Genomic DNA, 115,343 nt, shown 5'->3' on the forward strand with positions numbered 1-115,343 from the left:
AGTCGGCCTGCCAGCCAGCGCAGTCCATGAAGTATTGGCCAGCAACAAGCAGGCGAAGCAGTTCAGCCAGCTCAAGCACGGCCAGGTGTTGCAGTTCGAACTCGACAAAGACGGCCAACTGACCAACCTGCACAGCAAAGTCAGCAACCTCGAAACCATTCGCCTGACCAAAAGCGCCAAGGGCTACAGCTTCAACCGCGAAATCAGCAAGCCTGTGGTCCGTACGGCCTACGCCCACGGCGTGATCAAGAGCTCGCTGTCGGCCTCCGCTCAGCGTGCCGGCCTGTCCCACAGCCTGACCATGGACATGGCACGCGTGCTGGGCTACGACATCGACTTCGCCCAGGACATCCGCCAGGGTGACGAATTCGACGTGGTGTACGAGCAAAAAGTCATGGATGGCAAGGTGGTCGGCACCGGTAACATCCTGTCCGCTCGCTTCAGCAACCGCGGCAAAACCTACACCGCCGTGCGGTACACCAACAAACAGGGTAATACCAGCTACTACACTGCCGACGGCAACAGCCTGCGCAAAGCGTTCATCCGCACCCCGGTGGATTTCGCCCGCATCAGCTCGCGCTTTTCCGCTGGCCGTAAGCACCCGATTCTGAACAAGATCCGCGCCCACAAAGGTGTTGACTATGCCGCCCCGCGCGGTACACCGATCAAGGCCGCCGGTGACGGCCGCATCGAGCTGGCTGGGCGCCGGGGTGGCTACGGCAATACCGTGATCATCCAGCACGGCAACCGCTACAAGACCCTGTACGGTCACATGCAAGGCTTCGCCAAAGGCATCAAGACTGGCGGCTCGGTCAAGCAGGGCCAGATCATCGGCTACATCGGCACCACCGGCCTTTCCACCGGGCCGCACTTGCATTACGAGTTCCAGGTCAACGGCGTGCACGTCGACCCGCTAAGCCAGAAAGTGCCGATGGCCGACCCGATCGCCAAGGCCGAACGCTCACGCTTCCTGCAGCAGAGCCAGCCACTGATCGCCCGCATGGATCAGGAAAAGGCCACCATGCTCGCTGCGAACAAGCGCTAAGTCATGGCGCTTTATCTGGGGGTGATGTCCGGTACCAGCCTCGATGGCCTGGACATCGCCCTGATCGAACAGCGCGAGCAACCAACACTGCTCGCCACGCATTACATCCCCATGCCCGCCGACCTGCGCCAGGGCCTGCTGAGCCTTTGCGCCAGCGGCCCTGACGAAGTCGCGCGCGCCGCCCTGGCCGAGAACCGCTGGGCCAGCCTGGCAGCCGAAGGTATTGGCCACTTGCTCGCAAGCCAGGGGCTTGCGCCAAGCGCCATCCGCGCCATCGGCAGCCATGGCCAGACCATCCGCCACGAACCTGCCCGGGGCTTCACCGTGCAGATCGGCAACCCGGCACTGCTTGCAGAGCTTACCCAGATCAGCGTGATCGGCGACTTCCGACGCCGCGATGTGGCCGCTGGCGGGCAAGGGGCACCCTTGGTACCGGCATTTCACGAAACCCTGTTCAGCCACCTGGGCCAACGGCTCGCCGTGCTCAATGTGGGGGGCTTCAGTAACCTCAGCCTGATTGCCAATGATACGCCGGTGCATGGTTTCGACTGTGGGCCCGGCAATGTGTTGCTGGACGCCTGGATCGAGTCCAAGCGCGGCCAGCACTACGACGCTGACGGTGCCTGGGCAGCCAGTGGCGAGGTGATCGAAGCGCTGCTTGCAGCTCTGTTGAGCGACCCGTTCTTTGCCGGCGCCGGCCCCAAGAGTACGGGGCGCGAAGTGTTCAACCTGGCGTGGCTGCAAAGGCACCTGAGCAAACTGCCGCCCTACCGTGACCAGGATGTACAGGCGACCCTGCTGGAGCTGACAGCGCGCAGCATCATCGACTCACTGCGCAACGCTCAGCAGGGCACCGAGGCGCTGCTGGTGTGCGGTGGCGGGGCCCGCAACGGGGCGTTGATGCGCCGGCTTGCCCAGCTGTTGCCGGGCGCCCAGGTGTCCAGCACTGCGGCCCATGGCGTCGACCCGGACTGGGTAGAGGCCATGGCCTTCGCCTGGCTGGCCCATTGCTGCCTGGAAGGTATCCCAGCCAACCGCCCGAGTGTGACAGCTGCCCGGGGCTTGCGCGTGCTCGGCGCCATCTACCCGGCGTAACGCCCCAGCACAATGCAAAACGCCGCGCAAATGCGCGGCGTTTTCGTACAGCCCGTGATCAGATCGAGAACGAAGAACCACAACCGCAGGTGGTGGCGGCGTTCGGGTTCTTGATGACGAAGCGCGAGCCTTCCAGCCCTTCCTGGTAGTCCACCTCGGCACCCGCCAGATACTGGAAGCTCATCGGGTCGACCACCAGCGACACGCCTTCACGCTCGACGATGGTGTCATCCTCGGCCACATCTTCATCGAAGGTGAAACCGTACTGGAAGCCCGAGCAGCCACCGCCGGTCACGAATACCCGCAACTTCAGACGCTCATTGCCTTCCTCGTTGACCAGGGTCTTCACCTTGTGGGCTGCCCCTTGGGTGAATTCCAGACCGGTAGGGGTGAAGGTTTCGACGCTCATGCTGATTCTCCCGGCGCAGTTGCCGCCATAAAACTCGATGACGCGCATTATCCGCTTCTCCGAGAAAATTGGTCAAGAATTGTGCGGCTTTAGTCGCGCCCACAAAAAGGCCCGCACTCGGCGGGCCTTGTGCCAGCTTGTGCCCTTATGGGAGCAGGCCCGCGTGGGACAGACCCATGCGCTCATCCAGGCCGAACAGGATGTTGAGATTCTGCACCGCCTGGCCCGAGGCACCTTTGACCAGGTTGTCGATGACCGAAAGCACCACCACCAAGTCCCCCCCTTGCGGGCGATGAACGGCAATACGGCAGACGTTGGCACCGCGCACACTGCGTGTTTCCGGGTGGCTGCCGGCCGGCATCACATCCACGAACGGCTCATCGGCATAACGCTTCTCGAACAGCGCCTGCAGATCAACCGAGGTATCAACCACGGTGGCATACAGGGTGGCGTGGATGCCGCGGATCATGGGCGTCAGGTGTGGCACGAAGGTCAGGCCGATGTCCTTGCCCGCCGCCAGGCGCAAGCCCTGGCTGATTTCCGGCAGGTGGCGATGACCTTTGACCGCGTAAGCCTTCATGCTTTCGCCAGCCTCGCAGAACAGCGAACCCACCGCCGCCCCCCGCCCGGCGCCGCTGACGCCCGACTTGCAGTCGGCAATCAGGCGCGATGGGTCGGCCAGGCCGGCCTCCAGCAATGGCAGGAAGCCCAGCTGGGTGGCCGTCGGGTAGCACCCCGGCACTGCAATCAGGCGAGCCTGGCGGATTTTCTCGCGATTCACCTCAGGCAAGCCGTAGACGGCGTCCTTGAGCAGCTCCGGCGCGCCATGAGGCTGGCCGTACCACTTGCCCCACTCGGTGGCATCCTGCAGGCGGAAGTCGGCCGACAGGTCGATCACCTTGGTTCCGGCCGCCAGCAGTTCGCCGGCCAGGGCGTGGGCAACGCCGTGGGGCGTTGCAAAAAACACCACATCACACGCTGCCAAGGCTTTGCTGTCCGGCACACTGAACGCCAGGCCGTCATAGTGGCCGCGCAGGTTCGGGTACATGTCAGCTACCGCCACGCCCGCTTCGGAGCGCGAAGTGATGACCGCCACTTCGGCCTGAGGATGCTGTGCCAGCAGACGCAACAGCTCGACGCCGGTGTAACCCGTGCCGCCGACGATACCGACCTTGATCATAACGCTTGCCCCTTATCAACGAGCCCACTGGAAAGCGCACGATAATAGGGGTGCAAGCCGCCTGTAACAACTCTTCGGGTGACCCTTCGGGCGCTTGACCACTACTATCTGACGACCGTGAAAACCTGAAGGAACTCCCTCAATGCTTTACCTATGGATCAAAGCGCTGCATATCGTCAGCGTGGTCTGCTGGTTCGCCGGCCTGTTCTACCTGCCCAGGTTGTTCGTCTACCACGCCCAGAGCCAGGACAGCATCAGCCAGGACCGCTTCGTGACCATGGAGCGCAAGCTGTACCGCGGCATCATGAACCCGGCCATGATCGCTACCTATGTGTTCGGTGCCTGGATGCTCTACCTGACCCCGGGCTGGCTGAGCCAGGGCTGGTTGCATGCCAAGCTCACCCTGGTGATTCTGCTGACCGGCTACCATCACATGTGCGGCGCCCAACGCAAACGCTTCGCCAGCGGCGCCAATACCCGCAGCCACGTCTACTATCGCTGGTTCAATGAAGTCCCGGTGTTGTTCCTGCTGGGTATCGTAATTCTCGTGGTGGTCAAACCGTTCTGACGGTAACCCCCTACAGGAGCCTTGCCATGTCATTGCCCGCCTCGCTCGAACAACGCCTGCGCCTGCCCGTGGTCGCCGCACCGATGTTCCTGATCTCCAACCCCAGGCTGGTCCTGGCCTGCTGCGCCGCCGGCGTGGTCGGCAGCTTCCCGGCCCTGAACCAGCGCGACAGCGCAGGGTTCAAGGCCTGGCTCGAAGAGATCGAGGCCGGGCTTGCCCAACTGCAAGCACCGGCACCCTATGCCGTGAACCTGATCGTGCACCCGACCAACCCTCGCCTGCAGGCGGACCTTGCCCTGTGCGTGGCGCACAAGGTGCCGATCGTCATCTCCAGCCTGGGTGCGGTGAAGGAGGTAGTCGATGCCGTGCACAGCTACGGCGGGCTGGTATTCCACGACGTTACCACCCGCCGCCATGCCGAGAAGGCCGCCGAGGCGGGTGTCGATGGCCTGATCGCAGTGGCGGCGGGCGCCGGCGGCCATGCCGGCACCTGGAGCCCATTCGCCCTGGTGGCGGAGATCCGGCAGTTCTTCGACAAGACCCTGCTGCTGGCGGGCTGCATCAACCACGGCCATGAGGTCCTGGCGGCACAACTACTGGGGGCCGACCTTGCCTACATGGGCACCCGCTTCATCGCCACCACCGAAAGCCAGGCCCAGGCTGCCTACAAGCAGATGCTGCTCGATGCCCATGCCGTCGACATCATCCATACCCCCGCAGTGTCCGGCATCCCGGCCAGCTTCCTGCGCCCGAGCCTGGAGCAGGCGGGCTATGACATGAACGCACTCACGCATGGCCATGAACCGGGCAAGCTCAAACCGATCGACGACGAAGCCAAGGCCTGGAAAACCGTATGGTCGGCAGGCCAGGGAGTGGGCGATATCCATGACCTGCCCAACGCCCGCGCACTGATCGAACGCCTGCAAAGCGAGTACCGGGAAGCCCTGGATCGCTGCCAGGGTATTCGCGCCCAGGCCTTGTAGCAAAAGGCAACACCTTGCCCGGCCAAGCTGTACACTAGGCGCCCTCTTCAGCCCCAGGAGCCTTTGCATGACCCGTTACGCCATGATCACTGGTGCTTCCAGCGGCCTGGGCCTGGCCCTGGCGGAAGCGCTGGCACGGCGCGGGCGCAACCTGATCCTGGTGGCACGCCAGCGCGAGACGCTGGAGCCGGTGGCCATCGAGCTGACCCAACGTTTCGGTGTCGAGGTACTGTTCCGAGCCTGCGACTTGAGCCAGCCCCTTCGCCTGTCGGGCTTCGTGCTCGAACTGGAAGAAGGTGAGCGGCGTATCGACCTGCTGGTCAATTGCGCAGGCCTGCGCACCTATGGGCCGTTTCTGGCCCATGAGTGGGCCGACGAGCAGGACCTGCTGGAGGTCAATATCCTGGCCATGAGCCGCCTCTGCCATGCCATCGGCAACCTGATGGCAGTCCAGGGCGGCGGGCAGATCCTCAATGTGGCGGGCCTCGCCGGTGTCGCGCCGGGCCCCTGGATGGCGGCCTATGCAGCCAGCAAGGCCTATGTGCTGAGTTTCTCCCAGGCACTGCGCGAAGAGCTCAAGCGCACTGGCATCAAGGTCTCGGTGCTATGCCCAGGCCCCGTGCGCTCATCGCGCCGGCGCATTCCCCGGCTCGAAGGCAGCACTCGCTGCCTCAGCCCCGAAGAAGTGGCGCTGTACACGGTGCGCGCCCTGGACAAGAACCGCACACTGATCACCCCCGGCCGGCGCAATCGCTGGCTGGCATTCGCGCCGCGCCTGCTGCCCCGCTGGCTGGTGCGCAAGCTCGCTGGGGTGATCCATCGCCGCTACTGCCCGGTCGGAATGGAATAGCCACTGGGCGAGCGGCGCCCGGCTGAGTACACTCGGCCCGGACCCTCACCATGGAGCAAGTGCTGTGGACGATTTATTCACCAGGATCATCAACCGGGAAATCCCGGCGAAGATCATTTACGAGGACGACCAGGTTCTGGCGTTCCACGATATCGCCCCCCAGGCGCCCGTGCATTTTCTGGTCATCCCGAAAAAGCACATCCGCACCCTCAATGACCTGACCGAAGAGGACAAAGGCCTGGCCGGTCACATCCTGTTCACCGCCCAGCGTCTGGCCAAGGAACTAGGCTGCGAAGAGGGCTTCCGCGTGGTCATGAACTGCAACGAACTGGGTGGGCAGACCGTCTACCACATTCACATGCACGTGCTTGGCCAGCGCCAGATGCACTGGCCGCCGGGCTGATCCAGGGCAAGCGACCCTTGCGCTATTGCGGTAAACTGTCGGGCACACTCTTGCGGAGGTGCCCGATGGCTACCGAACGTCACTACTCGCCGCTCGACCGCTTGTTGCTGCAGGCCGATACCGCCATGCGCACCTTGCTGCCCTTCAGCGGCCAACCGTCCCGCCCATCCCCGGCCATCGTCCAGCCGGATGCCGACCTGGATGACGCCCAGAGCCGCCACATTGCCGGCCTCATGCGCATCAACCATACCGGCGAAGTCTGCGCCCAGGCGCTGTACCAAGGCCAGGCACTGACCGCCAAACTGCCCCAGGTACGCAAAGCCATGGAGCATGCCGCCGAAGAAGAAATCGACCACCTGGCCTGGTGTGAACAGCGCATTCGCCAGTTGAATAGCCACCCAAGCGTGCTCAACCCGCTGTTCTACGGCATGTCGTTCGGCATTGGCGCGCTCGCCGGGCTGGTCAGCGACAAGGTCAGCCTGGGCTTCGTCGCCGCCACCGAGCATCAGGTGTGCAAACACCTGGACGAACACCTGGAGCAGATTCCGCACGAGGACGAAAAGTCTCGCGCCATTCTCGAACAGATGCGCATAGATGAAGAGCAGCACGCCGAGTCTGCCCTCGAGGCGGGCGGCTATCGTTTTCCAGCCCCGGTGCGTTTCGGCATGAGCCTGCTGGCCAAGGTCATGACCAAGAGCACCTACCGTATTTGAAGGTAAACCCATGACGGAACGATTCAGCGCCAAGGACCTGGCGCGCGCCGTGCACGCCGGCATCCTCCAGCCGGGCCAGGATCAAGCCCTGCTGCAGTTTCTGCGCCAGCAACCGGCAACGCGCGGCAGCTTCCAGCTGGCGCACGTCGCGTTCTACTTCGGCGCCTTGCTCATCATGGGCGCCATGGGCTGGCTGCTCACCGAAGCCTGGATGCAGATCGGCGACTGGGCACTGCTGGCCATCGCGACGCTGTATATCCTCTTGTTGACGCTCTTCGCCCTCAACCTGCAACGGCGCGCACAACCGGTCGCCGCTGGCGTACTGGCGGCGGTCGCGGTGAGCATCGTGCCGCTGGCGGTGTTTGCCATCGAGCGCCTGGTCGGCTGGTGGCCGCTGGATGACAGGCAATCGGCCTATCACCAGTACTACACCTATGTGCAGGGTGGCTGGTTGTTGATGGAGGCCGCCACGGTGGTCGCCGGGCTGCTGATGCTGCGGCTGATCCCCTACCCGTTCATCGTGATGCCAATCGCCATGGCGTTGTGGTTCATGTCGATGGACCTCAGCGAGTGGTTCTTCGGTTCGCCGTTCAGCTGGGAGCAACGGCGCGAAGTATCGCTCTGGTTCGGCCTGGGGATGCTGCTGGTATTCCTGGTGGCGGACGGCCGCACCCGTGAGGACTATGCCCACTGGGGCTATCTGGCCGGGCTCGCGGCGTTCTGGGGTGGGCTGACGCTGGTGGACAACGGTAGCGAGCTGGGCAAGGCCCTCTACTGCCTGATCAATATCGGGCTGATGGCCATCGCCGTGCTGTTGCGCAGGCCGGTGTTCATGGTGTTTGGGGCGTTGGGGGTGGCAGCTTATCTGGGCTACCTGTCTTACGAGGTGTTTGCCGAGTCGCTGCTGTTCCCGGTGGTGGTGACGGTGATCGGGCTGGGGGTTATCTGGCTGGGGTTGGCTTATCAAAAGCGGCGGGAGCGGTTGAGCCAGGCATTCAGAAACGTACTCCCGCAGTGGTTGCAAGTTGCCCTTCCGGCATTACGCAACTGAACACAGCCGGGGCTACGGGGCAGCCCCGAACATTTCGGACTCAACCCAACTCTACGATCTCGTAGCCGTGGGTGATCTCGACGCCCGCGCGCTCCAGCATGATCGACGCAGAGCAGTATTTCTCGGCCGACAGCTCAACTGCCCGCTTGACCTGGGCCTCTTTCAAGCCACGGCCCTTCACCACGAAATTCATGTGGATCTTGGTAAACACTTTCGGGTCTTCGCTGGCGCGCTCGGCTTCCAGGAATGCCTCGCAGCTCTCCACCGCCTGGCGCGACTTCTTCAAGATGCTGACCACATCGAAGCTGCTGCAGCCACCCAAGCCCAACAACAGCATTTCCATCGGGCGCACGCCCAGGTTTCGGCCACCAGCCTCAGGCGGGCCGTCCATCACGACGACATGCCCGCTCCCCGACTCGCCGAGGAACATCGCGTCACCGGCCCACTGGATACGTGCCTTCATCTACCTGGACTCCTAATTTTCGGAAAAGGGTGTCAGCTTAGACCTTGTGTGGCTGTCGGAAAAGCTCGAGACGTGTCGGTTTAGTACCGAAACATCCTGTAGTGTCTGATAAGCTGGCGCCAAATGACTGGCGCTTGCCGCCAGACACTTCCTACAAGAAGCCTATGTGTCGTATCGAACAGGATTTCGTGATGGTTGCCTCAGCCCTACCCGCCAAGATCAAGAATATCGACAAACTGCTGGTGCACTGCCAGCGCCGCCGCTACACCGCCAAGAGCAACATCATCTGCGCCGGCGATCGGGCCGAAACATTGTCGTTCATCATCAAGGGTTCGGTGACCATCCTCATCGAGGACGACGACGGTCACGAAATGATCATCGCCTACCTCAACAGCGGTGATTTCTTTGGCGAGCTGGGGCTTTTCGAACCCGTGGAAGGCGAACAGCAGCGCAGTGCCTGGGTCCGCGCCAAGACCGAATGTGAAGTGGCAGAGATCAGTTACGACAAGTTTCGCGAACTCTCACGCCAGGACCCAGACATCCTCTACGCACTGGGTGGCCAGATGGCGCAGCGCCTGCGCAATACCACGCGCAAGGTCGGCGACCTGGCCTTCTTCGATGTGACCGGCCGCGTCGCGCGCTGCCTGCTCGAGCTGTGCAAGCAACCCGATGCAATGACCCACCCCGACGGCATGCAGATCAAGATCACCCGACAGGAGATCGGCCGTATCGTCGGGTGCTCGCGGGAGATGGTCGGCCGCGTCCTCAAAGACCTTGAGGAGCGCAGCCTGGTGCAGGTAAAGGGCAAGACCATGGTGGTCTACGGTACCCGTTAGTCCTTGGGCAGGTCTGCAAGCACCTTGGCATAGGCCTGCGAGAGGCGCTCGAACCAGGGCGCTGCGGGCGCGACTTCGTGCAAGGCGATATGCGCATCGGGGCGGCAGCGCTGCTCCAGCTCGCAGCACTCGTTGAAGCGGTTGACGGCCGCGACCATCGACTCACGCTCGTTATCCAGCAACAGTGCACCATGCACCAGCACCACCGGGCGTTTTCCGCCCAGCCCCTGGCGCCAGCGCTGGGCCGTGCCGACCAACTTGCGACCATTGAGATTGACGTTGTAGCGGCCATCGCAGAACGCCCCGTCGATCTCGCCCACCGAAGCTACCCCGCCCCATTCCCGTAGCACCTCGCACAGCGGCAGGCACAGGCGTTCGTAGGCATTCTCGATGCGCCCATGGTCACCTTCGCTGCGCGGTGCCACATACACCAGCGCCACATTCACCGTGGCATGCGATTGCGGCACCGGCTCACCGCCAGTCTCGCGCAACAGCACCGGCCAGCCGGCAATCGCAAGCTCGGCACAGGCGGCTTCGAAATTGTCCAGGCGGCTCATGCGGCGCGGCATGACCAGGGCATGGTCGGTCGGGCGCCAGAACAGCACACCGAATTCGCGCTCGCCGCGGCACACGGCGGCCAGCAGGTCCTGCTCGGCATGCAGGCCTTGTTCAACGGTCAGTGCCAGGGGTTGATCGGTCATTGATCCACCTTTGATGTGATTGTTCACGATGCAGCCCTTGCCCACAAAAAAGCCGGCAAAAGCCGGCTCGTCTTGGTCAGTCCAATGGCTGAACAGTCTTCTTCACCTGTTCCGGGAAGAACAGCCGCTGCAGTTCAAGCCCCGGTTGCTCGGCCCGCATGAACGCCTCGCCCACCAGGAACGAGTAAACCTCGTTGATTGCCATCAGCTCGACATCGGCACGGTTGAGAATGCCGCTTTCGGTAATGGCCAGACGCTCGCGCGGAATACGCGGCAGCAGGTCGAGCGTGGTCTCCAGGCTGACCTCGAAGGTGTGCAGGTTGCGGTTGTTGACGCCGACCAGCGGGGTATCGAGGGTGTTCAGCGCGCGCTCCAGCTCATCGCCGTCATGCACTTCGACCAGCACATCCAGGCCGACATCCTTGGCCGTGGCGGCCAGCTCGGCCATCTTCACGTCATCCAGCGCCGAGACGATCAGCAGCACGCAGTCGGCGCCCAGCGCCCGTGCCTCGACAATCTGGTAGGGGTCGATCATGAAGTCCTTGCGGATCACCGGCAGCGAAACTGCGCCGCGGGCCTGCTGCAGGTACGCATCAGCGCCCTGGAAGTAATCCACATCGGTCAGCACCGACAGGCAGGTCGCCCCGCCCTTCTCGTAGCTGACGGCGATGTCCGCCGGCACGAAGTGCTCGCGGATCACGCCCTTGCTCGGCGATGCCTTCTTGATTTCGGCAATGACCGCAGGTTGCTTGCGCTTGGCCTGCTCGATCAGCGCATTGGCAAAGCCACGTGGGGCGTCGGCGGCCTTGGCCAGGCGCTCCAGCTCGGCAAGGCTGACCCGGGCACTGCGCTCGGCCACTTCCTCGACTTTGCGGGCGAGGATCTTTTCCAGCACGGTCGGTACGCTCATGCTTCGTTCTCCAGCTTGAATACGGCGGTGAAGGCACCCAGTTCCTGCAGTTTTTCCCAGGCAAGCCCTGTATGCAGTACGTCGTGGGCAAGTTCCACGCCCTGCGCCAGGGTCATGGCATGATCAGCGGCATACAGCGCAGCGCCAGCATTGAGCACGATCATTTCGGCCGCTTTCTGACCGTTCTCGGTCTTGCGCCGGCCCAGTGCATCACGAATCAGCTCGTACGAGGCCTGCGGGCCGTCGACGGCCAGGCCATGCAGGCTCTGGCTCTTCATGCCGAGGTCTTCGGGCTCGACCCAATATTCAGTGATCTCGCCCTTCTTCAGCTCGGCTACGAAGGTCGGCGCCGCCAGGCTGAACTCGTCCAGGCCGTCCTTGGAGTGAACCACCAGAACATGTTTGCTGCCCATGCGCTGCAGCACTTCGGCCAGCGGGCGGCACAATGCCTGGTTGAACACGCCGACCACCTGGTGCTTCACACCGGCCGGATTCGTAAGCGGGCCCAGCATGTTGAACAGGGTGCGCAGGCCCAGGTCGCGACGCGGGCCAGCGGCGTACTTCATTGCCTTGTGATGGCTTTGCGCAAACATGAAACCGATGCCCAGGCTGTCGATGCAACGGGCGACCTGCACCGGGGTCAGGTTCAGGTAGATGCCGGCCGCTTCCAGCAGGTCGGCGCTGCCGCTCTTGCCCGAAACCGCGCGGTTACCATGCTTGGCCACCGGGCAACCGGCTGCAGCCAGGACAAACGCCGACGCCGTGGAAACGTTGAAGATGTTGGCACCATCGCCGCCGGTACCAACGATATCGACCACACCATCGAGGCTCTTCAGCTCGACCTTGTCGGCCAGCTCACGCATCACCGAAACCGCACCGACAATCTCGTCGATGCTCTCGCTTTTCATGCGTATGCCCATCAGGAAGGCACCGATCTGCGCCTCGCTGCATTGGCCGGTCATGATCTGACGCATGACGTCGCTCATTTCTTCAGTGGACAGGTCCAGATGGCCGACGATGCGGCTCAGCGCGCTCTTGATATCCATGTTCGATCCTTAGCGGCGGCCGCCGGTCTGCTTGAGGAAGTTGGCGAACAGCTCGTGGCCCTGCTCGGTGAGGATGGATTCGGGGTGGAACTGCACCCCTTCGATGTTCAACGTCTTGTGGCGCAGGCCCATGATCTCGTCGACCGTGCCGTCGGCATGAGCGGTCCAGGCGGTGACTTCAAGGCACTCGGGCAGGGTTTCACGCTTGACCACCAGGGAGTGGTAACGAGTAACGGTGAGCGGGTTATTGAGGCCGGCGAATACGCCCAAGTCGCGGTGCAGCACCGGGCTGGTCTTGCCGTGCATCACCTGACGGGCGCGCACTACGTCGCCGCCAAACGCCTGGCCGATGGACTGGTGGCCCAGGCACACGCCCAGAATCGGCAGCTTGCCGGCGAAATGCAGGATCGCCTCGATCGACACACCCGCCTCGCTCGGCGTGCAAGGGCCAGGGGAGACAACGATGCGCTCCGGGTTGAGGGCTTCGATTTCAGCGAGGGTCATTTCGTCATTGCGAATGACCTTGACCTCGGCACCCAACTCGCCCAGGTATTGAACGACGTTGTAGGTGAATGAGTCGTAGTTGTCGATCATCAGTAACATCGGGCTAAACCTCTTGAATCTACTGACTTTAGAATACGAACCTTGCTACACCGCCCGCAGCATGGCATTGCCACGAAGAGCATTCGGAAACGGATAAGAAGGCAAACAGAAACGGGCCGGGCTGGCCGGCAGGAGATAAAGTCAGGCGCGCCAACGCCAACGGGCGTGGGCCTTGATTACGCGCATCAAGAGTTTGCTGACGATCAACACAGGATAGGTCTCGCTCATACGTCCCCGCACAGTAGCCTACCGGGACGACGGGCGCAATATGCCTGTAAACACTGGGAAACGAATGGACTTGGGAGACAAGCCCCGCGATTTGCTAAGGTCGATCGGGTAGTGCTCATAAAAACAATGAAAAGGATGTTCCCAGATGCGAAAAGCTCCATTGTTGCGTTTTACCCTCGCCACATTGGCCCTGGCCTGCAGCCAGGCGTTCGCCGCACCCTCCCCTTACTCGACCCTGATCGTGTTTGGCGACAGCCTGAGTGATGCCGGGCAGTTTCCGGACCTGACCGGTGGCACCGCAGGCATGCGCTTTACCAACCGCGATGCCGATGGCAACTATGCACCGATATCGCCGATGATTCTCGGCGGTCGGCTGGGTATCTCCCCTGACGAACTCAACCCTTCCACGTCAGTGGGCATCCAGCCTGATGGCAACAACTGGGCGGTGGGTGGCTACACGACGCAGCAGATTCTTGATTCGATCACTACAACGTCCGAGACGGTCATTCCGCCAGGCAACTTTGGTGCAGGCGCGGTACTTCGAGACCGCCCTGGTTATCTGGCCAACGGCCTACGTGCCGACCCGAATGCACTCTATTACCTTACCGGCGGCGGCAACGACTTCCTTCAGGGCCTGGTAAACAGCCCCGCCGACGCTGCAGCTGCCGGAGGCCGCCTGGCCGCCAGCGCCCAGGCTCTGCAACGGGGTGGCGCACGCTACATCATGGTCTGGCTATTACCCGACCTGGGCCAGACGCCAAACTTCAGCGGCACCCCACAGCAAAACCCGCTGTCGCAGCTCTCCAGCGTGTTCAACCAGTCGCTGCTCAATCAGCTCGGGCAGATCGACGCCGAGATCATCCCACTGAACATCCCCGTTCTACTGGGTGAGGCCTTGGCCAGCCCCAGTCAGTTCGGCCTGGCCAGCGGCCAGAACCTGGTCGGCACCTGCTACAGCGGCAATAGCTGCGTCGAAAACCCGGCATACGGCGTCAACGGCACCAGCCCCGACCCGACCAAGTTGCTGTTCAACGACTCGGTGCACCCGACCATTGCCGGCCAGCAGTTGATTGCCGACTACGCCTACTCGATCATCTCCGCACCGTGGGAGCTGACCCTGCTGCCGGAAATGGCCCACGCCAGCCTGCGCGCCCACCAGGACGAACTGCGCAACCAGTGGCAAACACCCTGGCAAGCCGTGGGGCAGTGGCAGGCATTCGTCGCCACCGGTGCCCAGGACCTGGACTTTGACGGCCAGCACAGCGCGGCCAGCGGCGACGGCCGGGGCTACAACCTGACCCTGGGTGGCAGCTATCGCGTGAGCGATGCCTGGCGCCTGGGCCTGGCGGGCGGCGTTTACCGGCAGAAACTGGAGGCCGGGGAACAGGATTCGGACTACAAGCTCGACAGCTACCTGGCCACGGCTTTCGCCCAGTATCGCCATGACCGCTGGTGGGCAGATGCCGCACTGACTGCCGGCCACCTGGACTACAGCGACCTCAAGCGCACCTTCGCCCTCGGCGTGAATGACCGCAGCGAGAAAGGCGATACCGACGGCGAGGCTTGGGCGCTGACGGGTCGGCTGGGCTATAACCTGGCCGCCGAGAGCAGCCCCTGGCAACTGGCACCGTTCATCAGCGCCGATTATGCCCGGGTCAAGGTCGATGGCTATGACGAAAAGAGCGGGCGCTCGACCGCGCTGGGCTTCGATGACCAGGAGCGCACCTCCCGCCGGTTGGGCATTGGGCTGCTAGGCAGTGTGCAAGTGGCTGCGAGTACCCGGGTGTTTGCCGAGGTCGCTCAGGAACACGAGTTCGAGGATGACCAGCAGGATGTGACCATGCACCTGACGACGTTACCGGCCAACGACTTCACCCTGACCGGGTATACGCCGCATAGCGACCTGACCCGGGCCAGCGTGGGGCTGAGCCATGAGCTGGTGGCGGGGGTGCATGTGCGGGGGAACTACAACTGGCGCAAGAGTGATGAGTTGAAGCAGCAGGGGGTGAGCTTGGCGGTGAGTGTGGACTTCTGAATTTTGGGGCCGCTTTGCGGCCCTCTCGCGACGCAAGGCCGCTCCTACAGGGGGCGGATTGTACCTGTAGGAGCGGCCTTGCCGGGGCGCCGGACCGGTCGGAAAGGGCTGCAACGCAGCCCCAAAACCTCATCACCTACTTGGCAGATGTCTGCTCAGCCAACGCCACCGCGCGGAACATCGCCCGGCGCTTGTTGATGGTTTCTTCCCATTCCAGCGCCGGCACCGAGTCCGCCACGATGCCGCCACCCGCCTGCACATGCAGTTCGCCGTCCTTGATGACCGCAGTACGGATGGCAATCGCGGTATCCATGTTGCCGTTCCAGGCAAAATAGCCCACCGCGCCACCGTAAACGCCACGCTTGACCGGCTCCAGCTCGTCGATGATCTCCATCGCACGGATCTTCGGTGCACCCGACAGGGTCCCGGCCGGCAAAATCGCGCGCAATGCGTCCATCGCGGTCAGGCCCTCGCGCAACTGCCCGGTGACGTTGGAAACGATGTGCATCACGTTGGAGTAACGCTCGATCACCATCTTCTCGGTCAGGCGCACACTGCCCGTCGACGACACACGGCCCACGTCGTTGCGGCCCAGGTCGATCAGCATCAAGTGCTCGGCGATTTCTTTCTCGTCCGACAGCAGGTCGTCTTCCAGAGCACGGTCTGCTTCCTCGGTAGCACCGCGCGGGCGGGTGCCGGCAATCGGGCGCACGGTGACCAGGTTGTCCTCGACCCGCACCAGCACTTCAGGCGAACTGCCGACCACATGGAAGTCGCCGAAATTGAAGAAGTACATGTATGGCGTCGGGTTGAAGCAGCGCAAGGCACGGTACAGGTCGATGGGCGCCGACTTGAAGTCGATCGACATGCGCTGGGACGGCACCACCTGCATGCAGTCACCCGCCAGGATGTACTCCTTGATGCGGCCAACCGCGTTTTCGTAATCCTCGCGGGTATAGCTGGAGCGGAACTCCGGCTCGGCCGCCTGCGGGCCGCTCAGGTCCAGGCCACGGCGCGGGGTGATAGGCTGGCGCAATGTCTCCAGCAACCCTGCCAGGCGGGCCTTGCCTTGTTCGAAAGCCTGTTCCTCGGCCGGGTCGACCAGCACGATGGCGTGCATCTTGCCGGCCAGGTTGTCGAACACCACCACGGCGTCGGACACCATCAGCAGGATATCCGGCACGCCCAATGGGTCCGGGTTCGGGCTTGCACCCAGACGCTTCTCCACATAGCGCACGCAGTCATAACCGAAGTAGCCAACCAAGCCGCCATTGAAACGTGGCAGGCCAGGGATATCGGCGACCTTGTAACGGTCCTTGAACGACTCGACGAAGGCCAGCGGGTCGTCGACGTCATGGCGCTCTACCTCGACGCCATCCTGCAGGATACTCACCTGATAGCCATGCACCCGCATCACGGTGCGCGATGGCAGGCCGATCATCGAGTAACGGCCCCATTTCTCCCCGCCCTGTACCGACTCGAGCAGATAGGAGTTGGGCTGATCAGCCAGTTTCAGGTAGATCGACAGCGGCGTGTCGAAGTCGGCCAGGGTTTCACAGGCCAGGGGGATACGGTTGTAGCCGGCAGCGGCCAGGCGCAGGAATTCTTCGCGGGTCATGAGTAGCCTCGTGGCAAGCAGCAATAGGGTCAGGCAAACGGACGGGCCGGCAGGCGCCGGCGGGCAGAAGTCAGGCGCGCCAACGCCAACGGGCCAGGGCCTTGATGACTTTCATCCAGAATTTGCCAGTAACCGCCACGGTGGACTCTCTGTCTTGTGAGGCTTGAAGGTCCGCCAACGTTATCCCAGTGGCCGGGTCTGCGCAACCGGGCAGCAGCGCACGCAGATCGTCGATCACAAGGTTGGGCGACTCGTCGTTGATCGGCCGGCCATGGTTGTAGCCGTAGGTCAGGCCTACGCACTGCACACCCGCGGCCTTGGCGGCCAGTACATCGCTGCGCGAATCGCCGACGAACAGCGACTGTTGCGGCGTGACGCCGGCCATCTGCATGACGAACAGCAGCGCTGCGGGGTCGGGTTTCTTTTGTGGCAGGGTGTCGCCGCCGATGATCCAGCGGAAGTAGCGGCCGATCTTCATCTGGTCCAGCAGCGGGGCAACAAAGCGCTCGGGCTTGTTGGTGATCAGCGCCATCTCCACGCCTTGCTTGCGCAACCAGCGCAAGGTGTCTTGCACGCCGGGGTAAACCACGGTCAGTTCGTGGTTTTCGGCATAGGCATCCATGAACAGCGCCAGGGCCTGGTCGGCAAGCGCATCGTCCACCGACGCGTGCTCGATACCCCCTGCCAGCGCACGGCGCACCAGCACCTGGGCACCATTACCCACCCAGTGGCGCACCGCATCAAGGCCTGCCGGCGGGCGCCCGAGTTCGAGCAGCATGCGGTCCACGGCAGCGGCCAGGTCTGGCACGGAGTCGATCAGGGTACCGTCCAGATCGAACATCACCAGCCTGGGCAGCGTCCCCGGGAACAGCTGCTCGAAGCCGCTCATGGGCGGGCCTGAGCCAGTTCGGCGCGCATCTTGGCGATGACTTCCTGGTAGTCCGGGGCATTGAAGATTGCCGAGCCGGCGACGAAGGTGTCAGCGCCAGCGGCGGCGATTTCGCGGATATTGTTGACGTTGACGCCACCGTCGATTTCCAGGCGGATATCACGGCCGCTGGCGTCGATCAGCGCACGCGCCTCACGCAGTTTGTCGAGGGTGCCGGGGATGAACTTCTGCCCGCCAAAGCCTGGGTTGACGCTCATCAGCAGGACCATGTCGACCTTGTCCATCACGTACTTCAGGGCATCCAGGCTGGTCGCCGGGTTGAACACCAGGCCGGCCTTGCAACCGCCGTCGCGGATCAACTGCAGCGAGCGGTCGATGTGCTGGCTGGCTTCCGGGTGGAAGGTGATGTAGGTGGCACCGGCGTCGATGAAGTCACCGATGATACGGTCAACCGGGCTGACCATCAGGTGCACGTCGATCGGCGCGGTCAGGCCGTACTTGCGCAGGGCGGTGCAGACCATCGGGCCGATGGTCAGGTTGGGTACGTAGTGGTTGTCCATCACATCGAAGTGAACGATGTCGGCACCAGCGGCCAGCACCTTGTCGACGTCCTCGCCCAGGCGGGCGAAATCGGCTGAGAGAATGGAGGGGGCAATAGCGTAGGGCTGCATGGCGCACCTGTAGGGCAGAATCACGGTGGCGCGCATTGTAACTCAGGCAAACGGATAGAGGCTGATTGGTATCAATCCGTGTCGACGAGGTACTCCAGCCTGTACCGGCCTCTTCGCGGGGCAAGCCCGCATCCACAAGGCCGGTACACGCAATACAGGGATCAGCCCGGCTGCTGGGTCCTCAGCTTCTCGCTACGCCCACGCAGCCACTCCAGGGTCAGCAGCAGCACCACCGAAAACGCGATCAGCAAGGTCGCCGCCGCCGCAATCGTCGGGCTCAGGTTTTCGCGAATACCACTGAACATCTGCCGTGGCAGGGTCGCCTGCTCAGGCCCAGCAAGGAACAACGTCACCACCACCTCATCGAACGACGTCGCGAAGGCAAACAGCGCCCCCGAGATCACCCCCGGCGCGATCAACGGCAGGGTCACCCGGCGGAACGCCAGCAGCGGCGAGGCACCCAGGCTGGCAGCGGCGCGCACCAGGTTGTAGTTGAAGCCCTGCAACGTCGCCGACACGGTGATGATGACGAACGGCACACCCAGTACCGCATGCACCAGAATCAGCGAGGTAAAACTGTTGCCCAGCCCCAGCGGGGCGAAAAACAGGTAACTGGCCACACCAATGATCACCACCGGCACCACCATCGGCGAGATGACCAGCGCCATCACCAGCGACTTGCCCGGGAAATCGCCCCGGGTCAGGCCGATCGCTGCCAACGTACCAAACACCATGGCCAGCACTGTGGCCGCAGGGGCGACGATGATGCTGTTCTTCAATGCCCGCATCCACTCGGCAGAGCCGAAGAAGTCCTGGTACCACTGCAGCGAAAAGCCCTGCAGCGGGTACACCAGGAAACTGCCACTGTTGAAGGACAACGGCACGATCACCAACACCGGCAAGATCAGGAACAGCAGAATCAGGCCGCAAAGAATGCGCAGGCTGTAGAACCAGACCCGCTCCACGGGTGACATGTATGGGCTCAGCATGACAAGGCTCCTCAGCTCAGGCGCAGGCGGCTGGCGCCGACCAGCCAGCTATAGATCAGGTACAGCAACACGGTCGCCAGCAGCAACAGCCCACCCAGCGCGGTCGCCATGCCCCAGTTGATGCTGGTGTTGGTATAGAACGCCACGAAATAGCTGACCATCTGGTCGTTCGGGCTGCCCAGCAATGCCGGGGTGATGTAGTAGCCGATGGCCAGGATGAACACCAGCAGGCAACCCGCGCCAACCCCGGCGTAGGTCTGCGGGAAGTACACCCGCCAGAAGCTTGCGAACGGATGGCAACCCAGCGAGATGGCCGCGCGCATGTAGCTGGGCGAAATGCCCTTCATCACGCTGTACAGCGGCAGGATCATGAACGGCAGCAAGATATGCACCATGGAGATGTACACACCGGTGCGGTTGAACACCAGCTCCAGCGGTTGGTCGATAATGCCCATGGCCATCAGCGCACTGTTGATCAGGCCGCCCGACTGCAGCAGCACGATCCACGCGGCCACCCGCACCAGGATCGAGGTCCAGAACGGCAGCAGCACCAGAATCATCAGCAGGTTGCTTTGCCGGGCCGGCAGGTTGGCCAACAGGTAGGCCAGCGGGTAGGCCAGCACCAGGCAGATGGCGGTAATCACCACACCCATCCACAGGGTACGGGCAAAGATATCCAGGTAGATGGCCTGGTCGGGCGTGGCCTTGGCCAGCTCGCCGAGGTCATCGATACGGTGGTCGAGCGATGCCAGCAGGTAGAACGAGGTGACCGTGCTGGTGTTGCGGCGGATCGCCTGCCAGTAGGCCGGGTCACCCCAGCGCTCATCGAGGGCCTGCAACGCTTCTTTATAGGAGGCCGGTTCAGCCTTGAACGGCAGCGCCCGGGCGGTCTTGGTCAACAGACTACGGTAGCCGGCCAGCTCCATGTTCAACCGCTTGGAGAGGTCGCCCAGGGTCTGGTTCTTGCGCGACTCGGCCAGGTCCTGGCTCAGTGCCTTGTACACGTCTTCGCCGGGCAAACTCTTGCCGTCCCACTGGGACACCGCTTCGACGGTACGCGGCAGGCCGGCGACCACCTCAGGGTTGCCGACGCTCTTGTATAACAGCGCTGCGATCGGCACCAGAAACACCAGCAGAAGGAACAGCGCCAGCGGCGCGATCAACGCCTGCGCCTTCCAGCGGTTGACCCGCTCGGCGTGCTTGAGGCGCTGCTTGAGACTAGGACCTGCGCCTTCGTTGAGGGGCACTGCAATGGCCATGGCGAACTCCGCAAAACAGGTAGACGGGAAGCGCCAGTGCAAGCCCTGGCGCTCCGACGAGGCGCTTTACTTCTTCGCCGCCCAGGCGTTGAAGCGTTGCTCGAGCTGCTCGCTGTTGTCGGCCCAGAAGGCCACGTCGATCTGCACCTGGTTGGCGATGTTCTCAGGCGTGGTCGGCATGTCTTTCTTCACCTCGTCCGACAGCAGGCTGACGGCCTTGGCGTTGGCCGGGCCGTAAGCGATGTTCTCGGAGTAGATTTTCTGTTGCTCGGGCTGGACGCTGTAGGCGATGAATTTCTTCGCCTCTTCGGCGTTCTTGGCGCCTTTTGGAATGGCCCAGGCGTCGAAGTCGTAGATGCCGCCGTTCCACACCACCTTGAGGTTGCTCTCTTTCTGCACGGCGGCGATCCGGCCGTTGTAGGCCGAGCTCATGACCACGTCACCCGAGGCCAGGAACTGAGGCGGCTGGGCGCCGGCTTCCCACCACTGAATGCTTGGCTTGAGTTCATCGAGCTTCTTGAAGGCACGGTCCTGGCCTTCTTTGGTAGCCAGCACCGTGTACACGTCCTTGGGCGCGACGCCGTCGGCCATCAAGGCGAATTCCAGGGTGTACTTGGCGCCCTTGCGCAGGCCACGCTTGCCCGGGAACTGCTTGGTGTCCCAGAAGTCGGCCCAACTGGTAGGCGCAGTCTTGAGCTTGTCGGCGTTGTAGGCCATTACCGTGGACCAGACGAAGAAGCCTACACCGCAGGGCTGGATGGCGCCGGGGACGTAGTCGGCTTGATCACCGAACAACGCCGGGTCGAGCTCTTCGAACATGCCCTCGTCGCAACCGCGCGACAGTTCTGGCGACTCTACTTCCACCAGGTTCCAGGACACACTCTTGGTGTCGACCATGGCCTTGACCTTGGCCATTTCGCCGTTGTACTCGCCGGCGACGATCTTGCCGTTACCCGCCTTCTCCCACGGCTCGTAGAACGCTTTGGTCTGGGCGGCCTTGTTGGCGCCGCCGAAAGAGATCACGGTCAGGTCAGCCGCCATGGCCTGGCCAGCGGCGAACAGCCCCAGGGCCAGGGCGGTCAGTTTCAACTGCTTGCGCATTATTATTCTCTCCACAGTACAGGGTTGGTGAAGCAATCCATCAATGGGCTTCGGCAATCGGATCGAGCGCGCGGGCGTGCTCCACCTCCCAGCCCAGCGGTACCACATCGCCCACGGCCAAGGCCGGGTCGAGCTCGGCGATCGGCTGCTTCACGAAGAAGTCGGCCTTGCCACAGACTTCCAGGCGCACCCGTACGTGGTCGCCCAGGTAGATGAACTCGGCCACACGGCCAGAAAAGCGGTTGACGCAGCTTTCACTGTGGCCATTGAGGCGCACACGTTCCGGGCGGATCGACAAGGTCACCGGCTCGCCGGCCTGGCCGACATTCACCGCCAGCGCTTCGACCCGCTCGCCACGCGTCAGCTGCACCTGGCAACGGTGGCCATCGCTGGCCAGCAAGGTGCCGTTGATGCGGTTGTTCTCGCCGATGAAATTGGCGACGAAGGTGTTGCACGGCTGTTCATAGAGGGTGCGAGGGTCGGCGATCTGCTGAATTTCGCCCTGGTGGAACACCGCCACCCGGTCAGACATGGTCAGGGCCTCGCCCTGGTCGTGGGTCACGTAGACCACGGTCACACCCAGGCGCTGGTGGATATGCTTGATCTCCATCTGCATGTGTTCGCGCAGTTGCTTGTCGAGCGCGCCCAGCGGTTCGTCCATCAGCACCAGTTGCGGCTCGAACACCAGGGCACGGGCCAGGGCCACCCGCTGCTGCTGGCCGCCCGACAACTGGCCGGGGTAGCGCTTGGCGAAGGCATCGAGCTGGACCATGCTCAGCACACGCTTCACCCGCTCGCTGATGTCGGTCTTGCTGAGGTTGCGCACGCTCAGCGGGAAGGCGAGGTTCTCGGCCACGGTCATGTGCGGGAACAGCGCGTAGTTCTGGAACACCATGCCGATGTCACGCTTGTGCGGCGGTACGTTGTTGATCGAGCGCCCGGCCAGCTGGATTTCGCCAGCGGTGGGGGTTTCGAAACCGGCCAGCATCATCAGGCTGGTGGTCTTGCCCGAGCCGGACGGGCCGAGCAAGGTGAGGAACTCGCCCTTGCGGATGTCCAGGTTGAGGTTTTTGACGATCAGCGACTCGCCGTCGTAGCTCTTCTGCACACCACGGAAGCTGACCAGCGTTTCGCTGGTTGCAGCGTTCGAATTCGCCTCGCTCATGCCTGCACCTTCTTGTTGGATGACTGCGTAGGCAAAGACTAGACAAGACGCAAGTGCCCGAAAATCGGGGGCGCTGAGAGAATGCCATCATCCAGATGGAAGATTCGTTGTAGGGATTGCCCTACAAGGATGGCGGGTTTGGAATACTCGCGCTCGGCATCACACCGCTGCCACCAGCGGGCGCGGTGCAGGCTGCGCAAAGTGCATGTCGCAATCAGACCAGCTTGTGCTCCATGGCGTACTTCACCAGTTCCGCCAGCGAGTTGACCTTGAGCTTCTGCATCAGCCGCGCCTTGTGGGTGCTGATGGTCTTGCTCGACAGCGCCAGTTGCTGGGCGATGTCATTGACGTTGGCGCCCTGGGCCAGGCGCTCGAACACCGAGAACTCACGCTCCGAGAGCAGGGTATGCAAGGGCCTGGATTCGGTCAGGCCGACCTCGAAGACCATGCGGTCGGCCAATGCCGGGTCGATGTAGCGCCCGCCCCCGGCAACCCGGCGAATGGCGGTCAACAGCAAGGCGGGGTCACTGTCCTTGGTGGCATAACCGGCGGCGCCAGCCTTCAGCGCCCGCGCCGCCATCTGCGCCTCGTCGTGCATCGACAGCATCAGGATGGCAGGGGCGTCGTTCAGGGCGCGGATGCGCGGGATGGCCTCCAGGCCGTTGACGCCCGGCATCGATATATCCAGCAACACCACTTCACAGGGGGTATGGCGCAAGGCTTCGAGCAACTGCTCGCCGTTGCCGGCCTCGCCCGCCACTTGCATGTCCTTGGCCAGGCCAATCAATTGCTTGATGCCTTCACGGACAATGGTGTGGTCTTCTGCCACCAGCACTCGAATCACGATCGGTCTCCTACTCCAACGGAATGGCCACGCTCAGGCTGGTGCCCTCGCCCGGTTCACTGTCCAGCGTCATGCTGCCACCCAGCATCAGCACCCGTTCGCGCACGCCCACCAGGCCGAACGAGGTGGGCCGGGTCTGGTCGCGGCAAAAACCGCTGCCGTCGTCGCTGACGGTCATGCGCAACTGCCCATGCTCACGCACCAGTTCGATCTCCACGCTGTGCGCCTGCGCGTGGCGCATGACGTTGGTCAGCGCCTCCTGCAGGATACGAAACAGCCCGGTGGCCTTGGCATCACTCAATGCTGGCAGATTATCCGGTACCTGCACCAGGCAGGGGATTTGTGTACGCGCCTCGAAACGCCGCGCCTGCCATTCGATGGCCGAGGCGATGCCGGCATCGAGAATCGGCGGGCGCAGTGCCGTGGCCACGTCGCGCACCAGCTGGAACAGCTGGGCGATCAGGCGCTTCATGCTCGACAAGCGCTCGTTCAGCCCTGGGTCGAGTTCGGCAAAGGCCAGCTCACACATCGAGACCTCAAGCTTGAGCACGGTCAGCATCTGCCCCAGCTCATCGTGCACCTCACGGGCGATACGGGCCTTTTCTTCCTCGCGCACGCTTTCCAGGTGGGCCGACAACTCGCGCAGCTGCTCCTGCGAGCGCGCAAGCGCCAGCTCTGCCCGCTTGCCCTGGGTGATGTCCCAGACGATACCGTCCCACACCACCCGGCCATCGGCCAGGCGCCGGGTACTGGCCTTGATGTCGGCCCAACGCTGATCACCCTGGCGCGTCAGGATACGCCCCTGCCATGACCAGTCCTGGTTGCTGGCCAGGGCCAGGTCCTGCACCCGGTGATAGTCGCTGCGGTCTTCGGGGTGCACCAGATTGCGCAGGCCCATCTGCGGGTGCTGGATTTCGGCGGGTGCATAACCGACCAATGCCTCGCTGCCTTCGCTGATGTAGGGGAACTCCAGGTCGCCCTCGGCCGGGTCACGCTCCAGCCGAAACACCAGCCCCGGCACGTTGCCAGCGATGCCCTTGAGCCGCGCTTCGCTTTCGCGCAGCGCGGCCAGCGCGCGGTGGCGCTCGGTGACATCGGCGATATACACCACCAGGTACTCGGCGTCGCGAAAGCGCAGAAAACTCAACGACAGCTCCACCGGCAGCAAGCTGCGGTCCGCGCGCAGGCAGCGGGTCTCGAACTGCCCCACACCGCCGCCGCCCGCTCGCGCGCCCCGCCATAGTTCCAGCCAGCGGTCCATGTTCAGGTTGGGCTCGAAGTCGATCAGCGGGCGCTCCAGCAACTCACCTTGCCCGTAGCCCAGCATGCGCTCTGCGGCATGGTTGGCGTAACGCACATGGCTGTCCCAGTTGACCCACAGGATACCCACGGTGCTCTGGTCGATGGCGAACTGGCTCAGGCGCAACGCCTCTTCACGTACCTGGCGCTCGGCCAGGTTCTCGCGCGTTGCCAGCAGGCTGCGTTCCAGCTGGCGCTGTTGCCGGCGCTGCCAGGTCAACGTGGCCAGCGCGCACAGCAGCAACAGGCCGAACAGCAAGGCGAGGTTCTGCCAAAAGCCGGCCGACTCACTCAAACGAGGGTACTTGGGTTGCAGCCAGCGCTGGTGAAGTTGCTCCAGCGCCTTGGCCGGGATGGCCTGCAAGCCCCGTTCGAGCACGTCGGCCAACAGCGGCCAGTCACGCCGCGAGCCCACCCGCAGCAGTTGCGGCAAGCCGATATCGCCGACCACCGCCAGCTCGCCGAACTCGCTCTCGCGCGACAGCCGGCTGAGCTGGGCTTCATCGAGCACCGCGTAGCTGGCCTGGCCACCCACGATCAACTGCAGCGCCTCGCGCTCGTTGGGCACGCCTTGCAGGTTGAGGTTGCCGTAGTTGCTGCGCAGGTAATCCGCCAACGGGCTGGGCATGCGCACGGCGACGCGCTGGTCGGGTTCGAGCTTTTCCAGCTCCACCGCCATGGCGCCCGTGCGCGGGCCGACCACCAGTTGCGGCACGCGCATGTACGGGTCGCTGAACAGCCATAGCCGCAGGCTCGCCGGGGTCTGGGTAAGGCCGGGGGCGAAGTCGATTTCGCCGGCATGCAAAGCGTGTTCGAGGCTGGCCTGATCGGCGAAGTTGCGCCAGGTCAGGTCCAGCCTCAGCGCCTGGGCCAACGCGTTCACCAGTTCGACATTGGCCCCGTAAAGTTGCTGCAGACGGCGGTCGAACTGCGCATACGGCGCCTGCAACACCAGGCCGACCCGCAGGCTGCGATGCGCCTCCAGCCACTGCTGCTGCGCGGGTTCAAGGGCCACGCTCGGCACTGCCTCGGGCCTTGCCAGCGCGATCAAGGGTAGCCACAAGCAGCCGATAACCAACAGGCGACGCATTCGCTTCATCTACACGCTCGTCTTGGCAAGGGCGGCCATGCAGCATGGCCGTCACGGGCAAATACTATTAGGCTGCCGGTATCATTCTGGCCTTGGGTTGACGCATGTCCACACTTTATCGCACGACGCTGGCACTGTGCTGCCTCGCCTCGATCCTTCCGCTCGGCGCCATGGCCGCCGACGCTGAAAAACCTTCCACCGCCACCGAAGCCGCGCCCGTCGAGGCCACCCGGCCACCCCTGCTGGAACGCAGCCAGGAAGACGCCCAGGCCCTGGAGCGCCTGGTGCCCAAGGCCGAGCAGCAAACCCTGCAGGCAGGCGCCGAGCGCTTTCTGGCACTGTGGAAACCGGCCAACAGCAACGACCCGCAAGGTGCGGTGATCATCGTGCCCGGTGCCGGTGAGACGGCTGACTGGCCGAACGCCGTCGGCCCGCTGCGGCGCAAGTTCCCCGACGTCGGCTGGCACAGCCTGAGCGTAAGTTTGCCCGACCTGCTCGCCGACAGCCCGCAGGCGCGGGTTGAAGCCAAGCCCACCGAGGCGCCGGCCAACGACAACGGCGAAAGTGCGCCAGCCAAGGACACCCCGACCGATGCCAACGCCAACGTCGCCCAGGCGACAGCCGCCGATGCCGATGCCGCAGAAAGCACCGACGCCGAGCAGGCAAGCGAGCAGAACGACCCTGCCGATGCCGAACGCATCTTCGCCCGCCTCGACGCTGCGGTGGCCTACGCGCAACAGCATGACGCGCGCAGCATCGTGCTGATCGGCCATGGCAGTGGCGCGTATTGGGCGGCCCGCTACCTGAGCGAGAAGCAACCCGCACAGGTGCAGAAACTGGTGATGGTCGCCGCGCAGACGCCGGCACGGGTGGAACATGACCTGGAAAGCCTGGCCCCCACTCTCAAGGTGCCGACCGCCGACCTGTATTACGCCACCCGCACCGGTGATCGCCGTGCTGCAGTATTGCGCCTGCAGGCCAGCAAGCGGCAGAAGGACAGCCAGTACCGGCAGTTGTCGCTGATTGCCATGCCCGGTAACAAGGCCGCTGAACAGGAGCAATTGTTCCGCCGGGTGCGCGGGTGGCTGAACCCGCAAGACTGATTACAAGCCGCCGGGGGCCGTAGTGCGGCCCTCGGCTGTTGACTACAACCCCCGCCGCTTGCGAATCAGCCCATACGCCTGATGCAACTCACGGGTCCGTTCGGTCGCCTCGCGCACCTGAGCTTCCGTAGCGCCGCTACCCGCGAGTTTGTCCGGGTGATGCCGGCTGATCAGCCGGCGATAGGCCTGCTTGACCTTGTCGCCCTCGGTATCAGCCTCGACCGCCAACAGTCGCAAGGCCGCCGCATAGGTCATGGTGCCACCGTCCAGCCCTGCCTTGCGCGGCTCGTACTCCAGCGACATGGCTTGCACCTGGCGCCGGCTCAAACCCAGCTTCTGCCCCCAATCCAACAGCATCTCGCGCTCTTTGCTACCAACCTTGCCATCGGCCCAGACCATGCGCCAACAGGCACGCAAGGTCCCTTCTGCAGCATGCGGCTGCTGGCGGATACGGCGCAGATGGCCGGCCAGCCGGTCCTTGCCGGCTTTGCCACGGTTGAACGCGGCAATGGCCCGCAGCCGGGCCGCCTCAGCCAGGTCCAGGCGTACCATCTCTTGGCGCGCCTGCTGGATATGCTGCTCTGCCACCCGCCCATCGCATTTGGCCAACCTGCCGAGCAGCACGAACAGCAACTCCTCGTCGCGCAGGGCCGGGCGCCCGCCCAGGCGCTCGCGCATGTCCTCCCAGCCACGCACCCGCAGGCGCCGGTCCATGGCCTGCCCGAGCAGAGCGCCGAGCAAGGCGCCGGGGATGCTGGCGACGGCAAAACCGGCGCCGGCACCAATCACCGTGCTAGGCCACCACATCTCAGGCGCGCTCGCCGATCAGGCGCTCGGCCTGGGCCAAGCGCTCCAGCGTGCCGACATCGACCCAATGGCCACGGTAGTGCTCACCCGTGACCTTGCCATCCGCCATGGCCTGGCGCAGCAAAGGCGCCAGCTTGAAAGCCCCCGGCTGGCAACCCTCGAACAACGCGGGGTCAAGCACCGAGAGGCCACTGAAGGTCAAGGTACCCGGCGCTTCATCGCCATCCAGCACTTGCGCGCCAGCCAGGCGGAAGTCGCCACGGTCGTGATGCCCTGGGTTGTCTACCAGCACCAGGTGCGCCAGGCCCGCAAGCGGCGCCTGCAGGCGGGTGAAGTCGTAGTCGGTCCAGACGTCACCGTTGACCAGCAGGAACGGCGCCGCGCCCAGCAACGGCAGTGCCTTGAAGATCCCGCCACCGGTTTCCAGCGGTTCGCCCTCAGGCGAATAGCGGATGCTCAGGCCGAAACGGCTGCCATCACCCAGGTGGTCCTCGATCTGCTGGCCCAGCCAGGCATGGTTGATCACCACCTCGGTAACACCGGCTGCCGCCAGGGCGCGCAGGTGGTACTCGATCAGCGGCTGGCCTGCTACCGGCACCAGTGGCTTAGGCGTGTGCAGGGTCAAGGGGCGCATGCGCTCGCCCTTGCCCGCTGCCAGGATCATCGCTTTCATGCCTGTGCTCCGGCCTTGAGTTCGGCAATCAGCTCGCCCAGCTCCGCCAATTCGGGGCGGCGACCGATCACTTCATCTATATAGGCGAAGAATCGCGGGACGTCCGCCAGGTAGCGCGGCTTGCCATCACGGTGGCAGATGCGGGCGAAGATGCCGATCACCTTGAGGTGACGCTGCACCCCCATCAGGTCGCTGGCGCGCTGAAATGCCTCGAAATCGGCTTGCACGGGAATACCGGCAGCCTGCGCTTTTTGCCAGTAGTCGCGCAGCCAGCCGTCTACCCGAGCCTGCGGCCAGCTGAGGAAGGCATCCTTGAACAGGCAGGTGATGTCGTAGGTGACCGGGCCGTAGACTGCGTCCTGGAAGTCCAGCACGCCTGGGTTTGGCGTGCTGTGCATCAGGTTGCGCGGCATGTAGTCGCGGTGCACCAGCACCTTGGGCTGGGCCAGGGCACTGTCGATCAGCGCCTGGCTGACACGTTGCCAGGCAGCCTTCTGAGCCTCGCTGAAGGCCAGGCCAAGCTCTCGCCCGACGTACCACTCGGGGAACAGTTCGACTTCCCGGCGCAGCAGGGCATCGTCGTAGCTCGGCAGTGGCGCGTCCATCGGCAGGCGCTGGAACGCCAGCAGCGCATCGATGGCATCACTGAACAGGCCATCGGCATTCTGGCCATCGATGATGTCCAGGTAGGTCTGGTGGCCCAGATCGCCCAGCAGCAGGAAACCGCGCTCCAGGTCCTGGGCATGGATCACCGGCACGTGCACGCCGGCACTGGCCAGCAGGTGATCGATGGCGACGAACGGTCGGCAGTTTTCCTGCGGCGGGGGGGCATCCATGATCACGAAACTATGGCCTGCGCCCTGCCAGCGGAAGTAGCGGCGGAAGCTCGCATCGCTGCTGGCGGCAGTCAGGCTGCCTGCTGGCACTTCGCCCCAGGCGTTGTTTTGGAAAATAGTGTTGAGCTGCTCATCGAGCCAGACAGTCAGTTGTTGCAAGCGTACATCGTGATCAGGCATTACAAGGGTCTCCGACGGCCCTAGCCGTCAAGCGGGTCATGCTTTATTATCCAGCATCTTTTTCAGACCATCGAGAGGCGTGCGGCCCCACACGCGGGCAGATGGCACGCAGGAAGCCCGGACTAATAAGATGGCATTGAAATCCCCCGCGTTTCGTAGAAAGTTTCCGTTGCTGGTCACCGGCGGTTTGCTGGCCCTGCAACCTCTGGCCACGTCGTACGTCGTGGCAGCCGAACAGTTCGACTGCCAAGTGTCCGCCTCCGGTGGTTGGGACTGCAAGCCCAAGGCGCCTGTCAACAACCTTCCGCCGCGTCCGGTGCACGAGGGTGCTGCCCTCAGTTCCGGTACCGAAGCCCAGGCAGGCGAAGCCGAAACCGCGGACAAGCCGATGCTGGTCACCGAGGCCAAGGGCCGTGGCCTGAAGTCGCGCAGCGAAGACTACAGCCACCTCGACTGGGTCCCGCGTGACAAGCTTACCGCCGCCCAACTGGCCGAAACCGGCCCGTACTGCGGTGGCGCGTACATCGAGCCGACCCGCCCTGGCATGGCCGACACCACGCCCAAGGACGAGTCGCCGACCTACATCAATGCCAAGGTGTCCAAGTACCAGCAGGAGCAGCAGATCGCTACCCTCGCCGGTAACGTGGTGATGCGCCAGGGCAGCATGCAGGCCGAGGCCGACGAGGCCAACCTCTACCAGACCGAGAACCGTGGCGAGCTCAAGGGCAACGTCAAGATCCGTGACAACGGCTCGCTGGTGGTCGGTGACGAGGCGCAGATCCAGCTCGACACGGGCGAAGCCCAGGTCGACAACGCCGAATACGTGATGCACAAGTCGCATATCCGCGGCAACGCCCTGTACGCCAAGCGTGGCGAAAACGCCATCATCCGTCTCAAGGACGGTACGTACACCACCTGCGAACCGGGCAGCAACGCCTGGCAGCTGAAGGGCAACAACATCACCCTGAACCCGGCCACCGGTTTCGGCACGGCGACCAACGTCACCCTGCGGGTCAAGGATTTCCCGGTGTTCTACACACCGTACATCTACTTCCCGATCGACGACCGTCGCCAGTCCGGCTTCCTGCCGCCCTCGTTCAGCAGCAGCAGCGACACCGGCTTCATGCTGGTCACCCCGTACTACTTCAACCTGGCGCCCAACTATGACGCCACGTTGTACCCGCGCTACATGACCAAGCGCGGCCTGCTGATGGAAGGTGAGTTCCGTTACCTGACCCCGTCCAGCGAAGGCCAGTTCGGCGGCGCGTACCTGAACGACAAGAACGACGACCGTAAAGACCAGACTGACTACAAAGAACAGCGCTGGATGGTCAACTGGCAGCACAAGGGTGGCCTGGACGAGCGCCTGATGGCCGAGGTGGACTACACCGACATCAGCGACCCGTTCTACTTCCAGGACCTCGAATCCGACCAGATCGGCGTAGAGACCCAGGACCTGCTCAACCAGCAGGGCGCCCTGACCTACCGTGGCGACAGCTACACCGCGCGGTTGAACGTGCATGCCTACGAGATGGCGACCATCTCGCAGATCACGCCGTATGACCGCCTGCCGCAGATCACCTTCAACGGTAAGCTGCCGTTCGAGCCGGGTGGGCTGAACCTTGCTTATGAGACTGAAGCGGTTCGCTTTGATCGTGACCTGAAAGACGACCTGGTATTCAACAAGGACGGCGTGCCAGACACGACAGCAGGCGTTGTAAGGGACCCGATTACCGGGCAAGTGCTGGGCGGCCGACGGCTTGACCAGAACATTGCCGGTATTGCCCGTGCCAACGGCACACGTCTGAACTTCGCACCCTCGATCAGCCTGCCGATGGAAGCCAGCTACGGCTACCTGACGCCGAAACTGAAGTACGCCTACACCCATTACGATCTCGACCTGGACAGCAAAGGCAAGGCCGACGCTATCAGGCTGCAGGCAGCTGATCCGGTAGCTTATGGCAGCTACAGCGGCACGGTGAACCGTGACGTGCCAATCTTCAGCGTGGACAGCGGGTTGTATTTCGACCGCAACACCTCGATGTTCGGCACAAATTACAAGCAAACCCTCGAACCGCGCCTGTTCTACCTCTACGTCCCGTACAAGGACCAGAAGGACATCCCGCTGTTCGACTCGGGTGAAACGCTGTTCAGCTACGACTCGCTGTTCCGCGACAACCGCTTCAGCGGCACCGACCGCATCGGCGACGAGAACAAACTGTCGCTGGGCGTGACCACACGCTGGATCGAGGACGACGGCTTCGAGCGGCAGAGCTTCAGCATCGGCCAGGCCTACTACTTCAAGGATCGCAAGGTCCAGTTGCCGGGTATCAACTACAAGACCCGCGCCGACTCGCAGGCCGACGTTTCGCCGTACGCCCTGGTGTACAACTATGCGTTCAACCGCGACTGGCGCTTCAATTCGGACTTCAACTGGGACCCGGACAGCCGCAGCACCCGCTCGGGCAGCGCGATGTTCCACTACCAGCCTGAAGACAACCCGAACAAGGTGGTCAACCTCGGTTATCGCTACCGCAACGACACCATCTCCTACGACTCCCAGACCGGTACCTGGAAAGTGGGCGGCGGCGACTACGGTGTGCCAGGCAGCGAGAACTACATCAAGGACTACTACAAGATCCAGCAGCATGACTTCTCGGTCATCTGGCCGATCGTTCCGCAGTGGAGCGTCATCGCTCGCTGGCAGCATGACTACAACCGCAACCGCACCCTGGAAGCCATGGGCGGTTTCGAGTATGACAACTGCTGCTGGAAGCTGCGCCTGATCAACCGTTACTGGATCGACTACGACGACTTCAGCCAAGCCCTTCCAGCGAACGAAAAAGGCGACCACGGTATCTTCCTGCAGATCGTGCTGAAAGGCCTCGGTGGTGTAGTGGGCAACAAGGTCGAATCTTTCCTCGACGAAGGCATTCAAGGTTACCGTACACGTGAAGACCAAGCTTATTGATCGTCTGCGCCCAGTGTTGCTGGGCGCCGCTTTGCTGAGTGGCGCGGTGCATGCCGCGGTACAACCCCTGGACCGCGTGGTGGCCATCGTCGACAACGACGTGGTCATGCAGAGCCAACTGGACCAGCGCGTCCACGAAGTTCAGCAAACCATCGCCAAACGTGGCGCCGGCGCGCCACCGACCAGCGCCCTGGAACAACAGGTGCTCGAGCGCCTGATCGTCGAAAACCTGCAACTGCAGATCGGCGAGCGTTCCGGCATCCGCATCACCGATGAGGAGCTGAACCAGGCCATCGGCACCATTGCCCAGCGCAACGGCATGTCGCTGGACCAGTTCCGCGCGGCCCTGGCCCATGACGGTCTGTCGTTCGACGACGCTCGCGAGCAGGTCAAGCGCGAGATGATCATCAGCCGCGTGCGCCAGCGCCGTGTGGCCGAGCGCATTCAGGTTTCCGAGCAGGAAGTGAAAAACTTCCTCAACTCGGACCTGGGCAAGATGCAGCTCTCGGAAGAGTACCGCCTGGCCAACATCCTTATCCCGACCCCGGAAAGCGCCAACTCCGACGCCATCCAGGCGGCCGCCCGCCAGGCCGGCGCTGTCTACCAGCAGCTCAAGCAAGGCGCGGACTTCGGCCAACTGGCCATTGCCCGTTCCGCCAGCGAGAACGCCCTGGAAGGCGGCGAGATGGGCTGGCGTAAAGCCGGCCAGCTGCCACCTGACTTCGCCAAGATGCTCAGCAACATGGCCACTGGCGATGTCACCCAGCCAATCCGTATCCCCAACGGCTTCATCATCCTCAAACTGGAAGAGAAGCGTGGTGGCAGCGAGAACGTGCTGCGTGACGAAGTGCATGTACGCCACATCCTGATCAAGCCGAGCGAAATCCGCAGCGACGCAGCCACAGAGCAACTGGCCGAGCGCCTGTACGACCGCATCAAGAACGGCGAAGACTTCGGCGAGCTGGCGAAGAGCTTCTCGGAAGACCCGGGTTCGGCGCTTAACGGCGGCGACCTCAACTGGGTCGACCCGAACAGCCTGGTGCCCGAGTTCCGTGAGCAGATGGCCAACGCAGCCCAAGGCGAAGTCACCAAACCGTTCAAGACCCAGTACGGCTGGCACGTCCTGGAAGTGCTGGGCCGCCGCGCCACCGACAGTACCGAACAGGCGCGTGAACAGCAGGCATTGAACGTGCTGCGCAACCGCAAGTACGACGAAGAGCTGCAGACCTGGCTGCGCCAGATCCGCGACGAGGCCTACGTTGAAATCAAGCTGCCTGGCGCCGACCAGGCTCCACAGTGAAGCCCCTGCGCTTCGCCGTCACCCCCGGTGAACCAGCCGGCATAGGTCCCGACCTGTGCCTGCTGCTCGCCGCAGACGCCCAGCCCCACCCCCTGATTGCCATCACCAGCCGTGACCTGCTCGCCGAGCGGGCCACGCAGCTGGGGCTGGCTGTCAACCTGCTGCCGGTGGCGCCGGACCACTGGCCCGACCAGCCAGCGCCTGCGGGCAGCCTGTATGTCTGGGATACACCCCTGGCCACCGCCGTGACGGCAGGCCAGCTGGACAAGGCCAATGCCGCCTTCGTCCTGCAAACCTTGACCCGCGCAGGCACTGGCTGCCTGGACGGGCATTTCGCCGGGATGATCACCGCCCCTGTGCACAAGGGCGTGATCAACGAGAGCGGCATTGCCTTTTCCGGGCATACCGAGTTCCTCGCCGAGCTGACCCACACCGCGCAAGTGGTGATGATGCTGGCGACCCGCGGCCTGCGCGTGGCACTGGTGACCACTCACCTGCCGCTGCGCGAGATTGCCGACGCGATCACCGCTGAACGCGTCGAGCGTGTCACCCGCATCCTGCACGCCGACATGCGCGACAAGTTCGGCATTGCCAACCCTCGCATCCTGGTCTGCGGCCTCAACCCGCACGCCGGAGAAGGCGGCCATCTGGGCCGCGAAGAAATCGACATCATCGAACCGACACTGGCCCGCCTGCGTACCGAAGGCATGGACCTGCGCGGACCGCTGCCGGCCGATACCCTGTTTACCCCCAAATATCTGGAGCACTGCGACGCAGTGCTGGCGATGTACCACGACCAGGGCCTGCCCGTACTCAAGTACAAAGGCTTCGGCGCCGCCGTCAATGTGACGCTGGGCCTGCCGATCATCCGCACGTCGGTCGACCACGGCACCGCCCTGGACCTGGCCGGCACCGGCAAGGTTGATACCGGCAGCCTGCGGGTTGCCCTGGAAACCGCCTACCAGATGGCCGAGAACCGACCATGAACGAGCAATACCAACACCGGGCGCGCAAGCGCTTCGGTCAGAACTTCCTGCACGACGCCGGCATCATCGACCGCATCCTGCGCGCCATCCACGCCAAGGCGGGTGAACACCTGCTGGAAATCGGCCCGGGCCAGGGCGCCCTCACCGAGGGCCTGCTGGGCAGCGGCGCACAGCTGGACGTGGTGGAACTGGACAAGGACCTGGTGCCGATCCTGCAGCACAAGTTCGCCGGCCGTGACAACTTCCGCCTGCACCAGGGCGACGCCCTGAAGTTCGACTTCAACCAGCTCGGCGTGCCACCGCGCAGCCTCAAGGTTGTCGGCAACCTGCCCTACAACATTTCCACCCCACTGATCTTCCACCTGCTCAGCCACGCCGGGCTGATCCGCGACATGCACTTCATGCTGCAGAAGGAAGTGGTCGAACGCATGGCCGCAGGCCCGGGTGGCGGTGACTGGGGCCGCCTGTCGATCATGGTGCAGTACCACTGCCGGGTCGAACACCTGTTCAACGTCGGCCCTGGCGCGTTCAACCCGCCGCCAAAGGTGGACTCGGCCATCGTGCGCCTGGTGCCACACGAAGTGCTGCCGTTCCCGGCCAAGGACCACCTGCTGCTGGAGCGCGTCGTTCGCGAGGCCTTCAACCAGCGTCGCAAGACACTGCGCAACACCCTTAAAGGCCTGCTCGACAGCCAGTCGATCGAAGCCGCAGGCGTTGACGGCAGCCTGAGGCCTGAGCAACTGGACCTGGCGGCCTTCGTGCGCCTGGCAGACCAGTTGGCTGACCAACAAGCCTGATAGCGCCTGCACCGGCCTCTTCGCGGTTCACCCGTGAAGAGGCTGGCACCGCCCCACCCCTGCTGACATGCCTGCCCGCGACCACACCGCTGGCCCTCCCCCCCGCCAATGGCCTAGACTGCATTATTGCGTCAGTTCGCCCAAGGCCTTTGCATGTCCGATCCCCGCTATCAGATCGACGTCAGCGTCGTGACCCGCTACCTCAAAGAACAATCCGACCCCGAAAACAGTCGTTTCGCTTTCGCCTACACCATTACCGTGCAGAACAACGGCTCAGTCACGGCCAAGTTGCTGTCCCGACACTGGCTGATCACCAACGGTGATGGCGAAGTCGAGGAAGTGCGCGGCGCCGGCGTGGTCGGCCAGCAACCGAACATCGACCCGGGCCAGAGCCATACCTACAGCAGTGGCGCGGTCATCAGCACCCGCGTCGGCACCATGCAGGGCAGCTACCAGATGTTCGCCGAAGACGGTAAACGCTTCGATGCCCAGATCGCGCCCTTCCGCCTGGCGGTACCCGGAGCCCTGCACTGATGGCGACTTACGCCGTCGGTGACCTGCAAGGCTGCCTGCAACCGCTTAAATGCCTGCTCGAACGCGTGCGCTTCAACCCCGCCGTCGACCGCCTCTGGTTGGTCGGCGACCTGGTCAACCGCGGCCCCGAGTCGCTCGAAACCCTGCGCTTCCTTTACTCGATCCGTGACTCGCTGGTGTGTGTGCTGGGCAACCATGACCTGCACCTGCTGGCCGCCTGGCACAACGTCGAACGCCTGAAAAAGAGTGACACCCTGGGCGCAATCCTCGAAGCGCCAGACGCCGACCTGCTGTTCGACTGGCTGCGTCGGCAAAAGCTGCTGCATTACGACGAGCCCCGCGGTATCGCCATGGTACATGCCGGCATACCGCCACAGTGGACCCTGGGCCGAGCCCTTGAGCTTGCCGCCGAAGTCGAGGAAGTGCTGCGGGACGACGGGCGCCTCAAGCTCTACCTCGATGGCATGTACGGCAACGAGCCGAACAAGTGGAGCAAGAACCTCACCGGCATCGAGCGCCTGCGGGTGATCACCAACTACCTCACGCGCATGCGCTTCTGCACCCCCGAGGGCAAGCTCGACCTCAAGAGCAAGGAAGGCCTGGGCACAGCCCCCAAAGGCTACAAGCCCTGGTTTGCGCACAAGGACCGCCGCTCGCGGCATGTGAAGGTCATCTTCGGCCACTGGGCCGCCCTTGAAGGGCGCGTCGACGAGCCCGGCATCATCGCCCTGGACACCGGTTGCGTGTGGGGTGGTGCCATGACCCTCTATAACGTCGACAGTGGTGAATACCATCGCTGTGACTGCGCCGACGACGGCACCGTACGCAAGCCGGCACAACCCACTAGACTCAACGATCAGCCCTGAAGGAAACCGTACCCATGAGCGAATTCAAGCGCATCCCTCCCGAGCAGGCCCTGGCCCTGCGCGCGCAAGGTGCGGTAGTGGTCGATATTCGCGACCCACAGGCCTTTGCCGCCGGCCACATCAGCGGCGCCACCCACCTGGATAACCATTCGGTCGCCGATTTCATCCGCAATGCCGACCTCGATGCACCGACCCTGGTGGTCTGCTACCACGGCAATTCCAGCCAGAGCGCCGCCGCCTACCTGGCCGGCCAGGGCTTCTCGGAGGTGTACAGCGTCGATGGCGGCTTTGAGCTGTGGCGCGCCACCTACCCGGACGAGACCGCCCAAGGCTCTGCTGAATAATTTTTTCATTTTTACTGCAGCCCGCGCCCCATGCGGGCTTGCGGCTCACCTGACGAACGGTCGCGAGCAACTTCTCGGCCTCGCGCCCTTGACCTTGCGTATTACCAACTATCCTTAAGCCCAGGCCATCCAAAAAAGGGGAGAGCCGGTACACCGGCGTGCGGGTCATCGGTAGCGTTTCAAGGGTGTTCTGGGGGGTATACAGCAATCGGCGAACCCGGTTGCATGCCAGCATCAGCTGACTGATCCGGCGTCGTCTCCACGTATCGAGCGAGGTGACGTCATGAGCATTTTTAGCCACTTCCAACAACGTTTCGAGTCCACCCGCCAGGAAGAACTTTCGCTGCAGGAGTACCTCGAGCTGTGCAAGCAGGATCGCAGCGCCTACGCTTCGGCGGCAGAACGGCTGTTGCTGGCCATCGGCGAACCGGAGCTTGTCGACACCTCCAACAATTCCAGGCTTTCACGGATCTTCTCGAACAAGGTCATTCGGCGCTATCCGGCCTTTGAAGACTTCCATGGCATGGAAGAATGCATCGACCAGATCGTTTCGTACTTCCGCCACGCGGCGCAGGGCCTGGAAGAGAAGAAGCAAATCCTTTACCTGCTGGGCCCGGTAGGCGGCGGCAAGTCGTCGCTGGCCGAGAAGCTCAAGCAACTGATGGAGAAGGTGCCCTTCTACGCCATCAAGGGCTCGCCTGTATTCGAATCACCACTGGGTTTGTTCAACGCCACCGAAGATGGGGCCATTCTCGAGGAAGAGTTTGGGATCCCACGGCGCTACCTGAACACCATCATGTCGCCCTGGGCCACCAAGCGCCTGCAGGAGTTCGGCGGCGATATCTCCAAGTTCAAGGTGGTCAAACTCTACCCCTCGATCCTTAACCAGATCGCCATCGCCAAGACCGAACCCGGCGATGAGAACAACCAGGACATCTCTGCCCTGGTGGGCAAGGTGGACATCCGCAAACTCGAGGAATACCCACAGAACGACGCCGACGCCTACAGCTATTCGGGTGCGCTGTGCCGGGCCAACCAGGGCCTGATGGAATTCGTCGAGATGTTCAAGGCGCCGATCAAGGTCCTGCACCCCCTGCTCACGGCGACCCAGGAAGGTAACTACAACAGTACCGAAGGGCTGGGGGCGATCCCCTATACCGGCATCCTGCTGGCCCACTCCAACGAATCGGAGTGGCACACCTTCCGCAACAACAAGAACAACGAAGCGTTCATCGACCGGATCTACATCGTCAAGGTGCCCTACTGCCTGCGCGTCAGTGACGAAATCAAGATCTACGACAAACTGCTGGTCAACAGCTCGCTGGCCAAGGCCCATTGCGCGCCCGACACACTCAAGATGCTGGCCCAGTTCACCGTGCTCTCGCGCCTCAAGGAGCCCGAGAACTCCAACATCTATTCGAAGATGCGCGTCTACGACGGTGAAAACCTCAAGGACACCGATCCAAAGGCCAAGTCGATCCAGGAATACCGGGACTCGGCAGGCGTCGACGAGGGCATGAACGGCCTGTCGACGCGCTTCGCCTTCAAGATCCTGTCCAAGGTCTTCAACTTCGACCCGCACGAGATCGCGGCCAACCCGGTTCACCTGCTGTATGTGCTCGAACAGCAGATCGAACAGGAACAGTTCCCGGCCGAAGTGCGCGAACGCTACCTGCGCTACCTGAAGGAATACCTGGCGCCGCGCTACATCGAGTTCATCGGCAAGGAAATCCAGACCGCCTACCTCGAGTCTTACAGCGAATACGGCCAGAACATCTTCGACCGCTACGTGCTGTACGCCGACTTCTGGATTCAGGACCAGGAATACCGCGACCCGGAAACCGGCGAGATCCTCAACCGTATTGCCCTCAACGAAGAACTGGAGAAGATCGAGAAGCCTGCCGGCATCAGCAACCCGAAAGACTTCCGCAACGAGATCGTCAACTTCGTACTGCGCGCACGCGCCAACAACAACGGCAAGAACCCGAGCTGGCTGAGCTATGAAAAACTGCGGGTGGTGATCGAGAAGAAAATGTTCTCCAACACCGAAGACCTGCTGCCGGTCATCAGCTTCAATGCCAAGGCCAGCAAGGAAGACCAGAAGAAACACAACGACTTCGTCACCCGGATGGTGGAGCGTGGTTACACCGACAAGCAGGTGCGCTTGCTGTCGGAATGGTACCTGCGGGTCAGGAAATCGCAATAAAGCGGCAAGCTTCTAGCCGCAAGCTGCAAGCTGCCCGGCGTCGGCGCTTCTGTCTACGCCACAGCTTGCAGCCGCGGTGGCTGCTCTTTCTTGCAGCTTGAAGCTCGTGGCTTGCAGCTGCATCCAGTCACCGGAGGGACCATGAGCTACGTAATCGACCGACGCCTGAACGGCAAGAACAAGAGCACGGTCAACCGCCAGCGTTTTCTGCGGCGTTACCGTGAGCACATCAAAAAGGCCGTCGAAGAGGCCGTGAGCCGCCGTTCCATCATGGACATGGAGCATGGCGAGCAGATCAGCATTCCGGGACGGGACATCGATGAACCGGTGTTGCACCACGGTCGTGGCGGCAAGCAGACCATCGTGCACCCTGGCAACAAGGAATTCACCGCCGGCGAACACATCCCCAGGCCCCAAGGTGGTGGCGGCGGCGGTGGCCGCGGCAAGGCCGGCAATTCTGGCGAGGGCATGGATGAATTCGTCTTCCAGATCACCCAGGAAGAGTTTCTCGAATTCATGTTCGAAGACCTCGAACTGCCCAACCTGGTCAAGCGCCACCTGACCGGTGCCGACACCTTCAAGACCGTACGTGCCGGTATTGCCAACGAAGGCAACCCATCACGCATCAACATCGTTCGCACCCTGCGTTCGGCCCATGCCCGGCGTATTGCCCTGACCGGCAGCAGCCGTGCCTTGTTGCGCGAAGCGCAGAAAGAACTCGACCGCCTGAAGGTCGAGGAACCTGACAACTTCACCGACATCCAGGAAGTCGAGCAAGAAATCGAACGGCTCAAGGCGCGCATCAACCGCCTGCCCTTCCTCGACACCTTCGACCTCAAGTACAACCTGCTGGTCAAGCAGCCCAACCCCAGTTCGAAAGCCGTGATGTTCTGCCTGATGGACGTTTCCGGCTCCATGACCCAGGCCACCAAGGACATCGCCAAGCGCTTCTTCATCCTCCTGTACCTGTTCCTCAAGCGTAATTACGACCGCATCGAAGTGGTCTTCATCCGCCATCACACCAGTGCGCGGGAAGTGGACGAGGAAGAGTTCTTCTATTCGCGGGAGACCGGCGGCACCATCGTCTCCAGCGCGCTCAAGCTGATGCAGGAAATCATGGCCGAACGCTACCCGGCCAGCGACTGGAACATCTATGCCGCCCAGGCTTCCGACGGCGACAACTGGAACGACGACTCGCCGATCTGCCGCGAGATCCTCTCCAAGCAGATCATGCCGCACGTGCAGTACTACACTTACGTCGAGATCACCCCCCGTGAGCATCAGGCGCTGTGGTACGAGTACGAGCGAATCGGCGAAGGCTTCCCCGACACGTTCGCCCAGCAGCAGTTGGTATCGGCCGGCGACATCTACCCGGTCTTCCGTGAACTCTTCCAGCGCAGGTTAGCCACATGACCGCCAGAGCTCAGAAACGCCAACCTATTTCCACCGGGTCCGAATGGACATTCGACCTGATCCAGACCTACGACCGGGAAATCAGCCGCCTGGCCGAGCGTTATGCCCTGGACACCTATCCCAACCAGATCGAAGTGATCACCGCCGAGCAGATGATGGATGCCTACGCCTCGGTAGGCATGCCGCTGGGCTACCATCACTGGTCCTATGGCAAGCAGTTCCTCAGTACCGAAAAGTCCTACAGTAGGGGCCAGATGGGCCTGGCGTACGAGATCGTGATCAACTCCGACCCGTGCATCGCCTACCTGATGGAAGAAAACACCATGTGCATGCAGGCACTGGTGATCGCCCATGCCTGTTATGGCCACAACAGCTTTTTCAAGGGCAACTACCTGTTCCGCACCTGGACCGATGCCAGTTCGATCATCGACTACCTGGTGTTTGCCAAGCAGTACATCGCGCAGTGTGAAGAGCGCCACGGCATCGATGCCGTCGAAGACCTCATCGACTCCTGCCACGCGCTGATGAACTATGGTGTCGACCGCTACAAGCGCCCCTACCCCATTTCTGCCGAGGAGGAGCGGCGCCGGCAGAAGGAGCGTGAAGAGCACCTGCAACGGCAGATCAACGACCTGTGGCGCACCATTCCCAAGGGCGCGGAGAAAGGTGGCGAGCGTGATGATGCGCGCTTCCCCGCCGAACCTCAGGAAAACATCCTGTACTTCATCGAAAAGCACGCACCCCTGCTCGAACCCTGGCAGCGCGAAGTGGTGCGCATCGTGCGCAAGATAGCGCAGTACTTCTATCCGCAGCGCCAGACCCAGGTGATGAACGAAGGGTGGGCCACCTTCTGGCACTACACGCTGATGAACGACCTGTACGACGAGGGCCTGGTCACCGACGGTTTCATCATGGAGTTCCTGCAGTCGCACACCAGCGTGGTGTTCCAACCAGGTTTCGACAGCCCGTACTACAACGGCATCAACCCCTATGCGCTCGGCTTTGCGATGTACACCGACATCCGCCGCATTTGCGAAAACCCGACCGAAGAAGATCGCCACTGGTTCCCCGACATTGCCGGCAGCGACTGGCTCTCGACCATCAAGTTCGCCATGAGCAGCTTCAAGGACGAGAGCTTCATCCTGCAGTACCTGTCGCCCAAGGTGATCCGCGACCTCAAGCTGTTCAGCATTCTCGACGACGACCAGCGTGATGACCTGCTGGTACCCGCTATCCATGACGAGGCAGGGTACCGGTTCATTCGCGAACAACTGGCGGCCCAATACAACCTGGGCAACCGTGAACCCAACGTACAGATCTGGAGCATCGACCGCCGCGGCGACCGCTCGCTGACCCTGCGCCACCAACAACACAATCGCAAACCGCTGGGCGACTCGACCGAGGAAGTGCTCAAGCACCTGCACCGCCTGTGGGGCTTCGACATTCACCTGGAGACCGTACAAGGCGACCAGGTCATGAAGACCCATCACATGCCTCCGCGCGGCGAGCACGGCGAAAGCGCCGACTATGGCCGCATGGACCTTGCCGTCATCCACCACCTCTAGCAGCGACGCCCCTCCATAACTGCCAACAGGTTATCCTGTGGGCAGTTATGGAGGCTGTACATGCACATCTACAAAGTTGGCGGCGCCGTGCGCGACCGCTTGCTCGGGCGCCCCGTCAGCGACATCGACTGGCTGGTGGTTGGCGCTACCGTCGAACAGATGCAGGCCCTGGGCTACCGCCCGGTAGGCGCTGATTTCCCGGTGTTCATCCACCCCCGAAGCGGTGAGGAATACGCCCTGGCGCGCACCGAGCGCAAAAGTGGCCGTGGCTATGGCGGGTTTACCTTCCATGCCAGCCCCGATGTCACCCTCGAAGAAGACCTGATCCGCCGCGACCTGACCATCAATGCGATGGCGGAGGACGACGACGGCACGCTTTACGACCCCTATCACGGCAAAGAGGACCTCGACAGGCGCCTTTTACGCCACGTGTCCCCCGCGTTCGCCGAAGACCCCCTGCGGGTACTCAGGGTTGCCCGCTTTGCCGCACGCTACGCGCCACTGGGCTTCAAGGTGGCTGACGAAACTCTGGCGCTGATGCGTCAGATCAGTGCCTCTGGCGAACTGCAGGCGCTCACCGCCGAACGCAGCTGGAAAGAGATCGAGCGCGCGCTGATGGAGCCGCAACCCCAGGTGTTCTTCGAGGTCTTGCGCGCTTGCGATGCCTTGCAGGCACTGTTGCCAGAGCTTGAGGATAGCCCCCACGCCTTGGCGGGCCTGGAGCAGGCCGCGCAGCATGATCAACCACTGCATGTGCGCTGGGCTTGCCTGCTGCGCGAGCTGCAGCCAGCAACGATCAAGGCGGTCAGCCAGCGCTTCAAGGCGCCGCGAGACTGCCAGGAGCTGGCCATGCTGGTGGGTGAGTGCCTGTCTCAATGCAACCAGGCCCTTGAGTTGCCGCCCACGGCGTTGCTGGAGCTGTTGCAGAAGTTCGATGTGTATCGGCGGCCACAGCGCTTCGACGACTTCATCAGCGCCTGCGAGATGGATGCGCGCGCGCGGCAGGGCAATCTGGCTTATCCACAGGCTGACTACCTGCGAGGGGCAGCGGCTGCGGCAAGGGCTGTGGATGTGAAGCCGCTGGTGCAGGCTGGGCTGACCGGGCAGGCGTTGGGCGAGTCGCTTAAAGGTGAGCGATTAAAGGCGCTGGCGGCCTACAAAAGCGCTGCAGAAGGCTGATTTCACGATTTGCCGGGCACCGCGAAGAGGCCCGGCCAGGCACCGAAAGGGATAGGCTCAGGCCGGCGTCAGCTGCAACCCTCGCCACTCGAAGGCGACCGGGGCCAGCACCTGATCAATCCGCGCCTCCTGCCACACCTGCGCCATGGGCTTGCCCACCCCAGGGTGCACCAGCTCGGGCGCCAGCAGCGACAATGGCCACAACACGAACGCGTTTCTCAGGATCTCGGCCCGCGGCAGCACCAACCCATCGAACGTGCCGTGCAGGTCGTCATACATCAACACGTCGATATCCAGCGGCAGCCCTTTGCGCTCGGGCGCGTAGCGGCCGTTGTCGGCTTCGATGAACTTGAGCCGGCGGTCCAGCTCCATCAGTGGCAGATCGGTCTTGCCGGTCACCACGAAGTTGATGAACGGGCCACTCTTGATGCCCACCGCCTGGCTCTCGAACGCCGGCGAACAACGCATGTCGGTGAGGATCCCCGCCAAGGCATCAAGCCCCGCGCACAGGTGCACCTCGCGGTCGATGTTGCTGCCCAGGCCCAGGTAAACTGTGTTCAGAGACATCCGCGCTCGATCTCCACGCCAACACCGCCACGGGCAGCGGGGACCGCGCCTGGCTTGGTCAGTTTCAGCCGCACCCACGGGATCTGGAATTCTTCCATCAGCACCGCGACCAGGCGCTCGGCGAAGGTTTCCACCAGTTCGAAGCGCGCCTGCTCGGAAAATGCCTGGATACGCGCCGAAACACTGGCGTAGTCCAGCGCCAGGCTGAGATCGTCGCCGGCCGCTGCCGGGCGGTTATCCCAGGCGAAACTCAGGTCCAGGCGCAAGCACTGGCGAATATCCCGCTCCCAGTCATAGGCACCGATGACGGTATCGACTTCCAGGCCTTCGATGAACACTCTGTCCAAGCACTTCTCTCCACAGCACGACAAGGGCGACTGGCGCCGTTAGAATCAGGGCGTCCTCGCCCGGAATAGTTAGCATGTTTTGGTTATTGGCGCTGCTCGCCTACCTGCTCGGCTCGCTGTCCTTCGCCATCGTCCTCAGCCGCCTGTTCGGTAGCCCGGACCCCCGTTCCAGCGGCTCGGGCAATGCCGGGGCCACCAACATGCTACGCCTGGCAGGCCGCAAGCTGGCGATCCTGACCCTGCTTGGCGACCTGTGCAAGGGCTTGTTGCCAGTATTGCTCGCCCGCCTTGCCGGGCTCGACCTGCACGCGCAGGCCTGGGTTGGCGTATGCGCGGTGCTGGGCCACCTGTTCCCGCTGTACTTTCGCTTCCGGGGCGGCAAGGGTGTGGCGACTGCCGCCGGCATGCTCATGGCCCTGTACTTCCCGGCCGCACTGCTGGCCATCGCCGCCTGGCTGCTGACCTTCTACCTCACCCGCACCAGCTCGCTGGCGGCGCTGATCGCCACGCCGCTGACCCTGCCCCTGCTCGCTTGGCGCGAGCCAGAGGCCTTGCTACCGATCAGCGTACTCACGGTGCTGATCGTCTGGCGTCATCGCAACAACCTGCGCGACCTGTTCGCCGGGCGCGAACGTCACTTCTGACACCTTTCAGACCGGCGGCAACTGTTCCATCGGCCAGCGCGCCTGCACACTGATCGCCAAGTCCTGATGCTGCCCGGCCAACAGGCGCTGGCAGCCGGCATAGGCGATCATGGCGCCGTTGTCGGTGCAGAACTGCGGGCGCGCGTAGTACACGTTGCCCTTCATGCTGGCCAGCATGTCCTCGAGGGACGCGCGCAAAGCCTTGTTGGCGCTGACGCCACCGGCGATCACCAGCCGCTTCAGGCCAGTCTGCTTCAGGGCCCGCTTGCACTTGATGGTCAAAGTCTCTACCACCGCCTGCTGGAATGCCAGGGACACGTCGCAACGGGTTTGCTCACCGTCGTCGCCAGCATCGCGGCATTGCTGCCAGGTGTTCAGGGCGAACGTCTTGAGGCCGCTGAAACTGAATTCCAGGCCTGGGCGATCGGTCATCGGCCGCGGGAAGACAAAGCGCCCTGGTACGCCCTGCTCGGCCAGCCGGGCGATTTCAGGGCCGCCTGGGTAGTTCAGGCCGATCAGCTTGGCGGTCTTGTCGAAGGCCTCACCGGCCGCGTCATCCAGGCTCTCGCCCAACAGTTGGTAATGGCCGATGCCATCGACCCGTACCAGCTGGGTATGGCCGCCCGATACCAACAAAGCGACGAACGGAAATTCGGGTGGGGTTTCTTCCAGCATGGGCGCCAGAAGATGGCCCTCCATGTGGTGCACACCAATGGCCGGAATGTCCCAGGCAAACGCCAGCGCCTGGGCGCAGGAAGCCCCGACCAGCAGCGCGCCGACCAGCCCAGGACCCGCGGTGTAGGCGATGGCGTCGATCTCGGTGGCCACGCAGCCAGCCTCGTCCAGCACCTGGCGGATCAGCGGCAGCATGCGCTTGACGTGATCGCGTGAGGCAAGCTCGGGGACCACACCGCCGAACACGCGGTGCAGGTCGATCTGGCTGAACAGCGCGTCGGCCAACAAGCCGCGTTCGCTGTCATATAATGCGACGCCAGTTTCGTCGCAGGATGTTTCCAATCCCAGTACTAGCATGGGTTCGTCCCTTGTGGGGGCTGAATTCGAAGCCGCGCATGATAGTCGCCGTGTCGGGTGCCGACCAGCGGTTTTCGATCAGAGGCTTTGCATTCCGGCCAGCTAAGGGTTAACATCCGCAACCCTTGAAAACCGACGTTCTCCAGCACACCTTTGTTTTGCCAGGAGCACGTCTACCCCGGTAATGAATTAAGGTAGCCCTGGATGCCAGCCGTCAAAGTTAAAGAGAACGAACCCTTCGACGTAGCTCTGCGTCGTTTCAAGCGCTCCTGCGAAAAAGCCGGTGTACTGGCTGAAGTTCGTAGCCGCGAGTTTTACGAGAAGCCGACCGCAGAGCGTAAGCGTAAAGCAGCTGCAGCTGTTAAGCGTCACGCCAAGAAAGTTCAGCGCGAACAGCGCCGCGCCGTTCGTCTGTACTAATACAGACGTTCTACGCAAAGCTTCTGCCCTGCCCGGCTCACCGCCGGGCCGATGGCAGCGGTTGCTACACAATTGCTTCAAACTTGGGCAGCTAGCTCAAGGCCCCTACGCACTCGCGTCATGCGAACTGCAGCAGGGCAACCTGCCTGAAACGTCAGAGCTGGTCCTTGACCAGGCGTGCACGTCCTGTCTGACGAGCCTTCATTGGCTGGCGACGAGCACATACCTCCCTCGCACTTCCCCTTGCAGCATTCGCCCCAACCGGCGCGTGAGCGATTAGACTTGCCAGTTGCCAGATGACGAGACTGCCATGGCCGGGCTGATTCCCCAGAGTTTCATTGACGACCTTATCAACCGCCTCGACATTGTCGACGTGGTGAGTTCGCGCGTCCAGCTGAAAAAAACCGGCAAGAACTACTCCGCCTGCTGCCCGTTCCACAAGGAAAAAACCCCTTCCTTCACGGTCAGCCCCGACAAGCAGTTCTACTACTGCTTCGGCTGCGGCGCCGGCGGCAACGCCCTTGGCTTCGTCATGGACCACGACAACCTGGACTTCCCCCTGGCAGTCGAGGAACTGGCCCGTGCCGCCGGCATGGAAGTGCCACGCGAGGAAGGCCGGCGCGCGCAGAAGCCACGCCAGCCGACAGATTCGCCGCTGTACCCGCTACTGGATGCTGCCACCGAATTCTATCGCCAGGCCCTGCGCAGCCACCCGACCCGCAAGGCGGCGGTGGATTACCTCAAGGGGCGCGGCCTGTCCGGTGAGATTGCCCGCGACTTTGGCCTGGGCTTTGCCCCGCCAGGCTGGGACAACCTGCTCAAGCACCTGGGCGCCGACAGCCTGCAGCAAAAGGTGATGATCGACGCCGGCCTGCTGATCGAGAACGCCGAGAGCGGCAAGCGCTATGACCGCTTCCGCGACCGTGTGATGTTCCCGATCCGCGACAGCCGTGGCCGGGTGATCGCCTTCGGTGGCCGCGTGCTGGGCGACGACAAGCCCAAGTACCTCAATTCCCCGGAAACCCCGGTTTTCCACAAGGGCCAAGAGCTCTACGGGCTTTACGAGGCACGCAAGCACAACCGCAACCTCGATGAAATCATTGTCGTCGAGGGCTACATGGACGTTATCGCACTGGCCCAGCAAGGCCTGCGCAATGCCGTCGCCACCCTCGGCACCGCCACCAGCGAAGAACACCTCAAGCGCCTGTTCCGTGTGGTGCCCAGCGTATTGTTCTGTTTTGACGGCGACCAAGCCGGGCGCAAAGCCGCCTGGCGCGCACTGGAGTCGACCCTGTCGGCGCTGCAGGACGGCCGCCGCGCACGCTTTTTGTTCCTGCCCGAAGGCGAAGACCCGGACAGCTTGGTGCGCGCCGAAGGCACCGATGCCTTCATGGCACGCATCAACCAGCACGCCCAGCCACTGGCGGATTACTTTTTCGAACAGTTGAGCATTGAGGCCGACCCGCGCTCGCTGGAAGGCAAGGCGCATCTGGCAACCCTGGCTGCACCGCTGGTCGAAAAAATCCCGGGCGCCAACCTGCGCCAGCTGATGCGTAACCGCCTGAAAGAAATTACCGGCCTCGACCCGCAGCAAGTAGAGCAACTGGCCCAACAGCCGGCTGCCAGCAGCAGCGTACCGGACTACGACCCGGGCTATGACTACGACGCCATGGCCAGCTACACCCCGGACTTCGGCGACATGCCGCAGCACGAATACGCCCCGGCGCAGCAAGAGCAGCAATGGAAGCCGAACAAGGGTGGCGGCAAGAAACCGTGGAGCGACAAGCCCTGGGACAAAAACCGCAAAGGCGGCAAGCCCTGGCAGCAACGCGATGAGGCACCACCGCGCACGCCGGCCCCCGTGGAGCCGCCTACGCTGGCCGCCCTGCGCACCCTGCTGCACCACCCGTTGCTGGCCGGGAAGGTGGAAGATGCCAGCCACTTCGCCGACGAAGAGCACCTCTACAGCCAGTTGCTGGTGGCATTGATCGAAGCCGCGCAGAAGAATCCTGGGCTAAGCTCAATGCAGTTGATTGCACGCTGGCACGGCACCGAACAGGGCCGTTTGCTGCGGGCATTGGCTGAGAAGGAATGGCTGATCGTGGCCGACAACCTTGAACAACAGTTTTTCGACACTATAACTAGCTTGTCCGCCCGCCAACGCGAGCGCAGCCTGGAACATCTGCTCAGGAAAGCACGTCAAAGCGAGTTGAGCAGTGAGGAAAAATCTCAGCTTCTCGCCCTGCTTAGCAGGAATGTTCCCGCACAAACGCCGACCTCATCTGGCGCGTGAGGCCCATGCTCGGGTATAATCCTCGGCTTGTTTTTTGCCCGCCAAGACCTTCAGTGGATAGGGTGTTATGTCCGGAAAAGCGCAACAGCAGTCTCGTATCAAAGAGTTGATCACCCGCGGTCGTGAGCAGGGCTACCTGACTTACGCGGAGGTCAACGACCACCTGCCTGAGGATATTTCAGATCCTGAACAGGTGGAAGACATCATCCGCATGATCAACGACATGGGGATCAACGTATTCGAGAGTGCTCCGGATGCGGATGCCCTTCTGTTGGCGGAAGCCGACACCGACGAAGCCGCGGCCGAAGAAGCCGCTGCTGCGTTGGCGGCAGTTGAAACCGATATCGGCCGCACGACCGACCCGGTGCGCATGTACATGCGTGAAATGGGTACTGTCGAGCTGCTGACCCGCGAAGGCGAGATCGAAATCGCCAAGCGTATCGAGGAAGGCATCCGTGAAGTCATGGGCGCCATCGCTCACTTCCCGGGTACTGTCGACTACATTCTCAGCGAATACGATCGTGTCACCACCGAAGGTGGCCGTCTGTCCGATGTGCTCAGCGGTTACATCGACCCTGATGACAACATCGCTGCCCCGACCGAAGAAGTGCCTGTGCCAGGCGCCAAGGCCGCGGCTACCAAGGAAGAAGCAGACGACGAAGAAGAAAGCGAAGAGAGCGATGACGAGGAAGAGGTCGAAAGTGGCCCGGACCCCGTCGTAGCAGCTCAGCGTTTCGGTGCCGTTGCCGATCAGCTTCAAGTCACCAACAAGGTGCTGAAGAAGAGCGGTCGCAGCGCCAAGGAAAGCATCGCGGCCCTTCAGGCCCTGGCTGACCTGTTCATGCCGATCAAGCTGGTACCCAAGCAGTTCGAGGTACTGGTCGAGCGCGTGCGTGATGCACTGAGCCGCCTGCGTCAGCAAGAACGCGCCATCATGCAACTGTGCGTCCGTGACGCCCGCATGCCGCGTGCCGACTTCCTGCGCATGTTCCCAAGCAACGAAACCGACCAGACCTGGAGCGGTGACCTGGCCAAGCGTAGCACCAAGTGGGCTGCCGCCCTGGGTGAAAAAGACGCTGCCATCGTCGCTTGCCAACAGAAGCTGATCGACCTTGAGACCGAGACTGGCCTGACCGTCGCCGAGATCAAGGAAATCAACCGTCGCATGTCGATCGGTGAAGCCAAGGCCCGCCGCGCCAAGAAAGAAATGGTCGAGGCGAACCTGCGTCTGGTGATCTCCATCGCCAAGAAGTACACCAACCGTGGCCTGCAGTTCCTCGATCTGATCCAGGAAGGCAACATCGGCTTGATGAAAGCGGTGGACAAGTTCGAATACCGTCGCGGCTACAAGTTCTCGACATATGCCACCTGGTGGATTCGCCAGGCGATCACCCGCTCGATCGCCGACCAGGCGCGCACCATCCGTATTCCGGTGCACATGATCGAGACGATCAACAAGCTCAACCGTATTTCCCGGCAGATGTTGCAGGAAATGGGTCGTGAACCGACCCCGGAAGAGCTGGGCGAGCGCATGGAAATGCCTGAGGACAAGATCCGCAAGGTACTGAAGATCGCCAAAGAGCCGATCTCCATGGAAACCCCGATCGGTGACGACGAAGACTCGCACCTGGGTGACTTCATCGAGGACTCGACCATGCAGTCCCCGATCGATGTGGCCACGGTCGAAAGCCTCAAGGAAGCCACCCGCGACGTGCTCTCGGGCCTGACCGCCCGCGAAGCCAAAGTGCTGCGTATGCGCTTCGGCATCGACATGAACACCGACCACACCCTCGAAGAGGTGGGCAAGCAGTTCGACGTGACCCGTGAACGGATCCGTCAGATCGAGGCGAAGGCGTTGCGCAAACTGCGCCACCCGACTCGCAGCGAGCATCTGCGCTCCTTCCTCGACGAGTGATGACAAACCCCGGCCCAGGCCGGGGTTTTTCTTTTGCGGCCCCGGCTGCAACACAATGCCCGACTTCCGCCCCACATCCCCCTGAATGCCGGTCTACACTCGTCGTCAGACACTCTGATCGCGAGGCCGCTATGCCCCTGATGCCGGCCATCCTGTTGCTGCTCCTGATTCTGTGGACCACAACGGCCGGCGCCCTGACCCTGACAGACGAGGAAAAAGCCTGGCTGGCTGCCCACCCGCAGTTGAGCCTGGGCGTAGACGCCTCTTGGCCACCGTTCGAGTTTCGCGACCAGGAGGGCCGGTACCAGGGATTGGCCGCCGACTACATCGCCATGATCCAGGAACGCCTGGGTGTGACGCTAAAACCGGTCGAGCCAAAGAGCTGGACCGAGGTATTGGCGCAAGCGCGCAATGGCAAGCTCGACCTGCTCCCCGGCATCATGTCGACTCCAGAGCGTCAGGGTTATCTGGCCTTCACCCGCCCCTACCTCGACTTCCCCATTGTCATCCTTGCCCACAAAGGTGGTGCACAACCCCGTTCATTGAAAGACCTGTACGGCCTGAAAATCGCCGTGGTCGAGGACTACGCCCCACACGAACTGCTGCGCACCCACCACCCGGACCTCAACCTGGTGGCCATGCCCAATGTCAGTTCGACGCTGCAAGCCCTGGCCACCGACGAGGTCGATGCCGTGGTCGGCGACCTCGCCTCGAGCATCTGGAGCTTGCGCCAGCTCAAGCTCGACGGCCTCTACGTCAGCGGCGAAACGCCCTACCGCTATCAGCTGGCCATGGCCGCACCGCGGGATAACAAAGTGCTGGTGGGTATTCTCGATAAGGTCATGGCCGACATGACCAGCGCCGAAGTCAGCCATATTCAGCAGCGCTGGGTCGGCAACGTGGTGGACCAGCGCATGTTCTGGTCCGACATGCTCATCTATGGCTTGCCTGCAGTGCTGCTACTGGTGGCGATTCTCGCAGTAGTCATTCGTATCAACCGTCGGCTCAGCTCGGAAATTTCCCGTCGTATCGCCCTCGAACAGGAACTGCGCAGCAGCGAGTATCACTACCGCGGCCTGGTCGAAAGCCTGTCGGCAATCGCCTGGGAGGCGGACGCCAACGACTTTACCTACAGCTATGTCTCGCCCCACGCCGAGGACCTGCTCGGCTACCCGCTGCATGATTGGCTCAAACCGGGCTTCTGGCGCAGCATCCTGCACCCCGAGGACGCGCTCTGGGCCCAGGCCTACTGCGACAGCGAGACCGCCGCCGGGCGTGATCACAGCCTCGACTACCGGGTGATCCGCGCCGATGGCCAAGCGCTCTGGGTGCGCAACATCGTCAGCATGATCGAGCATGGCCATCGGCCGGTGATGCGCGGGCTGATGATCGACATCAGCGAGACCAAACGCACCGAGGATGCCCTGCGCCTGTCGGAGCAGAAATTCGCTTCGGTGTTCCAGCAATGCCCGGACATCCTGCTGATCGCCCGCCACAGCGACGGCTGCCTGCTGGAGGTCAACGAGGCCTTCGAGGAGCAGATCGGCCTGACCCCGGGCCAAGTCATCGGCCGCACCGCCACCGAGCTGGACCTGTGGGCCGTAGAAGGCAGCGGCCCCCGTTTGCTCGAACGCCTGCACCAAGGCGGCATCCGCAACCTAGAAATGAGCTTCCGGCGCAGCAACGGCCAGCTGTTCACGGGCCTGACCTCGGCAGAAACCTTCGAACTCGATGGCACCCCGGCGCTGGTGGTGGCCGTGCGCGACATCAGCCAGCTCAAGGAAACCCAGGAGCAACTGCAAACCTCGGAAGAGAAGTTCGCCAAGGCGTTCCACGCATCACCCGATGGCCTGCTGCTGTCACGCCAGAGTGATGGGCTGCTGATTGAAGTCAACGAGGGCTTCTGCCGCCTCACCGGCTATGACCTGAACCCGAGCATCGACCAGACCTCCCTCGACCTCGGCATCTGGGTTGACCTGAACGAACGCAAGCGCCTGGTCGATCAGCTCAAGCGTGATGGCTTCGTGCGAGATTTCAGCTGCCACATCCGCCGCAGCGATGGGCAGATCCGCCTGTGCGAGCTGTCTGCCCGGCCCCTGCCGATCGGCGGTGTCGACTGCATGCTGACCATCGCCCGCGATATCACCGAGCGCCACCTGATGCAGGAAAAACTGCAACTGGCCGCCACCGTGTTCGAGAACACCGCCGAGGGCGTGCTGATCACCGATATCGACCAGCGCATCAGCGCGGTCAACCGCGCATTCAGCGAAATCACGGGCTACAGCGAGATCGAAGCGCTCGGCCAGACTCCGCGCCTGCTTGCCTCTGGCCAGCACGACAGCGCCTTCTATGCCGCCATGTGGCACCAACTGACCGCCGAGGGCCATTGGCAGGGCGAGATCTACAACAAGCGCAAGAATGGCGAGTTCTACCCTGGCTGGCTGACCATCAGCGCGGTGCGCAACAGCGAGCGTGAAATCACCCACTTCGTCGCCGTGTTCGCCGACATCTCCAGCCTCAAACACGCCCAGGCCAAGCTCGACTACCAGGCCCACCACGACCCACTGACCGGCCTGCCCAACCGCGCGTTGTTCGAGAATCGCCTGCAGGCGGTGCTCACCTGCGCCCAGGTTTCCAACCGCCAGGGCGCGGTCCTGTTCCTCGACCTCGACCGCTTCAAGCACATCAACGACAGCCTTGGGCACCCGGTCGGCGACCTGTTGCTCAAGGGTATCGCCCAGCGCCTGAAAGAGCAGGTGCGTGACGTTGACACCGTGGCCCGCCTGGGCGGTGACGAGTTCATCATCCTTCTGCCCGGCCTGCACAGGCCCAGCGATGCCAACAGCATCGCCGGCAAGTTGCTGGCCTGCTTCAGCGCGCCGTTCCAGGCCGGCGAGCACGAGTTCTTCACCAGCGCCAGCATCGGCATCAGCCTTTACCCCCAGGACGGCAGCGACGTCTCGACGCTGATCCGCAATGCCGACGCTGCCATGTACCGCTCCAAGGCCAAAGGCCGCAACCGTGTAGAAGCCTACACCCGCGACCTCACCGCCCAGGCCAGCGAACGCATCGCCCTCGAACATGAGTTGCGCCGCGCCGTCGAGCGCAACGAGATGAGCCTGTGCTTCCAGCCCAAGCTCAGCCTCAAGACCCAGAGCCTGGTCGGTGCCGAGGCGCTGATCCGCTGGAGCCACCCGACCTTTGGTGAGGTGCCGCCAGAGCATTTCATTCACCTGGCAGAAGAGAACGGCACCATTCTTCAGTTGGGCGACTGGGTGCTGGAGCAGGCCTGCCGGCAGATGCACCTCTGGAAGATGCACTACGAAGACTTCGGTCCCCTGTCGATCAACCTGGCCGGCGCCCAACTGCGTCACCCGCACCTGGCGCGGCGCATCGAACAGTTGCTCAAGACCTATCAACTCAAGGCGGGCGACCTGCAGTTGGAAATCACCGAGAACTTCATCATGAGCCAGGCCGAGGAAGCCCTGGCCGTGCTGCACCAGTTGAAAAAGCTGGGCGTGCAATTGGCCATCGACGATTTCGGCACCGGCTATTCGTCGCTCAGCTACCTCAAACGCCTGCCGCTGGACATCCTCAAGATCGACAAGTCGTTCATCCGCGGCCTGCCCGACGACCCCCACGACGCCGCCATCGCCCGCGCAATCATCGCCCTGGGCCGCAGCATGCAGTTCACCATCATTGCCGAAGGCGTGGAGAACCAGGCCCAACAGCGCTTCCTGGCCGCCGAAGGCTGCGAGCAGATCCAAGGCTACATCGTCAGCCTGCCCCTGCCGGCGGAGGAATTCGCTGCGGCGTTTCTTCGTATAGCACTAACCGATCTTTCGGATGGCACCCTTTCAAAACCCTCGTTATAATCCGGCCACCTCTGAGGGCCTATAGCTCAGTTGGTTAGAGCAGAGGACTCATAATCCTTTGGTCCACGGTTCGAGTCCGTGTGGGCCCACCAAACTCAAAGCCGCGCACTGCGCGGCTTTCTGCTTTTCGGGTTTATCGCACCCGTATCCGTCCGAGATTGGGGTCCGAAGGTAGACGATTAAAACGTCATCTTGACCTGCAACCCAGCCGCCAGCGCGTTGCCTCTTTGCTTGCCAAAGAAAGCCCCAGGCTCGATGTAGTACTGCACGTCCGGGCGCAGCAGTAGCCACGGTGTTACTTGCGCACCGTAGTTGAGTTCCAGTACTTGCTCCCCGCTATCGAGCCCGGTAATGACGGCAGCGCCTTCTGGGTAGGCTGCAGCAGCTTCCTGCACACCCCGCGTGCGCGGGTTGATAACGGCGCGGCCATAGCCAAAGGAAATGGAGTCTTGCGGGCGGCTGGCAAACGGCTTTTGTTTAACCAGGCCCAGCGAGTACCAGCGGCGCATTGGCGAGGTCGCGGCGTTGCTGGTGGCTGCTTGCCCGAACAACCTCAGCACACTGGCCGGGTCTTGCTCGTCGCGCCAGATCGCCTGATCCACCAGCAGGTAAGCGCCAGTACGGCTGCTGCTTTTGCCGGTGCTGCCAATCTTGGCGTAATCAGACGTGTCGTAGTACCAGCCAACTTTGTATTGGCCATTGAGAAATGCACGGTTATTGATGATCGCCTCCAGCGGCAAGATAGCGCCCGTCGTGCCGTTGCTGGGCATAGCGAAAGCTTTGGAGACGCGCGCGTTGTACCCCGGGTTGACCTGGAACAGTGCCGTTTGCAGCGTCAGCGACGGGTTGACGTCATAGCGCAACTCGCCCCCCCAATGTGCGGTCGGGTAGTTGCCCCAGCCACTGCCGCTGGACATGGTCAGCGGATGCGCACAAAAGCCTGCACTGACAAAGTTGGCCAGGATCGGCATGCCGCCGAAATCGGTACCCATGACCATGTAACCGAGCTTGGTGGACAGGTCGGGCGAGAACAGCGTGCGCTGGTAACTCAACTCGGTCAGCCGCGTATATTCGCCCCCGTAGACCTCTTGCGCGGACATGCGGTTGCCAATCAGGTCTTCGGTGGCGCTGTGGCCGCGACGATCGTTGAGCAGTACTTGCACGCGCCCGGCATCTGGGGTGTCGAGCAGTTTGCTCAAATCAAACTGAGCGCCCAAACGTATCTGTTGTGCATAGCGGGTACCGCGTTTGATACCACCCTGCAGGTTGGAAATGGTTTCCGAGGTGTAGTCGCCCGTCAGCTTGATACCCTGGTCTTCCAGCCTCTGACGCTGCCCGCCCCAGTTACCGGTGAGTGTAGGTTGGGTCATCAGGTGGGCAGTATCGGCCAATGCGCAGGGCAGTGGCAGAAGGCAAAGCGATAAACCGCTGCACAGGCTGCCGGCCAGCACGGCGCGGAGGGGTAATGACATTTTGCGCGGGTTCCTTGCTTGAGAAGTCGTTGAACAGTTCTGGCTTGTGCGTGGTGGGCTGACTGGCGGGAAAAAAAATCCCCGCGAGCGGGGATTTTTCGTAGTGCACCAGAGCCGTTACGGCTTGCTGCCGTCAGGCAATGCGTAAGCGATGATGTAATCGCCCACATCTGGCGAGTGGCTCATGCCGCCAGCGGAAATCACCACATACTGCTTGCCGGTCGTGGGGGACTTGTAGATCAGCGGTGCTGCTACGGCACCTACTGGCAAGCGGGCCTTCCACACTTCTTTGCCGGTTGCCGAGTCGAGCGCACGCAGGTAGTAGTCCTGGGTGCCCGCGAAGAACACCAGGCCAGATGCCGTCGAAGTAGGGCCGCCAAGTGTCGGCATACCCAAAGGGATCTGCAGGTGCGTCTTGATGCCCAGTGGGCCGGTATCCTGAACCGTGCCCAGTGGCACCTGCCACACCAGTTTCTGGGTGTTGAGGTCAATCGCGCTCATGCTGCCAAACGGTGGCGTATTGCAGGGCACGCCCAGCGGCGACTGGAGGATGTCGATCTTCACACCGCCATAGATGCCCGCGACCTGCGGCCGAATAGTGCCCATGAAGCCAGGCACCTCATCGGTCGACACTTTGTACTTGCGGGTGTTTTCCTGGGTTACCAACGACATGCGCAGCGGCATGCGCATATCGTTGACGAACATCATGCCGGTGTTTTCATCAATAGAAATGCCACCCCAGTTCATGCCACCCAACAGCCCTGGCCATTCGATGTACGGCTTTTCAGAGGGCGGTGTGAACGGGCCGACATACACCGAGTCCTTGAACATGATCCGGCAGTAGAGCTGGTCGAAAGTGGACACCCCCCACATCGATTGCTCGGTCAGCGGGTCCGCGCCAATGACTGGCATACCCGCCGAGTACGGCTGGGTCGGTGACAGGTGTTCGCCTTCTGCGGCCGGTGAAGTGGGAACAGGGCGCTCCTGAACTTCAGTGACCGGCTGGCCAGTGCGGCGATCCAGCACGAAGATATGGCCGGTCTTGGTGGTCTGGATCAGCACCGGGGTCTTGGTGCCTTGGGCGTTTTTCATCTCGTACAGCACGGGTTGCGAAGGCAGGTCGTAGTCCCAGACATCATGATGGACAGTCTGGAAAACCCACTTGGCCTTACCTGTCGATGCATCGACCGCGACAATGGCTGTGCCGAACTTTTCTTTCACCTGGTTACGGTCGCCACCCCAATAGTCAGGTGGGCCATTGCCGGTAGGCAGGTAGACCAGGTTCAGTTCTTTGTCGTAGGTGGGAATGGTCCATACGTTAGGTGTTTCAAGCGCGAACTGGTGGTCAGCCGCCGCGGTGTCGGTGCCCTCAGGCGCACCGACATCCCAGGCCCATACCAACGAACCGCTCAGCACATCAAATGCACGCACGGCACCAGAAGGCTCGCCGGCCACGATGTCACGTACCCAGCCACCCACCACCGTGAGGTGGCCCATGACCACAGGCAGAGACGTCGGGTGGTAGCGCTTGCTGTTTTCCGTTGGCCCCATGCCCTTCTTGAGGTCAACGTAACCGTCCTCGCCGAAGTTGGGGCACAGGGTGCCGGTGTGTGCGTCCAGGGCAAACAGCCGGGCATCGACCGACGATACCAGGATGCGTTGGCGGCATTGCTGGTCGCTGGCGTGAGAGGCTTTTACCTCGGCGCTGAGGCTGTCGTCCCGGTCGATGTCGTAATAGCCCACGCCACGGCAGGTCACGTGCTCTTCGCTTTTGGCGTGAGGGTCGAACTTCCAGAGGGGTTTGCCGGTATCGCCATCAAGCGCGGTGATCAGGTTTTCCGGCGTGCACGAGTACAGGACGTTGCCGATCTGCAAAGGCGTGTTCTCGTCGACACCCGCACCTGGGCCGCTGGTTCTGCGGCCGGTCCGGTAGGTCCAGGCAACTTGCAGGTCCTTGACGTTTTCCGGGGTGATTTGCGTGTAGGGCGCGAAGCGCGTGCCCGAGGCGCTGCGCCCGAAGAACTCCCAGTTATCCGGAGCTGTGGAGGCAGCGTCTGGGGTTGGCAGGCTACCTGCTGCGATGGGGTTCGAGATGCCGCCATGCGGGAAGAAGGCGGCGATAAACGTGGCGATCAATGCCAGCAACAGGGCAAACCCGGAGCGATTGGCCGCTCGGCGTGTGCTCGAAGGGGTAGTGGGCAGTGCAGCGCCCACCCACAGGCTCAGGGTCAGGATGATGGCCGGGACCACCAGACGCGGCAGCAGTTGCCAGTAACTAAGTTGCCCCACTTCGTAAAATGCCCAGGCGCAGGTGGCCAGGAATATCAGGATCGAAAGTACAATACTGATACGCTTGCGCAAGCACACGGCTACGGCCAGCACGGCGTAGGCAAGCCCCGCCAGCAGGTAGTAACTTGACCCACCCAGTGCCAATAGTTTGCAACCGCCGTAAATCAAACCCAGCGCCACACACATTACAAGTAGCGCAAATAGCAGTCGAGCGGCACTGCTTAACGAGCGCCTCCCCGCGTTGGAACACGTGTCATCCGTCATGGTTGTGTAAGCTCTGTGGGTATATGCATGGTTGTTCCATCAGGGCGCAAGCACGCCGCCAGAGAAGTCAGGCTGCGCAGCCTGCCAATAGCAAGAATCGCCAAAATCATCAGCGTTAGATGAGAGGTCAGTTATTCAGGCAGGCCGCTAGAACGGCCCTGTTGGCACGAGAAACTTTGGAAAGCGAACAATCATTCAACGCCCGGAACCTGAATACCGAGGTTTGACGTTGCTTAAATGATAAGTCCGCCTATCGCCAGGATAAACCAACGTGTTTGCAACAGCTTTTATACGAACCTGTAACAATGACAAAGCCGCGCAATCGCACGGCTTTGTCATTTCAACTCGGTCAGGCTTTGCAGATCAAGATTGCATCTTCGATACGGCAGCTTTCCTGTTTCCCGTCATACCCCCAATGAAGGGAGGGGAGCGGGCCGCTTGCCACAGAACTGCCATCCTCGTTGAACACTTCAATAACCGCGTTCCACAAACTTGTGCGAGGTGTTTCGCTGCCGGGGTCCAGGCATAACAGGTGAGTAATCTGGAAATCACCCTCGTTTTCATAACCCTGATAACCGACCACCATCATCCAGTGTCCGCTACCGCCAGGCCAGCGCACCCCGATAATCGGGGCAGACATGCAGTCGATTGAATCCTGGACCTGTTGAACAATGTCTTTTTTACTGCCGGTAACGTACTCAGCGCCCACCCCCACACCGCTGAAGCACTCGACCAGCCTCAGCATGTCCTTGTGGTCGGTGCCTTCTGAAACCAGTGCGCCCAAACTACGTATTTCGGAACGAAAACGCCCTTCGCGGCTGTTGCCATGCCAGAGATACATGTTCTTGGCTTCGTCATAACACATGACGCCCAGGGTAATCAGGGCCATCACCACGCTGTATGGGCCACACGCACCGTCCAGTCCACCTTGGCGCAAGTGCACCAACTGACCGCCACGAGCACAGGTCAGCGGCCCATCCGGGGAGACCATCAACCAGGGGCTGACTGTCATCTTGTTCATAGCGCGAATCCTTGCATGACGTGAGGTTAAATCGCAGTGAGCGGGGCGGCGAAAGATATCAATCGGCCACCATTCCGTCCACGCAGATCAACCGGCCGGCTAGTTTGCTGAAGATCAATCACAAAGGATTACAGGGTGGTTCCGCGCATTTCTGTTTGGCGGGGGTTGTAGAACGTGGTGTCAGCCGGAATATCGCGTATCACCAGCGACATGGCCCCAATCACCACGTTATCGCCAATGCTGATCCGGTCGGCAACGATGCAGCTGCTGGCGCCCAGACTGACGTTATCGCCAATGCGCAGTGCATACGCCTGCAGCCCAAGGGTCTTGATGCCGATCGAGCAATTTTGCCGAATGAAGAAATTGCGCCCGATGCTCACGTGACGGGTAATCACCACGCCAGGCAGGTGGGCGATGCGCAGTCCGGGCGCGATCTGTGCGCCGATGTCGATGTCCACGGCATACTTCAGATTAAGCCGCTGCTGCATGCGCTTGGCGTGCCACCGGGCCAGGCCGCCTCGTGCATCCAGATACTGGGCCAGGCGGAAGGCGAAGAGAAAGCGCAGCTTGTTGTCTTTGCGGGCGCGGCGCAGCACGTTCAACAGCAGGCTGATGCGGCGCCCGGGCTTTTTCTTGTTGGAGACTTCCAGCCGCCAGCATTCGAGCAGGTTTGCGAGGTTCATGGCGTGGCTCCAATGCGTACGGCCTGCCATGATGCCGAAAGAAAGCCAGCGACGCAGCCTTGCCCTGGCGGCCACTGGCTGGCTAGGCTAGCGGGCCCACTGTAGAGACTTGCCATGTCGGATGCCCGCCCCATCACGCTGGATGAAATCGATCGCCAGCTGATCGCCCTGCTGCAGATCAATGCCCGCGAAAGCGTTGCCACCCTCGCCCGCCTGCTCGGTATTGCGCGCACCACGGTCAACTCGCGCCTCGAGCGGCTGGAGAAGAACAAGGTAATCTCAGGCTACGGCGTGCGCCTTGGCCAGCACGTGATCGGGGGTGGTTTGCAGGCGTATGTCGGGATCAAGGTGCAGCCCCGCTCCGGCAAGGAAGTGGTGCGGCGCTTGAGTGCCATGGGGCAGGTGCAGCAATTGTGCGCGGTGAGTGGCGAATTCGATTATGTGGCCTGGCTGCGGACCGATTCACCAGAACAACTGGACCAGATGCTCGACCAGATCGGCAGTGTCGACGGGGTGGAAAAAACCACTACGTCGATCATCTTGAGCAGCAAGGTCGACCGCGGGCAGCCGCTCTGAAGGGCTGGCGATCAGGTTTACTGACTGGCGAGTATGCCTCCTGAACTGTGGATCATGCCGCCACGTTGACCTGATTCGTCACAATGACTTTAACTGAATACATTCCGACTAAAACCACTACATTCCTCCAACACTCTGCACCTTAATTACGAACACCCCGCGCCCTAAAATGACCCCCAGGCATCTCCTATACTCAGGCTCCGCGCTCCCCGCAGCCCCTCTGGCAAGGTCACTTCATGAACAACAAGAACCGCCACCCCGCCGACGGCAAAAAACCCATCACAATCTTCGGCCCGGACTTCCCCTTCGCCTTCGATGACTGGCTGGAACACCCGGCTGGCTTGGGCAGCATCCCTGCCCAGCGGCATGGCGAAGAAGTGGCGATCGTGGGTGCCGGTATCGCCGGCCTGGTGGCGGCCTACGAGTTGATGAAGCTGGGCCTCAAACCGGTGGTCTATGAGGCCTCGAAGCTCGGTGGCCGGTTGCGCTCGCAAGCCTTCAACGGCACCGACGGAATCATCGCCGAGCTCGGCGGCATGCGCTTTCCGGTTTCTTCAACGGCCTTCTACCACTATGTGGACAAGCTGGGCCTGCAGACCAAACCCTTCCCCAACCCGCTGACGCCGGCCTCCGGCAGCACGGTGATCGACCTGGAAGGCCAGACCTACTACGCCGAGAAAGTCGCCGACCTGCCTGAGCTGTTCCATGAAGTGGCCAACGCCTGGGCCGACGCGCTGGAGAGCGGCGCTCAATTTGCCGACATCCAGCAGGCGATCCGCGACCGTGACGTACCGCGCCTCAAAGAACTGTGGAACACGCTGGTGCCCCTGTGGGACGACCGCACCTTCTACGACTTCGTCGCCACTTCGCGCTCGTTCGCCAAGCTGAGCTTCCAGCACCGGGAGGTGTTCGGCCAGGTCGGCTTCGGCACCGGTGGCTGGGACTCGGACTTCCCCAATTCGATGTTGGAAATCTTCCGCGTGGTGATGACCAACTGCGACGATCACCAACACCTGGTGGTCGGCGGCGTGGAGCAGGTGCCGCAAGGTATCTGGCGGCATGCGCCAGAGCGCTGCGCCCACTGGCCTGAAGGCACCAGCCTCAGCTCGTTACACGGGGGTGCGCCACGCACCGGGGTCAAACGTATCGCCCGCGCCGCCGATGGCCGGCTGGCGGTCACCGACAACTGGGGCGATACCCGCCATTACGCCGCCGTGCTCGCCACCTGCCAGACCTGGCTGCTGACCACCCAGATCGACTGCGAAGAATCGCTGTTCTCGCAGAAGATGTGGATGGCCCTGGACCGCACCCGCTACATGCAATCGTCGAAAACCTTCGTCATGGTCGACCGCCCGTTCTGGAAGGACAAAGACCCGCAAACCGGCCGCGACCTGATGAGCATGACCCTCACCGACCGCCTCACCCGGGGTACCTATCTGTTCGATAACGGCGACGACAAACCCGGGGTGATCTGCCTGTCCTATGCGTGGATGAGCGATGCCCTGAAAATGCTCCCGCACCCGGTCGAAAAGCGCGTGCAACTGGCCCTCGACGCCTTGAAGAAAATCTACCCGAAGACCGATATCGCCGGGCACATCATCGGCGACCCGATCACCATTTCCTGGGAGGCCGACCCGCACTTCCTCGGCGCCTTCAAGGGCGCGCTGCCGGGCCATTACCGCTACAACCAGCGCATGTACGCGCACTTCATGCAGCAGGACATGCCCGCCGAACAACGCGGCATGTTCATCGCCGGTGACGACGTGTCGTGGACGCCGGCCTGGGTGGAAGGGGCGGTGCAGACCTCGCTCAATGCCGTGTGGGGTATCATGAACCACTTCGGTGGCCAGACCCACCCGGACAACCCAGGCCCAGGCGATGTGTTCGATGAAATCGGCCCTATCGCGCTGGCCGACTGAAACAAGGAGGCGCCATGCGCATCGCTCTGTTCCAGGGCGCGCCCAACCCACTGGACGTGCCCGGCAACCTGCAACGGCTGCAGCACCAGGCCCAACTGGCGGCTGAGCGCGGCGCTCAACTACTGGTGTGCCCGGAGATGTTCCTGACCGGCTACAACATCGGCCTGGCCCAGGTCGAACGCCTGGCCGAGGCCAGTGATGGCCTGGCGGCCATGAATGTGGTGGAAATCGCCCAGGCCCATCGCATCGCTATCGTCTATGGCTACCCGGAGCGGGGCGATGACGGCGCGATCTATAACAGCGTGCAACTGATCGATGCCCAGGGTCGCAGCCTGTGCAACTACCGCAAGACGCATCTGTTCGGGGAGCTTGACCGCTCGATGTTCAGCGCGGGGCCCGATCACTTCCCGGTTGTGGAACTGGATGGCTGGAAGGTCGGCATGCTGATCTGCTACGACATCGAGTTCCCGGAGAACGCCCGGCGCCTGGCGCTGGACGGTGCGGAACTGATCTTGGTGCCGACGGCGAACATGACGCCCTACGATTTCATCTGCCAGGTGACGGTACGGGCACGCGCACAGGAGAACCAGTGCTACCTGGTGTATGCGAACTACTGCGGGGCCGAGGATGAAATCCAGTATTGCGGCCAGAGCAGCATCATCGGCCCGGATGGCAGCCTGCTGGCCATGGCCGGGCGGGATGAATGCCAGTTGCTGGCGGAGCTTGCGCATGAGCGCGTGATAGAGGGGCGCAAGGCCTTTCCCTACCTGACCGATTTGCGCCAGGAGCTGCATCTGAGTAAAGGCTGACCGGAGCCCCTCATGCCTGACGCTACGCGCCACCTTACCCTTGCCAACGGCTTGCAGCTGACCCTGCGCAGTGCCCCGCGCCTCAAGCGCGCGGCGGCCGCGTTGCGGGTGCACGCGGGTAGCCACGATGCCCCGGCGCAATGGCCTGGGCTGGCCCACTTCCTTGAACACCTGTTCTTCCTCGGGACCCGCACATTCGCGCAGCAGCACGGGCTGATGCGCTACGTCCAGTCCCTCGGCGGCCAGGTCAACGCCAGCACCCGTGAGCGCACCACCGACTTCTTCTTCGAAGTCCCACCGGCGGCGCTTGCCGGAGGGCTGGAGCGCCTGTGCCAGATGCTGGTCGAGCCCGACCTTGGCATCGAGCGCCAGCGCCAAGAGCGTGAGGTGATTCACGCCGAGTTCATCGCCTGGTCACGTAACCCGCAGGCACAACAGCACTTTGCCTTGCTGCAGTCGGTTTCGCCGCAGCATCCATTAAGCGGCTTTCATGCCGGCAACCGGTTTACCCTTGCCCTGCAGGACCCCGCGTTCCAACGGGCTCTCGGGGTGTTTCACCAACGCTTCTACCAGGGCGGGCAGGTCACCCTGAGCCTGTGCGGCCCACAACCCTTGGATGCACTGGAGCGCCTGGGCCGGCAATTTGGCAGCCTGTTCCCGGCCGGTGGGCGTGTCGAGCAAGCAATGCCGCCGCCGCTGCTGGCGGCCGATCAGCCGTTCATCTTCGCCCATGAAGGCCTGCCCGAAGGTGCCGAACGCGCGCTTGGCTTACTGATCGACCTGCTAGGCGACAGCCGCCCGGGCGGATGGCTGAACGCGCTTCGCCAACGCGGCTGGCTACGGGGAGTCAAAGCCGAACCGCTGTATGCTTTCACCGGGCAGATGCTCTGGCACATCGACTTGCAGCTCGGTACCGACGCCTCTGTCGACGAAGCTATCGCATTGCTGCACGGCTGGTTCGGCTTTATTCGCCAGAGCGCCCTGCATGAACTCAATGCCCAGTTCGGCCAACTGCAACGCAGCCGCGAGCGGGCCGCCAGCCCGCTTGAACTAGCACGACGGGACAGCGCAGACCAGCCTTTCGCAGCACTCGACAAGCCAGGTTTACGCGCACTGGAGGCACTGCTTGCCAGCCTCCCTTACGCCAGCCTTGGCCAATGGCAGATACCTGCCGCCGACCCTCTGCTGACGGCCGAACCGCTCACAGCAAAGGCACCGTTACCCGCAGCATTGGCCATCAGCGACGCGCTGCCGCCGACACGCGAGTACGCGGCGCTGTACCTGCGCTGGCACCTGCCTTCACCTCTTCGACGTGCGCTGTTTCCCATCCTCTGCCAAGCCTTGCGCCCCTTGCTGGAGCGCGCCGAACGGGCGGCGTTGCAGCTGCAGTTCAGCGAGGCTGGCGAGTATTGGCAGCTACGTTGCGCCGGCCAACCCTCAGCGGTGCTCCGCGCCGTCGATGAAGCCCTCACTTTGCTGAACGCGCCCTCACCCGGTAGCTGGCAAGGGCAGCCGAACCCAGAAGCCGCGCAGATCCCGATCAGGGCCCTGCTCAAGCAACTGCCTGACGCCGTTCTTGCCAGCAATGCCGAGCCGTTGCCGCGTTGCACACTCGACCAGCCACTGCTTGACCAGGTATGGGCAACTGCCCGCTGGCACGGCCTGGCGCTGGGCTTTGATGAAATGGCCGCCCTTGGCGCCGCGTTGGGCGCCTGCCCAGGCCAGGGCGCCCCAGCGACGGCCATGCCCGTTTGGCAGGGCCGTCGCTGGGTTGATGCTGCGCTCGCCGGCAGCGAAAACGCCCTGCTGCTGTTCTGCCCGGTGGCGGCCAACCAGCAAGCCAGCGGCCGCCTGCTCGCCCAGCTGTTGCAAGGGCCGGTGTACCAACGGCTGCGGGTGGAACTGCAACTGGGCTACGCCGTTTTCAGCGCCTTCCGTCAGATAGAAGGCTGCAATGGCCTGCTGTTCGGCGTGCAGTCGCCCCATGCAAGCCATACCGAAATACTCGCTCACCTGCATGCGTTGCTAAGCCAGGGCGTGACACTGGACTGCACCGCCCGGCAAGCCTTGGCCGAGCAGTTCGTCGAACCCGCCATGGCCAATGCCGAGGTAGCCGAATGGGCATGGCAGGCACACATGGCGATACAATCCGACAGGCTGAATCACCTGCACCGGTCTATCCTGATGACGCAACAGGCCGATCTGGACGTGCTGCTAGGCAGCCTTCTTGCCCCCCGCGCCCCCTGGCTCTGCCTGGCCAATGCGGCTGCACCAGGCCCAGCCTGGTGAAGAGCAAAGGAGTATTGTTACGTGAACTGCAAGGGCGCTTTTCCAATAATTAACCTTTCAGTACAAATTTTTCTTGTAAGATAGCGCAATCTCAGTCAAGGGAACCTCCGGCGCCCGGCGGTACCCAACAAGTAGCTGACCAACCCAACCCGTTCGGAAGGAGTCATCCCATGTGGACCAAACCTGCATACACTGATCTGCGTATCGGCTTCGAAGTCACCATGTACTTCGCCAACCGCTAAGCCCTGCTTACGGTTCGACGCCTCGGCCCGCCGGGGCGTTTGTGTTTTTCGGATACGGTTTTCCGGTAGAGAGTGGCCATGTACATCCAGATTCTCGGTTCCGCCGCCGGCGGCGGCTTCCCCCAGTGGAACTGCAACTGCGTCAACTGCAAGGGCTATCGCGACGGCAGCCTGCGTGCCACGGCGCGCACCCAGTCGTCCATCGCGCTGTCCGACGACGGCGAGCACTGGGTCCTGTGCAACGCCTCGCCCGATATCCGCGCCCAGCTTCAGGCCTTTGCGCCGATGCAACCGGCCCGCGCCCTGCGCGATACCGGCATCAATGCCATCGTCTTGCTCGACAGCCAGATCGACCACACCACCGGCCTGCTCAGCCTGCGCGAAGGCTGCCCGCATCAGGTCTGGTGCACCGACATGGTCCACCAGGACCTGACCACCGGCTTCCCGCTGTTCAACATGCTCAGCCACTGGAACGGCGGCCTGCAGTGGAACCGCATCGAGCTGGAAGGCAGCTTCGTCATCGACGCCTGCCCCAACCTCCGGTTCACCCCCTTCCCCCTGCGCAGCGCCGCGCCGCCCTATTCACCGCACCGCTTCGACCCCCACCCGGGCGACAACCTGGGCCTGCTGGTCGAAGACACCCGCACCGGCGGCAAGCTGTTCTACGCCCCAGGCCTTGGCCAGGTCGACGACAAGCTGCTGGCGATGATGCACGGCGCCGACTGCCTGCTGGTCGACGGCACCTTGTGGGAAGACGATGAAATGCAGCGCCGTGGCGTCGGCACCCGCACCGGCCGCGAGATGGGCCACCTGGCGCAGAACGGGCCAGGCGGCATGCTCGAAGTGCTCGATGGCTTCCCGCGCCAGCGCAAGGTACTTATCCACATCAACAACACCAACCCGATTCTCGATGAAGACTCGCCTGAACGGGCCGAGGTCCAGCGTCGGGGCGTTGAAGTCGCCTTCGATGGCATGAGCATCGCGTTGTAAGGAGGCCTGATGAGCGACCCATTGCCGATGTCCCCTGCCGAGTTCGAGCAGGCCCTGCGCGCCAAAGGCGCCTACTACCACATTCATCACCCCTATCACGTGGCGATGTACCAGGGCCGCGCCACCCGCGAGCAAATCCAGGGCTGGGTAGCCAACCGCTTCTACTACCAGGTCAACATCCCCATGAAGGATGCCGCGATCCTGGCCAACTGCCCGGACCGCGAAGTGCGCCGCGAGTGGATCCAGCGCCTGCTCGACCACGATGGCGCCCCTGGCGAAGACGGGGGTATCGAAGCCTGGCTGCGCCTTGGCCAGGCCGTTGGCCTGGACCCTGAGCAACTGCGTTCACAGGAGCTGGTGCTGCCCGGCGTGCGCTTTGCCGTAGACGCCTACGTCAACTTTGCCCGCCGCGCCAGCTGGCAAGAGGCGGCCAGCAGCTCGCTGACCGAATTGTTCGCCCCGCAGATCCACCAGTCGCGCCTGGACAGCTGGCCCCAGCACTACCCCTGGATCGACCCGGCCGGCTACGAATACTTCCGCACCCGCCTGGGCCAGGCCCGGCGTGATGTCGAGCACGGGCTGGCGATTACCTTGCAGCACTACACCACCCGCGCGGGCCAGGAGCGTATGCTGGAGATCCTGCAGTTCAAGCTGGATATCCTCTGGAGCATGCTCGATGCCATGAGCATGGCCTATGAGCTGAACCGCCCGCCTTATCATTCGGTCACCCAGGAACGGGTCTGGCACAAGGGGATCGCCCTATGAGTTTCGATCGCAAGCAGGTGCCGAACTGGCGCCCCGGCTACCGCTTCCAGTACGAGCCGGCCCAGAAAGGCCATGTGCTGCTGTACCCCGAGGGCATGATCAAGCTCAACGACAGCGCAGCGTTGATCGGCGGCCTGATCGACGGCCAACGCGACGTCGCGGCGATCATTGCCGAACTGGCACAGCAGTTCCCGGATGTCCCGGAAGTGGCCGACGACATCGAGCAGTTCATGGAGGTGGCCCGTGGCGAACACTGGATCGTCCTCGCCTGACCTGCCGGCCACGCCCGAGGTCGGCCTGCCGCTGTGGTTGCTGGCCGAGCTGACCTACCGCTGCCCGCTGCAATGCCCGTACTGCTCCAACCCGCTGGACTTCGCAGCTCAGGGCCAGGAGCTGAGCACCGCGCAGTGGTTCAAGGTGATGGCCGAGGCGCGCGAAATGGGCGCCGCGCAGATCGGCTTTTCGGGTGGCGAACCGCTGGTGCGCCAGGACCTCGCCGCGCTGATCGGCGAGGCGCGCCGGCTGGGCTACTACACCAACCTGATCACCTCGGGCATTGGCCTCACCGAAGCGCGCATCGCCGAGTTCAAGACCGCCGGCCTGGACCACATCCAGATCAGCTTCCAGGCCAGCGACGAGCAGGTCAACAACCTGCTGGCCGGCTCGAAGAAGGCCTTCGCGCAGAAGCTGGAGATGGCCCGTGCCGTAAAAGCCCACGGCTACCCGATGGTGCTCAACTTCGTTACCCATCGGCACAACATCGACAAGATCGACCGCATCATCGAGCTGTGCATCGCGCTCGAGGCCGACTTCGTCGAGCTTGCCACTTGCCAGTTCTATGGCTGGGCGCACCTTAACCGCCTGGGGCTGCTGCCGACCCGCGCACAGCTGCAGCGGGCCGAACGCATCACCAATGAATACCGTGACAAGCTCAAGGCCGAAGGCAACCCGTGCAAGCTGATCTTCGTCACCCCGGACTACTACGAAGAGCGCCCCAAGGCCTGCATGAATGGCTGGGGCAACCTGTTCCTCACCATCACCCCGGACGGTACCGCCCTGCCCTGCCACGGCGCCCGCCAACTGCCGGTGCAGTTCCCCAACGTGCGTGACCACGACCTGCACCACATCTGGTATGACTCGTTCGGTTTCAACCGCTTTCGCGGTTACCAATGGATGCCTGAGCCCTGCCGCTCCTGCGACGAGAAGGAAAAGGACTTCGGCGGCTGCCGTTGCCAGGCCTTCATGCTCACCGGCGATGCCAGCAACGCCGACCCGGTGTGCGCAAAATCGGCGGATCACGGCATCATCCTCAAGGCCCGCGAGGAGGCTGAAACCGCCCAACTCGCCATTGAAGAGATGACCTTCCGCAATGATCGAAACTCCCGTGTCATCGCCCGCGGCTGAATTCAGCGCAGCCCAGGCCGTCGCCGCTGGTACCGACTTCGCCGAGCTCAAGGTCGGCCCCACCGGGTTGTTCTGGAACGAGTTCCGCCCGGCCGACGGTGCCTGCCGAATCTGGCACTGGCATCAGCACCAGGCCCAGTGCCTGACGCCGGATGGTTTCAGCGTGCGCAGCCGGGTTTACGAATATGGCGGGGGCAGCTTTTGCCTCGGCGGTGAAGGGCTGGTCTTCGTCAACGAAAAAGATCAGCAGCTCTACACCCAGACGCTGGACGGCGCCGCACCCAAGCGGCTTACCGACGACCAGCAGTGCCGCTACGGCGATGTGCACTGGCACGACGGCCAGGTGCTGGCGGTCGAAGAGCACCATGGGCAAACCGTGGAGCATCGCCTGATTGCCCTGCGCGAAGGCTCGCGCGAGGTGCTGGCTGAAGGCGCCGACTTCTATGCATCACCCACCGTGAGCAGTGACGGGCAGCGCCTGGCGTGGGTCGAATGGGACCGCCCGGCACAACCCTGGACACACACGCGCCTGCTGCTTCGCCAACGCGACAGCAGCGGCGCATGGGGGCCTGCGCATTGCGTGGCAGGCCTGGACGAGTCTCTGCAACAACCGCGCTTCGACGCGCAAGGCCGCTTGTATTGCCTGTCTGATCGCGACGGTTTCTGGCAGCCCTGGGGGGAAGTCGACGGGCACTGGCAGGCCCTGCCCGCCGAACCCGCCGACCATGCCTCGGCGCCCTGGCAACTTGGCGCCAGCAGTTGGCTGGCCCTGGGGCCGCAAAGCTATGTGGCCAGTTGGTTCGAGGGCGGTTTTGGGCAGTTGGGGCTGCGCAACGCAGAGCAACCGGTAGAACGTTTCGCCAGCGCCTACACGCGCTTTCGCGGCCTGGCCATGGATGACGGGCACCTCTATGCCATCGCCGCATCCCCCGTCAGCCCGGCGGCAGTCATTGCCATCGACCGCAGCAATCACGAGGTACGCGTGCTGGCAGGGGGTGCCGAGGTACTGCCCGCCGAAGCCATCAGCATGCCGCAGTCCATTCGCTACACCAGTGGCAACGGCATCGCCCATGGCTTCTTCTACCCGGCCATGCACGCCAAGGCGCCCGCGCCCCTGGTGGTGTTTATCCATGGTGGGCCGACGTCGGCCTGCTACCCGGCGCTCGACCCCCGCATCCAGTACTGGACCCAGCGCGGCTTCGCCGTCGCCGACCTGAATTACCGGGGCAGTACCGGCTATGGCCGGGACTATCGCCAAGCACTGCACCTGCACTGGGGCGAGCGGGATGTCGAGGATGCCTGCGCTGCGGTCACGCACCTGGCCGGGCTGGGGCTGATCGACCCGCACAAGGCCTTCATCCGCGGTGGCAGCGCGGGCGGTTACACCACGCTTTGCGCCCTGGCGTTCCACAACGTGTTCCGAGCCGGGGCCAGCCTCTACGGGGTCAGTGACCCCATTACCCTGAGCCGCGCCACGCACAAGTTCGAAGGGGATTACCTGGACTGGTTGATCGGTGACCCGCTGCAAGATGCCGAGCGCTATCACGCACGCACGCCACTGCTGCATGCCGCGCAGATCAAGGTACCGGTAATCTTCTTCCAGGGTGAACTGGATGCTGTGGTGGTGCCGGAGCAGACGCGCCTGATGCTCGATGCACTGAAGGCTAATGGCATAGAGGCCGAAGGGCACTTTTATGCGGGGGAGCGACACGGGTTCCGCCAGGCAGGGAACCTGGCGCATGCGCTGGAAGAGGAGTGGAAGTTCTATTGCCGGGTGTTAGGCCAGGTCCCTCACTGAATCTGGCCTTTCGTCGCGAAAAGGGCCGCAACGCGGCCCCAATGCGCTCAACGCTTGGCGATGATATACACCGCATGCACGATCCCCGGAATGTACCCCAGCAGGGTCAGCAGAATATTCAGCCAGAATGCCCCGCCAAAGCCCACCTGCAGAAACACCCCAAGTGGCGGCAGCAGGATGGCGATGATGATACGAATGAAGTCCATGCGAGTCTCTCCTGAAGGGTCTCAACAAAGACTAGCCGCGCTTCGTAGAGGTTCCACACCCCCGCAATACCGGGCAAAAAAAAACGCCCCTGGCCAAATGAAACAGGCCAAGGGCGATGCGCAGAAACGCCAGACGGTTCGTTGAATTCGGTTACGCCGGCATTTCCCGGCGGGCCTGCTGCTGTGCATGCAGACGGGCAAAGGCGCGGGCCAGGCGCAGGAGCATTTCGTCGATGTTGCCCTTGCTCACGGTCAGCGCGGGCGAGAAGCGCACCACATCGGCCTGCGGGGCATTGAGCAGCAGGCCTTCATGCAGGGCAGCCTTGACCAAGTCCTGGGCGACGCGCTCCTGCAGTTGCAAGGCCCACAGCAGGCCTTGGCCACGCACCACGCCCTGGCCATATCGCCCCGCCAAGCGGCAAAGGCCTTCGCGCAGGTGGCGACCGCTGTCCTGTACATGCTCGAAGAAGCCAGCCTCCAGCACGGTATCGAGCACTGCCAGGCCCGCAGCGCTCACCAGCGCGTTGCCATGGTGGCTGCCTTCCAGCTCACCCGGCTCGGCGCAGCAAGCACTACCACGCGCCAGCAAGGCCGCCAGCGGCACACCACCACCCAGGCCCTTGCCCAGGGTGATGATGTCGGCCCGCACGCCGTAGCTCTGCTCGGCGAGCAGGGCGCCACAACGGCCGATGCCGGTCTGTACCTCATCGAGGATCAACAGGATGCCCAGCTCGCGGCACAGTGTTTCGACGCCCTTCAGGTACGCCTGCGTGGCCGGAATAACCCCTGCCTCGCCCTGGATCGGTTCAAGCATGATCGCCACGGTGCGCGAATCCACTGCTGCATGCAGCGCCGCCAGGTCATTGAACGGCACCTTGCTGAAACCCGGCAGGCCCGGCTCGCAACGATTGCACGGCAGTGGGTCGGAGGCCGACAACGCGCCCAGGCTGCGGCCATGGCAGGCCTGGCTGGCGGTGATGATGTGATAGGCGCCGTTGCGGTGCAGCTGGCCCCATTTACGCGCCAGCTTGATCGCCCCTTCGCAGGCTTCGGCGCCGCTGTTGAGCAGGTAGGCCTGGTCGCTGCCCGTGCTCTGGCACAGGCGCTCGACCAGTGCCAGCAGCGCGCGGCTGTGGTAACCGGAACCTGGGTTGATCAGTGCCTGGGCCTGGCTACCCAGTGCCTTGACCAGCACGCTGGGGCTGTGGCCAAGGCTGTTTACCGCACCACCCTGGGTGAAATCCAGGTAGGCATGCCCTTCACTGTCCCACAACCACGAACCCTGACCCCGCACGAACATCTGCGGCGCGCGTTCGGTGCTCGGCATCAGGCGCTCACGGGACAACTGCGGCGCATCCGCCACGGCCACCGGTGCACGCTTGGGCTCGGCGACAGCGGCGGCTGCCGACCGGCGCAGGTTGAACAGGTTCATCAGGGCTCCAACCAATCACGGTAAAGGGCGGCTATGTGCGGTCTGAATGCCGGCACTTGATATTTAGCCTTGCCTATCAAAAGTGTTTTTCATCTGGGGTAACAATCAGCTCAATGGCCGCTGTAACCCACTGGAATACGGCGATAGACTAGGCTTCGTGAAGGTTTTCGACCATTTCGTTTTTCCAGCATTTTTGATAAGCGTTACTTATGGATTTCCGCCAACTGCGTTATTTCGTCGCGGTGTACGAAGAAGGCCACGTAGGCCGCGCCGCCGAGCGTCTGTCACTGTCCCAGCCAGCGCTTTCCCAACAGATACGCCAACTGGAACACAGCCTCGACCTGAACCTGTTCGAACGCAGCAACAAGCGCCTGCTGCCGACCTTGGCCGCACACACGCTGTACAACCATGCCCTGCCATTGCTCGATGGCTTGCAACGGGCCCATGAGGCCATGCGCAACTTCAAGGGCCAGTCTCTGCGCACCTTGGCCATCGGCGTGCTGCAGACCGTGCGGCCAAGCCTGGTGCCGCAGCTGCTCGAACGCTTGCGCAAGGCACAGCCGCACCTTGTGGTGCAGATCTACGAGCTGTCGGGGCTGGAAATCGAACGGCGCTTGCTCAATGGCAGCCTGGACATTGGCATCAGCTACCTGCCCCCGCGCCAACCTGGGCTGCATGGCCTGCTGCTGTACGAAGATGAACTGCAGCTTGTCATCCCCGATACCCACCCCTTGAAGGATTTCAAGAAGGTATCGATCCGCCAGGCCGCCGAGCTACCCATGCTGATGCTGGGCGAGGAGTTTCAGATTCGCCAGATCTGGCAGGCGCAGCTGGCCAGCCAGGGCCGTCGGCCGCAGGTGCAGGCAGAGATGAACAACATGGCCGGGATTCTCGACAGCCTGGCGCACACGGCGCTGGCCACCATCCTGCCTGGCCGGGCCAAGGATGCGGCCGAGGATGACCAAGGCCTGCTGTGGAAGCCATTGAGCGAGCCGCGGGTACCGCTCAAGGTTGGCCTGGTGTTCCGCGATGCACAGCGCCAGCAGGCATCGGTCGAGCTGCTGCGTACTTTGCTGGAAGAAGAGACAGACGCGCGCCAGCTGGGGGGCTCGCCGCTGGATGTACTCGGCTGAAAGGATGTGCTCGGCTGCAAAACACGCGCACAAAGAAAACCCCGCCGAAGCGGGGTTTCCCAGACTGTTTCCCTGTGACATCCGTATCGCCCCGCCATCCTGGCAGGAAGTCCTTCGTCGTCTTCCTTGATCTGTCCTTTGCGCTTCCTGCGCAACGTCCATGTGTTAAAGATTACCCGTGGATCCAATCTGAGAACAGTGGTGAAAAGTCACCACGCAGTGTAGGAAAAAGCTTACAAAGAGGATTCATTGCTAGTCATACCGGAGATTGGGGGCGGCTCGCACCCCCAAACATCAACAGATCAGAACTGCTCAGCCTCCAGCAGATACAGCGCCTCGCTCCCCGCCTTGACCGAGGCCACCAACGACTGCACCCGCGGCAACAGACGCGCAAAGTAGAACCGCGCCGTCCCCAGCTTGCCGGAGTAGAAGGCTTCATCCCCCTCGCCAGCCTTGGCCGCCCGCGCCATCAACGCCCACATGTAGCCATAGGCGACGTAACCAAACGCCTGCAGGTACTCGACCGACGCGGCGCCAATCTCGTTGGGGTTACCCTTGGCCTGCTCCAGCACCCACTCGGTCAGCCCGTCCAGCTGGTCAAGGTAAGCACCCAAGGGTTTGGCAAACTCATCCAGTTCACTGTCGGCACCGGCGACAAACCGGCGTATCTCGTCCGAGAACAGCTTGTAGTACGCCCCCCCACTGGCCACCACCTTGCGCCCCATCAGGTCGAGGGCCTGGATGCCGTTGGTGCCTTCGTAGATCTGCGTAATCCGCACATCACGCACCAATTGCTCCTGCCCCCACTCCCTGATGTAGCCATGCCCGCCGAATACCTGCTGGCCATGCACGGTGCACTCAAGGCCAAGGTCGGTGAGGAAGGCCTTGGCAACCGGGGTCAACAGCGCCACCAGTTCTTCACTGCGCTTGCGGGTGGTCGGGTCTTCGCTGTATTTGGCACTGTCGAGCTGCATCGCCACGTAGCTGGAGAAGGCGCGCCCGCCTTCGATCAAGGCCTTCATGGTCAGCAGCATGCGCCGTACATCCGGGTGGACGATGATCGGGTCGGCGGCCTTGTCCTTGGCTTGCGGGCCGGTCGGGGCGCGGCTCTGCAGGCGGTCACGGGCGTATTCCACGGCGTTCTGGTAGGAACGCTCGGCCGATGCCAGGCCCTGGATGCCTACACCCAGGCGCTCATAGTTCATCATGGTGAACATGGCCGCCAAACCCTTGTTCGGCTCACCGACGATGTAACCAACCGCTTCGTCGAAGTTCATCACGCAGGTGGCTGATGCCTGGATACCCATCTTGTGTTCGATCGAGCCACAGGTGGCGGGGTTGCGCGCGCCCAGGCTGCCGTCCTGGTTGACCAGGAATTTGGGCACCAGGAACAACGAAATGCCTTTGGGCCCGGCCGGGGCGTCCGGCAGCTTGGCCAGCACCAGGTGGATGATGTTCTCGGTCAGGTCATGCTCGCCACCGGTGATGAAGATCTTGGTGCCACTGACCTTGTAGCTGCCATCGGCCTGGGGCTCCGCCCTGGTGCGGATGATGCCGAGGTCGGTACCGGCATGGGGCTCGGTCAGGCACATGGAGCCCGCCCAGACGCCAGCGTACATGTTGGGCAGGTACGCTGCCTTGAGTGCTTCACTGGCGTGGGCATTGATCGACAGGCAGGCGCCGGCGGTCAGCATCGGGTACAGACCGAAGGCCAGGCTCGACGCGTTGACCATCTCCTCGACCTGGGCCGAGATGACCTTGGGCATACCCATGCCGCCGAACAGCGGGTCACCGCCCACGCCCACCCAGCCGCCTTCGGCATAAGTGTTGTAAGCGTCGATGAAGCCAGCGGGCGTGCTCACCGCACCGTTGTCCCAGCGGCAGCCCTCTTCGTCGGCGGCGCGGCTGAGCGGGGCGATGGTCCGCGCGGTGACCTTGCCGGCTTCTTCCAGCACGGCCAGGGCGGTTTCGGCATCGACCACGTCGGCCAGCGCGGGCAACTGTGCCCATTGCTCGGCCACGTTGAAGACTTCATTCAGAACGAAGCGCATGTCGCGCAGGGGCGCTTTATAGTCGGCCATGACAACCTCTCGCTAGTAGGGTCGGGGCGGTCTCGGAGAACCGCGACACTGGGTTGCTGGCAGTGTAACCGAACAACTTTTACGAGACATAGGGTCATCACTTGACCGCACGGTCTAATCTGGTCACGCCATTCGTACCGCCCCACGTTGCGATTGTTGCCCATGCACCATGACACAATTGCGCCCCGCCTCTTTGGCGCTATACAGCGCCTGATCGGCGGACTTGAGCACGGCCTCCGGGTTGCGGTGATCGGCCTGGCGCTCGGCAACGCCGATGCTGATGGTCACCGAAACCGTACCGGCGCCGCTGCCACCGCGGCGCTGTCGCCCTGCCGAATCGTCCTGCGGGCGGCTGTTCGGGTCACGCAGTTGCATGGCGTAGTTGGCAATCATCTCGCGCACGGCTTGCACGTGCGGCACACACTCTTCTGCCGTCTTGCCCGCGAACACCAAGGCAAATTCCTCGCCGCCATAGCGATAGGCCCTACCGCCGCCGGTGACCTTGGACAACCGGCTGGCGACCAGCCGTAGCACCTGGTCGCCGACATCGTGGCCGTGGGTATCGTTGAATTTCTTGAAGTGGTCGACATCGGTCATGGCGATCACATAGTTGCGCCCCAGCCGTTGCATGCGCTCATTCAAGGCGCGGCGCCCCGGCAGGCCGGTAAGCTCATCGCGAAAGGCCATCTGATAAGCCTCGTGCGCGACGGCAGCGGCGATCATCAACATCACCTGGCTGCACATGACGTTCAGGGTAAAGGGCAGGATGAACGTTTGCGGCAGCATCCAGAAGAAGCCGATCAGGCCAATCACCTGTGCCGCGTGCAAGGGCCTGGGCTCGCGCAGGTACTGCACCACCAGCAGGATGAAAACCGCGAGGAACAACGGGTAGGCCATCTGGATCAGGCTCATCCACTGGCCATGCAATGACGGCCAGCGAATCTCCGCCAGCCACGTCAGCAGCGTATCGGGGTAGCTTTGCTCGAGGGCCACAGCAACACTGGCAACGGCAAACAGCACGGCGAAGCGCGCGACCAGGTCCTGCAGCAGGTGGGTGCGCTCCTGCCAGGCGCCATACAGCGCGAACAGGGCTGGTAGCAGCAGGCACACCAGGTGGAAGATCACCGCGGCATCCGCGCGCACGTGGCCGTTGTCACGGTAGAAGTCGGTCTGGGTGTCGAGCAGATAGTAGGCGATGTACACCGTGACCATCAGAAACAGCTCGCGCTGGCGGCGATAAACGGCGCAGTAGGCACCGCCCAATAGCAGGACCAATGTAGGCAGCACATTGAACAGCGACGTGAAAAAGACACTGAGGTCTCTTACGTAAGCCGCCGCAAGGCCTGCCAGCAACAGAAACAGCGAAGGCAGGAAGTGGCTTACGCGTACAGCATCAAGACGAAACAAGGGTAATCTCCAACCCGGCAGATCAATAGTGGCATTGTGCCCTTATTTCATCGGCAGCGCGCGTGAACAGTTGAACACCCGCTGGCAAATGCTCTGACCCCAAAACGAAAAAACCCGCCTGCCGGTAAGGGCAGGCGGGTTTTTCTACAGCTTATGGGTCAGTAAGACAGACCGAAGTGCTCTTCTTCCATCGCCATCAGGTTACCTGCACCCGACAGCATCGCCGCCACATGGGTACGGGTACGCGGCAGGATGCGTTGGAAGTAGAAGCGCGCGGTCTGCAGCTTGGCGGTGTAGAACGCCACTTCTTCAGTACCGGCAGCCAGCTTCTCGGCAGCCAGGCGGGCGATATCAGCCCAGAAGTAGGCCAGGCAGGCATAACCGGAATACATCAGGTAATCGACCGAAGCGGCACCCACTTCTTCGCGGTCTTTCATGGCGGCCATACCGACCTTCATGGTCAGCTCGCCCCATTCCTTGTTGATGGCCGCCAGCGGTTCGACGAACTCTTTGACCGCCTCGACGCCTTCTTGCGCCTGGCAGAACTTGTGCACGATCTTGGTAAAGCCCTTCAACGCTTCACCTTGGGTCATCAGCACCTTGCGGCCGAGCAGGTCGAGGGCCTGGATGCCGGTAGTGCCTTCGTACAGCATGGAAATACGGCTGTCGCGCACGTTCTGTTCCATGCCCCACTCGGCGATGAAACCATGGCCGCCGTAGATCTGCACGCCGTGGTTGGCGGCCTCGAAACCGACTTCGGTCATGAAGGCCTTGGCGATCGGGGTCATGAAGGCCAGCAGCGCGTCAGCTTTTTTGCGCTCTTCTTCGTCCTGGCTGTACTTGACGATATCGACCTGCTTGGCGGTGAAGTAGACCATGGCGCGGTTACCTTCGGCGAAGGCCTTCATGGTCAGCAGCATGCGGCGCACGTCCGGGTGGACGATGATTGGGTCGGCCGCCTTTTCAGGGGCTTTAGGGCCGGTCAGCGAGCGCATCTGCAGGCGCTCACGGGCATACTTCAGGCCGCCCTGGAAAGCCACTTCGGCGTGGGCCAGGCCTTGCAGTGCGGTGCCCAGGCGAGCGGTGTTCATGAAGGTGAACATGCAGTTCAGGCCTTTGTTGGCCGGGCCGATCAGGTAGCCGGTTGCGCCGTCGAAGTTCATCACGCAGGTGGCGTTACCGTGGATGCCCATCTTGTGTTCGATCGAACCACAGCTCACGGCGTTACGCTCGCCGGCAGCGCCTTCGGCGTTGGGCATGAACTTCGGCACGATGAACAGCGAGATGCCTTTGGTGCCAGCCGGGGCATCGGGCAGGCGGGCCAGCACGATATGGACGATGTTGTCGGCCATGTCGTGTTCGCCAGCGGAAATGAAGATCTTGGTACCCGACACTTTGTACGAACCATCAGCCTGAGGCTCGGCCTTGGTACGCAGCATGCCCAGGTCGGTGCCGCAGTGCGGCTCGGTCAGGCACATGGTGCCGGTCCACTCGCCGGAAACCAGCTTGGTCAGGTAGACCTCTTGCTGCTCAGGCGTGCCGTGCTCGGAAATGGTGTTCATGGCGCCATGGGACAGGCCTGGGTACATGCCCCACGACCAGTTCGACTCACCGACCATCTCGCTCAGGGCCAGGCCCAGCGATTCCGGCAGGCCTTGGCCGCCGTGGGCAACGTCATGCGCCAGGCTCGGCCAGCCACCCTCGACAAACTGCTCGTAAGCCGCTTTGAAGCCGGTCGGCGTCTTCACGCCCGACTCGCTCCAGGTGCAGCCTTCCTGGTCGCCAACGCGGTTCAGCGGGGCCAGTACCTGCTCACAGAATTTCGCGCCCTCTTCAAGGATCGCGTCGACCATGTCGGGCGTGGCGTCCTCGCAACCCGGCAGGCTCTGATAATGCGCTTCGTAGCCGAGCAGCTCGTCGCGAACGAAACGGATATCACGCAAGGGGGCTTTGTAATCAGGCATTGCGGTGAACCTCTGTGATGAGTTCGGGGGTGATCGGTACTACCGACAAGCTCTTGGCGGCCTTCGATCAAACAGTTGTTTGAAACTTACGTTTAGCACGCGCGGATGTCAAGGAGGGACGATGGTGCCATTTACGTCACGAAAAATGGCGTTTCGGCCACTGCACGACGATCAGTGTCTGAAATGCACAGGCCGCGGGAGCGGGTTTACCCGCGAACAGGGCCTCCCAGACGATAAAGGTGTCTGATCGGACGCATTCGCGGGTAAACCCGCTCCCACAGTGTTGAAAGGAGGTGTTTTACAGGGGAAGCCAGAAATCAGGCGTAGGTGTCGATGATCCGACCGAGCATTTCGTCGGAAGCCTTGACGACCTTTGCGCCAAGCTCGACTTCGTGCTTGCCCAGTGCCAGTTGCACGGTACTGGTCGCCATGTCCATTTGCTGGCTGCGATCGACCGCGCGCAGGCGTTCTGCCTGAAAGTCGCTGGACTGGCTGGTGGCAGTGCGCTCGGCACTGTTGTTGGCAATTTGGCTGGCGGCTTGATCGACGCGGTTCTGGCCGGTCTGGATTGCGCTCAGGCCCGCGTAGTAGGCGGAGCTACCGGTGATTTCCATGTCAGGACTCCATTGACGCTGGATGACGAACAGGCCTAATTAAAGCAGGCGACGGCAGAAAAGGCCCGTTTAAATCGTTAATGGCCCAGTGCCAGTCGATAGACAGCGGCGGTTAATCGAGCAAATCCAGCTGCAAATGCTCCGCCACCATGTCGGCACTCGCCTGCTTCAACTTGGGCACCCGCCCCAGGCAAGGCGCGGGCAACCGCTCGGCGAGGCTGGCCAGGTTCTCTTCCAGGCGCGACGTGCGCGGTTCGATGATGTTCGCCACCCAGCCCGCCAATTGCAGCCCGTCGCGGGCGATCGCTTCGGCGCTGAGCAAGGCATGGCTGATACAGCCCAGGCGTACCCCCACCACCAGAATCACCGGCAGTTTCAGGGCGATGGCCAGGTCAGACAGGTTGGCCTGGCCCGACAACGGCACGCGCCAGCCACCGGCGCCTTCAATCAATGTGAAGTCGGCGTTTTGCTGCAGCACGTTGCGCATCGCCGCCAGCAGCTCGGGCACGCCCAGCGTGACGCCAGCCTCACGGGCCGCGACATGGGGTGCGATCGCAGGCTCGAAGGCAAACGGGTTGACCTGTTCGTACGGCAACTTGATCGAGCTTTCATCGATCAGCGCCTGCGCATCGCTGTTGCGCAAGCCCTTTGGGGTTACCGTGCAACCGGACGCCACCGGCTTGGCCCCCAGGGTGCTCATGCCTTGCAAGCGCGCCGCATGCAGCAGGCCGGCGGCAATGGTGGTCTTGCCGACGTCGGTATCGGTACCGGCAATGAAATAGGCCTGGCTCATCTGACTCCCCTTACCCCTGTGGCTTGCGCAACACACCATAGACCACTTGGTAAGTGGCTGGCAGCCCCTGGGGCTGGCGAAATGCCTCATATGCCTGCAACAAGCCCTGCATGCGCGCGCGGCCGGTCAGGCCCGAGGGGCGGCCCGGGTTGATGTTGTGGGCGCCAAGGGCCTTCAGTTCGTGGGTCAGGCTGCGTACATCCGGGTAGTGCAACACGTGCGCACGCTGCTGCAGCGTCACGTGCTGCAAGCCACTGCCGGCGCACAGGCGCTGGTAATCGTCGAAGCGGCGGAAGCGGTTGACGTGCACCAGGCCATCCACCGCCTGCCAGCTGGCGCGCAGCTCGTCGAGGGTCCCGACGCACAGGCTGCTGAACGCCAGCACACCGCCTGGGCGCAGCACCCGCCGCGCCTCATCCAGCACACTGGCGAACTGCCCGCACCACTGCACCGCAAGGCTGGAGAACACCAGGTCGACGCTGGCCTCACGCAGCGGCAGGCGCTCGGCATCGCCGACCACGTGGTGCTGGGCGCCGCCCTGCTCATGCCGGGCATGGCGCAGCATGCCTTCGGCGATATCCACCGCCACGCCACTGGCCTGCGCGAAGCGCTCGGCCAGCACCCGGCTGAAGTGCCCGGTGCCGCTGCCCAGGTCAAGCCAGCGCGACGGCGCCAGCCCTTCCGGCAACTGGCCCAGCAGGCTCATGCCAACGTCGCGCTGCAAGGCCGCGACGCTGTCGTAGCTGGCCGCCGCGCGGGAAAACGAGGCCGCCACCTGGCGCTTGTCCGGCAGCGCGCCGGGCAGGGTCGGACGGGAAAGGTCAGTCATCGCCACTCTCATGCAGGAAACTCTTGATGCCCGCCGCCAGCTCCTGGGGGTACTCCAGCAGGAAGGCGTGGGAACTCTCTTCGACCAGGCCGACCTCCACGTCCGGCAACAGTTCGCTCAGGGCCTTCGCGGCCTCCGCCGGTACCAGCGCATCGCTACCGGCGAACAGGTGCAGTTGCGGCCCGGCGAAGTGTTGCAGGGCCGCGCGCGTGTCCAGTTGCGCCAGCACCTGCAAGCCGGTGGCAAGGTACAGCGGGTCGGTGTCCGGCACCCCTACGCCAAGCTGACGCAGCAACGTACGCGGTTGCAGGGCACCGTCGCTGCACAAGCTGCGAAAGCGCTTGAGCGTCACCTGGGTGTGGCTGCGGCAACCGTCGAGGAAGGTGCCGAAGGTGTCGTCGGCCATGCCGTGGGGCCAGTCCGGCCGCGCCACGAAGCTGGGGTTGCTGCCCAGGGTCAGCAGGCCGCAGCAGTGATCACCGCGCCTGCTTGCCAGCTCACTGGCCAACATGCCGCCGAGCGACCAGCCGCCCAGCCACGTATCAGTCGGCAGCTTGCGATCGAGGTGGTCGACCCAGGCTTGCACATCGGCCTCGGCCAGTTCCGGCAGGGGCATCAGCTCGACCTGCAGGCGTGCATCCTGGGCCCGGAGGCTGGCAGCCAGTGGCTCCAGGGCAGCGGTGCCCAGGCCCCAGCCGGGCAGTAGAATCAGTCGATTTCGCATCGGCGCTCTCCAGTGGTGCTCTCCAGTTGTGGATAACACTCGGCCAATGCATTCAACAATAGCTGCACCTGCGCCTCACTGTGCGCGGCGCTCAGCGTCACCCGCAGGCGCGCGCTGCCGGCGGGCACGGTGGGCGGGCGGATCGCCGTCACCAGCAAGCCCCGCTCGCGCAACATCTGTGACAGGCGCAGGGCCTGGGCGCTGTCACCGATCATGATCGGCTGAATCGGTGTGGGGCTGTCCATCAGCTCAAGGCCGATCTGCTGGGCGCCCTGGCGGAACTGGCGGATCAACGCGGCCAGGTGCTCGCGGCGCCAGGTTTCGCGGCGCAACAGTTCCAGGCTTTTAAGCGTGGCACAGGCCAGCGCCGGGGGCTGGCTGGTGGTGTAGATGTAAGGCCGGGCGAACTGCACCAGCGCCTCGATCAACGCTTCGCTACCGGCAACAAAAGCGCCGGCCGTGCCGCAGGCTTTGCCCAGGGTGCCGATCAGCACGGGTACATCATCCACACCCAAACCAAAGTGCTCGACGATACCGCCACCCTGGGCCCCCAAGGTCCCCAGGCCATGGGCATCATCGACCATCAGCCAGGCGCCGCGGGCGCGGGCGGCCTTGGCCAGGGCCGGCAAATCGGCAAGGTCGCCATCCATGCTGAACACCCCGTCGGTCACCACCAGGGTATTGCCCACGGCCTTGTCCAGGCGGCTGGCCAGGCTGGCCGGGTCATTGTGCAAGTAGCGGTTGAAACGGGCACCACTGAGCAGCCCGCCATCCAACAGCGAGGCGTGGTTGAGGCGGTCCTGCAGCACCGTGTCGCCCTGCCCCACCAGCGCAGTGATGGCGCCCAGGTTGGCCATGTAGCCGGTGGAGAACAGCAACGCGCGCGGGCGCCCGGTCAGCTCTGCCAGTGCCTCTTCGACCTGGTGGTGCGGCGTGCTGTGGCCTATCACCAGGTGCGACGCGCCGCCACCGACACCCCAGCGTTCGGCGCCGGCCTGCCAGGCGGCGATCACCTCCGGGTGATTGGCAAGGCCCAGGTAATCATTGCTGCAAAACGCCAACAGCGGCTGGCCATCGACCACCACTTCAGGCCCCTGCGGGCTCTCCAGCAGTGGCCGCTGCCGATACAGGTCTGCTGCGCGTCGTTCGGCCAGGCGCGCCGCCAGGTCAAAGGCCATCTCAGGCCGTTGCTGCGTTGTAGAACATCTCGCTGCTGCGCTGTTCGACCAGCGCCTGCTCGATGGCTGCCTGGTGCACTTCATCGGCGTGCTCTTCGCGGGCCTCAGGCTTGATACCCAGGCGGGCGAACAGCTGCATGTCCTTGTCAGCCTGCGGGTTGGCGGTGGTCAGCAGTTTCTCGCCATAGAAGATCGAGTTGGCGCCCGCCATGAAGGCCAGGGCCTGCATCTGTTCGTTCATCTGCTCACGGCCGGCAGACAGGCGCACATGCGACTTGGGCATCAGCAGGCGGGCCACCGCCAGCATGCGGATGAAGTCGAACGGGTCGACATCTTCTTCTTCGGCCAGCGGCGTGCCCGCCACCTTGACCAGCATGTTGATCGGCACCGACTCCGGGTGCTCGGGCAGATTGGCCAGCTGGATCAGCAGGCCGGCGCGGTCATCCAGCGACTCGCCCATGCCGAGGATGCCGCCAGAGCAGATCTTCATCCCGGCATCACGCACATAGGCCAGGGTTTGCAGGCGTTCGCTGTAGGTGCGAGTGGTGATGATGCTGCCGTAGAACTCGGGCGAGGTGTCGAGGTTGTGGTTGTAGTAGTCGAGGCCGGCCTGGGCCAGCGCCTGGGTCTGATCCTGATCGAGCTTGCCGAGGGTCATGCAGGTTTCCAGGCCCATGGCCTTGACCCCTTTGACCATCTCCAGCACGTAGGGCATGTCCTTGGCCGACGGGTGCTTCCACGCCGCGCCCATGCAGAAGCGGGTCGAGCCGATGGCTTTGGCGCGGGCGGCTTCTTCCAGCACCTTCTGCACTTCCATCAGCTTCTGTTTTTCCAGCCCGGTGTTGTAGTGGCCGGACTGTGGACAATATTTGCAATCTTCCGGGCAGGCGCCGGTCTTGATCGACAGCAGGGTCGATACCTGCACGCGGTTTGCGTCGAAATGCGCGCGGTGCATGGTTTGCGCCTGGAACAGCAGGTCGTTGAACGGTTGCTGGAACAGCGCCTTGACCTCAGCCAGGGACCAGTCGTGACGTGTTGTTGCAGTTGTGCTGGCGCTCATCGGCGTTTCCTTGTTTAGGCTGTAACTGGCGCCGGGACAAGAATGCCCGCCAGCGCATCACGGATAGCTCGCATAGTCATGGAAGGCCTATGAACTGTCAACCCAACCTGAAAGCGCTGGTTTACAAGTGCCTAAATATTAACCAAAACTGTTTGCTCTGCGACGCCCCTGCCGAACAGGCGTACCCACTGTGTGTCGCCTGCGAACAGGCGTTGCCCTGGCTGCAGGACTACTGCCTGCGCTGCGCCCTGCCTTTGCCCATGGCCAACCTGACCTGCGGCCAGTGCAGCCGCCGGGCGCCGGCGTTCGACCAGGTCATCGCGTTGTGGCATTACGGGTTCCCGGTAGACACGCTGATCAGCCGCTTCAAGCACAACCGTCAGTGGCCGTTGGGGCGGTTGATGGCCGAATTGCTCGGCCAGGGCCTGCAACATCGCTATGCAGAAGGCCTTGCGCAACCTGACCTGCTGTTGCCTGTACCCTTGGCCAAGCGTCGACTGCGTGAGCGCGGCTTCAACCAGGCCGGCATGCTGACGCGCTGGTTGGCATCGCAGTTGGGCATCGATTGCGACGAGAGGCTGCTGCTGCGTACACGCGAAACACAGGCGCAGCAGCACCTGGATGCCAAGGCCAGGCGCCGCAACCTGCGCCAGGCGTTCAGCGTTACCGGGCACAAGGCGCTGGCGGGCAGGCATGTAGCGGTGGTCGATGACGTGCTGACTACAGGCACCACCGCCCAGGCGATTGCCCAGGTGTTAACCAAGGCCGGGGCACGCCGAGTCGATGTGTATTGCCTGGCACGCACGCCCAAGCCCGTGTAGGAGCGGCCTTGCGTCGCGAAAGGGCTGCGCAGCGGCCCCCGGATTTCAGCGTCGCTGCTAATCCCTGATTCCAGCGTCGCCGCTAATCCCGGATTCCAGCGTCGCCGCTAAAATCGATGGGGGCCGCTGCGCAGCCCTTTCGCGACGCAAGGCCGCTCCTACACCAATCAGGGCCATGCAACCAATCAGGGCCATGCTATAAAGCAACGACCTTGCGTCAACGACTGATTACCTTACCCATGTCTCTACCCGCCCTGCTCACCCAGCACATCGCCCGCCGCCCGCAACGCATCGCCCTGCTCCAGCACATCGCCGAACAAGGCTCGATCACACGCGCCGCCAAGGCCGCAGGCGTCAGCTACAAAGCCGCCTGGGACGCCATCGACGAGCTCAACAACCTGGCCAGCCAGCCCCTGGTCGAGCGCAGCACCGGCGGGCGTGGCGGCGGCGGCGCACGCCTGTCGGTCGAAGGCGAACGCGTGCTGCGTCTTTATCAACGCCTGCAGGCCCTGCAGGCACAAATCCTGGAAGCGGCCGAAGAGTCCAGCGACCTCGACCTGCTCGGGCGCCTGATGCTGCGCACCAGTGCGCGCAATCAGCTGCAGGGCAAGGTCAGCGGTCTGCGCCGTGAAGGCCGGCATGATTGCGTAAGCCTGGCGCTGGGCGGTGGCCTGGAGATCGAGGCGCTGATTACCCACGACAGCACCGCACGCCTGGAGTTGACCCTGGGGGCAATGGTGGTGGCGTTGCTCAAGGCCGGGTGGGTGCAACTGCTGGGGGATGACGATGACGCCGACGCGAGCAGCAACTGCCTCAAGGCAACGGTGGAACACGTGCTGGCGGACGCTGACGGGCCCAGCGAAGTACGGCTGGCGCTGGGCAATGGGCAGACATTGTGCGCGTTCGCCGAAAAGGCGTGGTTGACGCGCAATCGGATTCAAACGGGCAGCCAGGTACGGGCACAGTTCCATCCTTCTTATGTGCTGCTGGGGGTGCCGGTGTAGCTTGGCCGCACCGTTTGGCAAGGTGGAATGCGTTACCATGGCTGCACGCCGCCTATCCCCGGAGCCACCATGTCACACCCCTTCGTCACCCTCACCCCCGACTTGGTCCTGGACGCCGTGGAAAGCATCGGCTTCCTCAGCGATGCCCGGATCCTGGCACTGAACAGCTACGAAAACCGCGTCTACCAGGTGGGCATCGAAGATTCACAACCACTGATCGCCAAGTTCTACCGACCTGGCCGCTGGAGCAACGAAGCGATTCTTGAAGAACACCGCTTCACTGCCGAGCTTGCCGACTGTGAAGTGCCCGTGGTCGCGCCTCTGCAGCACGACGGCCGCACACTGTTCGAGCACCAGGGTTTTCGCTTCACACTGTTCCCCCGCCGTGGCGGCCATGCACCGGAACCCGGCAACCTCGACCAGCTCTATCGCCTCGGCCAGTTGCTCGGCCGCCTGCACGCCGTTGCCGCGACACGGCCGTTCGAGCATCGCGAAGCGTTGGCTGTGGACAACTTCGGCCACGCCTCCCTGCAAACCCTGCTGGAAGGCAACTTCGTCCCGCGCGAATTGCGGCCCGCCTTCGAGTCCGTTGCCCGCGACCTGCTGAAACGGGTCGAGGATATCTACGCGCGCACCCCACACAAGGTAATGCGCCTGCACGGCGACTTGCACCCGGGCAACCTGATGCATCGCGACGAGGTGTATCACGTGGTCGACCTCGACGACTGCCGCATGGGCCCGGCGGTGCAGGACCTGTGGATGATGCTCGCTGGCAGCCGCGAAGAACGCCTCGGCCAACTGGCAGAGCTGATCGACGGCTACAACGAGTTCCACGACTTCGACCCGCGCGAGCTGCCCTTGATCGAGCCGTTGCGCGCCTTGCGCCAACTGCACCACAGCGCGTGGCTGGCGCGGCGCTGGGACGACCCGGCATTCCCGCGAAGCTTCCCGTGGTTCGGCCAGCCGCGCTACTGGGGCGACCAGATTCTCGCGCTGCGCGAGCAGATGGCAGCGCTCGATGAACAACCGCTGAAATTGTTCTAAAAGTGCGCTGACCTCTGTCTACAATAGGCGTCGCTTTATTTAGCTACCTAAGCAAGGATTCTGCATGCACGCCGCAAACCCGCAACGCGGGTACATCCTGGGCCTCAGTGCCTACATCATCTGGGGCCTGTTCCCTCTCTATTTCAAAGCGATCCAGAGCGTGCCGGCGGTGGAGATCATCGTCCACCGGGTGCTCTGGTCGGCCTTGTTTGGCTCGCTGCTGTTGCTGGTATGGAAGCACCCCGGCTGGTGGCGCGAACTGCGCGACAACCCGCGCCGGCTGGCCATCCTGGCGCTGAGCGGCGCGCTGATCGCTGGCAACTGGCTGACCTACGTATGGTCGGTGAACAATGGCCGCATGCTCGAAGCCAGCCTTGGCTACTACATAAACCCGCTGATCAACGTGCTGCTGGGCATGCTCATCCTGGGCGAGCGCCTGCGCCGCCTGCAATGGCTGGCAGTGGCCATGGCGGCGGTGGGCGTGGCCCAGCAGGTATGGCAGGTCGGCAGCCTGCCCTGGGTCTCGCTGGTACTGGCGCTGACCTTCGGCTTCTATGGGCTGATCCGCAAACAGGCGCCCGTGGCAGCGTTGCCGGGCCTGGTGGTGGAAACCTGGATGCTGGTGCCCCTGGCCCTCGGCTGGCTGTTGCTGCACCCCGCCGCGATGAGCGCGCAGGGCGCGTTCTACACCAGCAGCGAAGCGTTGTGGTTGATGGCGGCAGGGCCGGTAACGCTGGTGCCGCTGGTGTGCTTCAACGCTGCCGCACGCCATCTGCCGTATACCACGCTGGGCTTCCTGCAGTACCTCGCGCCGACCCTGGTGCTGCTGCAGGCGGTGCTGTTGTTTGACGAGCATTTGTCGTCGAGCACCCTGGTGGCGTTCGTGTTCATCTGGGCGGGTTTGGCGATATACAGCGTCGATGCCTGGCTGAATTTGCGCAAGCGCGCCTGATCAAAAAACGATCAAAACTCTGCAGGGCACGTGGGTCGTGGCCTGCAGAGACATCTCCAGAGGTTATCCACACCCTCGTCCCCGTGCTTTGTGCACAAGCTGCTGAATTCTGAGTGTTTTTTGATCAAACCTTTGCAGGCCTTGATGCGCGTGGGCTGGAGAGGTGCGCCCCCAGGTTATCCACAGGGCCGTACCTGTAAAACGGGGGATAACCCTGAGGCCGCAAAGCGGCCCCAGCCGTCGCGGATCACTCCTCAGCCCGCAGCTCCAACTCCACCATCAAATCATCCGCCAGGCTCTCCAACCGCTGCTGCAGTTCGTCCAGCGACAAGGTCAACGGCAGCGCCAACAATGCATTGGCATGAAACAACGGCTCACTGCTCATCGGTGCAGGCCGCACTTCAGTGGTAAAGCGCTCCAGGTTCACCCCAAGCTCGGCCAGCAGCCGGGTGATATCGCGCACGATCCCAGGCCGGTCATTACCCACCAGCTCCATAGCGATCGGCTTCCACGTGCACGACGGCTCGATGCCGCTCTCGGCAATCAACACACGAATATCGTAGCGGGCCAGGGCCTGCAGCGACGCGACCAGTTCTGCATAATTTTCCGCTGGCACCGCCACCCGCAGGATGCCGGCGAACTGCCCGGCCATGCGCGACATGCGGCTTTCCAGCCAGTTACCGCTGTGGTCGGCGATGCATTGGGCAATGCGTTCGACCTGGCCGGCCTTGTCAGGGGCAATCACAGTGAGTACAAGATGATCCACAAGCCCTTCCTCTGTGTCGAACCGCGCTGGGCGGCGATAAACCGGGGGATCGATTGAGTATAGGCAAGGCGCGGCAACCTGCCGCAGGGCAATCGACATGACTAATCGTGTACTGTTTCAAGATTTATCTGGAACAATCCACCTGTTTTTTGCGAACATACCAATTCCCAGCGTGACCATACGCGACCAACGGGTCGCACAACGACGCTTTTAGTCTGATTTTGCCCCGCCTACTGCTTCATGTAGTATCCCGTGGCGCGGACTACAAAACGTCGTTTGGATGTCTGCCAAGGCGCCTGTGAAAATACGCACACTGCCCGCCAGCCCGTCTGGCAGGCCGCACCCAGCCGCCCTCGGGTTCATCCGACCTGGGCACGCACTGGTGCCGTGTTTAGAGAAGCGCTACAGGCTTAATACAGAAGAGCGAAATAGCTGAGCAGAGTGAGGCAAGCAATGACTGGATACGTTCAAGTCGGTGGCCTTCAGGTCGCCAAGGTCCTGTACGACTTCGTGAACAACGAAGCCATCCCCGGGACCGGCATCGTCGCCGAGCAGTTCTGGGCAGGTGCAGAGAAGATCATCAATGACCTCGCTCCAAAGAACAAAGCCCTGCTCGCCAAGCGCGACGAGCTGCAAGCCAAGATCGACGCCTGGCACCAGGCACGCAAAGGCCAGGCCCATGACGCCGTAGCCTACAAAAGCTTCCTCCAGGAAATCGGCTATCTGCTGCCACAAGCCGACGATTTCCAGGCCACCACGCAGAACGTGGACGAAGAAATCGCCCGCATGGCCGGCCCACAGCTGGTAGTGCCGGTGATGAACGCCCGCTTCGCCCTGAACGCCGCCAACGCCCGTTGGGGTTCGCTGTACGACGCCCTGTATGGCACCGATGCCATCAGCGATGAAGGCGGCGCCGAGAAAGGCCAGGGTTACAACAAAGCCCGCGGCGACAAGGTTATTGCCTTTGCCCGCGCCTTCCTCGACGAAGCCGCGCCGCTGGCTGCAGGCTCGCATGTCGACTCCACGGCCTACAGCATCAAGGACGGCAAGCTGGTCGTCGCCCTCAAGGGCGGCAGCAACAGCGGCCTGCGTGACGATGCCCAGCTGATCGGCTACGTCGGCGATGCCGCCGCGCCGACCTCCGTGCTGCTCAAGCACAACGGCCTGCACTTCGAAATCCAGGTCGATGCCAGCACCCCGGTTGGCAGCACCGATGCCGCCGGCGTCAAAGACATCCTGATGGAATCGGCACTGACCACCATCATGGACTGCGAAGACTCGGTCGCGGCCGTGGACGCCGATGACAAAGTCATCGTCTACCGCAACTGGCTGGGCCTGATGAAAGGCGACCTGGCCGAAAGCGTGAACAAGGGTGGCAAGACCTTCACCCGCACCATGAACCCAGACCGCGAATACGCCGCGCCAAACGGTGGCACGGTCACCCTGCACGGCCGTTCGCTGCTGTTCGTGCGCAACGTTGGCCACCTGATGACCAACCCGGCGATCCTCGATGCCCAGGGCAACGAAATCCCCGAAGGCATCCAGGACGGCCTGTTCACCAACCTGATCGCCCTGCACAACCTCAACGGCAACACCAGCCGCAAGAACACCCGTACCGGCAGCGTCTACATCGTCAAGCCGAAGATGCACGGCCCTGAAGAAGTGGCCTTCGCCGCTGAAATCTTCAGCCAGGTCGAAGACCTGCTGGGCATGCCGCGCAACACCGTCAAGGTCGGCATCATGGACGAGGAGCGCCGTACCACGGTCAACCTCAAGTCCTGCATCAAGGCCGCTGCCGAGCGCGTGGCGTTCATCAACACCGGCTTCCTCGACCGCACCGGTGACGAAATCCACACCTCCATGGAAGCCGGCGCCGTTGTGCGCAAGGGCGCCATGAAGAACGAGAAGTGGATCGGCGCCTACGAGAACAACAACGTCGACGTCGGCCTGGCCACCGGCCTGCAAGGCCGTGCGCAGATCGGCAAAGGCATGTGGGCCATGCCCGACCTGATGGCTGCCATGCTCGAGCAGAAGATCGCCCACCCGCTGGCCGGTGCCAACACCGCCTGGGTACCTTCGCCGACCGCCGCTACCCTGCATGCCCTGCACTACCACAAGGTCGATGTGCAGGCACGTCAGCGCGAGCTGGCTACGCGCACCCCGGCTTCTGTCGACGACATCCTGGCCATCCCGCTGGCCGCCGACACCAACTGGTCGGCCGAAGAGATCCGCAACGAGCTGGACAACAACGCCCAGGGCATCCTTGGTTACGTGGTTCGCTGGATCGATCAGGGCGTGGGTTGTTCGAAGGTGCCGGACATCAACAACGTCGGCCTGATGGAAGACCGCGCCACCCTGCGCATCTCGGCCCAGCTGCTGGCCAACTGGCTGCGCCACGGCGTGGTCAACGAGGCGCAGGTGCTGGAAAGCCTCAAGCGCATGGCGGTGGTGGTCGACCAGCAGAACGCTGGCGACGCCCTGTACCAACCGATGGCGCCGAGCTTCGACGACAACGTCGCGTTCCAGGCGGCCGTGGAGCTGGTGATCGAAGGTGGCAAGCAGCCGAACGGTTATACCGAGCCGGTACTGCACCGTCGCCGTCGCGAGTTCAAGGCGCGTAACGGGTTGTAAGTAACATTTGCGTACGGGGGCCGCTTTGCGGCCCCTCTACCCATCACCCAATCTTCAGTTCTTTCTTCACCAGCTCCAGCAGTTTCCCCAGGTCCACCGGCTTGAGCAAAAAGTCGACCACCCCCAGGTGCATCACGTCCACCGCCTCTTTCACATCGGTGTCGCCCGACACCACGATGATCGACAACGCCGCCCGCTCCGACTCGCGAATCTGCCGAATCAGCTCCAGGCCATCCTTGGGCTCCATGCGCAGGTCGGTGATCATCAAGGCGATCCTCGGCTCGTAATGCAGCTTGAACATCGCCTCCTGGGCCCCGTCGGCCGTCATGCAGTCGATGCCTCTGCTTTTCAGGTACAGGCTCAAGGCCTCGCTGTTCACTGGGTTGTCGTCCACCACCAGTACCACAGGCTTGGGCGCAATAGGCGCCACCAGCCCGGCCAGTGCCTCACGTTCGGCGTCACTCAGGATGTCGTCATGCTCAACCATGGTCGTCTCGTCAAAAAAAGTCTTGCTCACCGGTAAGACCGCGCCTTGCGATATTGATCACACGCCGCCCATAGACTTACGTCCAATGGGCACCACACCTCAGCCAGCCGACCATGGGGACCGAGAACAACAAGGCCGGCACCTATATATAGATATATATAGTTCGGCGTAGCGATACGGTCAGTGTCATGAGTAAAAAGGACGCCTACAGCCAGGCGGGCAGGACGGCTGTGCTGCAGAACATACAAGGTACGTTGCAGTTTCTGCAGCGCTTCCCACCCTTCAACCAGATGGAGCACAGCCACCTGGCGTATCTGGTCGAGCAGTGCCAGCTGCGTTTCTATGCCAGTGGCGAAAGCATCGTCAAACCCGCCGACGGCCCGGTCGAGCACTTCTACATCGTCAAACAAGGGCGCGTGGTCGGCGAACGCCAGCACCTGGTCAAACCCGGTGTGGAGACCACCTTCGAGATCACCAGCGGCGAGTGCTTCCCCCTGGCCGCCCTGCTTGGCGAACGCGCCACCCGCACCGAGCACCTGGCCGGTGAGGACACCTTCTGCCTGCAACTGAACAAGGCCGCGTTCATCCGCGTGTTCTCCCTGTCGGAGGCCTTTCGCGACTTTGCCCTGCGCGGGGTCAGCAGCCTGCTCGACCAGGTCAACCAGCAGGTGCGCCAACGCGCCGTGGAAACCCTCGGCACCCAGTACTCGCTGAACACCCCCCTGGGCGAGCTGGCCATGCGTCACCCGGTGGTGTGCAACCCCGACACGCCGCTGCGCGACGCCGTGCGGCTGATGCACGAGCAGCAGGTCGGCAGCATTGTCGTGGTCGACCCCCAGCGCTACCCGATCGGCATCTTCACCCTGCGTGACCTGCGCCAGGTGGTGGCGGGCGCGGATGCCGAGCTGGGCGCGCCCATCGACCGGCACATGACCGCCAGGCCGTTCTACCTCAGCCCGCAGGCCAGTGCCTTCGATGCCGCCATGGCCATGACCGAGCGGCATATCGCGCATGTCTGCCTGGTGGACAACCAGCGCCTGTGCGGGGTGGTTTCCGAGCGAGACCTGTTCTCCCTGCAACGGGTCGACCTGGTGCACCTGGCGCGTACCATCCGCCATGCCCCGCGCCTGGACACCCTGGTGTCGCTGCGCGGTGAGATCAGCCAGCTGGTCGAGCGCATGCTCGCCCATGGCGCCTCGTCGACGCAAATCACCCAGATCATCACCTTGCTCAACGACCACACGGTCTGCCGGGTGATCGAACTGGCCATAGCCGAACGCGGCGACCCAGGCGTGCCGTTCAGCTGGCTGTGCTTCGGCAGTGAGGGACGGCGCGAGCAGACCCTGCACACCGACCAGGACAACGGCATTCTGTTCGAGGCCCGCGACAGCGCCGAAGCTGACGCGATCCGTGCCCGCCTGCTGCCCCTGGCGCAGTACATCAACCAGTGCCTGGCGCAGTGCGGCTTTACCCTGTGCAAAGGCAATGTCATGGCCGGCAACCCCGCGCTGTGCCTGTCACGCGGCGAATGGGCGCGGCGCTTTGCAGGGTTCATCCGCGAGGCAAGCCCCGAAAACCTGCTGGGTTCGAGCATCTATTTCGACCTGCGCGTGGTCTGGGGTGACGAGCAAGGCTGTGAACAACTGCGCCAGAGCCTGCTGGCCCAGGTCGCCGACAACCGCATTTTCCAGCGCATGATGGCCGACAACGCCTTGCGCCAACGCCCTCCGGTGGGCCGCCTGCGCGAATTCGTGCTGACCCGCCAGGGCAACGACAAGGCCGCCACCCTCGACCTCAAGGTGCAGGGCCTGACGCCCTTCGTCGATGGTGCGCGCTTGCTGGCCCTGGCCAACGGCATCGGCGCCTGCAACACCCTCGAACGCCTGCGCCAGCTGGTGCAAAAGGGCATCATCGAACCACTCGACGGTGCGGCTTACGAAGAGGCCTACCACTTCATCCAGCAGACCCGCATGCAGCAGCACCAGCGCCAGACCCGCGATAACCTGCCCTACTCCAACCGCGTCGACCCCGACAGTCTCAACCACCTGGACCGACGCATCCTGCGTGAGTCGCTGCGCCAGGCCCAGCGCCTGCAAAGCAGCCTGGCCTTGCGGTATCAGCTATGAGCTTGTTCGCCTGGCTGCGCCCCAGCCTGCCCACGCTGGACGACATTGCGCGCCAACGCCTGGCGCAGTTGCCCAAGCCGGCTGCGCTGGGGGTGTGCACGTTGCGCGAGCAGCGCTGGGTGGTGCTGGACCTGGAAACCAGTGGCCTCAACCCCAACCGCGACCAGGTCCTGTCGATCGGTGCCGTGGCCATCGAGGACGGTGCCATCGACTTTGCCCAGCAGTTCGAACGCACCCTGTACCGCCCCACCCAGAAGACCAACGCCAGTGTGCTGATTCACGGGCTGGGGCCCAGTGCCCTGGCCGCGGGCTGCGACCCGGCCGAGGCGTTGATCGACCTGCTCGACTTCATTGGCGACAGCCCGGTGCTGGCGTTCCATGCGCCTTTCGATCAGCGCATGCTGGCGCGGGCGCTGAAGGAAAGCCTGGGCTATCGCCTGCAGGTGCCGTTCCTGGATGTGGCTGAACTGGCGCCAATGCTCAACCCCGACACGGTACTGCGCGAAGCCGGGCTGGACGACTGGGTCGCCCGCTTTGGCCTGCAGGTTGAAGAGCGCCACCATGCCAGCGCTGATGCCCAGGTCACCGCCGAGCTGGCGTTGATCCTTTTCAGCCAGGCCCGTCGCCAGCAGCTCGACAGCCCGTTGCAGCTTGAGCAGCGGTTGCGCGGGTGGCGGCGGCGTGCGGCGCAGAGTCACGGTTTGTAGGGCTTGGGTGTTGTTGCGCTCGATCTGATAGGCGCTGAATCATCCAAACCATGCGCTTGGAAGCCCCGCCATGGTGGCAATCCGATAAGCGTCCATTGCGCCGCGCCCCCCGCCTCTGCAACAATCGCGAATAATTATCGTTAGTTAATGCATTCGTTCCGGGGGGACGCTGCTTGTCTTCTGCACACAGCCCACACGCCGAGCTGGTCGGTGCGCTTTACCGCGATCACCGCAGCTGGCTGCTCGCCTGGCTGCAACGCAGCATGGCCTGCCGCCAACGTGCCGAAGACCTGAGCCAGGACACCTTCGTGCGCCTGCTAGGCCGTGAGCAACTGGACACGCCCCGCGAGCCACGCGCATTCCTGGCCGCCGTGGCCAAGGGGCTGCTGTTCGACCACTTCCGCCGCGCCGCACTGGAGCAGGCCTACCTGGCCGAACTCGCCCACCTGCCGGAAGCCGAACAGCCTTCCCCCGAAATCCAGCACCTGATTCTCGAAGACCTCAAGGCCATCGACCGCCTGCTTGGCAAGCTGTCGAGCAAGGCCCGTGCGGCCTTCCTGCACAACCGCCTGGACGGCATGGGCCACGCCGAAATCGCCGAGCGCCTTGGTGTTTCGGTCTCGCGGGTACGTCAGTACATCGCCCAGGGCATGCGCCAGTGCTATGTGGCCTTGTACGGGGAGCCGACGTGAACGGTTCACCGGTCTCGTCGCGGGTGCTGGATGCAGCCATTGCCTGGAAGCTGAGCCTGGACCAGGGCAGCGGCACGCCAGATGAACGCAGTGAATTCATGCGCTGGCACGCTGCCAGCGAAGAGCATGCCCGCGCCTGGCGCCAGCTGGGTTGCCTCGACCAGCGCGTAAGCGCCGCTGCCGGGCCCGCGCGCCAGGCGCTGTTGCAATCGCGCGCCGGCTTGCGCCGGCGCATCGGCAAGGTGGGCGGAGGCCTGGCGGGCATGTTCCTGCTGGGTTCGTTGCTGGCCTGGGTCGGCGCCCCGTCGCTGTCAGCGCACTACTGGCTGGCCGACCAACGCACCGCCACCGGCGAGCTGCGCACCCTGCGTCTGGAAGACGGCACCTTGCTGAGCCTGAACACCCACACAGCGGTGGACATCGACTACGCAGGCGCGCAACGGGTCATCGTGCTGCACCAGGGTGAAATCTCGGTCGAGACCGGCCACCAGGACCCCCGCCCATTGCTGGTACGCACCGACGACGGCCGCCTGCGCCCGCTGGGCACGCGCTTTCTGGTGCGCCGTGAGGCCAACGGAACACGCCTGGAGGTGCTGCAGGCCTCAGTCGCGGCCATGCCGCTGAACAGTGGTGACGAACAGGTATTGCGCGAAGGCCAGCAGGTACTCATGGATGCCAACGGCCTCGGCCAGGTCGGCACGGTCGACGTCGGTGCCGATGCCTGGACCCGCGGCATGCTGGTGGTAGACAACGTACGCCTGGCTGACCTGGTCGCTGCCCTCGGCAAGTACCGCAGCGGCCACCTCGGGGTGGCAGACGAAGTTGCCGACCTGCGTGTTACCGGCAGCTTCCCGCTGACCGACATCGACCTGGCCCTGGCATCGCTGGTGCCGGCATTACCGGTGAAGATCGAGCGGCATACTCCTTGGTGGGTAACGGTTCAGCCCCAGTAGTAGCGGCCTGTGGCCGCGCCTGCAAAAAATCCCGCTTTTTTCATGACACCCCCCTGTCACTTTTGAAATCTCGCTCGGCAAGGAAGCAGTAAGCACTTATCCGTCGAGGAGCCGCTGCATGTCCCGTACTGTCGATCGTATCCTGCGCCCCAGCCTGATGGCCCTGGCCATTGGCCTGGCTGCGCCGTTGGCCAGCCCTGCCCTGTTCGCCGCCGAGCAATCCGCCCTGCGCGCCTACGACCTGCCCAGCGCCCCCCTGGCCAGCACCCTCAACCAGATCGCCAGCCAGTCGGGCATCGCCCTGGCCATCGACCCAGCACTGGTCAGCGGCCGCACTTCGGCGCCCGTCACCGGCCAGTACGACGGCATCGGCGCCCTGCAGGCCGCCCTGCGCGGCAGCGGGTTGCAGTTGCAGCAGAGCAGCGTCGGCAGCTACAGCCTGGTGGCGACGCCTGAAGGAACGCTCGCATTGCCGGAGACGGCGATCAATGCGAATGCGGCCTACGAAAGCGCCTGGGGCCCAGTGGAAGGCTACACCGCCACACGTACCGCAGCAGGCAGCAAGACCGACACGGCCATCGCCGAATTGCCGCGCTCGGTCAGCGTGATCACCCGTCAGCAAATGGAAGAGCGCCCCGTCCTCAGCCTCAACGACGCACTGCGCTATACCGCTGGGGTACAAAGCAGCGGCTACGGCTCCGATTCGCGCAGCGATTGGCTGCTAGTGCGTGGCTTCGTACCCACACAATTCCTCGACGGCCTGCCCTTGCCCAAGGGCAACTACGCTTCGCCGAAAATTGAGCCCTGGAACCTTGAGCGTATTGCCGTGCTGCGTGGCCCTGCGTCCTCGGTCTACGGCCAAACCCCGCCCGGCGGCCTGCTTGACATGACCACCCGCCGGCCAGAGCTGGAAGCCAGCCACGAGGTGGAAGCCCAGGTCGGCAGCAATAATCACCGGCAGATTAATTTTGACAGCACGGGCAAGGTCGATGACAGCGGCCAGTTCGTGTACCGGGTAAGCGGCACCGTGCGCGACAGCGGTACCCCGATCGACCATATTCCAGACAAGCGCTACAACATCGCCCCCAGCCTGACCTGGAACATCAACGACGTTACAAAACTGACCTTCATTACCCAGTACACCCGCGACGATACCGGCATTACCGGTCAGTTCCTGCCACTGCAGGGCACCAAGCTGGACAGCCCAGCGGGCAAGATCTCCCACCACAAGAACCTGGGCGATCCAGACTGGGAATCGTACGACCGCACTTACTACCACCTGGGCTATGCGTTCGAGACGCGCTTGAGTGATGTGTGGCAGTTCCGTCAGAACCTGCGTTACGCACGCAACGAACTGGACTTCAAGGGTATTACCGCCGGTGGGTCGATCTGGCCAGCCGGGCCAGATGAGGCCGTGAGCGCCGACGGCACCGTGCAACGCACCGCAGGTATCGTCGAAGAGGACATCTCGCAGTTCGCCTTGGACAACAACTTCCAGGCCGACTTCCAGACGGGCGCAATCAGTCACACCGTGCTGCTGGGCCTCGACCACCAACGCTCGACCAGCGATGCCCGCTGGCGCTGGGGTTCCGCTGGCGTACCGCCGAGCAACATCCACAATCCGGTGTACGGCCAGGATTTCTCCAACGTCCAGTACTTCGACATGTATGACTACACACAGAAGACCCAACAGACCGGTCTCTACGTGCAGGACCAGATGGCATTGGACAACTGGCGCCTGACCTTGGGCGGTCGTGAAGACTGGGTGCACACCGGCACTACCTTCCATAACCAGGGCGACGCCACCAATACCCAGCGTGACAAGCAGTTCAGCGGCAACGCGGCCCTGAGCTATGTGTTCGACAACGGCTTGACGCCGTACCTGTCCTACGCCGAGTCGTTCCAGGCAGCAACAGGTGCTGCGGTCAACAGTACCGATGCGTTCAAGCCCACCGAAGGCAAGCAGTACGAGTTAGGTATCAAGTATCAGCCCCCCGGCAGCAAGAGTCTGTTCACTGCGGCAGTGTTCGACCTGACCCAACAGAACATGTCGGTCACCGAAGGTGGCGTGACCCGCCAGGTAGGTGAAGTCAGAGTCAAGGGCCTGGAGCTCGAAGCCACCTCCGACGTCACCGAGAACCTCAAACTGGTAGGTTCTTACACCTACAACGACAGCGAGATCATCAAAGGCAACGACGGAGAGAAAGGCAAGCGTATGGCGCAGGTGCCACGCAACCAAGCCACCGCGTGGGCCGACTACACCTGGCACGAGGGAGCGCTCGACGGCTTTGGCGTAGGCGTTGGTGTGCGCTATGTGGGCGATACCTACGGCAACACCACCAATACCGACTGGGGCCATGTTGGGTCGTACACAGTCTACGACGCGTCGGTGCATTACGATCTGGGCCGTCTCAACGGCACGCTCAAGGGCGTGACGGTGGCCGTCGATGCGAAGAACCTGTTCAACAAGGACTACCTGTCGACCTGTGACGGTTACTACTGCTACTACGGAGACGAACGCAACGTGGTGGCCAGCGTCAATTACAAGTTCTGAGTCGCCCGGGCTGCTGTGCAGCCCCAGGTTTCATCAGACGAGAAACGGTACCGTGATGAAAAGCTCAACCATCCGCCGCTGGTCCGCGATCCACACCTGGAGCAGCCTGGTCTGCACCCTGTTCCTGCTGTTGCTGGCCCTGACCGGCCTGCCGCTGATCTTCCACCACGAACTGGAGCATCTGCTCGGCGATGCCCCCGAGCTGCGCGAGATGCCCGCAGGCACCCCGCACCTCGACCTGCAGCAACTGGTACTCAAGGCCGAGCAGCATCGTCCCGGCGAAGTGATGCAGTACTTCGGCTACGACGAGGACGAACGCAACGGCGTGGTGGCGATCACCGCCGCCACCGCAGGCACCGAGCCCAATTCGTCACACACCTTCATGCTCGACGCCCGCACCGGCGAAGCTGTCGCCATGCCCGCAGCCAACGGCGGCTTCATGATGGTCATGCTGCGCCTGCACGTGGACATGTTCGCCGGGCTGCCCGGCAAGCTGCTGCTGGCGTTCATGGGTGTGCTGTTCGTCGTGGCGATCATCTCTGGCACCGTGCTCTACGCGCCGTTCATGCGCCGCCTGGATTTCGCCACGGTGCGCCACGACAAATCCCGCCGCCTGCGCTGGCTCGACCTGCACAACCTGATTGGCGTGGTGACCCTGGCCTGGGCGCTGACCGTTGGCGTCACCGGGGTGATCAGTGCCTTGTCCGACCTGGTGATCGCCGCCTGGCGCAACGACAGCCTGGCCGCCATGGTCGCGCCCTACCGTGACGCCCCGCCGCTCACCGAGCGCGCCCCAGCCAGCCGCCTGCTGGACATCGCCGGGCAGGCCGCGCCCGGTATGCGCCCGGACTTCATCGCCTTCCCCGGCACGCGGTTCTCCAGCGAGCACCATTACGCCGTGTTCATGAAGGGCGCCACTCACCTGACCTCGCACCTGCTCACCCCCGTGCTGATCGATGCGCGCACCCTGCACGTGACGGCAGTGGGCGAACGCCCGTGGTACATGGACGCCATGGGCCTGTCCCAGCCACTGCACTTCGGTGACTACGGCGGGCGCCCCATGCAAATTCTCTGGGCGGTGCTGGATGTGCTGACCATCATCGTGCTCGGCAGCGGCCTGTACCTGTGGCTAAGCAAGCAGCGCAAAGCCCGGGAGGTGCGGGCATGAGCCACGCCTCTCGATCATCCTGGCGGATCTTCACCTGGCCAGCCGCCATCGGCATGCTCGGTGCCGCCGGCCTGTTTGCCGCCTTGCTGGGTGACGGTGCCTGGGACGCCCTGGCCTGGCTGGGCCTCGGCGTGCCCGCCATCCTCAGCCTGCGCGGGCTGTGTGGTCGATAACCGGCTACCGCTCCGGCCCTTGCCCTGGGCCCTAACGTTGCGGCTCCATTAAGAAAGGAGCGCAACATGCTACCGCTGGAACGCATCGAATTCCTCGACCAGCAGATCAACGCCCTGCTGGCGCAATTGCCGGCCACCGACCGGCCACAGCTCAGCCGACAGCAACTGCAAGGCGAACTGGCTGAATACTGGGCCGCCTGCGATACCCAAGGCCGCTCGCGCAGGGTGCGCCTCGGCGACCTGCGCCGCGCCCTGATGCACGCCGAGCTGACACTGCGCCAGGCCGACGGGACCTTGCCCGCCCCCGAAGCCGACGCCCTCAGCCTGTGCCTCGACCTGCCCAACGCCTGGCAACGGAGGCCCCAGCCGGTGGCTACGCGTGCCCAGGTGTACCGCCTGGTTCTCAGCCGTAGCCAGCCCCACAGCCGCGCGGTACTGCCGGGTATGTTCGTGGTCATCAGCGGTAATGACGAGGCGGCCGAGCTCACCCCGGAGCAGGCCCGTGGCCCGGCGTTGCTGTGCGGCCTGGCCCAAGGCATCGAGGCCTACGCCTCGCTGGCAGACTTGCACGTTGAGTTGTGCGAACGCCTCGACGACCCGCTGCAAGGCCCGCCACTGCTGCGCCTGCTGGTCGATGCCGAGCGTATCGACAACGCCGCCAAGGCCGACCGACTGCGCTACGAATGGTATGCCGATGACCCGGTGCAAGCTCAGGTCGACAGCCTGATCGAAGCGCAGCGCCTGCGTGTCAACCAGGCTTGGGCAACTGCGCAACTTTCCCTACCACCGGCGGCCGAAACGCTGCGCAACGCCCTTTCACTGGCAGCCGAAGCCGGCAAGCAAGCGTTGCTCGACACCCGCTACGGCCTGCTGCTGGAGAAAAACCTGCCCAACTGGTTGAGCGCGGCAGGGCCACAGGCGCTCTCGCACATCATGCAGGGCATGCAACAACTGGTGGCCGCCGGCAATCGCATCGCCGCGCCAGGCATTCTCACCCTGGCGCAGTTCCGCCAACAGGACAGCCTGCTAGGCTGGGCCCGCGCGCGCGTTGAAGAACGCCTGCGCCACGATCACGGCCTGCGCTACACCGCCGCAGACATCATGGTCCATGTCGTGCACAGCCGTCAGACCGGTCCGCATTTGAACCCGTTCAACCCATCAGGCTACGTCACCTCGCGAGGGTTCGAGCACGTCGGCGGGCAGATGGTCGAGCTAGTCAGGGAAAGTTACCCACTGCACGAGCTGGCATTGCGCAACCTGAACTGGTTCGACTACGACTATTGGCTCACCGCCCGGGTAACCCACCGTCACGACAGGCCGTTACCCGAGGCGCTGAATCCCGACTACATCAAGGCCATGATCAGGCACCTGAATGTCGGCGGCAGCTACCATGCCTACCTGAAGACGCAATTGATCGATTCTCCGCTCGGGGGCTGGCGGCTGAACGCCCATGCCTTGATCAACCGCGCCCGCATGCGCGCCGAGGCAGCCAAGGCGCGTTATGCCGGCCACCTTGGCCGCGCCCAGAGCGAACATCGCTATCGTTGGGTGCGTCAGGTACTGGACCATCCGCATAACGCGCTGCGGCCCCCGGTGGACGGGCAGCGCGTCACCGTGCGCCAATTGACGATCCATGGCATTACCCTGCAAGGAGTGTTGCTGATCAATGTCGAAGCGTCCGCCATCGGCGGGTTCGCCCTGTACACGCCGGACGCACCCGACCGCCGCGCCTGGCGCGGGCTGAGCAACGCTCGCGAACTGATGCGCCTGCTGCGCACGCAACCCGCCCTGCGTGCCTATGTGGCGAGCCGCCTGCCCCCGCTGGCGCCTGCGCGCATTGAACAGTTGCTGAACAAGGGCCGACTCGGCGCCGCGCTGCGCACCCCAGCGATTGACGACGAGCTGTTTTTCGCCTGCTACAGGGCCGAGGTGCGCAGTTGGCTGGCACAGGTTGATGCCGACAGCCGTACCACCGCAGAAGCCGACCTGCAGCAAGGCACCGCCCTGGCCTGGCGCCTGCTCGACTTGATAAGCCTGGTGCTCCCTACCCGGATACAAGTTCCGCTTGTGCTGGGGCGCATGGCCATCGAAATCTGGGACGGCCTGGACGCCTTTGCCCAAGATGATATCGACGGCGTGCTGACCCATACCTACAACGCCCTGAGCTACGCCAACGACGCGGGCACCAGCGTTGCCAGCACCAGCCTGATGCGCCGGGTGATGCGTGGCATGCCGATGCAACCGCCATTGCCGCTACCCTCGCGGTACAGCATCACACCTCCACTCGAGAACCTGCGCTTTACCATTGAAGGTGTGCACGGCGAAAGCGTTTTCGAGAAAGCATCGGCATTCGAGGGGCTGACCCTGTATTACATCCAGGACGCCCACGGCCGTTATTACAAGGTCTCGTTCGACGGCCGTCGCTGGCGGGTCATCGACCCGACGCAACCCGATGCCTACTTGCAGCAGCCGGTCAAACGCCTCGCCAATGGCAACTGGGTCATCGACTCACCGGTGCTGTGGTACGACGGCTTGCCGGATCTTGTGCAGTTGCTGGCCGACTGCCGCCTGCAACCGCCGCTGGCGGGTGAGGCGGTGGATGCGCTGGCAGGGCTGTACCGCGCAGACGACCAGCTCTACCTGCAAACCGCTGCTGGGCAACTGCCGGTGCGGGCGCACCTGCTCGCCGGGCGCTACCACTTGCTGATCCCCCACGCCCAGCAAGCCGGCGTAGCGCCGTGGGCGATCCTGCGCTGGCAAGACCGGCAATGGCGCATCCGTGTGCGCCAGGCCGGGCGCAGCAGCGAGTGGCTGGCGCTGCCGGATGCCTAGTCGGCGAGCCGTGGCAGCAAGCGGTCGAGGCGCTGATGCAGGGCACTGCTGCTCGGCCAGTTGCGCAGCAGCCGCGCGCGGTCACGGGCGTAGGCCGGGGCGAAGCTGAGCCCGGTGGCATGCTGGCACATGGCGTCGAGGTCGATCAGCGACCATTGGCCGTTGTGCCAGAACAGGTTGTGGCCCTTGAAGTCGCCATGGCTGATGCGCTCGCGGATCAGTTGCTGCATCACCTTGACCAACGCATCGACCTGCTCTTCAGGCGCCTCGCCGTTTTCCACATAGGGCGCGAAGCATGCGGTCAGGTCCGGGCCATCGACATATTCGGTGACCAGGTATGCGCGGCTGCGCAGGCCCATCACCCGTTGCTCCAGCACCGCCAACGGGCGCGGTGTGGCAATGTCGAGGAACTCCAGGCGGTGGCCTTCGATCCATGAGTGCCAGGCCCGGCTCGGGCGCCAGAAGCGCTTGAACCAGTGCGCGGTGTTCTTGATGTTGTAGCGCTTGAGCACCAGCGGGCGGCCATCGACGTCGATGCGAGCCACGCTGGCGGCGCCGCCGGTCTTGTACAGGTAGCCGTTGTCGATCAGCGCATCAGCCTGCGCCAGCACCGGCAGCATCGCTTCGACTTCAGCACGGCGGATCGCCCGCAGGCCCGAGAGGCTGCGCTCGACACTGAACAGCGTGCATTCGCGGCCGGCCTTTTCCAGGTAGTCCTTCTGGCGCCAGTTGCGCACCTTGTCGATTTGTTTTTGCAGCGCTTCCATCGGCAACGCATGCTCGGCATTGGCCAGCAGGTAATGCACCAGCAGCTCTTCGATGAAGGGCTCCAGACGCTTGGGCAACTGGGCGAAGAACACCCCGAGGTTTTCCAGCACACGCGGGCGCGACAACTGCTGGCCCGGCGTCTCGGCCTTGATGCCCGCGCCATCGATCAGGTACAGCTTGGCGCCGTGGCGCAGCAGGTTGTCCAGGTGCAGGTCTTCCTGCCACAGGCCCTTGGCGTGCATCTGCGCCACCGCGGTCAGCGCTTCGCCCAGCACCAGGTGCTGTTCGTCGGCCAGTACCGGCAGGTGCTCCACGGCGGCCCAGGCATCGGCCAGGCTTTCGGCGCCATCGAGAAACTCGAATAGCAGCCAGCCGCCCTCGCCTTCCTTCAGGCCATCGGCCAGCAGCTTCGGCGTGGTCAGGCCTTGCTCGGCCAACAGCTTCACGCCGTGCAACTCGCGCTGGAAATGCCGCGCAGCGTTACCCCCCACCAGCAGCTTGGCCAGCACCGGCGTACCACGCCAGACACCGGCACCGACATAGCGCTGGCCAGGCAGTACGCGCAGCAGGCTGAACAATTGCAGGTCGGCGCTACCCGCAGCATCGGCCAGGGTGATACTCAAGGGCAATGCCGGGGTGCGCCCGGCAGCTTTCAATTCAGACAAACGCATCAGCGGGCCTCTTTTTCACGACGGCGTTGCGTCAGCCGTTGCAGCCAGTTGTCGACCAGGGCGCTGTCCGCCGGCTGCGCCAGGTAGGCCGCCAGCAACTGACGCACATCCGCCTCGCTCCAGGCACTGGCACGGCGCAGCAACGGCTCCAGGTCCTTGAGCCGGTCACGCATGCCGAACAGCAGCGGCCGGGTCTTTTCCAGGTCGATCAGTTGCGCGTCCCAGCCCTCGCGGCGCTGGCGCATGAAAATATGCTTGGGGTAGAAGCAGCCATGTACCTGCCCGGCGCCGTGCAGCGTGCGCGCCAGCTGGCCGCAGGCTTCAAGGATGCCTTTGCGTTCGGCGTCGCCCAGTTGCGGCCACTGGCCCAACAGGCTGTCCAGGTCGGCCCATTCGTCCAGCGCCCGGGTCATGAGGATTGCCCGGTGCTGGCCGGCCTGCTTGCGCTCGCCATAGAACACCGCCTGCAACGCCGGGATGTGCAGCTTGTGGTAACGGCTGATATTGCGGAATTCGCGGGCGAAGGTGGGTTCGCCGAAGGGCCTGTGCAGGGTGCGGGTGAGGTAGTCGCTCTGGCGCTTGAGGTAGTAGCCTTTGCCTTCGAGCTCCAGGCGGAACACGCTGCTCCAGCCCCCGCGCCCGGTGTTGGGCTCGTCCACGGCATCGAGCTGCAGCGCCCATAGCGCCTCGAAGTCGTTCAAGCCGTGGCGTTTGAGCAGCGCGAGGTCTGCGCTGGCCAGGTAATCGGTCATTCCCTTCCCTCGAAAAAGCTCAGCACCTGGCGGATCCGCTTCTTGTCGCGGGCATTGAGCCGGTCGCGACCGCGGTATTGCAGGTAGAAACGCAGGCGCTGGGTCGCCGACAGGTGGTATTTGGCGACCTTGTCCAGGCACGCCAGGTCTTTGATCATCCGGTGCCGCCACATGAAACCGCGCCAGAAGTCGCCGGTCGGGCAGTCGATGAAGAATAGCGTGCCCTGGTCGTCGACCAGCAAGTTGCGCCACTTCAGGTCGTTGTGGGCGAAACGGTGCTCGTGCATGACCCGGGTGTGGCGCGCCAACTGCTGGCTGACATGCTCGACCCAGGCCCGGTCAGCCAGCCGTGCGTCATTGCGCTCGGCCAGCGCCGACAGGTCTTCGGTGCGCGGCAGTTCACGGGTGATCATCGCCCCCCGGCCAAACGCCAGGCCCTTGCGTTCCAGGCCCCAGGCGACCACTTCGGCGGTGGGGATGCCCCACTTGGCGAACTGCTTGAGGTTCTGCCATTCGGCCTTGATGCGCGGCCTGCCGAGGTAGCGGCGCATGTGCTTGCCGGCGCCGGTGTAACGCTTGACGTAGTAATTGACGCCGTCACGCTCGATGCGCACCACTTCGCTGAGCGGGTCGCGGGTCAAGCGTTCGCCCTGGATGGCAAAGACGGCATCAAGGCTGCCGAAATCCGCCGCCAGGTGTTCGTAGCCGGGCGCCAGTGTCCAACCCGACATCAGAGTGCATCCCCATAACGTTGCTTGCGGTCATAGAGTTTCTGCGCCTTGCGTTCCAGCCAGGTGAGCAGCGCGGCCTCTTCGGCAAGCACCTGGCGCAGCGGGCGCTGGAAGTAGCCACGCAGAAAACGCAATTTGTCGCGACGGGTCAGGCCGATGTCCAGCGCCGAGAAATACAGCGCGGCCAGGTCCTTGTCACGCCAGCGGCGGCTGATGCTCGCCCGCGTCTGGGCACGGTGCAGGTCGATGACCGACAGCTTGAAGTCGTCTGCCGTCACCGGGCGGTCGGTGTGCAGCAGGAAGTGGCAGATGTAGCAGTCGCGGTGGTTGACCCCGGCGCGGTGCATGCCGCCGGTCATCTTCGCCACTTCGGCGATCAGCGCACGCTTGAGGCGTGGCTCGGGCGCCTGCCTGACCCAGTCGATGCTGAAGTCTTCCAGGCTGATGGTCGGCGCCAGCTCTTCGGTGACGATGAACGAGTGCTGGGTGGCCGGGTTGCTGCCGCGCTCGCCATAGGCGACTGCGGTCATGGTCGGCACACCGACCTCGTGCAGGCGCTGGATGGCTCGCCATTCCTGGCCGGCACCGAGCACCGGCAGCTTGGCGCTGAACAGGTTCTTGAAAATCTCGCCCCAACCGATGCCCCGGTGGATCTTGACGAAAAAGCCTTCGCCCTCGACCTCGGTGCGCAGTGTGCGGCGGCCTTCCAGCTCACGGTATACCTCGCCTTGCAGCGCCTCCACGGCCTCGAAGGCATCACGCCCGGCCCACAGGCGCTTGAAGGGTTCGGCCAGTATCAGCTTCATGCGGTCTCCTGCCCCAGGATCACGTCGGCAGCATGCTGCGGCATGCTGTACAGGTCGGCCGTATCGGCAAAGGCCAGGCCATTGCGCGACCAGTCGGCGCGCGCCTGCGGGTCTTCGAGCATGCGTTGCAGGTAGCCATTGAGTTGTTCCTGCTCGAACGGATCGTCCAGGACCAGGCCGCAGTCGGCCTCGGCAATGTAGTGGGCGTAGCCACACACCTTGGACACCAGCACCGGCAGGCCTGCCACCAGGGCTTCGAGCAGCACGGTGCCGGTGTTTTCGTTGTAGGCTGGGTGAATCAGCAGGTCGGCGCCCAGCAGGAAGCGCGGAATGTCGCTACGCCCCTTGAGGAACTGCACCTGGTCGCCCAAGCCGAGGGTGGCGCTTTGCAGCTGGAACACCTTGGGGTCGTCCTGGCCAATGACCATCAGGCGGGTGCGCTTGCGCAACGCCGACGGCAGTGCGGCCAAGGCCTTGAGGCTGCGGTCGACGCCCTTGGTCTTGAACCCCGAACCAATCTGCACCAGCAGCAGGTCGTCGTCCGCCAGGTTGAATTCCTTGCGGAACCCGGCGCGGATTTCGGCGGCGTTGGCCGGCGCGCGGCGGTCCTGGGAAATGCCCGGCGGCAGCAGGTGGAAGCGTTCTGCCGGGGTGCCGTAATGTTTGACGAACAGCGGCTGCTGCACCTCGGAGATCATCAGCACCTCGGTTTTCGCATCCTTGGCGAACACCGCCCGCTCGTACTCGGCAAAGTGCCGGTAGCGGCCCCAGCGCTTGTACAGGCCGCCGCGCAGGGTCTGGGCCTTGTCTTCGAAGCAGCCGTCGGCGGCGTAGTACACGTCCAGCCCTGGCATCTTGTTGAAGCCGATCAGGCGGTCGACCGGGCGCTTGGCAAGGTCGGCGGCCATCCAGGCGCTGAGCTTCTCGTTGCGCCGGTGGTTGAACAGCGCCTTGACCGGCGCCACCAGCACTTCGAAGCCCGGCGGAATATCACCTTCCCAGATCAGCGTGTACACGCGAATCTGATGGCCGCGCTTCTGGCATTCCAGGGCAATGCGCATGAAGTCGCGCTGCAGCCCGCCGAAGGGGAAATATTTGTAAAGCACGAAAGCCAGTTGCATCAACGAACATCCTCAGCCAGCAGCAACGCGCTCAAGCGGCTCGCCACATGCTCGGGATTCAGGCGAGTGAAGCACAGTGGCCACTCGCGTTTGAGATCGAACCGGCGCAGGTCATCGGCGCTCGGTTTGTAGGTGCACTTCTTCTGCAGGCAGGGCGCGCAGGGGAAATCGCTGGCCTGGTGAACCTGGGCGCGGCCATAGGCGCCGGTCAGGCCAGGGTTGGTCGGGCCAAACAGCGAAATGGTCGGCACATCCAGCGCTGCGGCCAGGTGGCCCAGGCCGGTGTCCACGGCCACGCAGGCCTTGGCCGCAGCCAGCACGCGGGCGACACCGACCAGGTTCAATTTGGGCAGTACCTGGCAGTTGTTCAAGCCCTGGGCGATACGCTCGGCGCGCGCCTTCTCGGCCGGGTTGCCCCAGGGCAGGCGCACTTGCAGCTTGCGCCGGCCCATGCGCTCGGCCAGTTCGCGCCAGTAGGCCTCGGGCCAATGCTTGGTGGCCCAGGTGGTACCGTGCAGGAATACCACGTAGGGGGCGGCTGGCGGCAATTGCAGGCGATCAAGGTCCAGGCCGTAGTTGCCGATGCCTTCCGGCAGGTCATAGGCCAGGGCCATGGCGAACAGTTGACGCACCCGCTCCACGGCGTGCTGGCCAACCGCGACCGACAGCGGCCGGTCATAGAAGCGGCTGGCCAGGCCTTCGCGGGCCGAGTAGCGGTCCAGCCCGGCCACCGGTGCCTTGACGTAGCGGGTCAGCCAGGCCGATTTGACCAGGCCCTGGGCATCGATCACCAGGTCGTACTTGCGCGCGCGAACGCGCTGCTTGAACGCCTTCCACTCGCCGCTCTTCAGGGTCTGCCAGAGATGCTTGCGCCAGCGCCGGATCGCCACCGGGATCACCTCGTCGACCGCAGGGTGCCAGCTGGGGATCTCGGCAAAGCCTTCTTCCACCACCCAGTCGAAACGAATGCCCGGTATGGCGTGGGCGGCATCGGTGATTGCCGGCAGGGTGTGGATCACATCCCCCAGCGACGAAGTCTTGATGATCAGTACCCGCACTTAGTCGACCTCGGCCACGGTATCGATCAGGTTCGGACCACCCAGGCTGTGCAAGGCGGCGATGACGCGCTGCGGTTCGAGCAGGCGCAGGCAGTTGTAGTGCCCGAAGCGGCAGGTACGGTCGAAACAAGGGCTGCATTCGATGCCGGTGCGCACCACTTCGACGTGCTCGGCCAGCGGCGGCGTGAAGCCCGGCGAGGTCGAGCCATAGACGGCGACCAGCGGGCGGTTCAGCGCGGCGGCCACGTGCATCAGCCCAGAGTCGTTGGACACCACCGAATCGGCGCAGGACATCAAATCGATGGCCTCGGCCAGCGAGGTTTCACCCGCCAGGTTGTACGATTCTTCACGCAGCCCCGGGATCAGCCGGTCGCGGATCTGCTCTCCGACCGGGTGATCGCTTTTCGAGCCGAACAGCCACACCTGCCAGCCCTGGCGGATCATGGCATCGGCCACGGCGGCGTAGTGCTCGGCCGGCCAGCGCTTGGCCTCGCCAAACTCAGCACCAGGGCACAACGCCAGCACCGGGCGGTCCAGCGCCAGGCCGAACTTGGCCAGGGCCAGGTCGCGGCTCTGCGCCTCGATCTGCAGGCTGGGGCGCGGGTAGGGTTGCGGCAGCTCGGCATCCGGCGCATAGGCCAGGGCCATGAAGCGCTCGATCATCAGTGGGTAGCGCGCCTTGTCCAGCTTGCGCACGTCGTTGAGCAGGCCGAAACGCATCTCGCCGCGCCAGCCGGTGCGTTTGGGGATACCGGCAAAAAACGGTACCAACGCCGATTTCAGCGAGTTGGGCAGCAGGATCGCCTGGTCGTACTGGCCGGCCAGGGACTTGCCGATGCGCCGCCGCGTGGCCAGCTCCAGCGCGCCGTGGCCGAGCGGGAAGCTCAAGGCCTGACGCACCTCGGGCATGCGTTCGAGGATCGGCCGGCTCCACTCGGGCGCCAGCACGTCGATCACGCAGTCGGGGTGCTGCTGTTTCAGGCACTGGAACAGGGTCTGCGCCATTACCATGTCGCCGACCCAGCTGGGGCCAATGATCAGTATTCTCATGCTTAGTCCAGAAACGCTCGGGGAGGCTGCAGGCTGCGGTACAGCCTGGCCTCCCCTCTTTATATTCAGGCTATGTGGCGGACAGTGTACCACCGGTGGTGGAACATGGGCCTCCAGGCCCCCGGAGCGGCCCTGCCGGGGCGCCGGACAGGTCGGAAAGGGCCGCCAAGCGGCCCCGGCAATCTCAACTCAGCCCAAGCTCGCCCCAGATACGCCGTACCTCACGACGCTCATCGGCAAACTGCGCCGCATCGATCACCCCGGCCTGCTTCTGCAAGGCCTGGCGGTGGGAGGCAGAACGGAACGCCTTATACACCTCGCGCAACAGCACCGCGTCACTGGCCGGCATCAAGCCCGCCTGCTCCAGCTCTTCCAGAATGCGGATGTTATCGGTCCATCGAAGTATGGCCGGATGGTCAAAGGACCAGGCCAAAGCGGCGTATTGCACCATAAATTCGATATCGACGATACCGCCAGCATCCTGCTTGATATCGAACGCAACCCCGGCATCGAACGCATTCGCCGCCGTGCCAGCGGCAGTAGCCTTGGTGCCGAGATTGCCACGCATCTTGGCGCGCATTTCACTGACTTCGGTGCGCAACTTCTCAAGGTCACGGGCCTGCCCCAACACCTTGGCGCGTACGCCTTCGAACGCTGCGCCCACCTGCTTGCAGCCGACCAGCACGCGGGCCCGCACCAGGGCCTGGTGCTCCCAGGTCCAGGCTTCGTTCTGCTGATAGCGCTCGAAGGCACCGAGCGAGCTCACCAGCAGCCCCGAAGCGCCGGACGGGCGCAGGCGCATGTCCACGTCGTAGAGCTGCCCGGAGTTGGTCTGGGTGGTCAGCAGGTGGATGATGCGCTGGCCCAGGCGGGTGAAAAACTGCGCGCTGTCGATGGGCTTGTCGCCATCGGTTTCGGCCTGCGGATCACCGTCGTGGATGAACACCAGGTCCAGGTCCGAGCCATGGCCCAGCTCCAGGCCACCGACCTTGCCATAACCAATGATGATGAAACCCGGGTCGCACAGGCTGCCATCACTGCGCTTGGGCTGGCCGTGGCGGGCCACGGTCTGGCGCCAGGCCAGCGCCAGCACCTGGTCGAGGATGGCTTCGGCCAGCCAGGTCAGGTAATCACTGACTTTCATCAACGGCAGGTTGCCGCTGATTTCCGAGGCGGCCACGCGCAAGCTGTGGGCCAGCTTGAAGTGGCGCAGCGCCTCCATCTGCTGCTCCAGGTCGTCCTCGGGGATGCGCGTCAAACGTTCGCGCAGTTCGCTGGCCAGCTCCGGCGCCAGTGGCGGGCTGAACAGCCGGCCTTCGTTGAGCAGCTCGTCGAGCAGCAACGGGTAGCGGGCAATCTGTTCGGCGATCCACGGGCTCGCCGCGCACAGGGTCAACAGGCGGCGCAGGGCCCCCGGGTTTTCGGTGAGCAGCACCAGGTAGGCCGAACGCCGCGCGACCGCCTCGACCAGCGGCAGCACCCGCTCAAGCACCAGGTCAGGGTCTTGATGCTCGACGGCCTGGGCCAGCAGCCGTGGGATGAAGGCATCCAGGCGCTCGCGGCCAATGCGCTGCATCGACCGCAGTTGCGGGCTGGAGCGCAACCCGGCCAGGCGGCGCAAGGCATCTGCAGGCTGCTTGAAGCCGGCTTCTTCGAGCTGCCGGCAGGCGGCGTCTTCATCCTGCGCCTGCTCCCACAGCGGCGACCACTCGCCCCCCACCACCAGCTCACCCTCGCCGTCTTCGTCATCCGGGTCGGCGATCACCTGGCGGAAGTGCCAGTCGACACGGCCACGCCATTGCATCAACTGGTCATGGAAGCCCTGCCAGTCGGCGAAGCCAAGGATATAGGCCACACGCGCCTGGTCTGTCTCGCTGTCTGGCAGCATCTGGGTCTGGCGGTCGGCGATGGCCTGGATGGCGTGCTCGGTATAGCGCAGGAACTCGTAGCCTTCGCGCAGCTCGGCCACCACCGCCGGCGGCAGGTAACCTTGGCCTTCGAGGGTCGCCAGCACCTTGAGCAAGGGCCGTTGCTGCAGGCTCAGGTCACGCCCACCGTGGATCAGCTGGAAGGCCTGGGCGATGAATTCCACCTCGCGGATGCCGCCGGCACCCAGCTTGATGTTCTCGGACATGCCCTTGCGCCGCACCTCCTGCTGGATCAACTGCTTCATGGTGCGCAGGGCCTCGATGGCCGAGAAGTCCAGGTAACGGCGATAGACGAACGGGCGCAGCATTTCTTGCAACTGGGCGCCTGCCACCTGGTCACCGGCCACTACCCGGGCCTTGATCATGGCGTAGCGCTCCCAGTCACGGCCCTGGTCCTGGTAATACTGCTCCAGGGCATTGAAGCTCAGCACCAGCGAACCGGCCGAACCGTAGGGGCGCAGGCGCATGTCGACGCGGAACACGAAACCGTCGACGGTGACCGGGTCCAGGGCCTTGATCAGGCGCTGGCCCAGGCGGGTGAAAAACTCCTGGTTGTCCAGCGAGCGCTTGACCCCTTCGGTCTCGCCGCCCTCGGGGAAGGCGAAGATCAGGTCGATGTCCGACGACAGGTTCAGCTCTACCGCCCCCAGCTTGCCCATGCCCAGCACCACCATGTGCTGCGGCTGGCCGCTGCGGTGGCCGATGGGCGTGCCGAACTGCTGGCAATGGCGTGGGTACAACCATTGATAGGCTTCGTCGATGGCGGCGTCGGCAAGGTCGGAGAGGTCGCGGCAGGTTTCACCCAGTTCGGCCTGGCGGGTGATGTCGCGCCAGATGATGCGCACCTGCTGACGGTTGCGCTCGCGGCGCAGGTTACGCGCAAGCGCGTCTTCGCTTTGCGCGGCCTGGGCCACGGCAGCGACCTGCGCGCGCAATTCACCGGGCGCATAGCGCCGCTCGAGTTCCCCACTGGCCATCAGCGCAAACAGCATGGCCGGCTCGCGCTGGGCCTGGCCGAGGACGAAGTCGCTGGCGGCGGCAACCTGGTCGAACTGTTGCCGATGCGCCGGGCTCCAAGCGTTCAGGTCGAGTTCGGGGTGGCCAGCCACGGCATCGCTGAGGAACTGCTGATTACGAGCGACCAGCGGTTGCAGGGTGGCGGGCAGATCGAGCGGCAAAGGCAGGCGCATGGACTATCCTTGATCGGCGTGAAAGAGAGGGGTAAAGGCGGCCAAATGGAAGGCGGACCACGGTTGGACTGTCATACAAAAGTTGGAAATAGCTAAAAAAAACGAATCACTGGCAAAAAACATCAAGAATCACCCGTTCGCGACACACCGCCAACCAACATGAACGTTTTTCCCCACAAGCAGGGGTGCGACCAAAAGCCGCATTTCTGTAGTTTTACTACTACCCCGACTGTCTAAAAGCATGAAATGCGAATGCATTTGTAGTAAAACTACACGGCGCCGGATCACACTCCGGTAATCCAAGAATTCACGACGTCTGCCCATAAGGCCAGTCGCAAACTCAGGCAATCGATTCTGGTTGCCTTTCCGCCCTGGAGCAAGCCATGCAAGACCTCGATCCAATCGAAACCCAGGAATGGCTGGATGCCCTGGAGTCGGTCCTCGACAAAGAAGGCGAAGACCGCGCTCATTACCTGATGACCCGTATGGGCGAGCTGGCCACCCGTAGTGGCTCCCAGCTGCCGTATGCGATCACCACGCCATACCGCAACACCATCCCTGTCACCCACGAAGCACGCATGCCTGGCGACCTGTTCATGGAACGCCGCATTCGCTCGTTGGTGCGTTGGAACGCTCTGGCCATGGTCATGCGCACCAACCTGAAAGACTCGGACCTGGGCGGGCACATCTCCAGCTTCGCCTCCAGTGCCACCCTGTACGACATCGGCTTCAACTACTTCTTCCAGGCCCCGACCGAAGAACACGGCGGCGACCTGGTGTTCTTCCAGGGCCACGCTTCGCCAGGCGTTTACGCCCGTGCCTTCATGGAAGGGCGCATCAGCGAAGACCAGATGAACAACTTCCGTCAGGAAGTGGACGGCAAAGGCCTGTCTTCGTACCCGCACCCTTGGCTGATGCCTGACTTCTGGCAGTTCCCGACCGTTTCGATGGGCTTGGGCCCGATCCAGGCGATCTACCAGGCACGCTTCATGAAGTACCTGGAAGCCCGTGGCTTCATCCCGGCCGGCAAGCAGAAGGTCTGGTGCTTCATGGGCGACGGCGAGTGCGACGAGCCGGAATCCCTGGGCGCGATCGCCCTGGCTGGCCGCGAGAAGCTGGACAACCTGATCTTCGTCATCAACTGCAACCTGCAGCGCCTCGACGGCCCGGTTCGCGGCAACGGCAAGATCATCCAGGAACTCGAAGGCGTGTTCCGTGGCGGTGGCTGGAACGTCAACAAAGTCGTCTGGGGCCGTTTCTGGGACCCACTGCTGGCCAAGGACACCAACGGTGCCCTGCAGCGCCGCATGGACGAAGTCATCGATGGCGAGTACCAGAACTACAAAGCCAAAGACGGCGCCTACGTGCGTGAGAACTTCTTCAACACCCCAGAGCTCAAGGCCATGGTCGAAGACCTGTCCGACGACGAGATCTGGAAGCTCAACCGTGGCGGCCACGACCCGTACAAGGTCTACGCGGCTTACCACCAGGCGGTGAACCACAAAGAGCAGCCGACTGT

General features: G+C 63.3%; 99 protein-coding genes and 1 tRNA gene (2 of these 100 only partly in view). 53 read left to right on the forward strand and 47 right to left on the reverse strand.

Annotation, left to right across the window (positions count from 1 at the left end; all coding sequences use genetic code 11):
* Positions 1–1,045, forward strand: partial view of a peptidoglycan DD-metalloendopeptidase family protein gene (locus tag DJ563_RS18770; RefSeq protein WP_274098396.1) — the 3' portion only. Its footprint begins 374 nt before the window's first position; only the last 1,045 of its 1,419 coding nucleotides appear in the window; its start codon lies beyond the left edge, outside the window; its stop codon occupies positions 1,043–1,045.
* Positions 1,046–1,048: 3 nt separating this feature from the next.
* Entirely contained in the window at positions 1,049–2,140 is a 1,092-nt protein-coding gene (locus tag DJ563_RS18775; protein WP_434518151.1) for an anhydro-N-acetylmuramic acid kinase, read from the forward strand.
* 58 nt (positions 2,141–2,198) lie between these two features.
* Here the strand turns inward: DJ563_RS18775 and erpA are convergent, their stop codons facing one another.
* A complete protein-coding gene (gene erpA / locus DJ563_RS18780; RefSeq protein ID WP_033703332.1) occupies positions 2,199–2,549 on the reverse strand; it encodes an iron-sulfur cluster insertion protein ErpA in 351 nt (116 codons plus the stop codon).
* Positions 2,550–2,694: 145 nt separating this feature from the next.
* On the reverse strand, positions 2,695–3,729 hold the full coding sequence (gene argC / locus DJ563_RS18785) for an N-acetyl-gamma-glutamyl-phosphate reductase (protein ID WP_033703021.1): 1,035 nt from the start codon (positions 3,727–3,729) through the stop codon (positions 2,695–2,697).
* 142 nt (positions 3,730–3,871) lie between these two features.
* Between argC and hemJ the strand changes: the two genes are divergently transcribed.
* The 6 genes from hemJ to DJ563_RS18815 all read left to right on the forward strand — a co-directional run bounded on the left by hemJ (position 3,872) and on the right by DJ563_RS18815 (position 8,297).
* Complete coding sequence (gene hemJ / locus DJ563_RS18790; RefSeq protein WP_027594415.1) at positions 3,872–4,297, forward strand: protoporphyrinogen oxidase HemJ; 426 nt, start codon at positions 3,872–3,874, stop codon at positions 4,295–4,297.
* A 26-nt stretch (positions 4,298–4,323) separates the two neighbouring features.
* A complete protein-coding gene (locus DJ563_RS18795; protein WP_434518152.1) occupies positions 4,324–5,280 on the forward strand; it encodes an NAD(P)H-dependent flavin oxidoreductase in 957 nt (318 codons plus the stop codon).
* Between the two features lie 67 nt (positions 5,281–5,347).
* Positions 5,348–6,130, forward strand: coding sequence for an SDR family NAD(P)-dependent oxidoreductase (locus DJ563_RS18800; protein ID WP_047583853.1), 783 nt, complete (start codon positions 5,348–5,350; stop codon positions 6,128–6,130).
* Positions 6,131–6,194: 64 nt separating this feature from the next.
* Positions 6,195–6,533, forward strand: coding sequence for a histidine triad nucleotide-binding protein (locus DJ563_RS18805; protein ID WP_033703025.1), 339 nt, complete (start codon positions 6,195–6,197; stop codon positions 6,531–6,533).
* A 65-nt stretch (positions 6,534–6,598) separates the two neighbouring features.
* The gene (gene coq7, locus DJ563_RS18810; protein ID WP_027594411.1) at positions 6,599–7,246 is read left to right on the forward strand and encodes a 2-polyprenyl-3-methyl-6-methoxy-1,4-benzoquinone monooxygenase; all 648 of its coding nucleotides are present in this window, start codon (positions 6,599–6,601) and stop codon (positions 7,244–7,246) included.
* A gap of 10 nt (positions 7,247–7,256) precedes the next feature.
* Positions 7,257–8,297, forward strand: coding sequence for a DUF2157 domain-containing protein (locus tag DJ563_RS18815; RefSeq protein ID WP_274098391.1), 1,041 nt, complete (start codon positions 7,257–7,259; stop codon positions 8,295–8,297).
* Between the two features lie 40 nt (positions 8,298–8,337).
* On the opposite strand, the gene DJ563_RS18820 is transcribed toward DJ563_RS18815, so the two are convergent.
* Positions 8,338–8,760, reverse strand: a complete 423-nt coding sequence (locus DJ563_RS18820) for an OsmC family protein (RefSeq protein WP_027594409.1) — start codon at positions 8,758–8,760, stop codon at positions 8,338–8,340.
* A gap of 191 nt (positions 8,761–8,951) precedes the next feature.
* On the opposite strand from DJ563_RS18820, the gene crp reads away from it, so the two are divergent.
* Positions 8,952–9,596 carry a cAMP-activated global transcriptional regulator CRP gene (gene crp, locus DJ563_RS18825; RefSeq protein WP_033703333.1) on the forward strand — a complete coding sequence of 215 codons (645 nt, stop codon included), beginning with the start codon at positions 8,952–8,954 and terminating at the stop codon, positions 9,594–9,596.
* Here the strand turns inward: crp and DJ563_RS18830 are convergent.
* From DJ563_RS18830 to DJ563_RS18845, 4 genes are all read right to left on the reverse strand, one after another.
* Positions 9,593–10,297, reverse strand: coding sequence for a lipoate--protein ligase family protein (locus DJ563_RS18830; RefSeq protein WP_274098390.1), 705 nt, complete (start codon positions 10,295–10,297; stop codon positions 9,593–9,595). The two genes, crp and DJ563_RS18830, sit on opposite strands and share 4 nt — an antisense overlap.
* A gap of 76 nt (positions 10,298–10,373) precedes the next feature.
* Positions 10,374–11,207 (reverse strand): indole-3-glycerol phosphate synthase TrpC, encoded by an 834-nt coding sequence (trpC, locus tag DJ563_RS18835; RefSeq protein WP_033703028.1) that lies wholly within the window; start codon positions 11,205–11,207, stop codon positions 10,374–10,376.
* Positions 11,204–12,253: an anthranilate phosphoribosyltransferase gene (trpD, locus tag DJ563_RS18840; RefSeq protein WP_033703029.1), complete on the reverse strand. Its 1,050-nt coding sequence runs from the start codon at positions 12,251–12,253 to the stop codon at positions 11,204–11,206. The genes trpC and trpD overlap by 4 nt, the downstream gene beginning before the upstream one ends.
* A gap of 9 nt (positions 12,254–12,262) precedes the next feature.
* Positions 12,263–12,856: an aminodeoxychorismate/anthranilate synthase component II gene (locus DJ563_RS18845; protein WP_274098389.1), complete on the reverse strand. Its 594-nt coding sequence runs from the start codon at positions 12,854–12,856 to the stop codon at positions 12,263–12,265.
* A 373-nt stretch (positions 12,857–13,229) separates the two neighbouring features.
* On the opposite strand from DJ563_RS18845, the gene estP reads away from it, so the two are divergent.
* On the forward strand, positions 13,230–15,119 hold the full coding sequence (gene estP, locus DJ563_RS18850) for an esterase EstP (protein WP_434518153.1): 1,890 nt from the start codon (positions 13,230–13,232) through the stop codon (positions 15,117–15,119).
* Between the two features lie 136 nt (positions 15,120–15,255).
* On the opposite strand, the gene trpE is transcribed toward estP, so the two are convergent.
* The 9 genes from trpE to DJ563_RS18895 form a co-directional block, all read right to left on the reverse strand.
* On the reverse strand, positions 15,256–16,737 hold the full coding sequence (gene trpE / locus DJ563_RS18855; protein ID WP_274098387.1) for an anthranilate synthase component I: 1,482 nt from the start codon (positions 16,735–16,737) through the stop codon (positions 15,256–15,258).
* A gap of 70 nt (positions 16,738–16,807) precedes the next feature.
* On the reverse strand, positions 16,808–17,626 hold the full coding sequence (locus tag DJ563_RS18860; RefSeq protein WP_434518154.1) for a phosphoglycolate phosphatase: 819 nt from the start codon (positions 17,624–17,626) through the stop codon (positions 16,808–16,810).
* A complete protein-coding gene (gene rpe, locus DJ563_RS18865) occupies positions 17,623–18,297 on the reverse strand; it encodes a ribulose-phosphate 3-epimerase (protein ID WP_274098386.1) in 675 nt (224 codons plus the stop codon). Before rpe ends, DJ563_RS18860 begins: the two co-directional genes overlap by 4 nt.
* Positions 18,298–18,458: 161 nt before the next feature.
* Complete coding sequence (locus DJ563_RS18870) at positions 18,459–19,286, reverse strand: ABC transporter permease (RefSeq protein WP_033703035.1); 828 nt, start codon at positions 19,284–19,286, stop codon at positions 18,459–18,461.
* A gap of 11 nt (positions 19,287–19,297) precedes the next feature.
* Positions 19,298–20,545, reverse strand: a complete 1,248-nt coding sequence (locus tag DJ563_RS18875) for an ABC transporter permease (protein ID WP_274098385.1) — start codon at positions 20,543–20,545, stop codon at positions 19,298–19,300.
* A gap of 66 nt (positions 20,546–20,611) precedes the next feature.
* Positions 20,612–21,646 carry an ABC transporter substrate-binding protein gene (locus DJ563_RS18880; RefSeq protein ID WP_274098384.1) on the reverse strand — a complete coding sequence of 345 codons (1,035 nt, stop codon included), beginning with the start codon at positions 21,644–21,646 and terminating at the stop codon, positions 20,612–20,614.
* Between the two features lie 40 nt (positions 21,647–21,686).
* Complete coding sequence (locus tag DJ563_RS18885; RefSeq protein ID WP_434518155.1) at positions 21,687–22,811, reverse strand: ABC transporter ATP-binding protein; 1,125 nt, start codon at positions 22,809–22,811, stop codon at positions 21,687–21,689.
* Between the two features lie 214 nt (positions 22,812–23,025).
* Entirely contained in the window at positions 23,026–23,658 is a 633-nt protein-coding gene (locus DJ563_RS18890) for a response regulator (RefSeq protein WP_177326514.1), read from the reverse strand.
* Positions 23,659–23,665: 7 nt separating this feature from the next.
* Complete coding sequence (locus DJ563_RS18895; protein ID WP_434518156.1) at positions 23,666–26,053, reverse strand: PAS domain-containing sensor histidine kinase; 2,388 nt, start codon at positions 26,051–26,053, stop codon at positions 23,666–23,668.
* A gap of 95 nt (positions 26,054–26,148) precedes the next feature.
* On the opposite strand from DJ563_RS18895, the gene DJ563_RS18900 reads away from it, so the two are divergent.
* Positions 26,149–27,147, forward strand: coding sequence for an alpha/beta hydrolase family protein (locus DJ563_RS18900; protein ID WP_274098382.1), 999 nt, complete (start codon positions 26,149–26,151; stop codon positions 27,145–27,147).
* A 42-nt stretch (positions 27,148–27,189) separates the two neighbouring features.
* Here DJ563_RS18900 and DJ563_RS18905 read toward each other — a convergent pair whose 3' ends face one another.
* The 3 genes from DJ563_RS18905 to DJ563_RS18915 are packed head-to-tail and all read right to left on the reverse strand — an operon-like array spanning position 27,190 to position 29,643.
* Entirely contained in the window at positions 27,190–27,954 is a 765-nt protein-coding gene (locus tag DJ563_RS18905) for a TerB family tellurite resistance protein (RefSeq protein ID WP_033703043.1), read from the reverse strand.
* Position 27,955: 1 nt separating this feature from the next.
* On the reverse strand, positions 27,956–28,627 hold the full coding sequence (gene murU / locus DJ563_RS18910) for an N-acetylmuramate alpha-1-phosphate uridylyltransferase MurU (RefSeq protein WP_434518157.1): 672 nt from the start codon (positions 28,625–28,627) through the stop codon (positions 27,956–27,958).
* Positions 28,624–29,643, reverse strand: coding sequence for an aminoglycoside phosphotransferase family protein (locus tag DJ563_RS18915; protein WP_434518158.1), 1,020 nt, complete (start codon positions 29,641–29,643; stop codon positions 28,624–28,626). The genes murU and DJ563_RS18915 overlap by 4 nt, the downstream gene beginning before the upstream one ends.
* A 130-nt stretch (positions 29,644–29,773) precedes the next feature.
* Here DJ563_RS18915 and DJ563_RS18920 point away from each other — a divergent pair, with 130 nt between their 5' ends.
* The 11 genes from DJ563_RS18920 to DJ563_RS18970 all read left to right on the forward strand — a co-directional run bounded on the left by DJ563_RS18920 (position 29,774) and on the right by DJ563_RS18970 (position 43,804).
* Positions 29,774–32,614 carry an LPS-assembly protein LptD gene (locus DJ563_RS18920; RefSeq protein WP_033703047.1) on the forward strand — a complete coding sequence of 947 codons (2,841 nt, stop codon included), beginning with the start codon at positions 29,774–29,776 and terminating at the stop codon, positions 32,612–32,614.
* Positions 32,595–33,914 (forward strand): peptidylprolyl isomerase SurA, encoded by a 1,320-nt coding sequence (gene surA / locus DJ563_RS18925; RefSeq protein WP_434518159.1) that lies wholly within the window; start codon positions 32,595–32,597, stop codon positions 33,912–33,914. The genes DJ563_RS18920 and surA overlap by 20 nt, the downstream gene beginning before the upstream one ends.
* Complete coding sequence (gene pdxA, locus DJ563_RS18930; protein WP_033703049.1) at positions 33,911–34,900, forward strand: 4-hydroxythreonine-4-phosphate dehydrogenase PdxA; 990 nt, start codon at positions 33,911–33,913, stop codon at positions 34,898–34,900. Before surA ends, pdxA begins: the two co-directional genes overlap by 4 nt.
* Positions 34,897–35,697 (forward strand): 16S rRNA (adenine(1518)-N(6)/adenine(1519)-N(6))-dimethyltransferase RsmA, encoded by an 801-nt coding sequence (rsmA, locus tag DJ563_RS18935; RefSeq protein ID WP_434518160.1) that lies wholly within the window; start codon positions 34,897–34,899, stop codon positions 35,695–35,697. The genes pdxA and rsmA overlap by 4 nt, the downstream gene beginning before the upstream one ends.
* A 153-nt stretch (positions 35,698–35,850) precedes the next feature.
* Positions 35,851–36,231: a Co2+/Mg2+ efflux protein ApaG gene (apaG, locus tag DJ563_RS18940; RefSeq protein ID WP_033703052.1), complete on the forward strand. Its 381-nt coding sequence runs from the start codon at positions 35,851–35,853 to the stop codon at positions 36,229–36,231.
* A complete protein-coding gene (locus tag DJ563_RS18945; RefSeq protein WP_274098378.1) occupies positions 36,231–37,097 on the forward strand; it encodes a symmetrical bis(5'-nucleosyl)-tetraphosphatase in 867 nt (288 codons plus the stop codon). Before apaG ends, DJ563_RS18945 begins: the two co-directional genes overlap by 1 nt.
* Positions 37,098–37,111: 14 nt before the next feature.
* Positions 37,112–37,441 carry a thiosulfate sulfurtransferase GlpE gene (gene glpE, locus DJ563_RS18950; RefSeq protein WP_274098377.1) on the forward strand — a complete coding sequence of 110 codons (330 nt, stop codon included), beginning with the start codon at positions 37,112–37,114 and terminating at the stop codon, positions 37,439–37,441.
* A gap of 283 nt (positions 37,442–37,724) precedes the next feature.
* Complete coding sequence (locus DJ563_RS18955) at positions 37,725–39,647, forward strand: PrkA family serine protein kinase (protein ID WP_027594382.1); 1,923 nt, start codon at positions 37,725–37,727, stop codon at positions 39,645–39,647.
* Between the two features lie 141 nt (positions 39,648–39,788).
* Positions 39,789–41,060: a YeaH/YhbH family protein gene (locus tag DJ563_RS18960; protein ID WP_033703056.1), complete on the forward strand. Its 1,272-nt coding sequence runs from the start codon at positions 39,789–39,791 to the stop codon at positions 41,058–41,060.
* On the forward strand, positions 41,057–42,625 hold the full coding sequence (locus tag DJ563_RS18965; RefSeq protein ID WP_033703057.1) for a SpoVR family protein: 1,569 nt from the start codon (positions 41,057–41,059) through the stop codon (positions 42,623–42,625). The genes DJ563_RS18960 and DJ563_RS18965 overlap by 4 nt, the downstream gene beginning before the upstream one ends.
* 60 nt (positions 42,626–42,685) lie before the next feature.
* The gene (locus DJ563_RS18970; RefSeq protein WP_274099771.1) at positions 42,686–43,804 is read left to right on the forward strand and encodes a multifunctional CCA addition/repair protein; all 1,119 of its coding nucleotides are present in this window, start codon (positions 42,686–42,688) and stop codon (positions 43,802–43,804) included.
* A gap of 57 nt (positions 43,805–43,861) precedes the next feature.
* Here the strand turns inward: DJ563_RS18970 and folK are convergent, their stop codons facing one another.
* Complete coding sequence (gene folK, locus DJ563_RS18975; protein ID WP_434518161.1) at positions 43,862–44,371, reverse strand: 2-amino-4-hydroxy-6-hydroxymethyldihydropteridine diphosphokinase; 510 nt, start codon at positions 44,369–44,371, stop codon at positions 43,862–43,864.
* On the reverse strand, positions 44,362–44,718 hold the full coding sequence (gene folB, locus DJ563_RS18980; RefSeq protein ID WP_033703061.1) for a dihydroneopterin aldolase: 357 nt from the start codon (positions 44,716–44,718) through the stop codon (positions 44,362–44,364). The genes folK and folB overlap by 10 nt, the downstream gene beginning before the upstream one ends.
* Before the next feature lie 74 nt (positions 44,719–44,792).
* Here folB and plsY point away from each other — a divergent pair, with 74 nt between their 5' ends.
* Positions 44,793–45,362 carry a glycerol-3-phosphate 1-O-acyltransferase PlsY gene (gene plsY, locus DJ563_RS18985; RefSeq protein ID WP_274099769.1) on the forward strand — a complete coding sequence of 190 codons (570 nt, stop codon included), beginning with the start codon at positions 44,793–44,795 and terminating at the stop codon, positions 45,360–45,362.
* A 6-nt stretch (positions 45,363–45,368) separates the two neighbouring features.
* Here the strand turns inward: plsY and tsaD are convergent, their stop codons facing one another.
* Positions 45,369–46,394: a tRNA (adenosine(37)-N6)-threonylcarbamoyltransferase complex transferase subunit TsaD gene (gene tsaD, locus DJ563_RS18990; protein ID WP_274099768.1), complete on the reverse strand. Its 1,026-nt coding sequence runs from the start codon at positions 46,392–46,394 to the stop codon at positions 45,369–45,371.
* Between the two features lie 204 nt (positions 46,395–46,598).
* Between tsaD and rpsU the strand changes: the two genes are divergently transcribed.
* The 5 genes from rpsU to DJ563_RS19015 all read left to right on the forward strand — a co-directional run bounded on the left by rpsU (position 46,599) and on the right by DJ563_RS19015 (position 54,989).
* The gene (rpsU, locus tag DJ563_RS18995; RefSeq protein ID WP_003255575.1) at positions 46,599–46,814 is read left to right on the forward strand and encodes a 30S ribosomal protein S21; all 216 of its coding nucleotides are present in this window, start codon (positions 46,599–46,601) and stop codon (positions 46,812–46,814) included.
* 310 nt (positions 46,815–47,124) lie between these two features.
* Entirely contained in the window at positions 47,125–49,107 is a 1,983-nt protein-coding gene (gene dnaG, locus DJ563_RS19000) for a DNA primase (protein WP_434518162.1), read from the forward strand.
* Between the two features lie 67 nt (positions 49,108–49,174).
* Positions 49,175–51,022 carry an RNA polymerase sigma factor RpoD gene (gene rpoD, locus DJ563_RS19005; RefSeq protein ID WP_274099766.1) on the forward strand — a complete coding sequence of 616 codons (1,848 nt, stop codon included), beginning with the start codon at positions 49,175–49,177 and terminating at the stop codon, positions 51,020–51,022.
* Positions 51,023–51,153: 131 nt separating this feature from the next.
* Positions 51,154–54,897: a bifunctional diguanylate cyclase/phosphodiesterase gene (locus DJ563_RS19010; protein WP_274099765.1), complete on the forward strand. Its 3,744-nt coding sequence runs from the start codon at positions 51,154–51,156 to the stop codon at positions 54,895–54,897.
* A 15-nt stretch (positions 54,898–54,912) separates the two neighbouring features.
* Positions 54,913–54,989, forward strand: a tRNA-Ile gene (locus DJ563_RS19015).
* An 87-nt stretch (positions 54,990–55,076) separates the two neighbouring features.
* Here DJ563_RS19015 and DJ563_RS19020 read toward each other — a convergent pair.
* From DJ563_RS19020 to DJ563_RS19035, 4 genes are all read right to left on the reverse strand, one after another.
* Positions 55,077–56,369: a carbohydrate porin gene (locus DJ563_RS19020; RefSeq protein WP_434518163.1), complete on the reverse strand. Its 1,293-nt coding sequence runs from the start codon at positions 56,367–56,369 to the stop codon at positions 55,077–55,079.
* Positions 56,370–56,486: 117 nt separating this feature from the next.
* Positions 56,487–58,922 carry a membrane-bound PQQ-dependent dehydrogenase, glucose/quinate/shikimate family gene (locus DJ563_RS19025; RefSeq protein ID WP_274099670.1) on the reverse strand — a complete coding sequence of 812 codons (2,436 nt, stop codon included), beginning with the start codon at positions 58,920–58,922 and terminating at the stop codon, positions 56,487–56,489.
* 349 nt (positions 58,923–59,271) lie between these two features.
* The gene (locus tag DJ563_RS19030; RefSeq protein WP_274099671.1) at positions 59,272–59,943 is read right to left on the reverse strand and encodes a hypothetical protein; all 672 of its coding nucleotides are present in this window, start codon (positions 59,941–59,943) and stop codon (positions 59,272–59,274) included.
* A 128-nt stretch (positions 59,944–60,071) separates the two neighbouring features.
* Positions 60,072–60,626: a serine acetyltransferase gene (locus DJ563_RS19035; RefSeq protein ID WP_434518164.1), complete on the reverse strand. Its 555-nt coding sequence runs from the start codon at positions 60,624–60,626 to the stop codon at positions 60,072–60,074.
* A gap of 114 nt (positions 60,627–60,740) precedes the next feature.
* Between DJ563_RS19035 and DJ563_RS19040 the strand changes: the two genes are divergently transcribed.
* The 10 genes from DJ563_RS19040 (at position 60,741) to DJ563_RS19085 (ending at position 71,418) form a co-directional block, all read left to right on the forward strand.
* Entirely contained in the window at positions 60,741–61,202 is a 462-nt protein-coding gene (locus DJ563_RS19040; protein WP_033703070.1) for an Lrp/AsnC family transcriptional regulator, read from the forward strand.
* A 236-nt stretch (positions 61,203–61,438) separates the two neighbouring features.
* On the forward strand, positions 61,439–63,121 hold the full coding sequence (locus DJ563_RS19045) for a flavin monoamine oxidase family protein (RefSeq protein ID WP_434518165.1): 1,683 nt from the start codon (positions 61,439–61,441) through the stop codon (positions 63,119–63,121).
* 14 nt (positions 63,122–63,135) lie between these two features.
* The gene (locus DJ563_RS19050) at positions 63,136–63,930 is read left to right on the forward strand and encodes a carbon-nitrogen hydrolase family protein (RefSeq protein ID WP_274100678.1); all 795 of its coding nucleotides are present in this window, start codon (positions 63,136–63,138) and stop codon (positions 63,928–63,930) included.
* A gap of 12 nt (positions 63,931–63,942) precedes the next feature.
* Positions 63,943–66,219 (forward strand): pyrroloquinoline quinone biosynthesis protein PqqF, encoded by a 2,277-nt coding sequence (pqqF, locus tag DJ563_RS19055; protein WP_434518166.1) that lies wholly within the window; start codon positions 63,943–63,945, stop codon positions 66,217–66,219.
* Between the two features lie 170 nt (positions 66,220–66,389).
* Positions 66,390–66,461: a pyrroloquinoline quinone precursor peptide PqqA gene (pqqA, locus tag DJ563_RS19060; RefSeq protein WP_003243383.1), complete on the forward strand. Its 72-nt coding sequence runs from the start codon at positions 66,390–66,392 to the stop codon at positions 66,459–66,461.
* Between the two features lie 78 nt (positions 66,462–66,539).
* A complete protein-coding gene (gene pqqB / locus DJ563_RS19065; RefSeq protein WP_033703075.1) occupies positions 66,540–67,451 on the forward strand; it encodes a pyrroloquinoline quinone biosynthesis protein PqqB in 912 nt (303 codons plus the stop codon).
* A 9-nt stretch (positions 67,452–67,460) separates the two neighbouring features.
* Positions 67,461–68,216, forward strand: a complete 756-nt coding sequence (gene pqqC, locus DJ563_RS19070; RefSeq protein WP_047583697.1) for a pyrroloquinoline-quinone synthase PqqC — start codon at positions 67,461–67,463, stop codon at positions 68,214–68,216.
* Positions 68,213–68,488, forward strand: coding sequence for a pyrroloquinoline quinone biosynthesis peptide chaperone PqqD (pqqD, locus tag DJ563_RS19075; protein ID WP_274100140.1), 276 nt, complete (start codon positions 68,213–68,215; stop codon positions 68,486–68,488). Before pqqC ends, pqqD begins: the two co-directional genes overlap by 4 nt.
* Positions 68,460–69,620, forward strand: coding sequence for a pyrroloquinoline quinone biosynthesis protein PqqE (pqqE, locus tag DJ563_RS19080; RefSeq protein WP_033703079.1), 1,161 nt, complete (start codon positions 68,460–68,462; stop codon positions 69,618–69,620). Before pqqD ends, pqqE begins: the two co-directional genes overlap by 29 nt.
* Positions 69,586–71,418 carry a S9 family peptidase gene (locus tag DJ563_RS19085; protein WP_434518167.1) on the forward strand — a complete coding sequence of 611 codons (1,833 nt, stop codon included), beginning with the start codon at positions 69,586–69,588 and terminating at the stop codon, positions 71,416–71,418. Before pqqE ends, DJ563_RS19085 begins: the two co-directional genes overlap by 35 nt.
* A gap of 47 nt (positions 71,419–71,465) precedes the next feature.
* Here the strand turns inward: DJ563_RS19085 and DJ563_RS19090 are convergent, their stop codons facing one another.
* Positions 71,466–71,624, reverse strand: a complete 159-nt coding sequence (locus DJ563_RS19090) for a YqaE/Pmp3 family membrane protein (RefSeq protein ID WP_003177654.1) — start codon at positions 71,622–71,624, stop codon at positions 71,466–71,468.
* Between the two features lie 151 nt (positions 71,625–71,775).
* Positions 71,776–73,056: an aspartate aminotransferase family protein gene (locus DJ563_RS19095; protein ID WP_434518168.1), complete on the reverse strand. Its 1,281-nt coding sequence runs from the start codon at positions 73,054–73,056 to the stop codon at positions 71,776–71,778.
* 209 nt (positions 73,057–73,265) lie between these two features.
* Here DJ563_RS19095 and DJ563_RS19100 point away from each other — a divergent pair, with 209 nt between their 5' ends.
* Positions 73,266–74,189, forward strand: coding sequence for a LysR family transcriptional regulator (locus DJ563_RS19100; RefSeq protein WP_274100143.1), 924 nt, complete (start codon positions 73,266–73,268; stop codon positions 74,187–74,189).
* A 302-nt stretch (positions 74,190–74,491) separates the two neighbouring features.
* Here the strand turns inward: DJ563_RS19100 and DJ563_RS19105 are convergent, their stop codons facing one another.
* The 9 genes from DJ563_RS19105 to bioB all read right to left on the reverse strand — a co-directional run bounded on the left by DJ563_RS19105 (position 74,492) and on the right by bioB (position 84,839).
* Positions 74,492–76,270: an acyl-CoA dehydrogenase C-terminal domain-containing protein gene (locus DJ563_RS19105; RefSeq protein WP_434518169.1), complete on the reverse strand. Its 1,779-nt coding sequence runs from the start codon at positions 76,268–76,270 to the stop codon at positions 74,492–74,494.
* Positions 76,271–76,393: 123 nt separating this feature from the next.
* Positions 76,394–77,677 (reverse strand): GGDEF domain-containing protein, encoded by a 1,284-nt coding sequence (locus tag DJ563_RS19110; protein WP_274100145.1) that lies wholly within the window; start codon positions 77,675–77,677, stop codon positions 76,394–76,396.
* Positions 77,678–77,835: 158 nt separating this feature from the next.
* Positions 77,836–79,641 (reverse strand): phenylacyl-CoA dehydrogenase, encoded by a 1,806-nt coding sequence (locus tag DJ563_RS19115; RefSeq protein WP_033703087.1) that lies wholly within the window; start codon positions 79,639–79,641, stop codon positions 77,836–77,838.
* 317 nt (positions 79,642–79,958) lie between these two features.
* Complete coding sequence (locus tag DJ563_RS19120; protein ID WP_434518170.1) at positions 79,959–80,255, reverse strand: pyrroloquinoline quinone biosynthesis protein PqqE; 297 nt, start codon at positions 80,253–80,255, stop codon at positions 79,959–79,961.
* A gap of 112 nt (positions 80,256–80,367) precedes the next feature.
* Positions 80,368–81,048: a dethiobiotin synthase gene (gene bioD / locus DJ563_RS19125; RefSeq protein ID WP_033703090.1), complete on the reverse strand. Its 681-nt coding sequence runs from the start codon at positions 81,046–81,048 to the stop codon at positions 80,368–80,370.
* Between the two features lie 10 nt (positions 81,049–81,058).
* Positions 81,059–81,877: a malonyl-ACP O-methyltransferase BioC gene (bioC, locus tag DJ563_RS19130; protein WP_434518171.1), complete on the reverse strand. Its 819-nt coding sequence runs from the start codon at positions 81,875–81,877 to the stop codon at positions 81,059–81,061.
* The gene (locus DJ563_RS19135; RefSeq protein ID WP_186658628.1) at positions 81,870–82,601 is read right to left on the reverse strand and encodes an alpha/beta fold hydrolase; all 732 of its coding nucleotides are present in this window, start codon (positions 82,599–82,601) and stop codon (positions 81,870–81,872) included. The genes bioC and DJ563_RS19135 overlap by 8 nt, the downstream gene beginning before the upstream one ends.
* A complete protein-coding gene (gene bioF / locus DJ563_RS19140) occupies positions 82,586–83,779 on the reverse strand; it encodes an 8-amino-7-oxononanoate synthase (protein ID WP_274098868.1) in 1,194 nt (397 codons plus the stop codon). The genes DJ563_RS19135 and bioF overlap by 16 nt, the downstream gene beginning before the upstream one ends.
* 1 nt (position 83,780) lies before the next feature.
* The gene (gene bioB / locus DJ563_RS19145) at positions 83,781–84,839 is read right to left on the reverse strand and encodes a biotin synthase BioB (protein WP_274098869.1); all 1,059 of its coding nucleotides are present in this window, start codon (positions 84,837–84,839) and stop codon (positions 83,781–83,783) included.
* An 89-nt stretch (positions 84,840–84,928) separates the two neighbouring features.
* Between bioB and DJ563_RS19150 the strand changes: the two genes are divergently transcribed.
* From DJ563_RS19150 to rarD, 4 genes are all read left to right on the forward strand, one after another.
* A complete protein-coding gene (locus tag DJ563_RS19150) occupies positions 84,929–85,660 on the forward strand; it encodes a ComF family protein (protein WP_434518172.1) in 732 nt (243 codons plus the stop codon).
* A gap of 239 nt (positions 85,661–85,899) precedes the next feature.
* The gene (locus DJ563_RS19155) at positions 85,900–86,664 is read left to right on the forward strand and encodes a TOBE domain-containing protein (RefSeq protein ID WP_274099004.1); all 765 of its coding nucleotides are present in this window, start codon (positions 85,900–85,902) and stop codon (positions 86,662–86,664) included.
* Between the two features lie 69 nt (positions 86,665–86,733).
* Positions 86,734–87,708 carry a serine/threonine protein kinase gene (locus DJ563_RS19160; RefSeq protein ID WP_434518173.1) on the forward strand — a complete coding sequence of 325 codons (975 nt, stop codon included), beginning with the start codon at positions 86,734–86,736 and terminating at the stop codon, positions 87,706–87,708.
* A gap of 64 nt (positions 87,709–87,772) precedes the next feature.
* Positions 87,773–88,660 carry an EamA family transporter RarD gene (gene rarD / locus DJ563_RS19165; RefSeq protein ID WP_033703099.1) on the forward strand — a complete coding sequence of 296 codons (888 nt, stop codon included), beginning with the start codon at positions 87,773–87,775 and terminating at the stop codon, positions 88,658–88,660.
* Positions 88,661–88,907: 247 nt separating this feature from the next.
* On the opposite strand, the gene DJ563_RS19170 is transcribed toward rarD, so the two are convergent.
* Complete coding sequence (locus DJ563_RS19170) at positions 88,908–89,426, reverse strand: glycine cleavage system protein R (protein WP_033703100.1); 519 nt, start codon at positions 89,424–89,426, stop codon at positions 88,908–88,910.
* A 453-nt stretch (positions 89,427–89,879) separates the two neighbouring features.
* On the opposite strand from DJ563_RS19170, the gene DJ563_RS19175 reads away from it, so the two are divergent.
* Positions 89,880–92,057, forward strand: coding sequence for a malate synthase G (locus DJ563_RS19175; RefSeq protein WP_434518174.1), 2,178 nt, complete (start codon positions 89,880–89,882; stop codon positions 92,055–92,057).
* 43 nt (positions 92,058–92,100) lie between these two features.
* Here the strand turns inward: DJ563_RS19175 and DJ563_RS19180 are convergent, their stop codons facing one another.
* The gene (locus DJ563_RS19180) at positions 92,101–92,544 is read right to left on the reverse strand and encodes a response regulator (protein ID WP_274099000.1); all 444 of its coding nucleotides are present in this window, start codon (positions 92,542–92,544) and stop codon (positions 92,101–92,103) included.
* Between the two features lie 188 nt (positions 92,545–92,732).
* Between DJ563_RS19180 and DJ563_RS19185 the strand changes: the two genes are divergently transcribed.
* The 8 genes from DJ563_RS19185 to DJ563_RS19220 all read left to right on the forward strand — a co-directional run bounded on the left by DJ563_RS19185 (position 92,733) and on the right by DJ563_RS19220 (position 103,749).
* On the forward strand, positions 92,733–94,670 hold the full coding sequence (locus DJ563_RS19185; protein ID WP_434518175.1) for a putative nucleotidyltransferase substrate binding domain-containing protein: 1,938 nt from the start codon (positions 92,733–92,735) through the stop codon (positions 94,668–94,670).
* Positions 94,667–95,377: a 3'-5' exonuclease gene (locus DJ563_RS19190; RefSeq protein ID WP_434518176.1), complete on the forward strand. Its 711-nt coding sequence runs from the start codon at positions 94,667–94,669 to the stop codon at positions 95,375–95,377. Before DJ563_RS19185 ends, DJ563_RS19190 begins: the two co-directional genes overlap by 4 nt.
* Positions 95,378–95,550: 173 nt before the next feature.
* A complete protein-coding gene (locus tag DJ563_RS19195) occupies positions 95,551–96,069 on the forward strand; it encodes an RNA polymerase sigma factor (RefSeq protein ID WP_047583689.1) in 519 nt (172 codons plus the stop codon).
* A complete protein-coding gene (locus tag DJ563_RS19200) occupies positions 96,066–97,022 on the forward strand; it encodes a FecR domain-containing protein (protein WP_186658574.1) in 957 nt (318 codons plus the stop codon). The genes DJ563_RS19195 and DJ563_RS19200 overlap by 4 nt, the downstream gene beginning before the upstream one ends.
* Before the next feature lie 118 nt (positions 97,023–97,140).
* Positions 97,141–99,576 (forward strand): TonB-dependent siderophore receptor, encoded by a 2,436-nt coding sequence (locus tag DJ563_RS19205; RefSeq protein ID WP_274098998.1) that lies wholly within the window; start codon positions 97,141–97,143, stop codon positions 99,574–99,576.
* A gap of 55 nt (positions 99,577–99,631) precedes the next feature.
* Positions 99,632–100,744, forward strand: a complete 1,113-nt coding sequence (locus DJ563_RS19210) for a PepSY-associated TM helix domain-containing protein (protein WP_033703108.1) — start codon at positions 99,632–99,634, stop codon at positions 100,742–100,744.
* The gene (locus DJ563_RS19215) at positions 100,741–100,917 is read left to right on the forward strand and encodes a hypothetical protein (protein WP_434518177.1); all 177 of its coding nucleotides are present in this window, start codon (positions 100,741–100,743) and stop codon (positions 100,915–100,917) included. Before DJ563_RS19210 ends, DJ563_RS19215 begins: the two co-directional genes overlap by 4 nt.
* Before the next feature lie 66 nt (positions 100,918–100,983).
* Positions 100,984–103,749 (forward strand): dermonecrotic toxin domain-containing protein, encoded by a 2,766-nt coding sequence (locus DJ563_RS19220; RefSeq protein WP_434518178.1) that lies wholly within the window; start codon positions 100,984–100,986, stop codon positions 103,747–103,749.
* On the opposite strand, the gene DJ563_RS19225 is transcribed toward DJ563_RS19220, so the two are convergent.
* The 8 genes from DJ563_RS19225 to glnE form a co-directional block, all read right to left on the reverse strand.
* Positions 103,746–105,188 (reverse strand): lipopolysaccharide kinase InaA family protein, encoded by a 1,443-nt coding sequence (locus DJ563_RS19225; protein WP_434518179.1) that lies wholly within the window; start codon positions 105,186–105,188, stop codon positions 103,746–103,748. The genes DJ563_RS19220 and DJ563_RS19225 overlap by 4 nt on opposite strands.
* The gene (locus tag DJ563_RS19230; protein WP_434518180.1) at positions 105,188–105,940 is read right to left on the reverse strand and encodes a lipopolysaccharide kinase InaA family protein; all 753 of its coding nucleotides are present in this window, start codon (positions 105,938–105,940) and stop codon (positions 105,188–105,190) included. Before DJ563_RS19230 ends, DJ563_RS19225 begins: the two co-directional genes overlap by 1 nt.
* Positions 105,937–106,671 (reverse strand): lipopolysaccharide kinase InaA family protein, encoded by a 735-nt coding sequence (locus DJ563_RS19235; protein WP_033703113.1) that lies wholly within the window; start codon positions 106,669–106,671, stop codon positions 105,937–105,939. The genes DJ563_RS19230 and DJ563_RS19235 overlap by 4 nt, the downstream gene beginning before the upstream one ends.
* A complete protein-coding gene (rfaP, locus tag DJ563_RS19240) occupies positions 106,671–107,477 on the reverse strand; it encodes a lipopolysaccharide core heptose(I) kinase RfaP (RefSeq protein ID WP_434518181.1) in 807 nt (268 codons plus the stop codon). Before rfaP ends, DJ563_RS19235 begins: the two co-directional genes overlap by 1 nt.
* Positions 107,474–108,598, reverse strand: a complete 1,125-nt coding sequence (locus tag DJ563_RS19245; protein WP_434518182.1) for a glycosyltransferase family 4 protein — start codon at positions 108,596–108,598, stop codon at positions 107,474–107,476. The genes rfaP and DJ563_RS19245 overlap by 4 nt, the downstream gene beginning before the upstream one ends.
* Positions 108,598–109,656, reverse strand: coding sequence for a lipopolysaccharide heptosyltransferase I (gene waaC, locus DJ563_RS19250; RefSeq protein WP_033703116.1), 1,059 nt, complete (start codon positions 109,654–109,656; stop codon positions 108,598–108,600). Before waaC ends, DJ563_RS19245 begins: the two co-directional genes overlap by 1 nt.
* Positions 109,657–110,706 (reverse strand): lipopolysaccharide heptosyltransferase II, encoded by a 1,050-nt coding sequence (gene waaF, locus DJ563_RS19255; RefSeq protein ID WP_274098991.1) that lies wholly within the window; start codon positions 110,704–110,706, stop codon positions 109,657–109,659.
* 184 nt (positions 110,707–110,890) lie between these two features.
* Positions 110,891–113,824 carry a bifunctional [glutamate--ammonia ligase]-adenylyl-L-tyrosine phosphorylase/[glutamate--ammonia-ligase] adenylyltransferase gene (gene glnE, locus DJ563_RS19260; RefSeq protein ID WP_033703118.1) on the reverse strand — a complete coding sequence of 978 codons (2,934 nt, stop codon included), beginning with the start codon at positions 113,822–113,824 and terminating at the stop codon, positions 110,891–110,893.
* Positions 113,825–114,207: 383 nt separating this feature from the next.
* Between glnE and aceE the strand changes: the two genes are divergently transcribed.
* On the forward strand, positions 114,208–115,343 hold the beginning of the coding sequence (gene aceE, locus DJ563_RS19265; protein ID WP_274100117.1) for a pyruvate dehydrogenase (acetyl-transferring), homodimeric type. 1,510 nt of this gene lie beyond the right edge of the window; only the first 1,136 of its 2,646 coding nucleotides appear in the window; the start codon lies at positions 114,208–114,210; the stop codon falls past the right edge of the window.

Origin of the sequence: Pseudomonas sp. NFX1, from assembly GCF_051123555.1 — a bacterium.
Classification (GTDB): Bacteria; Pseudomonadota; Gammaproteobacteria; order Pseudomonadales; family Pseudomonadaceae; genus Aquipseudomonas; species Aquipseudomonas capeferrum.

Excerpts from the sequence above, each read along its gene's own strand:
- DJ563_RS18775 (WP_434518151.1), top strand. The coding sequence starts at position 1,049 with ATGGCGCTTTATCTGGGGGTGATGTCCGGTACCAGCCTCGATGGCCTG.
- erpA (WP_033703332.1), bottom strand. The coding sequence starts at position 2,549 with ATGAGCGTCGAAACCTTCACCCCTACCGGTCTGGAATTCACCCAAGGG.
- argC (WP_033703021.1), bottom strand. The coding sequence starts at position 3,729 with ATGATCAAGGTCGGTATCGTCGGCGGCACGGGTTACACCGGCGTCGAG.
- hemJ (WP_027594415.1), top strand. The coding sequence starts at position 3,872 with ATGCTTTACCTATGGATCAAAGCGCTGCATATCGTCAGCGTGGTCTGC.
- DJ563_RS18795 (WP_434518152.1), top strand. The coding sequence starts at position 4,324 with ATGTCATTGCCCGCCTCGCTCGAACAACGCCTGCGCCTGCCCGTGGTC.
- DJ563_RS18800 (WP_047583853.1), top strand. The coding sequence starts at position 5,348 with ATGACCCGTTACGCCATGATCACTGGTGCTTCCAGCGGCCTGGGCCTG.
- coq7 (WP_027594411.1), top strand. The coding sequence starts at position 6,599 with ATGGCTACCGAACGTCACTACTCGCCGCTCGACCGCTTGTTGCTGCAG.
- DJ563_RS18815 (WP_274098391.1), top strand. The coding sequence starts at position 7,257 with ATGACGGAACGATTCAGCGCCAAGGACCTGGCGCGCGCCGTGCACGCC.
- DJ563_RS18820 (WP_027594409.1), bottom strand. The coding sequence starts at position 8,760 with ATGAAGGCACGTATCCAGTGGGCCGGTGACGCGATGTTCCTCGGCGAG.
- crp (WP_033703333.1), top strand. The coding sequence starts at position 8,952 with ATGGTTGCCTCAGCCCTACCCGCCAAGATCAAGAATATCGACAAACTG.
- DJ563_RS18830 (WP_274098390.1), bottom strand. The coding sequence starts at position 10,297 with ATGACCGATCAACCCCTGGCACTGACCGTTGAACAAGGCCTGCATGCC.
- trpC (WP_033703028.1), bottom strand. The coding sequence starts at position 11,207 with ATGAGCGTACCGACCGTGCTGGAAAAGATCCTCGCCCGCAAAGTCGAG.
- trpD (WP_033703029.1), bottom strand. The coding sequence starts at position 12,253 with ATGGATATCAAGAGCGCGCTGAGCCGCATCGTCGGCCATCTGGACCTG.
- DJ563_RS18845 (WP_274098389.1), bottom strand. The coding sequence starts at position 12,856 with ATGTTACTGATGATCGACAACTACGACTCATTCACCTACAACGTCGTT.
- estP (WP_434518153.1), top strand. The coding sequence starts at position 13,230 with ATGCGAAAAGCTCCATTGTTGCGTTTTACCCTCGCCACATTGGCCCTG.
- trpE (WP_274098387.1), bottom strand. The coding sequence starts at position 16,737 with ATGACCCGCGAAGAATTCCTGCGCCTGGCCGCTGCCGGCTACAACCGT.
- DJ563_RS18860 (WP_434518154.1), bottom strand. The coding sequence starts at position 17,626 with ATGAGCGGCTTCGAGCAGCTGTTCCCGGGGACGCTGCCCAGGCTGGTG.
- rpe (WP_274098386.1), bottom strand. The coding sequence starts at position 18,297 with ATGCAGCCCTACGCTATTGCCCCCTCCATTCTCTCAGCCGATTTCGCC.
- DJ563_RS18870 (WP_033703035.1), bottom strand. The coding sequence starts at position 19,286 with ATGCTGAGCCCATACATGTCACCCGTGGAGCGGGTCTGGTTCTACAGC.
- DJ563_RS18875 (WP_274098385.1), bottom strand. The coding sequence starts at position 20,545 with ATGGCCATTGCAGTGCCCCTCAACGAAGGCGCAGGTCCTAGTCTCAAG.
- DJ563_RS18880 (WP_274098384.1), bottom strand. The coding sequence starts at position 21,646 with ATGCGCAAGCAGTTGAAACTGACCGCCCTGGCCCTGGGGCTGTTCGCC.
- DJ563_RS18885 (WP_434518155.1), bottom strand. The coding sequence starts at position 22,811 with ATGAGCGAGGCGAATTCGAACGCTGCAACCAGCGAAACGCTGGTCAGC.
- DJ563_RS18895 (WP_434518156.1), bottom strand. The coding sequence starts at position 26,053 with ATGAAGCGAATGCGTCGCCTGTTGGTTATCGGCTGCTTGTGGCTACCC.
- DJ563_RS18900 (WP_274098382.1), top strand. The coding sequence starts at position 26,149 with ATGTCCACACTTTATCGCACGACGCTGGCACTGTGCTGCCTCGCCTCG.
- DJ563_RS18905 (WP_033703043.1), bottom strand. The coding sequence starts at position 27,954 with ATGTGGTGGCCTAGCACGGTGATTGGTGCCGGCGCCGGTTTTGCCGTC.
- murU (WP_434518157.1), bottom strand. The coding sequence starts at position 28,627 with ATGAAAGCGATGATCCTGGCAGCGGGCAAGGGCGAGCGCATGCGCCCC.
- DJ563_RS18915 (WP_434518158.1), bottom strand. The coding sequence starts at position 29,643 with ATGCCTGATCACGATGTACGCTTGCAACAACTGACTGTCTGGCTCGAT.
- DJ563_RS18920 (WP_033703047.1), top strand. The coding sequence starts at position 29,774 with ATGGCATTGAAATCCCCCGCGTTTCGTAGAAAGTTTCCGTTGCTGGTC.
- rsmA (WP_434518160.1), top strand. The coding sequence starts at position 34,897 with ATGAACGAGCAATACCAACACCGGGCGCGCAAGCGCTTCGGTCAGAAC.
- apaG (WP_033703052.1), top strand. The coding sequence starts at position 35,851 with ATGTCCGATCCCCGCTATCAGATCGACGTCAGCGTCGTGACCCGCTAC.
- DJ563_RS18945 (WP_274098378.1), top strand. The coding sequence starts at position 36,231 with ATGGCGACTTACGCCGTCGGTGACCTGCAAGGCTGCCTGCAACCGCTT.
- glpE (WP_274098377.1), top strand. The coding sequence starts at position 37,112 with ATGAGCGAATTCAAGCGCATCCCTCCCGAGCAGGCCCTGGCCCTGCGC.
- DJ563_RS18955 (WP_027594382.1), top strand. The coding sequence starts at position 37,725 with ATGAGCATTTTTAGCCACTTCCAACAACGTTTCGAGTCCACCCGCCAG.
- DJ563_RS18960 (WP_033703056.1), top strand. The coding sequence starts at position 39,789 with ATGAGCTACGTAATCGACCGACGCCTGAACGGCAAGAACAAGAGCACG.
- DJ563_RS18965 (WP_033703057.1), top strand. The coding sequence starts at position 41,057 with ATGACCGCCAGAGCTCAGAAACGCCAACCTATTTCCACCGGGTCCGAA.
- DJ563_RS18970 (WP_274099771.1), top strand. The coding sequence starts at position 42,686 with ATGCACATCTACAAAGTTGGCGGCGCCGTGCGCGACCGCTTGCTCGGG.
- folK (WP_434518161.1), bottom strand. The coding sequence starts at position 44,371 with ATGTCTCTGAACACAGTTTACCTGGGCCTGGGCAGCAACATCGACCGC.
- plsY (WP_274099769.1), top strand. The coding sequence starts at position 44,793 with ATGTTTTGGTTATTGGCGCTGCTCGCCTACCTGCTCGGCTCGCTGTCC.
- tsaD (WP_274099768.1), bottom strand. The coding sequence starts at position 46,394 with ATGCTAGTACTGGGATTGGAAACATCCTGCGACGAAACTGGCGTCGCA.
- rpsU (WP_003255575.1), top strand. The coding sequence starts at position 46,599 with ATGCCAGCCGTCAAAGTTAAAGAGAACGAACCCTTCGACGTAGCTCTG.
- dnaG (WP_434518162.1), top strand. The coding sequence starts at position 47,125 with ATGGCCGGGCTGATTCCCCAGAGTTTCATTGACGACCTTATCAACCGC.
- rpoD (WP_274099766.1), top strand. The coding sequence starts at position 49,175 with ATGTCCGGAAAAGCGCAACAGCAGTCTCGTATCAAAGAGTTGATCACC.
- DJ563_RS19010 (WP_274099765.1), top strand. The coding sequence starts at position 51,154 with ATGCCCCTGATGCCGGCCATCCTGTTGCTGCTCCTGATTCTGTGGACC.
- DJ563_RS19020 (WP_434518163.1), bottom strand. The coding sequence starts at position 56,369 with ATGTCATTACCCCTCCGCGCCGTGCTGGCCGGCAGCCTGTGCAGCGGT.
- DJ563_RS19025 (WP_274099670.1), bottom strand. The coding sequence starts at position 58,922 with ATGACGGATGACACGTGTTCCAACGCGGGGAGGCGCTCGTTAAGCAGT.
- DJ563_RS19030 (WP_274099671.1), bottom strand. The coding sequence starts at position 59,943 with ATGAACAAGATGACAGTCAGCCCCTGGTTGATGGTCTCCCCGGATGGG.
- DJ563_RS19035 (WP_434518164.1), bottom strand. The coding sequence starts at position 60,626 with ATGAACCTCGCAAACCTGCTCGAATGCTGGCGGCTGGAAGTCTCCAAC.
- DJ563_RS19040 (WP_033703070.1), top strand. The coding sequence starts at position 60,741 with ATGTCGGATGCCCGCCCCATCACGCTGGATGAAATCGATCGCCAGCTG.
- DJ563_RS19045 (WP_434518165.1), top strand. The coding sequence starts at position 61,439 with ATGAACAACAAGAACCGCCACCCCGCCGACGGCAAAAAACCCATCACA.
- DJ563_RS19050 (WP_274100678.1), top strand. The coding sequence starts at position 63,136 with ATGCGCATCGCTCTGTTCCAGGGCGCGCCCAACCCACTGGACGTGCCC.
- pqqF (WP_434518166.1), top strand. The coding sequence starts at position 63,943 with ATGCCTGACGCTACGCGCCACCTTACCCTTGCCAACGGCTTGCAGCTG.
- pqqB (WP_033703075.1), top strand. The coding sequence starts at position 66,540 with ATGTACATCCAGATTCTCGGTTCCGCCGCCGGCGGCGGCTTCCCCCAG.
- pqqC (WP_047583697.1), top strand. The coding sequence starts at position 67,461 with ATGAGCGACCCATTGCCGATGTCCCCTGCCGAGTTCGAGCAGGCCCTG.
- pqqD (WP_274100140.1), top strand. The coding sequence starts at position 68,213 with ATGAGTTTCGATCGCAAGCAGGTGCCGAACTGGCGCCCCGGCTACCGC.
- DJ563_RS19085 (WP_434518167.1), top strand. The coding sequence starts at position 69,586 with ATGATCGAAACTCCCGTGTCATCGCCCGCGGCTGAATTCAGCGCAGCC.
- DJ563_RS19090 (WP_003177654.1), bottom strand. The coding sequence starts at position 71,624 with ATGGACTTCATTCGTATCATCATCGCCATCCTGCTGCCGCCACTTGGG.
- DJ563_RS19095 (WP_434518168.1), bottom strand. The coding sequence starts at position 73,056 with ATGAACCTGTTCAACCTGCGCCGGTCGGCAGCCGCCGCTGTCGCCGAG.
- DJ563_RS19100 (WP_274100143.1), top strand. The coding sequence starts at position 73,266 with ATGGATTTCCGCCAACTGCGTTATTTCGTCGCGGTGTACGAAGAAGGC.
- DJ563_RS19105 (WP_434518169.1), bottom strand. The coding sequence starts at position 76,270 with ATGGCCGACTATAAAGCGCCCCTGCGCGACATGCGCTTCGTTCTGAAT.
- DJ563_RS19115 (WP_033703087.1), bottom strand. The coding sequence starts at position 79,641 with ATGCCTGATTACAAAGCCCCCTTGCGTGATATCCGTTTCGTTCGCGAC.
- DJ563_RS19120 (WP_434518170.1), bottom strand. The coding sequence starts at position 80,255 with ATGGAAATCACCGGTAGCTCCGCCTACTACGCGGGCCTGAGCGCAATC.
- bioD (WP_033703090.1), bottom strand. The coding sequence starts at position 81,048 with ATGAGCCAGGCCTATTTCATTGCCGGTACCGATACCGACGTCGGCAAG.
- bioC (WP_434518171.1), bottom strand. The coding sequence starts at position 81,877 with ATGACTGACCTTTCCCGTCCGACCCTGCCCGGCGCGCTGCCGGACAAG.
- DJ563_RS19135 (WP_186658628.1), bottom strand. The coding sequence starts at position 82,601 with ATGCGAAATCGACTGATTCTACTGCCCGGCTGGGGCCTGGGCACCGCT.
- bioF (WP_274098868.1), bottom strand. The coding sequence starts at position 83,779 with ATGGCCTTTGACCTGGCGGCGCGCCTGGCCGAACGACGCGCAGCAGAC.
- bioB (WP_274098869.1), bottom strand. The coding sequence starts at position 84,839 with ATGAGCGCCAGCACAACTGCAACAACACGTCACGACTGGTCCCTGGCT.
- DJ563_RS19150 (WP_434518172.1), top strand. The coding sequence starts at position 84,929 with ATGAACTGTCAACCCAACCTGAAAGCGCTGGTTTACAAGTGCCTAAAT.
- DJ563_RS19155 (WP_274099004.1), top strand. The coding sequence starts at position 85,900 with ATGTCTCTACCCGCCCTGCTCACCCAGCACATCGCCCGCCGCCCGCAA.
- DJ563_RS19160 (WP_434518173.1), top strand. The coding sequence starts at position 86,734 with ATGTCACACCCCTTCGTCACCCTCACCCCCGACTTGGTCCTGGACGCC.
- rarD (WP_033703099.1), top strand. The coding sequence starts at position 87,773 with ATGCACGCCGCAAACCCGCAACGCGGGTACATCCTGGGCCTCAGTGCC.
- DJ563_RS19175 (WP_434518174.1), top strand. The coding sequence starts at position 89,880 with ATGACTGGATACGTTCAAGTCGGTGGCCTTCAGGTCGCCAAGGTCCTG.
- DJ563_RS19180 (WP_274099000.1), bottom strand. The coding sequence starts at position 92,544 with ATGGTTGAGCATGACGACATCCTGAGTGACGCCGAACGTGAGGCACTG.
- DJ563_RS19185 (WP_434518175.1), top strand. The coding sequence starts at position 92,733 with ATGAGTAAAAAGGACGCCTACAGCCAGGCGGGCAGGACGGCTGTGCTG.
- DJ563_RS19190 (WP_434518176.1), top strand. The coding sequence starts at position 94,667 with ATGAGCTTGTTCGCCTGGCTGCGCCCCAGCCTGCCCACGCTGGACGAC.
- DJ563_RS19205 (WP_274098998.1), top strand. The coding sequence starts at position 97,141 with ATGTCCCGTACTGTCGATCGTATCCTGCGCCCCAGCCTGATGGCCCTG.
- DJ563_RS19210 (WP_033703108.1), top strand. The coding sequence starts at position 99,632 with ATGAAAAGCTCAACCATCCGCCGCTGGTCCGCGATCCACACCTGGAGC.
- DJ563_RS19215 (WP_434518177.1), top strand. The coding sequence starts at position 100,741 with ATGAGCCACGCCTCTCGATCATCCTGGCGGATCTTCACCTGGCCAGCC.
- DJ563_RS19220 (WP_434518178.1), top strand. The coding sequence starts at position 100,984 with ATGCTACCGCTGGAACGCATCGAATTCCTCGACCAGCAGATCAACGCC.
- DJ563_RS19225 (WP_434518179.1), bottom strand. The coding sequence starts at position 105,188 with ATGCGTTTGTCTGAATTGAAAGCTGCCGGGCGCACCCCGGCATTGCCC.
- DJ563_RS19230 (WP_434518180.1), bottom strand. The coding sequence starts at position 105,940 with ATGACCGATTACCTGGCCAGCGCAGACCTCGCGCTGCTCAAACGCCAC.
- DJ563_RS19235 (WP_033703113.1), bottom strand. The coding sequence starts at position 106,671 with ATGTCGGGTTGGACACTGGCGCCCGGCTACGAACACCTGGCGGCGGAT.
- rfaP (WP_434518181.1), bottom strand. The coding sequence starts at position 107,477 with ATGAAGCTGATACTGGCCGAACCCTTCAAGCGCCTGTGGGCCGGGCGT.
- DJ563_RS19245 (WP_434518182.1), bottom strand. The coding sequence starts at position 108,598 with ATGCAACTGGCTTTCGTGCTTTACAAATATTTCCCCTTCGGCGGGCTG.
- waaF (WP_274098991.1), bottom strand. The coding sequence starts at position 110,706 with ATGAGAATACTGATCATTGGCCCCAGCTGGGTCGGCGACATGGTAATG.
- glnE (WP_033703118.1), bottom strand. The coding sequence starts at position 113,824 with ATGCGCCTGCCTTTGCCGCTCGATCTGCCCGCCACCCTGCAACCGCTG.